Below are 97,590 nucleotides of genomic sequence, written 5' to 3'. Positions count from 1 at the left end.
TATGCCATTCGTTCCTTCACCCCGCTCACGCCGGAGGGCTGGGGACAGCCCTCCCTACCTGGCGCTGGACATGCGCAACCCCACCACAGGCAGGGCGGCTGTAGGTAGGGCGGCTTGTCCCCAAGCCGCCGGGTCTATTGTGCCGAAAACACCCACGGAGGCCACCAGCACAAACTCTCCGCTACCACCTCATGCCATTCGTTCCTTCACCCCGCTCACGCCGGAGGGCTGGGGACAGCCCTCCCTACCTGGCGCTGGACATGCGCAACCCCACCACAGGCAGGGCTGCTGCAGGTAGGGCGGCTTGTCCCCAAGCCGCCGGGTCTATTGTGCCGAAAACACCCACGGAGGACTCCGCCTTCATGTGCCCCCGCCGTTTCCACCTTCGTTTCCAGATTTGAGGGCAGCGAGGCGCTGTTCCCTGGGCAAATCGAGCCAGGGGCACGCTTCGTTTCTCGTTTCCACTCCTAAAGACTGAAAAATGGAAACGAAGGAACTGCCACACACCCACCACAGGTAGGGCGGCTTGTCCTCAAGCCGCCGGGTCTATCATGCCAAAAACACCCACGTAGGACACCCACCCCAACGCAAGCACAAGCCGACGGAGGGGGATCATCTTGATCCCCACACACGCAGCGTGTTTGCAGATGGATCGAGTACGCTTGTCATTGCGTGAGCGTGTGGGATCTCGGGACGATCCCACTCCGCCAGAGTGCTCGCACCCTCACTTGAACTCCATCGCGATGCGGAAGCCCACGCTGTGGTAGCCGCTTCCCGCCTTGCGCCCTTCCCCGGTGCAGAGGCTCTGGCCGCTGCGGCCGGTGGAGTACCAGCTGCCGCCGCGAACGTCGTTCACCTCCTGGCCGCGCTCGGCCCCGTTGGTGGCCACGATGATGCTGCTGGTCCATTCATAAGCATTTCCTGCCATGTCATGGCATCCGTAATGGCTCACGCCGGTGGGGTAGCTGCCCACGGGGGTGGTAAAGCCGCCCTTGTCCACCAGGTCCCGGTAGATCTGCGTGTTCACAAAGCCGGTGTTCGTGTTGTGGTCGATCCATGCATCCACACCGCCGTCGGCCGTCACGGCAAAGACCCTGCCATTGCCCGTGGTGATGTCCTCCACGTGCCCCTGCTTTCCTGCCTGCTGCGACTTCTCCACATACGTGGTTGTCGTCTTGCCCTCGTGCTCCAGCATCCACGCGGCGCACACGGCGTTGTAGTTGAAATGCGTCTTCAGCTTGCCGCCACGGTAGCTGCTGTCCTTGTCATTGCCCCAGGGGTACAGCGTGCCCTTCGGCCCGCGTGCGGCCTTCTCCCACTGCTCCGCGCTGGGCACCACGATCTTCCAGCCCGTCTTGCTGCTGACCCAGTCGCAGTAGGCCTGGCAGTCGTTCAGCGAGACAAAGAGCACAGGGTGGTTGGCCTTGCCCTCGGGATAGGTGCCGTTCTTCCAGTACCGTGGCACGCCACGGTACTGGGTGGCATCCGCAAAGGCCTTGAACTCTGCATTCGTCACTTCAAAGCGTGCGATCGCATACGCCGGCAGCTCACGTGTTTCACTCTCGCCAAACTTAAACTTCCCGGCGGGCACATACACCATGCCCGCAGGGATCTTCACCGTTTTGCCGCCATCACGCACCTCCGTCATCGTTTTGTCGATGGGAGACGGAATGGAGATGCCGTTGCCGGATTTGATGGGAAACTTCTCCTCCGCATGAAGCGTGAGGGACAGCAGGAGCAGGGTGGTCAGGCAGGTTGTTTTCATGGTGCGGGTGTGCCCCCACCGCTGCCAGCACCACATGAACGGAAGATGAATTTCCGCGAAAAAGAGCACCGATTTTTGAAATTCATTTTCCATTCATCTTGCGGCATCATGCTCGGCAGAAAGACATGCGCCTCCTCATCATCGAAGACGAGCCGGACCTCCTCTCCGGCCTCAGTCGCGCGCTACGGCGCACGGGCTACTCCGTGGACACGGCCGCCGATGGGGACGACGGGCTCTTCCGCGCGCTGGAGATCGACTACGACGCCATCGTCCTCGATGTCATGCTGCCACACCTCGACGGCTGGGCCGTGCTGGCCCGCCTGCGCGAAAAGAAAAGCACGCCTGTCATCATGCTGACCGCACGCGATGCCACACGCGACCGCGTGCGCGGCTTTGACACCGGGGCGGACGACTACCTGGTGAAACCCTTTGAGCTGGACGAGCTGCTGGCGCGGCTGCGCGCCCTCATCCGCCGCAGCGCCGGGCGCGCCACTCCCGCGCTGGAGATCGGCGCGCTGAAGATCGACACCGTAGCGCGTCGGGTGACCCTCGGCGGCAGCGAGGTGCCGCTCAAGGCGCGCGAATACGACGTGCTCGAGTACCTCGCCCTGCATCGCGGCCAGGTCATCACCCGCACCACGCTCTACGAGCACCTCTATGATGAAAGCGGGGACACGCTCTCCAATCTCATGGACGTGCTGATCTACAATCTGCGCAGCAAGCTCGGGCGCGATCTCATCACCACCCGGCGCGGCCACGGCTACTGCATCCCATGATTTTCACCCGCTCCATCCGCTGGCGCATCCAGGCCTGGCACGCCCTGCTGCTCACCATCGTCATCGCAGGCTTTGGCATCACCGCGCACCGGCTCGTCTCCATGCAAAAGCTGCGGGAGGTGGACCTGCAGCTCCAGGCGCAGGTGGCGCAGCTCGGCATCGCCTTTCCGCCGGTGCCTGCGCGGGACCACCACGCCAGGCCGCCCCCGCGCCCGGGCATCAGCGTCACCGACCAGATCACCGCCAGCGGCACCTACTACATTGTGTGGAATGCCGATGGCAGCGAGCAGGCGCGCTCGCCCAATGCCCCTGCGGCCCTCCGCCACCCCTCTGCCGATCAGGAAGGCGGCAGCACGGTGGGGGGAGATCGCCACGCCGTGCACTTCACCGGCGCCGGGCGCTGCTTTCTGGCGGGCAGGCGCATCACTGCCGAGCTGGACGCCCAGCGGCAGCTCGCCTGGTATTTGCTGGTAGCAGGCGGCGGCGTGCTGGCGCTCGGACTCGCCGGAGGCGGCTGGCTGGCCGCGCGTGCCATCCGGCCCATCCAGGTCATAAGCGAGACCGCTGAAAAAATCGCCACAGGCACGCTCTCCCAGCGCATCCCGCCCGTGTCTGATGATGAGCTGGGCAGGCTGGCCGCCGTGCTGAATGCCACCTTCTCCCGCCTGGAGGCCGCCTTCGCTCATCAGGCCCGCTTTACCGCCGATGCCGCGCACGAGCTGCGCACCCCTGTGGCCGCCGTGCTCATGCACGCAGAAAACGGCCTCGCGGCAGAGCCTCTCACCGAGGAGCAGCGCGAGGCCTTTGCAGCCTGCCGCCGCGCCTCGCAGCGCATGAAGCAGCTCATCGGAGCGCTACTCGAACTCTCCCGGCTGGACGCCGGACAGGAGCCCATGCGCCAGGAGCCTTGCGGCCTCGACCAGATCGCCCAGGACTGCCTGGACCTGGTGGAAACACTCGCGCAGGCGCGGCACATCACGCTGGCCCATGAGCTGAAGCCAGCGCCCTGCAGGGGCGATGCCGGGCGTCTGGGGCAGGTCGTCATCAATCTGCTGAGCAATGCCATCGCGCACGCCCGCAGCAGCATCCGCATCTGCACCCGGTGTGAAATGGGACGCGCCATTCTCTCCGTGCACGATGACGGCCCCGGAGTCGCCCAGGAGCATCTGGCGCATCTGTTTGACCGCTTTTACCGCGCCGACGCCTCACGCACCGATGCCGAGCACCACGGCCTCGGCCTGGCCATCAGCAAGGCCATCATCGATGCCCACGGCGGCGAGATCTCCGTGGCCAACAATGACGAAGGTCACGGAGCCATCTTCACCATCGCCCTGAGGGCGGCGGAGTGAGCACGGTCGCGCAGATGCACGGCGCAAGCCTGCCCGCTTCGTTTCCATTTTTTTGCCTCTAGGAGTGGAAACGAGAAACGAAGCGCCTCCCAAGCCCGGTTTCCCCAGGGAAGCCGCTCAAAACCGCCTCAAACATGGAAACGAACACGGAAATGAGCGCCGCTTGATCGGACACGAAACGAGCTCCCCTGCCCCAGCCTCACGCAAACAAATGCGTGAGCGGCTGGCCTTTGTCGGCCACGGTAAACGGGCGCTTGCTGGGCGAGTAGATCACCTGGTCCAGCGGCAGGCCGAGGGCGTAGCCGATGGTGGCATTGAGGTCGGGCGGGCCCACTTTGTCCGCAGCGATGCCGGAGCCGTCCGGCGTGGTGGCACCGTATTTGATGCCCCCCTTGATCCCGCCGCCGACGATGACGGAGGAGAAGATGGGGTAGTGATCGCGGCCCTGATTCTGATTGATCTTCGGCGTGCGGCCAAACTCGGACGAGACCACGATCATGGTGCTGTCCAGCATGCCACGGTGCTCCAGGTCGGAGATCAGCGCGGCCAGCGCGGTGTCCAGCGTGTTGCAGAGCTGCGGCGTGTTGATGAAATTGGCCACGTGGGTGTCCCAGCTGCCCAGGCTCACCTCGATGAAGCGCACTCCATGCTCCACCAGACGGCGTGCCAGCAGGCAGCCCTGGCCAAAGGTGTCCTTGCCATAGGCCTGGCGCACGGCGTCGGGTTCCTTGGTCAGATCAAAGGCCACGAGGTCCTCGCTCTTCATGAGGCGCACGGCATCGTCATACACATCGGCGTAGGCTTTGACACCACGGGTGTCCCATTTGCCCTGAAATTCCGCATCCAGCGAATGCGCCAGCTCGCGGCGCATGCCAAAGCGCTCGTCCGTCACGCCCTTCTGCGGCGTCACGTTCTGCAGACCTGCCTCGGGGTTGTTCACCATCAGCGGGCCGTGCTTCTTGGCAAAGAAGCCCGCGCCGGGATGGCGGCTGTCATTGCCCACATACACATACGGCGGCAGCGCCGGATTGCCGGGGCCCTGGAAGAAGCTCAGCCACGCGCCCATGCCGGGGTGCTTGATGGTGCTGCGCAGACCAAAGCTCGTGTGCATGAAGTAGTTGGCCTGCTCATGCGCGGCGGTGTTGGTGGCCATGGAGTTGATCACGCAGGCGTGATGCATCTGCTTGGCCATGCGCGGCAGGTACTCGCTGATCTGCACGCCATCGGCGCTGGTCTTGATGGCCTTCACCGGGCCCGCCACTTCCTTGTTGTCCGGCTTCGGATCCCAGGTGTCCAGATGGCTCTGGCCGCCGGTCATGTAGAGGAAGATGACATTGCGTGCAGTGGCCGCCTGCTTGGCGGTGGCGCTGCCTTCACCCACGGCGAAGGCCTTGCTGGAGAAGAGATGCTCCATGGAGGGCAGCAGCCCCACTCCGAGGCAGGACTGCGCCATGCGTGTCATCACTGTGCGGCGGGAGAGATCATTGCCAGGCGTTTTCATGGTCGTGTCAGTTTAAAGGTTCGGTTTGTTCGTTTTAAAAAATCAGGCGGCGGTTATTCCACAAAGATGAAGCGCTGCGTGCTCAGCGCGGCCACGGTGATGTCCTCCCACAGGGTCTTGGAGGTGGCGTAGCTTTCCACCGTCTGCAGCATGTGGGCCTTCTCCTTGGCGTTCGGCTTGCGGGAGTAGAGGCTGAGGAAGAGCGTGTCGATCTTCTCCTCATTCGTCTTCGCCTTGCGCAGATTGATGCTGAGTGTGGACCAGGCGCTGGTCAGCTGGCTGAGCAGCGATCCATTCATCATCGTCAGCGCCTGCGGCACGCTGGCTTCATCGTTGGCATTTTCGATGATCTCGCGGTCGCTCTGGCCAAACTCGCGCAGGAAGTGTCCGCGCGGTGCAGGAGAGGGCAGCTCGGCGGCGCGGCTCCAGGTCTGGTGCAGCGTGCGCTGGTAGTTTTCAAAGCTCTTGATGCTCTTCTCATCCTTCATGCCCAGCACGGTTTCGTCCGCCTTCACGGTGGCCAGGATCTGCGGGCTCAGCGGCGCGTCTTTCGGGTCCACGCGGCTGTCCTGCATGAGATTCATCATCGCCATTTCCATGGGACCGTCTCCGCTCACGGCGGCCAGCTCCTGCTGGATGGCCTGGTTGCCGGACTTCTTGGCGGCGGCGTAGAAGCACTTGCTCACCTGCTCGCGCAGGATGCGCTGGCTTTCGCCCAGGCGGCGCTGGATCTCGCGGGCCTTCACCTTGTCCTCCTTGGCGCGGGCTTCGTCCAGCTCCTTGCGCAGCTGGTCAAACTCCTTGTTCTGCTCGCGCATGGCGGCGGACACTTCCTTGGCGGCCTCATAGAGCAGCGCGGGCTCCGTCTTGTCCAGCAGGCGGGCCAGGCGCTGGCGGTTTTCCAGATCGCGGTGCTCGCGCTCACGCAGGCTCCAGTTGGACTGCTCGGGGTCCGGGCTCACGAGGGTCACCAGCGAGTCCCACACCTGCTCTGCACTCATGCGGTGGAAGACAGGGCCCTGGAAGTAGTAGGGCGTGCCGGGTGCCACTTCCTTCGTGCTGGCGCGGGCGAAGGCCTGCGTGTTCAGCAGCATGCGCAGGTAGGACTTCATGTCATACTTCATCTCCGCCATCTGCTTTTCCAGGAATCGCATCAGCTCGGGATTGGAGGCCACGCTGCTGTCCATCATCTCGTCCACCGGCTCATACAGGCCTGCGCCAAACACACGCTTCCACAGACGGTTCGCAATGATGGTGGTGAAGCGCGGATTTTCAGACGAGGTCAGCCAGCGGCCAAATTCATCGATCGGGTTGGACTCCTTCTTGAGCTCCACCGGCTTGCCAAACATCACAGCAGCGGGCACCACGTCCTTGGGCTTGGCGTCCTTGTACTTGTAGTCATGCGGCAGGCGCAGCTGGCCTTTGTTTTGCACCACCTGCGTGTCGCGCAGCGGGCGCACCGCCTCGGTGATGGCCTGGCGCATGAGATCGCGCGAATCATTGTCCAGCGACTTGTCCTGGCGGATCATCTTCTGCACCTCCTCCGCCGTCTGGGAGCGGTAGTTGGTGGAGCTCATGTTGTGCGTGAAGGCCGCCATCTCGTAAAACTGCTTCTGCGTCCACTTGTCAAAGGGGTGGTCGTGGCACTGGGCGCACTCCATGCGCGTGCCGAGAAAGATGCGCGTGGTGTTGGAGAGATTGTCCAGCGGCATGCCACGGTCGCGCATGTAGTAGCCGATGGCGCCAGTGTCAAAGCAGGTGCCCTCGCTGCTCACCAGCTCGCGGGCCATCTGGTCCCAGGGCTTGTTTTCACGCAGCGCGGTGCGGATGTAGTTCAGGTAGTTCTGCGAGGTGGTGCTGCCTGCCACACCCTGGCTCTGCGCGCGCAGCACATCGGCCCAGTAGTTGAAAAAATTCTGCACGTAGCCTTCGCTGGCCAGCAGCTTGTCCACCAGCTTGGCGCGCTTGTCCGGCATCTGGCAGGCATGGAAGGCGGTGGCCTCCTCCAGCGTGGGGATGCGGCCCACCACCGTCAGGTAGGCACGGCGCAGAAAGGTGGCATCATCCACCGGCGCATTCGGCTGGATCTTGTGCTTCTGCCATCCCTTGGCCAGCAGGGCATCGACCTGCTTGGAGGCGGCGGTGGTGTCCAGCGGAGCAGCCTGCACGGCGATGGTGGCAAGCAGCGTGGTGGCGAAGATTGAAAGGTGTTGGATGGCTTTCATGCCACAACCAACGCAGCCTCAAATGAGCAAGTGTCAGCATGGCCATAGGATGCCAAATCCTGCACACCGAATGGCAATCCACACGTGGCCCCACGCCGCCTCGGCGGTCGATTTACTTGGAAAAGAGATCGTTAAACAGCCCCTTGATCACATCGGCCGCCTCTCCCATTCCCTTGGAAAGCTCCGCCAGTCCCGGCCCCAGAATCCACGCGGTGTAGCTGAGCAGCATCCACCACAGGATGGCATTCAGGATGATCAGCACCGTGGCCAGCACCTCCACCCAGCGCCCCCAAACGATGAGGTAGCCGTTTTCATCCTTCTTCTGGCGGAAGATGTGGTCGGTGTAGAGCGCCACGGCCGCCATCCAGAGCATCGGCGGGAAAAAGAGAAAGCCCATGATCAGCCGGCGCAGCACGGTGCCTCCGCGCTGATTGTAGGGCACGCGATGATAGTCCCGGTAGCGCGCCACGCGGCGGCGCGTGGGCAGCACCGTCAGTCCGTCCGCCACCACCTGCCCCTCCAGCTGCAGCTCCATCAGACTGGAAACCGGCCGCCACTGCTCCTCATCCTCACGCTTCACCAGGTCGCTGTCACGAATGGAACCATACGCAAGGAAGTTGCGCAGATCGTCCTTGGAGCAGGGGCCGAGAGTTTTCTGGCCTTTGGCGATGTAGTAAGCAGCGTGCACGGTTCAGCGGGAGACTAAACTTCGTTTACTGGGGTCTGAAGATTCCGGAAATATGCAATAATCACACCAACCTGTAATGTAATTTTTTATCACCAAAATCACCGGGACGTCAGCGTAATTTTTTACATGCGCCTGTCCCTCCTGCTTGTCGGCCTTCTTCCCCTCTGCCTCCACGCCGCCCCGCCAGCGGCACCGCTCACCTCCTCCATCAGGGCCGGATTTGCCCAGCGGGACATCACTCCGGACATCGGCATGGAGCAGCCGGGCGGCTACGGCAAAAGCTACCACCGCACCTTTCACGACCCCTGCAAAGTGCGCGTGGCCCTCTTTGACGACGGCAAAAAAACGGCCGTGCTGATCGGACTCGACTCCCTCGTGGTGCCCCGCCAGGTGGTGCTGGACGCCCGCGCCCAGATCGAAAAAGCCACCGGCATCAAGGGCGATGCCGTGCTCATCTGCGCCTCCCACTCCCACAGCTCCGGACCCGTCGGCATGGTCATGCCCGGCGAGTACGACACCGCCTCCGACCTCGTGAAAAAGCTGGCGTATGAGGAGTCCTCCTGCGCCGATCCCGGCTACCTGCTGCGTCTCACGCACGAGATCGTGGCCGGTGTGGTGGCCGCCAACACAGCCAAGGTACCCGTGCAGCTCGGCTTTGGCTTTGGCCATGAGGACAAGGTGGCCTTCAACCGCCGCCTGCGCATGAAAAACGGCCAGAGCTGGAGCCACCCCCGCCCCGGCAATCCCGACATCCTCGAATACGCCGGCCCCATCGATCCGCAGGTCGGCGTCATCGGTGCCTGGGACCTGCAGGGCCAGCTCGTCGGCGTGGTGGTGAACTACGCCTGCCATGCCACCACCAATCCCGGCGGCATCTCCGCCAACTGGATCCAATACCTCGAAAAGACCATCCAGGGCGGGCTGGACACCCACGCCCCCGTCGTCTTCATGCAGGGAGCCTGCGGCGACATCACCCAGGTGGACAACCTCAGCACGGCGCAAACTCCGAAGCCCGAGGAATGGAGCCGCCTCGTGGGTGGCCGTGTCGGAGCTGAGGCCATTCGCGTGCTGCTCACCATGCCCAAGATCACCGCCGCACCCATCGACACCCGGCAGGAGGTGCTCAAGATCAAGCGCCGCCCGCCATCACCGCAGCGTGTGGAAAAAAGCCTCGCTATAGCCAGCCAGCCGCGCCCCGCAGGAGACACCACGGACTACCTCTTTGCCAAGGAGATCCTGCTGCTGGACCACCTGAACAAAACGCATCCGGTCGTGGACTGCGAGGTGCAGTGCATCAAGCTGGGCCCCGCCTGCTTTGTCTCCGATCCCGCCGAGTACTTCGTGCAGTACGGCCTCGACATCAAAAAAGGCAGCCACCACCTCTTCACCTTTCCGTGCGAGCTCTCGAATGGCATCGTCGGCTACGTGCCCACGGAGGAGGCCTTTGGCCCGCACGGCGGCGGCTACGAGACACGCCTCACCGCGTACTCCAATCTCGAAATCACCGCCGGTACGCAGATGGCGAAAAAGGGTGTCGAGCTCGCCAACCAGATGCCCGCCGAACCCAAGCCCGAGCCCCCCAAGGCCCCGCCCTTCAGCCAGCCCTGGACCTACGGCAACGTGCCGCCGGAGCTGGAGTGACGCAGCAGGCCATGGAGTGACGCAGCGCAAATATGGAGTGCGGTTGCGGAGTGAAGAATGAACGCAGCTACAGCTTTCGACGTGAAGGGCGACGCACGAAGTCCGCACAAAGCTCAAAAGCGGGACGCTGCTGGGCACGCGAAAGCCTGCCGTGCATTCGCAAACCACAAGCCGCTCGAAAGCGGCAGCTTCACTCGTGCCTCGCTGCGCAGCCGCACTCCAAATTTGCCCTCGTCTGTTCGCTGCCCCTCACCAACTTTCAGCTTTCATCCTGAAAGGGTCACTTCATACTCGCGCCCGATGACCACCGCCGAACTCCTCACCGCCCTGAACTGGCGCTACGCCACCAAAGTCTTCGACCCCACCAAGAAGATCCCCGCAGACACCTGGGCCGCGCTGGAGGAGTCTCTCATCCTTACGCCGTCCAGCTTCGGCCTGCAGCCGTGGAAATTCATCATCGTGCAGGATCAGGAGCTGCGGGAAAAGCTCGTGGCCCACACCTGGCGTCAGCGTCAGGTGGCGGACTGCTCCCACCTCGTGGTCATGGCCACCAAGCGCAGCATGGGCGAGCCCGAGATCGACGCCAACATCACCCGCATGATCGAGGTGCGCGGCGGCACGCCCGAGGCGCTCGCAGGCTTTCGCAAAATGCTCACCGGCACGCTGGCCTCAGGCTACATGACCCCGGAATGGGCCAAGATGCAGGCCTACATCGCCCTCGGTCAGTTCATGGCCGCTGCCGCGCTGCTGAATATCGACACCTGCCCCATGGAAGGCTTTGCCCCGGACAAGTACGACGAACTCCTCGGCCTCGAAGCCCAGGGCTTCACCACAGCTGTCCTCTGCCCCGCCGGCTACCGCCACCCCGACGACCGCTACGCCTCCCTGCCCAAGGTGCGCTTCAAGAACAGCGATGTGATCGAGTACCGCTGAGTGGCACGAAGGATAGAAGCGCCCATCTCACCTCACGGCTTCACCACCTCCACCTGTCGGGCTTTTTTAAACTCCGCCCTCGCAGGCCGTGGATCATGCCAGCGCTCGCGTGCAGGCGGGGCCTTGGCATCCAGCCACTGGCCCAGGCGCAGCCGCAGGCTTTGCAGCGCCGCGTGCGTCTGCTCGCCAAACTGGGATCTCCCCGCATCATCTTCTGATTTCTTCACCAGCGTGGCCGTCAGTCCCGGCAGCGCACGCACCGCCGCCATCACCTCGGCACGCGAGTGCCCGCACAGCGCGGTGTATTGCGTCAGGTACTCCACCAGTTGCTGACCCGCGCGGAAGGACAGCATGCGCACGCCCGGCAGCGGCCCCTGGTCGGTGGGATAAAGCAGCGAGGTCTCCGTCGGCTTCTGCCACGCGGCCTTGTCCCCGATCGTATTCCACGGCACCACGCCATCGGCGCCCAGGCCCCATGCCTCCACGCACCACGCCGCATTGGCCCAGCAGGGCGTGCCCGGCGCGCTGGCGCTGCCGTACATGTAGTACAGGTTTCCACACTGCTCCGCGCGGCGGCTCACACGCGGCCACCAGGTGCGCAGCGCCCCGCTCACCACCTCCACATTCACGCAGTGGTCCAGCAGATCCCGCTGCCACTGCGGGCGCGAGATGTCCGCCCGGTAGCACAGCCGCACCTTATGCCACGGCTCCACCGCCGCCCAGAACTCCAGCCCAAACCGCCGCAGCGCCCAGAAATCCTGCGTCTGCATCGGCTCATCAAACACCCACGCCGCCGTGCACTTCCGCCAGTCATCCTTTTTGAAGTACACCTTGTTGTTCAGGTAAAACTCCACCATCGGCTCCGTCCAGCCCTTCTCCTCAAAGTGCCGCGCCACCTCCGCCGCAGACTGCCGAAACTCCTGCCAGTAGCCCGTGTCATACGCGTCCTCGATCCAGTAGCCGCCGCGAAAGTGCGCGTCATGCTTCATCGGCCAGTTCTCGTTCAGCATCAGGTACCACGCGTCCACCGGCACGCCCGCACGCGGCAGTCCCTCAAACGCGCTGCCGTCCAGCAGCGGGCCAAAGGCCTCGTCATACGCCCGCCAGTCCCAGCGCCCGTCCGCACCGATCACCGGCTGCGGCTCATCCAGTTTCCCCGTCCAGCCATAGGGCAGCTGATTCAGCACCGTGCGGTGCTCGTGTGCCAGCCGGTAATACTCCCTCACATGTCCTGGCAGCCCGTACGCATTCATCTGCGCCAGAAAGGACAGCCTGTCCGGCAGCGTGAAATTCCACACCTGCAGCCGCAGTGGCGCGGTTCGCCCCGCCACGCTCACCGAGCCCGTGCACCCGCCTGCCGTGGCCGACTTCGGCACGCGCAGCTCCACATACGTGTCCGCCGCAGCCAGCGCCTGCGCATCCGCTCCCGTGCCGTCTGCCTTGCGCCCCGCAGGCACCAGCGGGTCCTGCACCCCACCCGCCAGCGGCAGCGCATGCAGCCGCACCTCCACACCTGGCAGCACCACCTGCACCTCCGCAGGCCGCGCACTCAGCATGAAGCCCACCGCCTCCCCCTTGGCCGCATGCAGCCGCAGTGCCTTCAGCGGCTCGCCATACTCGTCCCGGCACACTAGCGGCAGCGCCTCATCCACTCCTTCATCAGCCACCAGCGGCGGCAGCTCCACCGGCTGCACCGGCCCCGCTTTTGCAGGCGCATTCACCATCTTGGACCCGGAATAAGCGTCCTCCAGCCACAGCGTAAAAAACGGCCGGCTGTCCCGCCGGTCTTCACGGCTGCTCACGTAGCGGTTCAGCTGCGGCAGGTACTTAAACGAGTTCCCCTCGCGCTCATACTCGCTGCCCACATCGTCCATCACCGCAAAGCCGAACGACTTGCCGTCAATGCGTGCCTGCACCACCTCGGGCGCCACCGGGATCACCTGCCAGCCCTCGGCATCCGGCGCGCTCGCCTCCCCAAAGCCCCACAGCGAGCCGCCCTCGCCATTGATCACCGCCGTCATGTCCGGCGCGTCCTTGGCCCAGCGCGCCTCGCCGGTGCGCGCCCAGGCAAAGGAGCTGGCCCCCACCACTTTCTGGTAGCCTGTGCCATTACCCTCATGCCACTCCTCCGCCATGGTGGACACCGTCGTGCGCCCCAGCGGATGCTCCTTGCTCTGCAGCCGCACATGCAGCTGCGCTTTGCGCACCCTGCGGCCTTTCAGGGGCGCGGCATCGAGATCCACCAGAAAGAACTCCTGAATCCCCTTCAGCTTCAGCCGGGGCGAGCCCCCGTTGCTGCCCTCCACCTCCGTCGGGTAGGCCGACACCCACAGATCCCGCGTCACCTCCGCCCGCTGTCCGGCTACCGGCTCCTGTGCACGCAGCAGCACCGTCATCAGCATTACCGCTGCAAAACCACCTCGTCGCAGAAACACAGACATCTTCATGGCAGGAAAAAACAAAGTTGGAAACACACGCCGCAGCCCGGCAGACGCCCGCCGCAGGCAGCCCCAAACCAACGCCACGCCCCCTCGGCACATTTCACGCGCAGCACCGCATGTCACGGCCTCACCACCCCCTGCACCAGACAGGGCTGCGCCGCTGGGTCCAGCCAGGCCAGCACCTTGCTCAAATTGATTTCAGCCATGGCCGTGCACCCAGCCGTGCCCGTGTTTTTCCCCAGCCAGATATGCATAAAAATGCAGGAGCCCAGACCCGGTGTGTGGTGAGGATTATGCGCGATCTCCGCGCCCAGCCGGTAGCAGCCGCTGCTCGGCACCATCGTCTCCGGCCCGGTCCAGTCACACGCCACCACACGATCATCCACGATCTGGTTGTAGTGCCTGGAGTTCACATCATCGATGCCCCAGTGGTGCGCGCTGCATGGCAGATAAGGCAGCTTCATCCAGCCTGGCTTGGGTCCATCTCCAAACGCCTGCGTGATGCGAAACACACCCGCCGGTGCGCAGCCATCGCCTTCCTTTTTGATTCGCCAGCCCTCCGGTGCCTTGAGCCCGAATTCACCATGCCCCCAGGCCATGCCATTGCGGCCGATGCGTACTTTGATGCCCGCCCCCGCCGCATGCCATTCATCCCCCGCCACGCGTTCCAGCATCCTCAGCTCCGCCGCCGAGGTCTGCGGGTCTGCCGCAGCCACATGCAGCACCTGCCGGCATGCTTTCGGCAGCACGGCGGCAAACTCAGGCGGCAGCTTCACAGGGGCGCTCATGCGCGCACAGGAGGCCAGCATGAGCAGCATGACAAGGAGACGATGCATGCGGTGGTGGTGAAAACAAAACGCCGCAGAGCGGTGAAACTCTGCGGCGTTGGATTTGAGCAGTTCAGCCTGCGGGCCTGGGTTTACCAGCCGTGGGCGTCGCGCACCTTGATCATGGCGTCCAGGATCTTGTTCCAGGTGTCTGGCGTTTCCAGCACGGCGTTCGGGAACATGCAGCCATCCCAGCAGATGTGCTTGATGCCACGAGCGGCGGCGTCCTTGAGCCAGTAGCCGGAGGCCTTGGTGATGTCCAGCTTGCCGTTCGGATCGTCAGCGCGGCAGTGCTTGCCGGTCTTGTCGTGGGAGCCGGCGCCGTGCACGGTGCCGTCGTTCTGCGCCACGTGGAAGTCGATCGTCCAGGGGCGGAGCGCGTCGGTCATCTTCTCATAGGCGGCCCAGAATTCGGCGTCGCTGTAGCCTTCCTTGAGCAGGGCGTGCTCGGGGGCGTTGTAGCCCAGGGTGTAGAGGTAGGTGTGGGCCAGGTCGGCCTGGAAGCCCAGGGCGTTTGGCATGCCCACGCCTTCCAGCACGTCCAGCATGTCCTTCCAGGAGTGCATGCCAGCCCAGCAGATTTCGCCTTCGGCGGCCAGGCGCTCGCCATTGTCGGCGGCGATCTGGGCGGCCTTCTTGAAGGTGTCCACGATGCGGGCCGTGTTGGCCTTCGGATTTTCGCGCCACTTGCCCACGCCAAATTCAGCGGAGTCGATGCGGATCACGCCATACTTGCGCACGCCGTGGTTGTTGAAGATCTTGGCGATGCGGCAGGCCATCTTCACCGCGCTGAGGAATTTCTCCTGCTGGGCGTCGTCGCCCATGGCGGAATCACCCACGGTGCCCGGCCACACGGGGGCCACCAGGGAGCCCACGCTGAAGCCCTTGCCCGCAATCAGGTCGGCGATCTTCTTGATCTCGTCGTCGCTGGCCTCAGGATTGGTGTGCGGCAGGAAGAGGAAGTAGTCAATGCCCTCAAACTTCTGGCCGTTCACATTTGCGGCAGCCGTGAGGTCCAGCATCTTTTCCAGGCTGATCGGGGGTTCCTGGCCTTCGCCATCGCCTTTGCCGACGAGTCCGGGCCACATTGCATTGTGAAGTTTGGGTGAGGAGTAGCTCATGGTGAGTGCTTGTTTAGGGAAACGAGGCCGCGAGGTTAGCGGGTCGCTTTGGGAAAGCACGAAAAAAAGTATCGCGTTTTTTCAGCAATATTCCCGCCCGGGCTGCGGATCACACCAGTCCCAGGGACCGTCCGGCTTTGAAGCCTGGAAAAACTTTTCCCACGTCCGCCCCGCGCATGCGGGCCTGCAGCACCTCCCCGAGCACCTCGCGGTAGTCCGTGGTGATGGCCAGATCTGCATGCTCATCGAGCTGGCCGTTTGCCAGCCCGGGCCACGTGCCGTGGCAGCGCCCGCCTTTGATGCCGCTGCCCAGCACCCACATCAGATTGCCGTGGCCGTGATCCGTGCCGCCGCTCTCATTCGATTTCAGCCGGCGGCCAAACTCGCTCATGATCACGATGGTGGTGCGCTGACGCTGGGCGGAGATGTCGGCGTAGAAGGCGTGCAGCGGCCCGGCCAGATTGGCCACCAGATCATTCAGGCGGTAATCCTGCCCCGAGTGCGTGTCCCAGTCGCCATAGTTCAGCGCGGCCACCTGCAGGCCCATCTCCATTTTGGCCAGCTGCGCCACAGTCCTGAGGGCATTCGAAAACTCATTCTCGGGATAGGTCACCCCCTTGGCAGGCACGTAGCCGGCCACACTGCCGTCCGGTTTTTTGGGGAGCTTTTTCGTCACCTCCTGCAACAGGGTCAGCATGCGGTTTCCGCCCGCGCCCTTTTCACTGCTCTGCGCATGCATGAGGCGCAGCGCCCGCATCTGGCGGTCATCGCCGTAGTAGTTGAAGTCCTGCAGGTTGGTGATGGCCGCTGCATGCGTGCTGCCCAGCAGGGACACGGGCATGGCCCCGTCCGCGCTCAGCCCCGGCAGCATTCCGGTGCCGGGCAGTGTCTCCAGCAAGCGGGTAAGCCAGCCGGTGCCGAGCCCGAGGTGTTTCTGCTCGTTGATGCCGCGCTCCATCATGTCCTGAGCATCAAAGTGGCTGCGCGTGCCGTTCTTCAGACCGCAGGCGTGGATCAGAGCCAGATCTCCGTGCTCATACAGCTCCCGCAGCGGTGCAGCATCAGGGTGCAGCCGCCAGTCCTGGTCCGTGGGGCCGTTTTTGATGGCGAGCCCCGGGCGCTCCCCTTTCTCCACGATGCGCAGAGAGGCCAGCCGCGCCGCGCGGTAGTGCGCATCATCCACCGGGGCCAGCACGCCCAGCCCATCGCAGCCACCGCGTAGAAAGATCGTCACCAGCAGATCGCGCCCGGAGGCTGCGGAGCTGTCTTCGGCAAAGGCCAGCCGCTGGATGCCGCCACCCAGCGCGAGACACGAGGTGCCGAGCGCCCCGCGCAGCAGCGCACGGCGGGTGAGTGAATGTGCGTTCGTGTTCATAAAAAGATCTGCATGCGATTGAATCAACGATACTGAAACTCCGGCGATGCCGCGATCAGCGCCACGCATGAGCCGATGCGTGCGTCGCGGTCCTTGTCGTCTCCGCTGAATTCGCTGTCGTCTTTGGCGTCGTCATCATCCATCAGCACCTGCAGCAGCGCCGCACGGCTTTGGCCTTCGACTTTGCCGCCCAGCAGCCGCCCGCTCCAGTGGTCCAGCACCTGACCCGCCGTGGTGCAGTCCGCGGGTGTCAGCGTGAGAAAATGAAATGCGGCGATGCCCTTCCAGCTCTCATCCCGCAGCACCAGCGGCAGATTCCACCGCCGCAGCAGGAAGGTGCCGCTCTGCCAGTAGCCGCTGCTGTCCGGATGCCCCGTGGGCGTGGGCCAGCGGAAGAGGCGCTGCCCCATCTCATCCAGCTGGTAGACCACATCCATGCGCGGCGCGAAGTCAGCGCCCACGGCGCGCAGGTAACCCGCCAGAAACTCCAGCGGGCGTTTGAACTTCGTGGCCGGAGCACTGCGGTATTCCGGGCTCAGAAGGATCACCTTCATCACACGCGCGATCTGATCCGGCGCATCCAGCGCAGCCGTGAATTCCGCCGCCGCTTTTTTGACCAGCGTCTCCGGCGGCTCGTCGCTGACGAAGCGGCGGCAGAGCTTTTCAGAAATAAAGTGCGCTGTAGCCGGATGCCGCGCCACGAGGTCAATGACCCGCAGACCGTCCTCCAGCGCCGGACGCTGGGAGTCAAACTCCACGCCGAGCACGCGCTTCTGGTAGGGATCGTGCCAGGCCTCACGCACCATGAACCTGCCGGTGTTGGGCCGCTTGACGCCATCGTCATCCTCATTGCCATTTTCCACCGTCCACCCCGTGAAGGCGCGCGCGGCCTCGTACACGTCCTGGTCGATGTAGCCCGCCGGTTTGCCTTCCAGTGCGCCGGGCACCTCGCGCCACTTGGTGCACAGATGGTTGAGGTAGTTTCTAGCCCCAAAGGTGTGCAGCTCGAAGAGCTCGCGGGCAAAGTTCTCATTCGCCGGACTGGCCTTGCTCTCCACACCATCCAGATAGAAAAGCATGGCCGCGCTCTGTGCCACGCCCTGCAGCATGGCGCGGAAATTTCCCAGCGCCTGCGCCCGGATCACATCGCGGTCATAGGCGGGCATGGCCAGCAGCACGGACTCGTCCTTCTCCGCGTTCACGTTGAAGTGGTTGTGCCAGAACTCCACCAGCATCTCGCGCACCTGCCAGCGGCTGTGCACGGCACGCAGCAGCGCGGACATCATCACCTCCTCCATGGCGCGGCTCTTTTCCACGTAGTCCACCTCATTTACGCCATACATGGAAAAGGTCTTTTCCAGCGGCTGGTCCAGCAGCTTCAGCGGACGGTCCTCGTTCACCTTGACTGCGGCCTTCGCCGTCATCATGGGCTTGGTGCCCGCAGCAGCGGCGGTCGTCATGGGCTGCACGTCATATTCAATGTGCAGCCGGAGATTTTTCAGGCGCTTCAGGCAGTCTGAGTCAGCCTTGTCATTCGGAGCCAGCTGCGACTGAACCCAGCCTTCCCATCCGGCAGATGTCACCTCCTCCAGCAGCGCAGGCGAGACGCCAAACGTCGTGCGGTTCACCCAGCGGCGGAGATCAGAAGGCGCATCAGTGGCAGGCATAAGGCGAGTGAATCTTAGATTTCCCCCGACGGCAAGCCTAATACGAAGAACCCAGTTTGTCTTCAGGGTCTCTTTCTCTTTCGCCTTGAGCTGCACCATCGGGGTGGATTTCCATATCACCCCTTCCACCACTTTCTTTTGCGGGGCGCTGGCATGCTGCGTCCAGCGGCTCCATCCCCGTCTTCATCTTTCTCACAGTGTCCGGATTCTGCCCCAGCAAAGGGATGACCGTGTTGAAATATACACCCCACACACGCGTTTCCGCCTCTCTGCACCCACGCCAGCCATGGACACTCCCACGCGCCGCTCCTTCCTCGCCACCACCACCGCAGCGGCCATGTCTGCCGCCACGCATGCCTTTGCCTCCGGTGGCAGCAGCGACATCAAGATAGCCCTCATCGGCTGCGGCGGCCGCGGCACCGGTGCCTGCAATCAGGCGCTCTCCGCAGGCTCCACCATCAAGCTCGTGGCCGTGCTGGACCCGCTCGAAGGCAAGGCCCAGGCCGCGCTCGACATCCTCAAGCAGAAACACGAGGGCCAGGTGGACGTGCCGCCGGACCAGGTCTTCACGCAGTTTGAGGACTGGAGCAAGGTCATGCAGATCGCGGATGTGGTGCTCATCGGCACGCCGCCGGGGCCGAGGCCGTTTTTGTTTGAGCAGGCCGTGAAGGCGGGAAAGCATGTGTTCATGGAAAAGCCCGTGGCCGTGGATGCCGCAGGCGTGCGCCGTGTGCTGGCCGCTGCGGAAGAGGCCAAAAAGAAGAACCTCAATGTCTGCGTGGGCTTTCAGCGCCGCTACGATCCCGCCTACATCGACATGATGCAGCGCCTCCACGGCGGCGAGATCGGCGACCTGCTCTTTGGCCGCGTGTACTGGAACGGCACCTCCCGCCCCGGCTTTCCACGCCAGCCCGGAGAGAGCGAGATGCACTACCAGATCAGAAACTGGTATTTCTTCACCTGGATGAGCGGAGACCACATCCTGGAGCAGCACTGCCACAACCTCGACGTGGCCAACTGGGCGGTGCAGGGCCGGATGCCCCTGCGCGCCGTGGGCCAGGGCGGACGCTCTGTGCGCAACAAACGCGAAAACGGCACCATCTTTGACCACCACACCGTGGAGTTTGAATACGAAGGCGGCTACCGCCTGCTCAGCCAGTGCTGCCAGATCGGCGGCAAATGCGCGCGTAGTGTCAGCGAGCACTTCCACGGCACCAAGGGCGTGGCCGATCTCGGCGATGGCGGCCGCTTCCTCATCAATGGCCAGCCTCCGGGCGGCAAGCGCACGCGCATCAAAAACGACGCCTATCAGCTTGAGCACGACGCCTTCTTTGAAAACATCCGCACCGGCAAGGTGCGCATCGATGCCGAATACGCCGCCTACAGCTCCCTCATGGGAGTGATGGGCCGCATGGCCACCTACACCGGACAGGTCATCACCTGGGAGCAGGCGCTGAATTCCCAGGAAAAACTGGCCCCTGACAACATCACCTGGCAGACTGAGCCACCGGTCAAACCCGATGCCGACGGCTGGTATCCTGTGGCCATTCCTGGCACCACGCTGCCGGTGTGAAAGCACGAAAGCACGAGCCGACGGAGGGGGATCATCTTGATCCCCGCACATGCAGCCTGTTCGCGGATGGATCGAAAACGCTGGCCAATGCGGGAGCGTGTGGGATCGGGACGATCCCACTCCGCCAGAGCTTCGCCGCGTACATGGATTGGAGGAGAGGGATTGTCCCGATCCCTCAACGCACCGCCATTGCCCACCGCTCCGCAGTCATCAAAGCCCCCACCCTCCGAAGCACCCCAAGGCCTCGTCCCATCGGCAGTCATTGCGCAGAGCCGCCCCATCACGGCGCCCACTTTTCCATGGCCAGGCTCGCGGCACCGAGCGCGCCGGCATTGTCTCCCAGCTGCGAACGCAGCAGGCGGATGCGCTTGCCCCGCAGTGCCGGTGCCATGCGCGAGGCCGCCGCCACGATGTCTGCGCAAAACTCATCTCCCAGCGCCGTCAGCGGCCCGTGCAGGATCCACGTGTGACTGTCCAGCAGCAGATGCATGCTGGAGAGCACGCGTGCATAGTCCTTCACGATGGCGTCCCGCTCCTCGCCACGCTGTCCGGCCAGAGCCGCCAGCGCAGCATGCAGGTCCGGGGGCAGGCTGGCGCGTTTGCTTTTGCCTGTCAGCCGTCTCCACACCGCCGGAGAGGAGAGCACATCATGCACCTCCCCGCCTTCGCCCCAGGGCCAGCGCCCCACCTCGCCTGCTCCGTAGGAGGAGCCGGTGATCACCCGCCCGCCGATGACAATGGCGCAGCCAAACCCGCTGCGTGGCCCGAGAATGACGTAGTCTGCCAGCTCCGACGCGCCGCCAAACCAGCGCTCCGCCAGCGCGATGACGCGCAGGTTGTTGTCCATCGTGACGATGGCGCCCACTTTCTCCTGCAGCATCTGCACCAGCGGCACATCCTTCCAGCCTTCAATGAAGGCGTACTCGTGGGCCATGCCCGCGCCGGGATCAACAAGGCCCGGCACTCCGATGCCGATGCCCAGCAGCGGTCCTGTGGCATTTTGGGCCAGCTCACTGATCGTGCTCTTGATCTCGGAGACGACCCTGGCCGGTGTCACAGACTCCGGCAGGCTGACGATGCGCTTGGCGGTCTTGTGGCCGGAGAAATCCACGCTCACCGCCTGGATGCGCTCCGCATTGAACTCGATCCCCGCAAACCATCCCGCCTGCGCATTGGTGGTCAGCAGGCGTTTCGGGCGGCCCATCGGCGCTTTCTCCAGCCCGTTTTCATGCAGGTAGCCGGAGGCTATCAAATGGTCCACATACAGCCCGGCGGTCGTCGGCGAGAGGCGCAGGGCGTCCGCAAGCGCGCGGCGGGAGGTGGCGTGCTGGCTGCGCACCTGCAGCACGGTCTGGGCGATGAGATATCGTTGGTCCTCGGGATTGCGCATGAAATGATCAGATACAGACCTGACATGCCACCATGACCACCACACGTCTATATTTCCTTCTGCAGATCATGCATTTCATCACTGCAGACGCTTGGTAAGCGGTGAGCCTATGACACGCGCTGCTGAAAACGAATCCCATTCTCTCCTGCCAACGCTCTGGAGGAGTGGTCCCGATCCCACACGCTCACGCAAAGACCAAGGCTCTCGATCCCTCCGCAAACACACTGCATGTGCGGGGATCAAGATGATCCCCCTCCGTCGGCTTGTGCTTTCAAGCCGTGCAACGCCGACAAAGCACACCGCACGACTGTAAGCCCCATTCAATTCGCCGCTGCCTTGGCTTTACCTTTTCCCTTGCCCTTCCCTTTCGCAGCCGCAGCCGGTGTGGGCTTCCTCAGCACCACGGGCACCGCGTTCTGCTGCGGTGCTCCGGGCGTGCTGCGACCGTCACTCACGATCTTCTCCAGCGCCGCCGTCATCTTTCTTACCACCTCGGGTTCGCTGCTCTGCAGGTTGTCCTTCTCAGCGATGTCCGCCCTCAGATTGTAAAGCTGTGTGTCTGGCAGACCTTTCTCTCCGGGGCTGCCGGGGCGCGGATCGCTCCAGCCGCCTGACCCTGCGCAGAGCTCCAGCTTCCAGTCCCCTTCACGCAAAGCAAAGGAGCCATTGATCGAATGATGGATCACGCTCTGCCGCACCGGCTTGCCGGATTCTCCCAGCAGTGCCGGCAGGATGCTGAAGCTGTCTTCTGCCGCATTCTCCGGCAGCTTGGCTCCTGCCACTTCCGCAGCGGTGGCCATGAAATCCGTGAGGCACACGAGCTGCGACGAGGTCTGTCCCGCCTTCACCTTGGCAGGCCAGCGCACGATGAAGGGCACGCGGTGGCCACCGTCAAAGATGTCCGCCTTGTGTCCGCGCATGTTGTAGCTGGGGTTGTGCCCCGCCGCCAGCAGCTTGGGGTAGTCCGCGCTCGGAGAGCAGCCGTTGTCGCTGGTGATGATGATCAGCGTGTCCTTGGCGATGCCCGTCTCCTCCGTCACGCGCATGATCTGGCCCAGCGCATCGTCCGTCTCCATCACAAAGTCCGCATACAGGCTGATCCCGCTCTTCCCCTGCCACTTCTCGCTCGGCAGGATGGGCGTGTGCGGTGAATTGAGAGGAAGGTAGAGGAAGAAGGGGGCCTTCGCTTTCGCCTTGGCCTCGATGACTTTCTTCGCCTCGCGCGTGAAGGTGGGCAGCACATCCTCGCCACGGAAGCCCGGCGCCCCCGGCCCTTCGCGCGTGTAGCCCCCGGGGCCGCCCTTGTTCATCGCCAGCTTCATCATCTCCGTCGGGTTCACGGTCACGTGATCGTTTTCGATGAAGCAGTACGGCACCATGTCCAGCGAGGCGCTGATGCCAAAGTAGGTGTCAAAGCCCACGCTCGTCGGCCCGTTCGTGATCGGCTTGGTGTAGTCCACATTCTTCACGTGTTCCGCCTTCTCGATGCTCAGCTCCTCCACCTCTCCGGTGCGCACCCAGTCCATGCCCAGGTGCCACTTGCCCACGCAGTGCGTCGAGTAGCCCTGCTGCTTCAGCATCGCAGGTGTCGTCAGTCTTCCCTGCTCGATCAGGCGCGGGCTCAGGCCGCCCAGCACGCCGCTCTGCAGCTTGGAGCGCCAGGCGTAGCGCCCGGTCATCACGCCATAGCGCGTGGGCGTGCACACGCTGGAGCCGGAGTGCGCATCCGTGAAGATCATGCCCTCCTTGGCCAGCCGGTCAAAGTTCGGCGTGGCGATCTTGCCCTCGGGGTTCAGGCACTTCACATCTCCGTAGCCCAGATCATCGCACAGGATGAAGATGATGTTCGGCTTGTCAGCCGCAGCGGCCAGGGATGCCAGGGAGAGGCACAGCAGGGAGGTGAAAAGGCGTAGTCGGTTCATGATTGGCTGCCCGACTTGAACGCGCTCAAGCCTCCGAGCTATCCAGATATTCCAGCGCCTTCGAAAAACTCGCCTGCGTCAGGAAATGATTCAGCCGTGGCGGCAGTTGCGCCCGCAGCCGCTGGTGCTGGGCCATGATGCCCTCCGACACCTGCTTCAGCGCCTCAAGATGCGCCGCCGCATCGCGGTCACGAAACGCATGATCCGCAATGATCTCCAGCCTTTGGCGCAGCAGGCTGCGCAGTTCTTCATAGTCCGCCATGCGGCTACATGTTCTTGTTCCGGAAGTAGCTCACAACCAGTTTTTCTCCCGGCTCCACCTGAAACGAGTACTGCTTGATCAGGTCTGGCAGCGTCTCCAGCATCCAGGGGTAGGTGAAGGTGGCGCCGTTCTTGGTGTAGAAGATATCGTCGGCAATGTACACGGCGGAATGAACGATGGCCCCTGAGGGCTTGGTGAAGAGGGCGATGTCCCCGTAGCGCGGATCCCCCGCCGCCGGGATGTACTCTTCCTTCAGCTTCTGCATGTAGAAATCCTGATTTCCCAGCTCCGGCTCCGCCACGTCATTGAAGAAGTTAAATGAAGTCCAGTGGCAGTCGCGGATCGGTGCGGGGCCGTTCAGCGGATTGTCCGGCATGGGGTAGAGAAACATCTGCGAAGACGGCAGCGGCGGCAGCATGTTGATGACTCCCAGCATGCCCCCCGTGGGTGTGGCGGCGATCGATTCAAAGATCGTGCGCACATCCGTGCCCTTCATGCCCTTGCCCCAGTAGTTGGCCAGGTCTGAGGTGTCTTCCCCGGGTTTGATGTGCACCCTCAGCGTCAGCGTGCGCTGGCTGGTCAGCCCGCGCATGAAGTCACGCTTTTCCTCATAGGTGGGCAGCTGCTCCAGCACGGCCGACAGACCGCTGAAGACCAGGTAGTCCCCGTGCTCGCAGCACAGCTGCTTGAAAAGCATCAGCGTGTGCTCGCCGCCATGGGTGCGGCCAAAGCGGTCTCCCAGTGTGTCCTTGTGAATGAAAATAATCTGCCCGCGGTTCATGGGATGCTCCAGCACCGCCTGATAGAGCTTTTTGCGCGGCCCGGCAGGCAGCGCCATCAGCGTCTTGGCGGAGGGCTTCATCTCCATGCCTGAGGGGGTCTGCTCCAGCACGCCCGGCTCCGTCAGCTCAGCCACCAGGCTCCTGGGCAGGCCGGTGGCTTCCAGCAGCCGCTCCACCTCGCTGTAGTGCATATTGGGAAACAGCCACCGCGTGCCGCTTTCCTCCAGCTTGCGCAGAGGCAGCAGCTCCTCGGGCGCGGAGATGGAGAATGGCGTGGAATAAATCTCCCCCCAGGGGCCGGAGCGGTGCTGCTGTCCGTAAGCGGCCAGCACTTGGTGCTCCTCCGTATCGGCAGCATCATACCACCTCATCAGCCCCGCACCCAGCAGCAGGCCTGCGGTGAGGAAACCGATTCGGGAGAGGATTTTGCGATAGGGACGTGGGGTGAGGTTCGGATGGGCGTCCGTTGTCTGCATCAATGGTTTTTTTTTGGGGGAAAGGGGGATGGCCTTCTTGACACAAAACGTACGCGCTGCAATGCCGAATCCTCAGCTATTTTCACTTGTGGCTACAAATTGTCCCACCCACGGGACACCTGAGTCCACTGTGGAGGTTAGACTTACAAGCCAGCGGCGCATTTTAGCACAGTGCCTGCCCTGTTTTCAGCTACCAGCCATCCTAAGACAATCACGCCAAACCCTCTTTTAAAAGAATCTTTAGCCTCTCATCTGCCTGCCATAATCCCCTCCTGATCAGGCTCCCATCAGCAACGCCGCACTCAGACATAAAACCCCTCTGAGTTCTAGCTTGTTTCACGGTGGGCTTTGGGTAGCATGGCGGCGTTTGTTTCACCTTCTGCTTTCGTCCATTTGAAACCCGGTTTCGTTCTCGCACTCACACTTGCTGGCGCGGGGTTTGCCCTGTCAGCCCTGGCTGCGGAAAAGCGCACCGACGACCCCGGAGCCAGCTCCGAGATCGCTCTCATGCGACTGGGCTACGAGCGTGATCTCATCGAGGCCAGCCTCGCCCCTCTCAAAGCGCAGATCACCACCCTCGCCACCCTGGAAAAGCAGTTCGCCACAGAGCGTGACTACGATGCCGCTATCACCGCGCGCGATGAGCGCAAGCGCCTGCAGAATGAGCTCTCCCGCCTCGACAAGGAGCTCCTCCTCCTGCAGACCCGCGAGCAGGCGCTCAAGACCTCGCTGCTCCCAGACCGCATCAAGTTCCCCCTCGAAAACGCCACCCTCAGCGGCGTGAGGCTGGAGGGCGGCGCCATCACCGGCTGGTCCCAGGTCGGTGCCTCCGCCTCCTGGAAGCTTCCCTCCCTGCCCCCCGGCGGCTACGAGGTGCTGCTGCGCTACCGCTGCCGTGCGGCGGAAGGCGGCAGGCTCCTCATCAAGGAAGCCCGCTACACCCTCACCACCAGCATCGAAACCACCATCAAAGGCCCCGAGGAGCGCAGCGCCGGCACGCTCAAAGTCAGCGATGGTGCCAGCACTCTCACCCTCTCCGCTGACGCGCTCGTCTCGGACAATCTCATGCAGCTCCTTGCCGTGGAACTCGTGCCTGCCTCCCGATGATCCTCCGCCTCTCAGCCCTCCTCCTGCTGCTGCAGGCCGCCACGGCCCTGCGGGCGCAGGCTCCTGCGGCGGAGCCCCCGGCGCTCACCACCGCGCGCTCCACCTTCCTCCGCCAGATCATGGCGGACTCCCAGCTCCTCACCCAGCAGTATGAGCGCGCCCTCGCCAAGGCGGAAACCGAAGTCGCCACCGCAGGAGACTACGAGGAGGCACGCGCCATCCGCCAGCGCCGCGAGCAGCTCCAGGCCCTCTACTCCGGCACAGCCTCCAGCCTGGCCACCACCCTGCCGCTCACTCAGGCGCGCATGATGGGCTCCGCCCAGGCCTCCGGGGAAACCCTCAGTGGCTGGCGCTCCAATGGCAGCGGTGCTGAGTGGCAGAACTTCCGCCTCACGCCCGGCAGCTATCATCTCGAATTTGATGCCAACATGAGCGATGCCCCCGTGGCGGGCAGCATCTACGCCTCGCCCAAGTTTCAGCCTCAGCAGAGCGCCATGTTCGCCTTTGATGAGGTCACCCTGCTCGGCAACTCACAAGAAAACCACCGTGCCTTTGAGATCAAGCGCAGCACGGACGAGACCACCTTCTCCACCGTGCGCGTAGGCCCCATGAACTTCACGCGCAACCCCGTCACCCTCCGCTTCACCGCCACGGACGGCTACCCCGCCAACATCATCCGCATTCGCAATCTCCGCCTCGTCCCTGTCACCGACACCACCGCCGCTGCCGCCCCGGCCTCTGTCACCGAGACCACCACCTCCACCGCCGCCATGCAGCAGGCCACGGCCACCCTCAAGAGCGCCATCGAGACCGCCCGCAAGGCCGCCTCCTCCGGCTATCTCGATGCATTGCACGACCTCGCGGTCACACGCCCCGCGCTGAAAGACCAGATCGACGCCGAGATCCGCCGCATCCAGCGGCTGGACGACCCCAAAAAAGGCAAGTCCGGCATGCATGCCATCAGCAGCAATGGCGATGTCTTCAGCGGCTTTGAGGACATCAGCGACGCACGCCTGGCCGATGAGGAGCCCCTCTCCGGCGCACGCTTCAAGATCACCCACGAAGGCCGCACCCTCCTCGTGCGCCTGCTCTGGATCGACTGCCCCCCGGTGGAGGAAGACGACTCCGACGTGAAGCGCTTTGCCAAATACTTCAGCATTGAGGACGAGGACGTCGTGGCTGTGGGCCGCACCGCGCGCGACTTCACCGCCACCTATCTGCGGGACAAGCCTCTGCGCCTGCTCATTCGTCCGGACCGCGACAAGGACGGCACCCTCGCCGCACTGCTCTTCCTGCCAAATGTGGGGCTCTACCAGAATGTGCTGGTCAATCATGGCCTGGCCTCCGTGATGCCGCCTCCGCGTGAAAAGCAGCACAATGCCATGGAGCGCGCCTTTCTCTCCACCCTCGGCTCTCTGGAGGCTGCCGCCAAACACCGCAAGCCCGCCCCCGGTGCCTGGGCCCTCTCCGAAGAGGCCACAGAAAGGAGGCAGCCATGAGACGTCTTCCTTTCCTCTGCTCCCTCCTGCTGGCCACCGGTGCCTCAGCCCAGCAGCCTGCCCCCACGGCTCCGGCTGCGCCCCCGCCTCCCACGACAGCAGCCCCTCAGTCTGCCACCCGCCTCCAGCAGATGGAGAGCATCTACCAGAAGGAGCTGAGCACACGCCACATCCCGCTGCTGGGCAAATACCTCCTCGAGCTCCAGCGCCAGGCGGCCGTAGCCACGGACAAAAAAGCCTACACAGCGGAGATCGCCCGCGTGCAGCAGATCATCAATTCCGGCGGCGTGCTTGATCTCATCGCCACCCAGCAGGCCCAGGCGGGCACCATGCCCATGCCTGCCCCGATGCCCGCGCCGCCGCCTCCGGAGCAGAAGCAGGCGCTTATCACCCTCTCCCCGGCCCTGGCCCAGGAGGTGGTGCCAAAGCCGCCCGCAGACTCGCAGACCGCCACTGTCGGGGAGATCGCCTGGCGCATGGAGTTTATCGCCGCAGGCACCTACGACATCCTCCTCCACTACTCCTGCCCGGACCTCAAGGAGCCGCTCAAGCTCCGCATCGAGTGCAACGGCCAGGTCATCGAAAAAGACCTCGAAGTCGAGCGCGGCACCTCCAGCGCCCAGACCTTCCGCATCCTCCGCCTCGGCAGCCTTGCCTTGACCTCCGACCTCCGTGGCGAGACACTGCGCCTCACCGCCGGAGACAAAGCCAGCCCGCAACTCATCCTCAAGAGCCTGCTCGTCACCCGGCCGCGCCCGCCTGCCTCCACTCCCTGACGCCATGCGTTTTGCCTTTACGCTTCTCCTAGCCATCCTCGCCCTCGGCGCGCTGCCCTCCTGCAAGCGCATCGAGGCCAAGCTGCGCCGCCTCGCCGAGCAGAGTGGCGTCACCCCCAAGCCCCCGCCTCCACCGCCCAAGCCCGAGGAACCCGCCCTCACCCCCGAGGAGCAGGCCATCGAAAAGAAGCTGCAGGAAACCGCCATGCAGGACGCCGCCGCCCCACCTCCCGAGGCCCCGGCTGCACCGCCCTTTGAGCTCAACAAATCCTCCGTCGTCGCCGTCCTCGGCTACCACGACTTCCGCGACCGCGGCGGCAGCCCCATGCTCATCTCCGCGCCCAAGTTCCGCGATCAGATGCAGGCCATCAAAGACTCCAAGATCCCCGTCATCTCCTTCAGCGACATGATGGCCTGGAAGCGCGGGGAGAAAAACATCCCGGAAGAAGCCATCGTCATCACCATGGATGACGGCTGGGAGGGCGTTTACACCTACGCCTATCCCATCCTCAAGGAGTTCGGCTTCCCCTTCACCGTCTATCTCTACAAAAAATACGTCAACATCGGCGGCCGATCCATGAGCTGGGATCAGATCCGCGAGATGATGAAAAACGGCTGTGAAGTCGGCAGCCACAGCGTCTCTCACGAGAGCCTCAAAAAACGCCCCAAAGGTGGCAAGACCGAGGCCGACTACCAGCAGTGGCTCGTCAGCGAACTCAAGGACTCCCGCGAGTTCCTGGAAGAGAACCTCAAGATCAAATGCCCCTCCTTTGCCTATCCCTACGGCAACTTTGACGACTCCATCATGGAGACCGCCCTCCAGCTCGGCTACGAATCCCTCGTCACCGTCAACGGCCAGAAAGTCACCTGGGACACCCCCAATGGCAAACTGGGCCGCTACATCATCCACGGAGACAACGACATCAATTTCAAGCTGGCCACCAGCTTCCGCGGTCGGGGCGATGTCGGCTCCAACAAGTTCCTCGTGGCCGATGCCAAGAACGACAAGGGAGAGCAGCTCATCCAGCTCAAGCCCAAGCCCGACAGCGTCATCACCGAGCGCCGCCCGCTCGTCGAAGCCGACCTCAAAAAGCTCGGCACCATCGTCCCTGAAAGCATCAAGCTCCGCATCGCCGGACTCGGCACCGTGCCCGTGGAGTACGACCCCGCCGCCATGGTGGTGCGCTTCCAGTTCCCCTACAAGCTGCGCCGCGAGGACTGCGCGCTCAGCCTCAGCTTTCAGCGTGCCGCCACCCAGCCTGCCGAGGTGGTCAGCTGGCGCTTCAAGATCGACCTCGAAGCCGCCTACCAGCCCATCCAGTAGCCCCCTTCCCCGCCCGGCCTGACCAGCCCCGCCTTCGCAGTTGCCAGGCGTGCCCTGCTGCCGACTATCCCACGCCCCTTTTCTCTCCCTCCCGATGTTCTCCGCCCTCTCTGAAAAACTCGAAAGCGCCTTTAAAAAGCTGCGCGGCCAGGCCCGCATCAGCGAATCCAATGTCAGCGATGCCATGCAGGAAATCCGCCTGGCCCTGCTGGAGGCGGACGTGGACTTCAAGGTGACCAAGGACCTCGTGGAGGCGGTGACCAAGCAGTCCGTGGGCTCTGAGGTGCTGCTGAAAGTCTCCCCCGGCCAGCAGATCGTCAAAATCTTCCACGACGAGCTCGTCAAACTGCTCGGCAGCGAAGCCAGCGCGCTGAACGTGGACCCGCCGCAGCGCATCCTCATGACCGGCCTCAACGGTGCGGGCAAGACCACCACCTCCGCCAAGCTGGCCAGCTGGCTCAAGAAGCAGGGCCGCCGCCCGCTCCTCCTCGCGCTGGATCTCTACCGCCCCGCCGCTGTGAAGCAGCTCCAGGTGCTGGGCCAGCAGCTCAATGTGCCCGTCTTCGCCCCTGCCGAAGGCGAGAAAGATCCCGTCAAAGCCGCCAAGGCCGCCCTCGTCTGGCTCAAGGAGCAGGGCAACGGCATCGCCATCTTTGACACCGCCGGTCGTCAGGACCTCGATGAGGAACTGCTCGACGAACTCAAGCGCGTGCGCGCCGTGGTGGAGCCCAACGAAGTCCTCCTCGTGGCAGACGCCGCCACCGGCCAGCAGGCCGTCAGCGTGGCGCAGAAGTTCAATGCCGCCGTCGGCATCACCGGCCTCATCATGACCAAGCTGGACGGCGACGCCCGTGGCGGCGCGCTGCTCTCCATGCGCCAGGTCACCGGCTGCCCCGTCAAATTCCTCGGCGTCGGGGAAAAGGTGGACCAGCTCGAAATCTTCCACCCCGACCGCATGGCTCAGCGCATCCTCGGCATGGGAGACGTCGTGGGTCTCGTGGAAAAAGCCGCCGAAGAGATCGACGAAAAGGAGGCCATGAAACTGGCCGCCCGCATGCAGTCGAACAAATTCGACTTCAACGACATGCTGGCCCAGCTCCGCATGATGAAGAAGCTCGGGCCCATCGGCGGCATCCTCGGCATGCTCCCCGGCATGGGCAAGATGAAGGACATGATCGGCGAGGACGGCGACAAGCGCATGAAGCACGTCGAAGCGCTCATCCTTTCCATGACCCCCAAGGAGCGCCAGCGCCCCGAGATCATCAACGGCCAGCGCCGCAAGCGCATCTGCAACGGCGCCGGACGCCCCGTCATGGAGATGAACCAGCTCCTCAAGCAGTTTGAGATGATGAAAAAACTCATGAGCAACAAGGGCATGATGACCCAGCTCATGGGCAGCATGATGGGTGGCGGCGGCCCTGGCGGCCCCGGAGGAATGATGGGCGGTCTCGGTGGCCTCGGCGGCCTGTTCGGCGGCGGAGCCCCCGGCGGCAAAATGCCCAAGCTCCCCCCAGGCATGAAGTTCCCCGGCAAGTTTTGATTCGCAAGCCGACCGAATGCCATGAAAGCAATTCTTTTGATCTTCACCTGGCTTTCGTGTGCCATGCTCTTGCCTGGCGAAGATACTTTCTACTATCAAACCACCAGCTATCCGGTTTCAATTTTAAAACCTTGGACACCCGACAATCAGTGGGATTTGAACACCCGGTATGCCGGAGAATTTGGCGATGGCGGAGGCTATCTGCAACTCATCGGCTATCCTTCATCCAAAGACATCCCGGGACCGTTGCACTTTTCTGCAGTGTTGATCAACCATGCAGTCGCCACTAAACCCAAAATCCTGGTGCATGAAGATCTGGAAGTTTCAAACGGAGCAATGAAGGCGAAAGGATTGCTGATTCAGTTTTTCCAGTTCAATGCCCCTGAAACCAACACTGTCATTAAAGGCGCTTTGATTAACGGCCTGTTTTATGAAGCATCGCATGCTGCAAAATGAACCTTCACAGCTCTTCATGAAACCCAAGAACTCTGACATCCACGACGCGACTTCTTATCTTTTGAAAAGTCCTGCAAATGCCAGACACCTCGAAGAATCGTTGAGACAGTTGCGCGAAGGAAAAACGAAGGTGTTGGACTTCGCGAAACTTATGCGCCAATCAAAAGGCGGCACCAGGATCAACCATATCGATTCACTTTCATGAGCACCCCTTTCCGCATCGGAGTCGCCGGCGTCGGCGCCATTGGCAAAAACCACGCACGCATCATGGCGGAGATCGCCGCGAAGAGCGAAGGCGCTGTCGCCTTTACCGCCGTGTATGATGCCGATCCTGCACGCGCCGCCGAATTCGCCGCGCAGTATGGCACGCATGCCGCCAGCGACCTGTCCGACTTTGCCTCCCGTGTGGACGCCGCCACCGTGGCCGTTCCTACCATCTTCCACCGCAAAGTGGCAGAGCCCCTCATGCAGGCCGGCATTCACGTCATGGTGGAAAAGCCCATCAGCGAATCCTACGCCGAGGCCCAGGCCCTCATCGAGCTGGCCAAATCCAAGAGCGTCATTCTTCAGGTGGGACACATCGAGCGCTTCAATCCCGTGCTCCTCCAGCTGGAGCAGCGCATGGACAACCCCCGCTTCATCGAAGCCCACCGCCTCTCCCCCTTCCCCAATCGCAGCATCGACATCGGCGTCGTGCTCGACCTCATGATCCACGACATCGAAATCGTGCTCCATCTCGTGAAGTCCGAGCTCATCCAGGTGGACGCCGTGGGCATCCCCGTTCTCACCAAGCGCGAGGACATCGCCAACGCCCGTCTCAAGTTTGCCAACGGCTGCATCGCCAACATCACCGCCAGCCGCATCAGCCCCGAGAAGATGCGCAAGATCCGCGTCTTCCAGAGCTCCAGCTACCTCAGCCTCGACTACCAGGAGCAGAGCGGCTGGATCTACCGCAAAGACGGCATGCAAATCGTCCGCGAGGCCGTGGAGGTGGAGAAGGATGAGCCGCTCAAGCTCGAGATCGCCGCCTTCGTCGAATGCGCCCGCCATGGCCGCCGCCCCATCGTCACCGGCCAGGAAGGCGCCGAGGCTGTGCGCATCGCCCTGGAAATCACCGATCAAATCGAAAAGAACGCCAAGATGAGTGGTCATTAATACCACGAACCATTGAAAACGGGTCTATAGCTCAGGGGATAACAGCTTTGCGAAGCGATGCCACGATCATCGAGAACAGACCCGTTTTCGACGACCAGTGTATAAATCACTCCCCACCATTTAGCTTGCCGCGCAAAAGGGCGATTTCGGGTTCAAATGTCTCTTCCATCCTTTGCACGCGCTCGACAAGCCATTTGATCATGTCAGCCCAGTTGTCTTTGTTGTAACCATCGAAGAGTTTCCGAGCTAGGATGATGGAGGCTTTCTTTTCATCCAGACGCCGCCACTCAAGAGGTTCGCCAAAACGTTGCTCCAATGCGGCGCACCGTTGGTATAAAGTATCGAACAAAGTTTTATTTTGCTCCTTGGCGCTACGAGAAAGTACGAATTCCACTCTCACTTCGTCCTTGCTAAAAACCATCGTGTAATGGACCCCGCTAAGTCCAGACCCAGAGTTAAGCCAATGATCCTTGCCTGGACTTACGTTTGAATAGAGATCGATTCCAGCTTGTTCCAATGCCTCAAGCGCCCGGTGCCAAAACTCTGTTCGCAGTGGAAAGCGCTTAGCCTGCCCACGTTCAGCCTTATGTTCTTCTTTTTCTTTTTCTGAGATTCCGATCATGAGCTCCTCGGCCTCAGCCAAGGGAATAACCTGTTCCAACTGCAGAAATAGAAAGTTGCCTTGTTTGAAAGGAGTAGCCTTAAAACATTGAAGACGCACATCATGTTTTAGCAGCCATAAGACTGTAGATGTCACTTCCTTCCGGAACTGTGCAGCAACAAGAATCAGACGCTGGTCATTACCATGATTCAGCATGACTTCGGCGAAGTCTTCCTGGCCTAAAAATTCGCAAATCTTTTCCTCGGCTCTGGCATCTATCCCTGACTTGTCTAGGTATTGCTGAAAAATGTCAGCAATAGCTGTCTTCGACAAGGTCGAGCAATACGAGGCATATTTTAAGCTCTGCCAAACCACATCTCGGCCAGAGTCATCCAGTTTATTTTCAATGACAACAAGAGCGCCGTCTTTATCCAAGGCAAGAAGATCAAGCCTCTCCCTAGTATCTTCAAAGCCTGCAAACTCTTTTTGCACAATGAGCAATTCCTCACCGAGCGCATCAGGCTGATTAGCAAGCCACTCCTGCAAATGTCCACGCTCGGTGAACCCAAGATCTGCAAACTTCATCTGCGCAACTCTGTGAATGCGATTCGTGGCAGGATCAATTTGGTACATGCAGCAAAAATTTTAGGTTGAATGCAGAAACAAGCAAGAACTGCTCAGCATGCACTTGCTCTCATCCCATTCTCCTGCCGCTTCTTCCACATGTGGTTTGACCAGAACACCATCATTGCTAGTCTCGCGCAAATGACACCCCTTACGCCCTGCCCTGCAGCGAAAATCTTGCAGTAGTTGCATTGATATGAACCGCATCTTCATCATCGCAGGCGAGCTCAGCGGAGACACCCATGCCGCAGGGCTTCTGCGTGAGCTGAAGACACTGGAGCCGGACATGCAGGTCATCGGCCTCGGCGGCCCCAAGATGCGCGAGGTCGTTGGCGATGGCGTGGAAGACTGGGTGGAAACCGCTGGCGTCGTCGGACTCTGGGAGGTGCTGAAAATGTACCGCTACTTCAAGGAGAAGATGGACGCCGTGCTCGACTCCATCCTTGGCCAAAAGCCCGAGGCGGTCATCCTCGTGGACTATCCCGGCTTCAATCTCCGTCTGGCCAGCAGCCTGCGCACCGCCGGCTACAAGGGGCGCATCCTCTACTACATCAGCCCGCAGGTCTGGGCTTGGAAAAAAGGCCGTGTCAAAACCATGGCCAAGGTGCTCGATCTCATGATCTGCATCTTCCCGTTTGAGAAGGAGTTCTACGAGAAGAGCGGCCTGCGCACCGAGTTCAGCGGCCACCCCATGGTGGACCGCGTCGTCACCCTGAAGCGCGACTGGAAGCGCGAGCCCGGCCTCGTGGGCTGGTTTCCCGGCAGCCGCCTCAATGAGGTGCGCCGCCTCTTCCCCATCATGATGGACGCCGCCAAGGCCATCCGCCTGGCTGTGCCCACCGCACGCTTTGCTGTCTCCGCCGCCAACGAAACCCTGGCCAGCTACATGCGCCAGATGGCCGACGACCACGGCATGCCCGAGGCCAAGCGCTGGATCGAAACCGGCACCGTCTATGACCTCATGCAGCGCGCCGAAGCGGGAGCCGTGGCCTCCGGCACCGCCACGCTGGAAGCTGCCTGCTTTGGCCTGCCCTACACGCTGGTCTATAACGTCAGCTGGCCCACCTACATCATCGGCAAGCTCGTCGTCCGCATCAAGCACCTCGGCATCGTCAACATCCTGGCCAAACGCGAGGTCGTTCAAGAACTGGTCCAAGGCCAGCTCAACTCCGACACCCTCGCCCTAGCCACCACCACGCTGCTGACCGACTCCGCCAAACGCGAGCACCTCCAGCAGGATCTCGCCGATGTCGTCGCCACCCTCGGCTCCGGCGGTGCCTACACCCGCGCCGCCAAAGCCGTGCACGAGTTCCTGCCTGCGGCGTGACATCTTTCGGAGCGCGGGCCTCCGAGCCTGCAGCAGGTCGCAAACACGCCAGCAGGGGTGACCGTGCATGAAGTTCCACAGACACGCGAATCCCGGAACGCAAAAAGAGACGTCAGCCAAATGAAGAGTGGCAGATGCTGGCGGAGTGCTGCGGGCTCGTCGGCCCGCGCTCCCTGCGCCCTCACTCTGGCTTCGACTTCTGAAACCAGCCTTTCATTTTATTGAGAAGGCCCTTTTTCGCCTCAGGCTTGGGCTCCGGCTGGCCCGGTGGCGGCAGGATGTCATTGGGCTTGCCTTCATTCGCCGGGACTGCCTTGGGCACCGGCATCTCCGGCATGCTGCCAAAGCTGGCGGTCCGGTCGTAGTTCGCGCTGGCATCTCCCAGCCGCTCCTGCTCCAGCATCAGCGCCGCGTTGTCCGGCAGGATGCGTGGCTGCACAAAGATCATCATCTCGTTGCGCTGCTTGATCTTGTTCGTGCTGCCCACCAGATGCTTGATCAGCGGGATGCGCACCAGGAAGGGCAGGCCGCTCTTGTTGTCCGTGTCACGTTCGGTGATCAGCCCGCCCAGCATCGCCGTGGCCTGATCTGCCACGATGAGGTTGTTATTCAGCCCCTGCTCCGAGATGTTGGGCACCTGGTTGCCGCTGATCGTGGTGTAGCCGGAGATGTCATTGTTCTGCTGCTTGAATTCCAGCATCACCTCGTTGTCGTTGTAGATGTGCGGCGTGATGATGAGCTGCAGGCGCACCGGAATGTACTGCGTGGTGGAGGTGAAGCCCCCGCCCACCACACCGCTGGTGTAGCTCTGCCCTGCGATGGCCACCTGCTGGCCGATGTAGATCTGCGCAGGCTGGTGGTTCAGCGTTGTCAGCGTGGGCTTCTGCATCACCTGAAAGCGTTTCGTGCTCTCCAGCGTCTGCAGGAAGACATTGAGGTTCTTGTTGATCTGCCCGTAGGCCGTCAGCCCGCTCAGCGCCGCAGGGCCGCCCGTGGCCAGAAAGCCGGAGATGTCCTTCAGGTTGGCGGGATTGGCAAAAGCCGTGCCCTGCGTGTTCAGCACGCCGCCCACCAGCCCGTCATTGCCCACCTGTTTCAGCGTCTGAATCCAGTCGAGGCCAAAGTTGAAATTGTCCCCCAGCGTGAAGGTGCCGATGATGGTCGAGAGCAGGATCTGGCGCGGGCGCACATCCAGCTCCTCCGCCAGTTCCTCCAGCGCTTTCACCTGGTCCGGCGGGCCGCTGGCAAAGAACTTCGACGTGCCTGGATCGGCAATCACCAGCGTGTTTGCGATCAGGATGCTGATGGGCTTTTTGGTGATCGCCAGATCAGAGCTCACGCTGCTGGACCCCATGCCCATGCCGCCACCCAGTCCGCTGGATCCCAGACCACCCATGCCCGAGTTCAGACCGCCGATCCCCCCGGTGCCCAGCCCTGAGCCCATGGTGGACCCTGAACCAAATCCGGTGTTGTTGTTGGTGGACTGCGTGCTGTTCGGCTGGGACTTCTGCAAAGAATCGAGGCTGCTGCCCTGCGCCTTCGGATCATTCCGCATCAGCGCCTTCTCAGCGATGCTGAGGAAGGTCGTCAGATCCAGGTAGTTGAGCTTGCGCGAAAAGTAGCGGCTCGCGGTGGGCTCCGCATCCAGCTCCTTGATCAGCGCCTCGATCTTCTTCATGTCCAGCGGCCGTGCCACGACGATGATGCTGTTGGTGCGGCTCACGGCCTGCATGATCGGCTTGCCGCTGCCAGCAGCTCCGCTGATGGAGGCGGAGGAAGGCGCGGAGGCTGCCGCCCCAGGTGTTGCGCCGGGAGCACCTCCCGGAGCAGGTGCACGCGGAGCGCCACCACCGCCGCCGCCGGAACTGCCTTTGGCATCCAGCCCCATGAGCGTGCCCAGCTGCTCGATCACTTCATCCGCCTCGGCGCGCTCGATGCGGAAGGTCTTCTGCACCGTCTCCACCGGCGGCTGGTCCACCTGCTTGGCCAGCTCCACAAAGGCGCGGATCGTCTGCGAGGCCTCGGTGATCACCAGAGCTTGCGAATTCGGCACCGCCAGGATTTTGCCATAAGGGTGCAGCGGGATGATCGTCTGAAAGGCGCTGCTCGCATCCTCGGCGCTGATGAAGTTGAGCTGCAGCACATGCGTCACCACCTGGTCGGTGTCTGGCAGGTCCTCGCTGCGCATGATGATCGGCACATTCTGCGCGGAGGGCATGCTGCCCAGCTCCGCCGCCACCAGCTTGTAAAGATCCGGTCCGCTGGGCACCAGCACATACCCGTGCATCAGCAGCCCCTTCTCAATGATGGAGCGGTACTCGTCGTTGGTAAACTTGCCCGGCACCTCGATGGTCACCACCGCATTCTCCAGCCCGCGGTCGCGCAGCACCTTGCGGCCGGTCACGCGGAAGTACTCGGCCAGCACCTCAGCCACGGGAGTCGCTGTAAAGCTGATCACGTTGCCATCCCCGCCGTCATCAGCAGCAGCCGGTGCCGGAGCAGCGGGCGCACCTGGAACAGCAGCAGGATTCGCTGCTGGCGGCAGCACGGCAGGACCTCCGGCCGGAGGTCCCGGCGGGCGGCCCACTGGCGGTGAGATCGGACGTCCTGGCTGGGGCGGAATGCCTGGCAGACGTTCCGGCACCTGGGCGTAGGCGGCTGGCAGCGTCAGCAGCAGCATCAGAAGAACGGTCGGTGCGGGATGTTTCATGAACAAAAACGGCATGCGGATGATGAGTCTGAGTCGGAAAAAAAGAAGCTGGTTCATTTGGCTGGCGGCGGCGCTTCAGCCATCTCGGGCAGATACAGGCGGCTGAAACGCACCGTGGCGATCACATTGGAGGTGTCCTCATTGTCAGGCACCACCTTCAGACCCGTCACCGTGCAAAAAGATTCCGGAGACAGCTCCTGATGCATCCAGCGGAAGACGGAGGCAAGCGTGCCCTTGAGCGTGAGCGTGACGCCCACCTCGCGGTAGTACGGCTGGCTCGCAGGCTCATGCAGCTGCTTCTTCTGCACCGTCAGCCCCAGCGCGGAGGCGGAGGCCAGCAGGCCTTCCAGCAGCTCCTTGCTCGCTTCGTTTTCACTGGTCATCTGCGGCTGCGCACCCTCCAGCCAGCCGAGGCGTTGCTTCCACAGGTCAGCCTCTGCCAGGATGGCGGTGGACTCCATCTGCCGGAGTTCCAGCGCCTGCTCGCGCCGCTCGATGCCACGCTGCTTCTTCAGCAAACGCTGGGAGAGAATGGCCCCGCCGCAGATCACGGCCAGCACCAGCAGGAGAGAGATCAGACGTTTCTCACTGGACTTCATTCACATCTCCTCCAGAGCTGAGGGTTCCTTCGGCGCGGAAGTCTGCGCGGTTGTCTTCACGGATGGTCGGCACTGGCAGGTTCCAGGTATGATGCTGCAGCGCCGTGCTGGCCAGCAGCCTGTCCCTGAAGCCGAGCGCGTGGTTCACCGTCGCGGCCTCGCCGCTCACGATGATCCTGCCCTTGTCGATTTGAAATTCCTTCAGGCGGATGCCTTCGTCCGGCAGCAGCGAGACGATCTGGTGAAAGATCTCCATCGGATAGAGATCCGGATTGATCGCGCCCTCCATCGCCTCCCAGCGCGCCTGCGCCTGGCTCACCTGCTCCATCTCCGGCTGCAGTGTGGCCAGCTCCGCCTCGGCACGGCTCACGCGTGAGTCACGCCACTGCAGCCGCAGCCACCACGCCCCAAAGAAGCACACATACATCATCGCCCCCACGGCCAGCATCATCAGCTTCTGCTGCCGGGCCTGCCGCTGCTGGCGCTGCTGCGCCACATGGGCAGGCAGCAGCCTCCCCGGCTCCTGCGGCGGGCGCGGGTCCGGGCGCGGCTCCTTGATGATCCCGGCCTCCACAAACAGGCACGCCAGCTGCGGCACAAAGTCCGTCTCGCACGCTGTCCAGATGTGGATGCCCAAGGGCTCCTCCATGAAGTCATGCACCTGCAGTGCGGCGCACAGGTCATGCAGCTCATACGCTGCGTCCGCATCCAGCACGCGGGAGGCCAGCACCGCCGCATGCAGCAGGCTGCCATCCCGCGTAAAGGCGGCCACGCAGCGGCCCAGCTCGCGCCACACCGCCATGCCATTGGCAGGCAGCGGCAGCATGCGCACGCTCGGCTCAAAAGTCTCCGGCTTTTCAGGCCACCCCTCGGTGCTCAGCGCATCCTCGGCCAGCGCCAGGGTGCCTGCCAGCGCGCGGTTCTTCTGCCGCGTCACCGTCCAGTACACCCACTGCGGAGCCTCGCTCGTGCTGGAGATGCCCAGCGTCTCCCAGCGCAGCCCCACAGCGTCTTCAGACACAGTCTCCTCGCTCAGGCTCCAGAAGGGCGCGCTGTCAAAAGCCATCACCTCCACGCCAATGAGCCCGCCGGAGACGGGCGCAGAGCGCTTCCACACGCCCTCTTCACACACCCACGTCTCGCGGCCTTCCTCTCCAGGAAAGCACAGCGACTGCTTGGTCTGGCTGCCAAAGCTCATTCGTTTCATGGTTTCTCCGGTCCTTTCACAGGAAATTCACTCCATTCGGCGATGCGCGGCGCACCGCCGTTCATCGTCAGCACCACGCCGATGCCGCAGCGCACTTCGCCCGCCTGTCCGATGCTCTCGATGTGGCGCGTCGATCCCTGCAGCGTCAGCATCTGCAGCAGTCCGGGGTTTGCCGCCACTGCGGCGGCGATGCCCAGCATCGATGTTGCCGCCTCGATCGTTTGGTAGGGCATGTCATCCTGCGTCTGTGGCAGGCCGTCGAGACCATTGCGCGTGTTCACCATCATCGTGGCGTTTTCCAAGGAGGCACCCGTCACTGCGGCGATGATCTCCGCCGGTGCGGTGTTGATGTCCAGCTGGCCGCTGCCACGCAGCGTGAACCACGTGCGCCAGTCCGGCTTGGCCGCGCGCACTTCATCCATGCGTGCCACCAGCTCCACCTCATCCAGGCTGGTAAAGGGGCGGTTCAGCGGCAGCCCGCTGCGTCCAGCAAACTCATAGTCCAGTCTCTCCGCGCTGCCCGGCCGGCGCTTCAGATCATCCGGATCTTTCCAGTCCATCAAGGAGGCTGCAATGTCCTGCGCATCCGTGATGGGAAATCCCCATGACATCAGGATGCGCTCCAGGATCGGCAGCTTGTCATCCGTCAGCAGCGCGTTCAGGTTCAGCCGGCGCTCCTCCGTGGTCAGCTGTGCTTCAAAGGCCTCCACCTCGGAAACCTTTCTCCGCAGCAGCGGATCTCCCGCCTTGATCATCGGATGCACCGCCACGGCGATCCCCGCCTCCGCCAGCTGCCGCGCACGCACCACGCCCATGCGTGCCATCTGCATCTCCGCATGCTGCCGCGAGATTCCGGCGGTCATGATGATGAGAAATGAAAGCACCATCATCAGGCATAATACCGCCAGCAACACCGAGCCTGAAGCCGATGCCTGCCGCACAGTTGGTAGATCGCATTTCACCAGCATGCATGGTCCTTCATGGGCCGTGATCCTCAAGTCGAATCTTTACATTCAAAGCACTGCCTTCGCCTGATCTCCCCCGCCAGTTTTTCTCTACGCGCACTCGGTCATTCGCGACATTCTCGTCACTTAATCTCGCGCCTTCAGCACTCCCACCATGTCCAGCTGCCGCAGCATGCGCCCCACCACCAGGAAGGATGCACACGAGGCCGCCAGCACCACGATCACCGCCAGCGTGTATGTGTGCAGGCTGATCACCAGCGGCAGCCGCACCGTCTCCGTGCGTACTTTCTCAATGATCAGCGTGGCCAGCCCGCGCCCAAACAGCAGCCCCAGCGGCAGCGCGCTCGCGATCAGCAGCATCAGCTCCCCCAGCAGCACACCCGCCACCTCACGCTGCGTAAAGCCGATGACCCGCAGCGTGGCCAGATCCCGGCTGCGCTCAGAGAGCGCGATGCGTGCGCTGTTATACACCACCCCAAAAGCCACGATGATGGCCAGCACCAGATACAGCTTTCTCAGAATGCCGATGCTCTGCCCTGTCGTGCTGCGGAAAGACTCCAGCTGGTCCTGTTTCACCAGCGTGGTGGCCACACGCGGCGTGTCTTTCACCTCGCGCATAAACTCCTCCCACCGCGACTGGTCCACCGTCAGGTACGCACCGCTCACCGTCTCGCCCTCATGCATCAGGCGGTGCAGCGCCTCGATGTCCATGAAGGCGGACACTCCCGCAAAGTCCTCCAGAAATCCACGCACGGGCACCTGCATCGTGTCGCGCCTGCCTTCCAGCGCCTCCACCTGCACCACGTCTCCAATGTGCGCGCCAAGGCTGCGGCCCAGTTGTGCAGACATCACGATCCCCTCCTCCGGCAGCACGATGCGCCGCCGCTCAGCATCCATCAGCCGGTTGAGATCGGCGTTTCTCGGCAGCCCTGTCACCGCCAGCTTGCGGTAGTGGTGGCCAAAGCGGATGCGCGCCTGCACCGCGCGCACCGGCTCGGCACGCTGCACCCCGGGCAGCTGCTCCACATTATGCAGCGCATCTCCAGACCCCGGCTCGGCAAAAAACACCACCACATCCTGCCGCTGCACATCGTTCCATTGATACGTCAGCAGGTAGTCGATGCTGTCCGCCATCGATCCCGGCAGCACCATCAGCCCTGTGGCCAGCGACAGGCCAAACACCGTAAACAGCGCCTGCACCGGCCTGCGCTCGATGTTTCTCAGCGCCATGCGAAACGCCGGACCGCTGCCACGCGTGAGCCCGATGCGCTCCAGCATCGACGGCTTGAAATCCGCCGGCGGCTCAGGCCGCATCGCCTCCGCAGGCGGCAGCTTCACCGCCATCCACACCACGCTCACCACGCCGAGAAACGATGCCGCCGCGCTGATCACCAGCGCGATCCCCAGCGCCCCGTAGTCCATGCGGAAGTTCAGCGCCGGAAAGCGGAAAAACAGATCGTAGATGCGCACCAGCCCGCCCCCCGCCCAGCGGCCGATCAGGCCGCCCGCCAGCGTGCCCAGCACCACGATCACCAGCGCATAGTTCAGGTAATGCCAGCCCACCTGCCAGGAGGAATATCCCAGCGCCTTCAGCTGCGCGATCTGCTCCCGCTGCAGCCGCACCAGACGCGCCAGCACCGCATTCACCATGAAGGCCGCCACGCTCAGAAACACCACCGGATACGCCACCGACAGCGCACGCACCACGCTCAGCTCATCATCCAGCCGCTTGGCGCTGTTGTGGTCCTGCCGGGTGTAGGCGCCCTGCGCGCCATAGTCCTTCATCAGCCGGTCCATCTCCGCCAGAACGGGCCCCGGCTTCGCGCCTGGAGAAAGATCCACGCAGATGTCGTTGAAGGCGCCGTCAAGATTGTACGGCACGGCTATGGCCTGGTAGTTCATCCAAAACACGCCGTAGCGCTTGTTGTCCGGCAGCGTCTGCCCTGGCCGTGCCTCAAACACGAACTCCGGCGAAAGTCCGATGCCGCAGATGATGATCGCATCCCGGTGCCCGTTGATGATCGCCGCCAGGCTGTCTCCGATCTGCAGCTTGTTCGCCAGCGCAAACGACTCGCTCACCACTGCATGGCGGCGCTCGTCCGGCAGCGGCAGCCTTCCCTGGCGGATGAAAATCTTGTTCAGCGTCTGCGAGCGCCCCTCCGGCAGCGACACCAGATGCCCCGAGGCGGGCTCTGTCATGCCCACGATGTCCAGCGTGGCATCCACCACCACCCGCGCCTCCACCGCCGCCACACCCGGTATCTCCGCCACACGGTCTGCCAGCGAAAGCGGCGCGCGCTTCAGCGAGGCAAACACATCCGCCAGCCGGTAGCGCTGGTAGTACGCGTCCCGCGTGCTTTCCAGCGTCATCACAATGCTGCGCGTCATGATCATCATCGCCAGCCCGCACGCCATCACCAGGCTCACCGCCACGATCTGCCCCTTCATGCGCCCCAGGTCGCGGAAGAGTTTCAGGTCAAGCGGAGTCAGCATAAGCGTCTATGGATACGATCAGTCGCGCGCCTTCAGCACGCTCACCAGGTCCAGTTTGTTGAGCATGAAACCGACCATCGTGAACGAAGCACCCGCCGCCGCCAGGACCACCAGCGCGGATGTCGCATACGTGCTCGGGTGGATCAGGTTTGGCAGCCGCACGGTCTCATTGCTCACGGCGCCGATCACGTAAAACGCCAGCACGCTGCCAAACACCAGCCCCAGCGGCAGCGCCACCAGCACCAGCAGCGAGAGCTCCCCCAGCAGCACGCCTGCGATCTCACGCTTCGTCAGCCCCACCACCCGCAGCGTGGCCAGATCCCGCCCGCGTTCAGAGAGCGCGATTCTGGCGCTGTTGTACACCACGCCAAAGGCCACGATCACCGCCAGCCACAGAAAGACCTTTCTCAGCATGCCGATGCTCGCGCCCGTGGACGCACGGAAGGCCGCCAGCTGGTCGCTCTTCGCGCTGGCAAACTCCACCTTCGGCTGCTTTTTCACCTCGTTCATAAAGCTGTCCCACTGGTTCGGATCCACCCGCAGAAACGCGCTTGTCATCGTCTCCCCTTCCCGCAGGTGCAGCCTCGCGGCATTGATGTTCATGTAGGCTGCCATGCCGTAAAAGTCCGCCATAAATCCGCTCACCGTGATCTCCCGCGTCTCGCAGCGCCCCTCCATCGCCTGCACTTCCACCTGGTCGCCGATCTTCACCCCCAGCACCTCTCCCAGCTTCTGGGAAAGCACCACGCCCTCCGTCGGCAGCACGATGGGCCGTCCCTGCATGTCTCGCGGATAGATCAGCCGGCTGCCATGATCCAGCCCCAGGATGTAAAGCCGCCGCGAGTGGTGCCCATGGCTCATCCGTGCCAGAAAGCCGCGCACCGGCTCCGCCAGGGTCACCCCGGGCAGGTGCTCGATGTCATGCGTGGTGCTGCGGGAGGCAGGCTCCCGCATGTTGATCATCACATTCTGTCGAAAGTGGTCGTTCCACTGGTAGGTCAGCAGATGGTCCACGCTGTCTGCCAGCGCACCGGGCAGCACCAGCAGCCCCGTGGCCAGAGCCAGCCCGCAGACCGTAAAGCCCGCCTGCACCGGGCGGCGCTCGATGTTTCGCAGCGCCATGCGCATCACCAGCCCCATCCCCTTGGTGATGCCGAGACGCTCCAGCATCGAAGGCTTGAAATCCGTGGGCGGTTCCGGTCGCATGGCTTCCGCCGGGGAGAGCTTCACCGCCAGCCACACCGCCGCGGCCACTCCCAGCAGCGCGGCCGCCACGCTCACCACCAGCGCCATTACCATTGCACCGCGATCCATCTGAAAACGCAGCTCCGGAAAGTGAAACAGCAGCGTGTACACCCGCAGCAGCACATCCCCCAGCCGCCATCCCGCCACCACCCCCACCGCGCTGCCCACCACCACCACCACCAGCGCGTAGTTCACATAGTGCCGCCCCACCTGCCACGAGGTGTAGCCCAGCGCCTTCAGCTGCGCGATCTGCTCCCGCTGCAGCCTCACCAGACGCGAGGTCACGGAATTGACCATGAAGGCCGCCACGCCCAGAAACACGAGGGGGTAGGCCAGCGCCAGCGCACGCACGATGCGCAGCTCATCCTCCAGCCTCCTTGAGCTCGGGTGGTCCTTCCGGGCATACGCCCCCGGCGCGCCGTAGATCGACATCAGCCGGTCCACCTCCTCCACCACGCCTTGTGCATCCACGCCGGGCGCCAGGTCCAGGCACAGGTCATTGAAGGCGCCGTCCAGATCATACGCCACCGCCAGCGGCTCATAGCGCAGCCAGAAGACCCCGTAGTGCCGGTTGTCCGGCAGCGTCTGCCCGGGCGCTGCTTCAAACACAAACTCCGGCGAAAGCCCCACGCCGCAGATCTCCAGGTAGTCGCGGTGCCCTTTCATGATGGCGGTGATCCGGTCGCCGATCTGCAGACCATGCGCCGTGGCAAAGGCCTCGCTCACCACCGCCTCCCGCTGCGCCCCGGCCAGCGGCAGCCGGCCTCTTCGGAGAAAGATCTGGTTCAGGCTCTGATCCCCGCTCTGCGGCAGAGACACCAGCCGCGCCTTCACCGGCTCCTTCACGCTCTCCATGTCCAGCAGCGCCTCATCCGCCACGCGCAGCTCCACCGCCGCCACTCCCGGGATGCTGCCCAGCCGGTGCCTCAGGGAAAGCGGCGCGCTCTTTACCGTGCCAAACACATCCGGCATCCGGTAGCGGTGGTAGTACTCGTCCCGCGTGCTCTCCAGGCTCAGGATCGTGCTTTGAGTCACGGTCATCATCGCCACTCCACAGGCCATGACCAGGCTCACCATCAGGATCTGCCCCTTCATGCCGCCGATGTCGCGAAGCAGCTTGCGGTCGAGGGTGGCGATCATTGCAGGGTGGTTGGCGGCGGCACTGGCATGTCAGAAAAAAAAGCTCCTTTGCACGTGGGACCTGTCCACAAAAATGCAACACTTCTGCTGAAGCTATTTCCAACCCGCTTTCTTGACAAGCAGCACCGTACAAAGGTAAGCACCCCTTCTACCAACCATCCATGCCAGAGCCTACCGCCCTTGAACCCATCGCCATCACAGGAATCGGCTGCCGCCTCCCCGGAGGTGCCACCAATGCCGAATCCTTCTGGCAGATGCTTCTCGATGGCGTGGATGCCATCCGCGAGGTGCCTCAGGAGCGCTGGGATTCCCGCTACTTCTACGACCCCGAGCCCGGCAAGCCCGGCCGCACCTACTCCAAGTGGGCAGGACTGATCGACGAGGTGGACACTTTTGACCCCGGCTTCTTCGCCATCTCCCAGCGCGAGGCCCAGTACATCGACCCCCAGCAGCGCCTCCTCCTCCAGGTGGCCTGGGAGTCCCTCGTGGATGCCGGGCAGCAGGTGGACATCGTCAAAGGAGAGGACACCGGCGTCTTCGTCGGCATCTCCACCCACGACTACAACGACCTCCAGCACAACAACCTCGGCCGTGGCGGCGCCTCCGCCTACTCCGCCACCGGCAATGCCGCCAGCATCGCCGCCAACCGCATCTCCTACGCGCTGAACTTCCAGGGACCCAGCGTGGCCGTGGACACCGCCTGCTCCTCCTCCATGGTGGCCGTGCACATGGCCTGCCGCGCCATTTGGAACAAGGAGTGCCACAGTGCTGTCGCCGCAGGGGTTAACTGCATCCTGAATGCTTATCCATTCATCGCCTTCTCCAGCATGAACATGCTGTCTCCGGACGGCCGCTGCAAAGCCTTCGACGCCAGCGCCGACGGCTTCGTGCGTGGAGAGGGCGTGGGGGCCGTCTACCTCAAGCCGCTCTCCGCAGCACTCGCCAATGGAGACTCCATCTATGCGGTGATCCGCAGCACCGCCGTCAATCAGGACGGCCGCACCTCCGGCATGACCGTGCCCAGCCGTGGCTCCCAGCAGGCGCTGGTGGAAGAGGCCTGCCGCCTGGCCGGCATCTCCCCGCATCAGATCCAGTATGCTGAAGCACACGGCACCGGCACCGCCGTGGGGGACCTCATCGAAGGCAGCGCCCTCGGCACCATCCTCGGCGTGGGCCGCAAGGCTGGAGACGACTGTCTCGTCGGCTCCGTAAAGACCAACATCGGCCACCTCGAAGCCGGGTCCGGCATCGCGGGTCTCATCAAGGTGGCCCTCTGCCTCAAGCACGGCATCGTCCCGCCTAACCTCCATTTCAAAAATCCGAACCCCTCGCTCAATTTCGAGCGCCTGCGGATCAAGGTCCCCACCGAAATCACGCCTCTGAAAAGGGACGCGGATCACCGCCTGCTGGCCTGCATCAATTCCTTCGGCTTCGGCGGCACCAATGCCCATGCCGTGCTGGAGGCCGCACCGCAGGAGGCCAGCCTGCCCCCCGCCGCGGCAGTGCATGACGACTCCGACCAGCCCGAGCTCCTGCTGCCGCTCTCCGCGCGCGGCACCGAGACTGCGCTGCAGTCCGTGGTCATCGCCTTCCAGAATTACCTCTGCGTCGAAGACGATTCAGTCTCTCTCAAGGCCATCTGCGCCGCCGCTGCCCGCAGGCGCACGCACCATGAGTTCCGCCTCGCCGCCGTGGGCCGCACGCGCGATGAGATCTCCGCCGCCCTCACTTCCTATCTCGCGGGTGAAGCCGCCCCCGGACTCCACGTGGGCCAGCCAGTCAAAAACGCCCGCCTCGTCTTTGTCTTCAGCGGTCAGGGTCCCCAGTGGTGGGCCATGGGCCGTGAACTCATGGCTCAGGAGCCCGTCTTCCGCCAGACCATCCAGACCATCCACGATGAACTGCTCAGGCTCGGCGGCTGCTCGCTCATCGACGAGCTCAACCGCGATGAAAAAACAACTCGCCTGAACGAAACCCACATCGCGCAGACCGGCCTCTTTGCCCTGCAGGTGGGTCTCGCGGAGCTGTGGAAATCCTGGGGCGTGCATCCGCATGCCGTCGTGGGCCACAGCATGGGGGAAGTGGCCGCAGCTTATGCCTGCGGTGCCTTGGATCTGCTCGAAGCCGTGCGCGTCATCCACCATCGCGGACGCTGCATGGAGAAGACTCCCCTGCGTGGCAAGATGATCGCCGCCGCGCTCACTCAGGCGGAGGCCGAGGCCATGATCGCTCCCTACGGCGACCGCGCCGCTCTCGCCGCTGTCAACGGCCCCAGCATGGTCTCCATCTCCGGAGATGCCGATGCCGTGGATGAAATCTTCCGCGCGCTGGAGCAGCGTGCGCTCTTCGTGCGCTATGTGCCGGTGAACTACGCCTTCCACAGCGCTCACATGGAACCTGTGCGCGAGGAGCTGGCCGAGTCTCTCGCGGGCCTGAATCCCAAGGCAGGAAACATCCGCCTCTTTTCCACCGTCACCGGCCGTCAGGCCGAAGGCACCGACTACGATGCCGCCTACTGGTGGCGCAATGTGCGCCAGAGCGTGCTCTTCGCCCCGGCCATCGACTCCGCCATCGCCGCAGGTTACACCCACTTTCTGGAGATCAGCCCGCACCCGGTGCTCTCCAATTCCATGACGGAGTGCCTCACCGGCGCCGGTCTCAGCGGCATGGTGCTGCCATCCCTGCGTCGTCAAAAGCCCGAGCGCGCCACCATGCTGGGCACTCTGGCCGCTCTCCATGTCAATGGCCACGCCGTGGACTGGTCCGCCCTCTACCCGGATGGCAGATATCTCCTGCGCCTGCCGGAATATCCCTGGCAGAACGACCATTACTGGAACGAGCCCACCTACTCCAGAAAGCTGCGTGTCAATCCGCAGCTCAATCCGCTGCTTCAAATCGCTCTTCCCACCCTTCACCCCACCTGGGAAGTGGGGTTGAACAAAAGCCTGCTCACCTGGCTCAAAGACCACCGCGTGGGCCAGCACCTCATCTTTCCCGGGGCCGGTTATGTGGAGATGGCTTTGGCCGCAGGTCGCGAACTCCACCCCGAGCAGCCCGTGCTCATCGAGGAGCTGGAGATCCATCGCGGCTGCATTTTGCCGAATGGTGATGACCATCCCACGATGCAGATCGCCTGCATCCCTGCCGAAAACACCTTCGTCATCCAGAGCACCCCTGCCGAGAATCCGCTGAGCTGGACACAGCACGTCACCGGCCGCCTGCGTGCCGAGCCCGAGCGCCAGCGGCCAGCCCCCTTTGACTTGGAGGCCATCAGGCAGCGCTGCCTCAAGGAGTGGACAGGAGAAAAGCTCTATCATTCCGCTGCCAATGCGGATCTCCGCTACGGCCCGCAGTTCCAGGGGCTCACCCACGTCTGGGGCGGAGAGACAGAGGCTCTGGCACGCATTGAGATGCCCGCCGCCGTGGCCACCGCGCTGGACCGCTACGAGGTGCATCCCGCGCTGCTGGACGCCTGCATTCATCCCTCCATCGCCATTCCTGCGGATGATGACGGGCTCTACCTGCCCGCACGCATGGAGCGCATCCGCTGCTACGCCAAGCCCGGAGACAAGGTCTGGGCTTATGTGCGCAGGACGCAGATGATCGCGCGCAAGATCATCCTCATCGACGTCTTCATCCTCAATGACGCTGGCGAGGTGCTGCTGGAGATCACCGACTTCCTCTGCAAATACACGCCGCTCAGCAGCGCACCGGGCTCCGGCGCTCAGGCAGACTGGCTCTACCAGCCGGAGTGGCACCTGAAGCCCCTCGCGCTCTCCACCGCCCACAGCCCCGCAGACTACCTGCCGGACAATGCCGCGCTCGCTGCCGCACTGCGCCAGAGCATCGCCAGTCACAGCGCAGACCTGGGCATGAATGCACGCTATCAGGAATGGGAGCCGCGCTTTCTGCAGCTCTGCCGCAGCTCCATTCTCTCCGTGCTCAAGCATCTCGGCTTCCGCCCCAAGGTCGGCGAAGTCCTCACGCTCGATGCCCTCGTCAAGCGCCTCAAAGTACAGCCCGCTCATGAGAAGCGCCTGCACCGCCTGCTGACTTTGCTGGAGCCCGAAGGCTGGCTGCAGCCGGACACCGCCGCATCCGCCCCTGCATGGAAAGTCATGGCCAAACCTGCCACGGTGAACCCCACCAAGATCTGGCAGGAAATGGTATTCCACTTCCCGGGCTTCCACCCCGAGCTCATCCTGCTGGACCGCTGCACCTCCGGCCTGCCAGACCTGCTGCGTGGAAAGTGCGAGTCCGCCGCTCTCATCTCCGCCAACATGCTGGAGCACGCCCAGGCGGGCTCCGTGTTCACACGCGCCTACAACCACAGCATCGGAGAAGCCGTCTCCGCCGCACTGGCGCAGCTTCCGGAAGGAAGGCGCGTGCGCATTCTGGAAATCGGTGCAGCCACCGGCGGCGTGACCGCCAGCGTGCTGCCGCGCCTCCCGCATGCCGGTGTCGATTACTTCTACACCGATGTCTCCGACCGCAGCTTTGATCAGGCGGCCAAGAAGTTCAGCGACTATCCCGCCGTCCAGTACCGCGTGCTGGATCTCGACCTCCCGCCGGCAGACCAGGGCTTTGCCGACGAGCACTTTGATCTCGTCATCCTTTCCAACGCGCTCTCGCTCACTCAAAACGTGCAGACAGCGCTGCAGCATGCGCGCCAGCTTCTCGCCTCCAGCGGTCTGCTCATCGCGCTGGAAATCGACCGCCCCTCCCCCTGGCATGAGCTCGTGCTCGGCACGAATGAGCGCTGGTGGCAGTTTGCAGACAGCGCCCTGCGCAGCTCTCATCCGCTGCTCCCATCCGCCGCATGGCAGCAGCTTCTCTCCGCCGCCGGATTCACCGCCGTGGAGTCTGTGACAGATGCGGACAATCACAGTCAGACCAGTCAGGCCATCCTGCTGGCACGCGGTCCCGAGCTGCCGCAGCCTGCCGCCACCGCAGAAGCCGCCGCCGAGCCCGGCCACTGGCTGCTCTTTGCAGATGCGCAGGGCCTTGCCCAGTCTCTCGCCTCGGCACTTCGCGCACGCGGAGACACCTGCTGCATCGTCACGCCTGCCGGTGAATACAGCGCTCCCTCCGCAGACGTGGTGCAGCTCCGAGCCGCATCTCCGGAGGACTACACCCGGCTCATCTCCTCCGCCGGTTCTCTGCGCGGCATCGTCCATCTCTGGAGCCTCGATGCCCCGGCGGATGCCGAGCCTTCCACAGAGGCTCTCTCCTCCGCGCAGACGCTCGTCTGCCACAGCCCGCTCTACCTCGTTCAGGCGCTGAACACAGCAGGCATCACCTCGCTGCCCGGCCTCTGGTTCGTCACCCGTGGCGCCCAGCCTGCGGGGGAATCAGCCCGCACGCTCTCCCTCGTGCAGTCACCGCTGCATGGCATGGCCCGCGTCATCATGAGCGAGCACCCGGACCTGCACTGCCGCAGCATCGACCTCGATGCCGCCGCCTCGTCTCACGACACAGACATCCTGCTCAAAGAGCTGCTGCATGCCGATGACGAATCCGAGATCGCCTGGCGCGGCGAGGCCCGCTATGCCCAGCGTCTCGTCCACGGCTCACTCGACAAGCTGTTGCAGAGCCCGCTTTCCTCTCTCGCAGAAGATCAGGGCTTCCGTCTGGAATCCGCCAAGCCTGGCTCTCTCGACAAGCTCGTCTTCCGTGCCAAGCCGCGCCGTGCGCCCGGCCCCGGAGAGGTGGAGATCGAAATCTGCGCTGCCGCTCTCAATTTCCGCGACGTCATGAAGGCCCTCGGCATCTATCCCGCCGAGGCCGCCGATGCCATGCTGCTGGGAGATGAATGCGCAGGCCGCATCGTCCGCGTGGGCGCAGGGGTCACGCAGTTCAAGCTGGGAGATGAGGTCATGGCGCTCGCCGCCGGATGTTTCGGCAGCCACGTCACCACCGTGGAGCACGCCGTGCTCCTGAAGCCCGCCCACCTCACCATGGAGGAGGCCGCCACCATGATGGTCACCTACCTCACCGCCTCCTACGCGCTCTCCCATCAGGGCCGCATGAGCAAAGGCGAGCGCGTGCTCATCCACGCCGGTACCGGCGGTGTGGGCCAGGCTGCCGTCCGCATTTCCCAGGCCGTCGGCGCGGAGATTTTTGCCACCGCAGGCAGCGCGGAAAAGCGCGCCTTCCTGAAGAAGATCGGCGTGCATCACGTGCTCGACTCACGCACGCTCGCCTTCGCGGAAGACATCCGCCGCATCACGCAAAACGAGGGCATCGACCTCGTGCTCAATTCCCTTGCGGGCGAGGCCATTCATCAAAGCCTCTCTCTGCTGCGCCAGTACGGCCGCTTTCTCGAAATCGGCAAGCGGGACATCTACGGCAACACCAAGGTGGGCCTCTTCCCCTTCCGCAAAAACCTCTCCTACCACGCCATCGACCTCGGCCATGCGCTTGATCCGCGCAATGCCCGGCCGCTGATGAGCAGCCTCAAAAAGCTCTTCTCCTCCCGCAAGCTCCCAGCCCTGCCCTACCGCACCTTTGCCCTCGCAGATGCGGTCACCGCCTTCCGCTACATCACGCAGGCGCGCCAGATCGGCAAGGTGGTGCTCAATGTTCAGGGTGCCCGCGTGGCGCTCAGCTCAGACACGCCCGCCTCCGCACTGCAGCTCCAGCCGGACGCCACCTACCTCGTGGTCGGCGGCATGGGCGGCTTTGGCATGGCTATGTCCGAGTGGCTGGTCAAACAAGGCGCACGCCATCTCGTGCTCTCCAGCCGCAGTGGTGCCTCCACCGATGAGGCACGCGCTGGCATCGCCGCCATGCAGGCCGCGGGCGCAGAGGTCACCGTCATTCAGTCAGACGCCAGCGATTCCGCCAGCGTCACCGCTCTGCTCAACCAGATCGCCGCCTCCCATCCGCCGCTGCGTGGTGTCTTCCACGTGGCCATGGTGCTGGATGACGGCATGATCTCCCAGCTCAATGCCGAGCGCTTCCGCAAGGTCACCGCGCCCAAGATCAACGGCGCGTGGAATCTGCATGTGCAGACCAGACACCTAGCGCTGGATCACTTCGTCATGTTCTCCTCCGTGGCCTCCATCATCGGCAGCCCGGGGCAGGCGAACTACGCAGCTGCCAATGCCTTCCTGGATGCCCTGGCCTCTCACCGTCGCAGCCTGGGTCTTCCGGCTCTGACGATCAACTGGGGCGTCATGGCCGGAGTCGGCTACGTGGCACGTCACAAGAAGCTGGAGGAGCACTTTGCCCGCATCGGCTGGTCCGGCATCACGCCTGCCGAGAGCCTGCCGATCATGGGCCGCCTCATGCAGCAGCCCGCCATCAGCCAGATGATGGTCTCCCGTATTGACTGGGCCAAATGGGCTGCGCTCACTCCGTCCATCGCCACCACACCGCGCTACGCCCACCTGACCACAGAAGACGCGCTCAAGCAGCAGCAATCCGAGGACTCCAACTGGCTGCGCGATGCCGTGCTCAATGCCCAGCCTGCAGAGCAGATCACGCTGCTCGACACCTTCCTCCGCGAGCAGGTGGCCAAGATCCTCCGCACCTCCCCCGCCAAGATCGACTCCAAGCTGCCGCTCAATGAGATCGGCATCGACTCCCTCATGGCTGTGGAGCTCATCCACCAGATCGAGAGCCAGACGGGCATCGCCATTCCCACCGGCCAGCTCATGGGTGGTACGCCCACGGTGCAAAAGCTCACCGAGATCCTGCTCGGCCACCTCACGGGTGGCAAAGCCGCACCTGCCGCCGCCGCACCAGCGGCGGAGTCTGCACCCGCCACAGCAGGCGAAGACTTCTCTGCGGATGCCGACCTCTCCCGCTGGGACATCACCTTCGCCACAGACCGCGTGGATGCCTCCCGCATCCAGCAGCCGCGCAGCATCTTCCTCACCGGAGTGCAGGAGTTTATCGGAGCCTACCTGCTGCGCGATCTCCTGCAGCAGACGCAGGCCGAGGTTCACTGCCTCATCAGCGCAGCCGATGCCGCCGCAGCAATGCAGCAGATCGAGTCCCACCTGGCGCACTACCGCTGCTGGGATGACGCCTTCCGCACCCGCATCATCCCCGTGCTTGGAGACCTCTCCCAGCCGCTGCTCGGTCTGGAGCCCGCCGCCTTTGCGCAGCTCGCCTCCACCGTGGAGGTCATCTACCACGCTGCGGCTCACATCAATCACGTAGCTCCCTACTCCGTGCTTCGGCAGGTCAATGTGCAGGGCTCGGTGGAGGTCATCCGCCTCGCCACACAGAGCACGCTCAAGCCCGTGCACTGTCTTTCCAGTGCCAGCGCCCTGGCCGCCAGCAGCGCCCTGGACGACCGCCCGATCCATGAGGACGATCCACTCCCGGTGCATGCCAAGCTCAAGGTCGGCTACAGCCAGAGCCGCTGGGTCTCCGAGCAGCTCTTCCTTCAGGCCCGCGCTCGCGGCCTCCCAGTGAATGTTTACCGCCCCGGCCTGTTTGTAGGAGATGATCAGACCGGCATCTGCACCACAGACAACATCATCTGGCTCTTCATCAAGACCTGCATCGAGACCGGCACCGGCCCGGACTCGAGCTACAGCAGCCTCCTGACTCCGGTGGATTATGTCTCCTCCGCACTCATCAGCCTTTCAAAGAAGCTGACCGGCACAGGCCGCAACTACCACCTCATCAATCCCTCCGCCCCCAGCTTTGCCCGCTTGCTCGATCTCGCCAAAGCCGAAGGCTACCGCATCCATGTGCTGCCGGAGGAGGAGTGGGAAAACGCCATCTCCGGCGGCAAAGGCGGCATCCAGCCAAATCCCATCGCCGCCTACCAGCTCTTCATCCCGCGTCAGGTTCTCACCTTGCTGGTGCAGGAGCAGTCAGAGCAGTTCTGCCACAATACCCTCCAGGACCTGCAGGGCACCGGCATCACCTGCCCGCCCATCGACCAGCCGCGCATGCACCGCTATCTGCAGTACTTCGCCAGCACCGGCTTCCTGCCTCCCGCTGCCGACGCTGCCAAAAGCTGACCCTGCACGCTCAGCGCGCCAGCACATCCAAAACACTCTGCCTTCCTGCAGGCGCATGGATCACCCCATGCGTCTCCTGCACGGCGGCGGCATACTCGGCGGACTCACGCAGCAGCTCCCTATGCACCTCCTCCAGCCGGTCATGCGGGATGTTCGGGTAGAGATGATGGATCAGGTGAAAATCATTGCCATAGCCCATCAGCACCCAGCGCGTGACCGGCCCCACATGCATGATGCGTGTGTTGTCCAGCTCCCCTCTCCCGGCATTGGCATGCTGGTAGATCTCCCGCAGATGCATCAGGTACGGAAACACATAGATCAGCGGAAAGATCCACAGCACCACAAAGCCCGCCAGCACCTGGCCGCCAAAACGCTGGCTGAGCACCGTCAGCGTCAGCAGCAGCAGTGCATTAAACACGAGCCTTTGCAGCGCAGACAGCCTGGCATCTCCAGCCCGGCCTTGTTCCTCACCGCCAAACCACCGCGCAGGCGCGCAGGCACACACGACCAGTGCCAGCGCATTCATTGCGCCGATCACCGGCCAGCACCGCACTCCGGCCAGAGTGCTGCCCACGAGCACCAGCGAAGTCAGGATAAACCACCCCAGCCCGGCCAGCGCCATCTTCGGGCGGACGGGCGCGCCAGCCTGCTTCCCTTTGCGCGTTCCGGTCGTCAATGACAGGAACAAATCCTGCAGGATGCCCAGCACAAAAGGCGGCCAGAAAAACATGAAGTAGAAAAACCGCACAAAGCTTCCTTTCTCCATGGGAAACTTGGCATACACACGCTCCACCTTGTCGCCAAACAAGTTAGGGTCCTTTTCCGGGTCATTCGGGTGCAGGTGGTGCCCGGTGTGTTTTTTGCGGTAGAGCCCGATCTCGGAGAACAGCGGATGAAAAACCAGCAGGTTGGCCAGCCGGTCGTTCCACTTCCGGTCTGGCAACAGCAGATAGTGAGACGCCTCATGCCCCATCAGCCCGATGCGATGCTGCAGGATTCCCACGAGAAACACTGCCACCAGCACCACCGGAACCTCCCAGGCCCAGTTCATTCCTCTCTCCTGACACAGAAAATGAAACCCAATCGCACCACCCGCCACCAGCAGCACACAGGCGTAGTCCAGCGCGATCCAGCCAAGATTCCGCCATGGCCTCAGCTTCAAGCACTCGCGCAATCGTTGATGACTTAGCAGCTTCACCATTAATAGGGTTGATGAGAATTAGGCCCCCTCCTGTCGGAGATCAAGCGGCAAACCTGCGATCTCCTCAGTCGCCATCCCAGGCACTCAGGGCGCGCACCTTACCCGCTTGATACTTGGAACGCTAAGTGCGACACAACAGCGGCATGAGCAACGAGATCACCAAGCGCAAAAATTTCATCCCGGTCACTGAAGAGCTGATCAGCTATCTGGATCAGTTTGGCCGCTGCTACTCGCTGCCCGCCACCTACAATGATCTGCGCGCCTTTTCCGAAAGCTACCCGCTCTTCGACAAGGAGGGAAACGCCACCTACTGGAGCAGCGTGCTCTACCCGCGCGAGCTGCAGCAGGAGCTCTACCCAAAGCTCACCAGCATCTACTCCCTCCTGCGCACCGGCGACTTCCACGCCGTCCCCCACCTCTATGTGGAGCGCGTGGACTACTGCGAGTTTGGCAACTCCCGCCCCTTCCGCGTGCGCGTGGTGAACCAGTACAATGACAACTACGACCACTTCTACGTAAAGACGGCGGACGCCTCCCGTGTCTATGGCCTGGAGCTGGAGCACCTGCTCTCCCCCAACCGCATCAACTACCTCATGCACAGCAGCGGCACCCTCGTGGAGGAGCACATCGCCGGCGTGCCTGGAGACGCCTTCATCCGCGACTACCTCCGCCGCCCGGATTTCAACGGCGTGCGTCTGGCCAAGGAGTTTGTGAAGTTCAGCGAGCGCTGCTTCATCCGCCTCCTCGGGGACATGCGCAGCTACAACTACGTCATCGACATGACGCCCGACTTTGAGGAGGTGCAGTACCGCGTGCGCGCCATCGACTTCGACCAGCAGAGCTACGAAGGCCGCAAAAACCTCTACCTCCCCCAGTTCTTCAAGGAGAACAATCCCGTGGTGCAGCTCTGCTCTACCTGCCTCAACTTCCCCACCATGAAGCAGTACCAGGAGGAGGAGCGCAGCCTCATCTCCCGCCGCTACCTCTCCGAGCACCAGCGCATCACCGCGCTGCTCCACTGCATGAAAAACAACGCCGTGGAGCCCTTTGAAAAGGTCGTGCAGCTCCGCTCCGAACTCGGCCACTTCCACAACACCCACCGCTTTGATGCCTGCAAATCCATGGGGGAAATCGTCGAGCTCAACCTCGAAACCATGCTGGGCCGCCACCTCGAATAGTGCGAGATCGTGCTTGCCGGAGGCACTGTCCTGTTTTCTTCTGACCCCTCCCCATGCCTTTCAAAATTGTCATCATCACCGGCGCCCAGTTGGGTGTCGAACGCGCCACTCTCGACTGGTCGCTGAAGCACTCCTTTCCCCATGGCGGCTGGTGCCCCAAAGGCATCCTCGGCTCCTCCGAGCCGCTGGACGCCTGCTACAAGCTCAAGGAGTCTGAAACGGAAAACGTGATCGATGCCATCGGGTTCAATGTGCGCGATGCCGAGGCCACCCTCGTCTTCACCATCGCCGCCAAAGCCTCCGGCTTTGCCCAGAAGGCCGTGACTGCCGCCAAGAAGCAGAAGAAGCCCGTGCTGCATGTGCATCGTGGCATCCTCGGCGTCTCTGAAAAGATCGTCGCCTTCCTCGACAAGCATTACATCCGCCGCCTGCACATCACCGGCTCCCTGGATGCAGACGAGCCCGGCATCAGCGACTGGGCCACCGGCGAGCTGGAAAAGGCCAAGGTTATCATGGACCGCCGCCCTGAGTAGCTTCTACTGCCACAGACCGATTTCCGCCGATTCCAGCAGCGTTTGCTGAAACTCCGCCTAGCATGGGTGAATCATTTTCACCCCCATGCTTTTTCTCGCTAACGCCCCTGCTCATGCCGCGTTGCCCCCTCCGGGCATGCTCGCGCCATTTGTCATCCTGCTGCTCTGCATCGCGCTGATGCCCCTGTTTGCCGCGCATTTCTGGGAGCATCATTACCCCAAGGTGGCCGTGGCGCTGGGCGCCGTCACCGCCGCTTACTACGCCGGGGTGCAGCACGACTGGCACCCGCTCCACCACGCCGCGCAGGAATACGTCAGCTTCATGGCGCTGGTAGGCTCTCTCTTCGTCATCTCCGGTGGCATCAATATCCGCGTCAAAGGGGAGGCCACGCCTGCGATCAACACCCTCTTCCTCCTGATCGGTGCGGTGCTGGCCAATTTCATCGGCACCACCGGGGCCTCCATGCTCCTCATCCGTCCGTGGATCCAGATGAACAAGTTCCGCATCACCGATTTCCACATCGTCTTCTTCATCTTCATCGTCAGCAACGTCGGCGGCTGCCTCACCCCCATCGGCGATCCCCCGCTCTTCCTCGGCTTCCTGCGCGGCATCTCCTTCTTCTGGGTGCTGCAGCACTGCTGGCAGGCCTGGGCGCTTGCGGTGGCGCTCCTGCTGGTCGTCTTCTATCTCTTCGACTCACGCAATTTCGCCCGCATCCCCAAGGATGTCCGCGACATGGAAACCGCCCACGAGGACTGGTATTTCCGCGGGTTGCACAACCTCGTCTGGCTTGGCGTGGTGCTCGCCGCTGTCTTTCTACCCAAGAGCGTGCAGGAGACCACAATCCTCGGAGTCTTCTCCGTCCCCGCTCTGGTGATGTTTGCCGCCGCCGCCGCTTCGTATTTCATCACCGGCAAGGACGTGCATGAGGCCAATGACTTCAACTTCGGCCCGGTCAAGGAGGTGGGCTTTCTCTTCGTGGGCATCTTCCTCACCATGATCCCGGCGCTGCAGATCCTGCAAAGCGGCCAGGCGGTGCAGATCTCCTCGCCCATGCAGTATTACTTCTCCACGGGTGCCCTCTCCGCCTTCCTCGACAACGCCCCCACCTACCTCTCCTTCCTCGCCGCTGCCATGGGTCACGAGCACCTCTCGGTGGATTCGCACGCCGATGTGGTGAAGTTCGCCGCCGAGCACGCACCCCACCTCATTGCCATCTCTCTCGGCGCCGTGTTCTTCGGCGCAGGCAGCTACATCGGCAACGGCCCCAACTTCATGGTCAAGTCCATCGCCGACAAGGCCAAGGTCAACGCCCCCTCCTTCCTCGCCTACATGGCCCGCTTCTCCATTCCCGTCCTCCTGCCCATCCTCATCATCGTCGGCTGGGTGATGGTGAAATAGTCCGCACTTCCAACTGCCCCTACTCCGCCAGATACATCGTGGCCCCGCGCGGTGTGCGCTTGAACCAGGAGCCAAAGCCGGACGGCTTGGACACATCCACAATCGCACGCCGCACGGTCGTCTTCGGCTTCTGCGCGGTTTTCGTTTCAGCCGCCACCACCGCCTCTGCCTTTTTCTTGCTGGCTTTGGATTTGGGCTCCTCAGGCTGCGCATCCTCGATCTTGTCCACACCGATCGGGATCGCCTCCTCAGTCGCCGCCAGCGCGCTTTCTCCCACGATCTCCACTGGTGTCCCCACCGGCGTCTCTTTAAAGAAGATGGCGGCCATCTTGGTCGGCAGCCGGATGCACCCATGCGAGGCCGGATACCCCGGCAGATACCCCTCATGCATGCCGATCCCTCCTACGATGCGCATAAAGTAGCGCATGCTGGCGCCCATGTACTTGGCACCTGGAGGCGCGCGGTCCGTGCGCGTGTCCACATCCTCCTGCACCACATGGCCGTCTTTCTCATCCACATACGCGCCGAACAGCGAGGAGCGGTGGTCTTCGTCCTTGTCCAGAATGCGGAAGCTCCCGGTGACGGTGCCAAAGCTCTCGCGGCCGGATGAAATCGGCGACACCCCCACCAGCTCCTTGCCCTTGTAGTACTGCACCCGCTGCGTGCTCAGATTGATCACGATCCTGGGCTTGCCCGCCACGCCATCCCCCTTCCACCACGCACGGCTGCTCAGCGGATTGTACGGCTTTTCATTGTCCGAGTTGGAGCAGCCAATGCCGGCAATGGACCACGCCAGAACCAGCAGGCTTCTCCACAGGCAGATAAATGGACGCTTCGGGCTCATCATTGCCTGAAGTATTTGCGAATAGCGTGCCAGTTTCCAAGCGGAAACTGGCACATCAGATTCAATCCTTATTTATAGGTAACGGGCGTACCCGTGCTATTGGCCAGCACCTTGAAGCGCTTGGTCAGCTCCTGCGTCAGCTTGCCGGGCGTGCCGTCGCCAATCGGGCGGCGGTCATACTTCACAGCCGGGATCACCTCGGCGGCGGTTCCGGTCAGGAAGCACTCGTCGGCGGTGTAGATGTCAAAGCGGGTCATCACTGCTTCCGTGCATGGGCTGCCCATTTCGGCCAGCAGCTCCATCACCGCGCGGCGGGTGATCCCGTCCAGCGCACCAGAGGAAACCGGCGGCGTGAAGACCTTGCCGTTCTTCACGATGAAAACGTTGTCTCCTGTGCACTCGGACACGAAGCCCTGGTCGTTGAGCATAATGCCCTCGTCGCATCCGGCCTGCAGACACTCGATCTTGGCCATGATGTTGTTCAGATAGTTCAGGCTCTTGACCTGCGGGCTGAGGGCCGAGGAATTCGGACGGCGCGTGCCGCAGGTGATCAGCTCCAGCCCCTTCTCATAGCGCTCCGCCGGATACAGCGTGATGCTGCTGGCGATGATGAACACGCTGGCCTTCGGGCACTGATAAGGATTCAAACCGAGAGAGCCGACACCACGGGTGATCACCAGACGGATGTAGCCATCGCGCAGGTTGTTGGCAGCCACCGTATCCAGCGTGGCTTTTTCCATCTCTTCAAAGGAAAGCGGCACCGTCAGGCAGATGGCCTTGGCGCAGTCATACAGGCGGTGCAGATGCTCCGTCAGGCGAAACACACGTCCATTGTAAATGCGGATGCCTTCAAATACTCCATCACCGTACAGCAGGCCGTGGTCGAAGACAGAGATCTTCGCCTCGGATTCAGGAACAAGTTTGCCGTCAAGGTAGATAAGTAGATTTGCAGACATGGGGCCGGTAAGAACCACAGACTCAGGGGTTTTGCAAGCTCTGGCAATGTGCTTGCACAGGGGCGATTCACGCCCATCCTGCGCGCCCGTTTAACTCGCAACCCAGAAATACCATGGCCGACATCCAAACCAGCGCTGCTGACAAGAAGGAAAAGGAATTCTTCACCCACATCCCCCAGGAGGCCCCCGGCTTCTTCCTCAAGGGCTGCCACCAGTACGACTGGGGTCTCAAGAACCGCCTCTCCAAGGTCTTCAATCCCAAGGACGGCCGCACTGTGATGCTCGCCTTTGACCACGGTTACTTCCAGGGCCCCACCACCGGTCTGGAGCGCGTGGACCAGACCATTCTCCCCCTCGCCCCCTGGGCCGACTGCCTCATGCTCACCCGCGGCATCCAGCGCTCCGTCATCCCTGCCTCCACCACCAAGGCCATCGCCCTGCGTGCCTCCGGCGGCACCTCGATGATCAGCTCCATGGAAGAGTGGGAAGGCGAGCTCGACGGCAAGAAGATCAAGTTTGGCCGCCCCGGCTTTGAGCCCCTCTCCAATGAGAGCACCGCGCTCAACATCGAAGAAGCCATCCGCCTCAATGCCGCCGTGCTGGCCGTGCAGGTCTTCATCGGCAGCGCTTACGAGCGCCAGAGCCTCAAGAACCTCACCGACCTGGTGGACGCCGCCAGCCGCTATGGCATCGCCGTGATGGGTGTGACCGCCGTGGGTCGTGCGATGGCCCGCACGCCGCAGTATTTCCGACTGGCCACCCGTATCATGGCGGAGCTGGGAGCCAACATCGTGAAGTGCTACTACACCGAGAAGGAATTCGACACGGTGACGAGCTGCTGCCCGGTGCCGATCGTGATCGCCGGTGGCAAGAAGCTTCCAGAACTTGATGCCCTCAAGATGTGCGCCAACGCCATCAAGCAGGGCGCCAGCGGCGTGGACATGGGCCGCAACATCTTCCAGAGCGACGCCCCTGTTTCCATGATGCAGGCAGTGCACGGCGTGGTGCACGGCGGTCTGAACGCCAACAAGGCCTTCGAACTCTACAACGACCTCAAGAAAAAGGAGCTGCGCAAGAAGTAAGCGCCAGCAGTCCGAACACACTCACCGGAGGGGGATCAAAGATGATCCCCCTTCTTTTTTGCTTCGTCCGGAGATGGGCATCACTCCCATTTCAAATCCGTGCCCGCTGGCAGCAGCCGCACTACACGCGCAATGTCCCAGTTCGTCATGCGAAAACCGCCAATGCTTTCCTGCTTCGTCATCGCACCGGGAATGCTGGTGCCGTGCAGACCATAGGGCAGCACTTTGGGATCGCCGCCTTTCGCCAGATTGATCCACAGGATGCCCACAGGATTATTGGGCCCGGCATGCAGGCGGTAGGGCACCGTCATCGGTGCGGCGGGATCTCCTGTGCTGGCCATGGCCGGACGCGGGATGACATCCAGAATCTTCCACGTCTTGCGCCCGCGCAATCCCGGACGTGCGGCGGAGAGCGGCATGTTGGCCACGATCTTCTCCCCCTTGTGGATGATCAGGCGATTGAAACCCACTACGCTGGCGGAGACGGGCGCCGCAGGATCAGCCGCAGGCTGCAGCGGCTCCTCAAAAGCTTTCTCGATCTCAAAGGGCAGCACGTTCGGCACCAGAAAGATCGCCCCCGGCGTGTTCGGATTTTTCACCCCAGGATTGATGTGGCGCAGGAAGGACTCAGCCGCATGAAATTTCTCCGCCACAAACTCCCAGCCCGAGCGGTAGGCCATGAAGGGCTCCTTGGTCAGCTCCTCAAAGGTCGGCGGCGGCTCCACAGCTTTGGCACCTTTCGCTTTGCCACCGGCTGGCGCACTGTCGTGTGGTGAAATCCAGCGCATGTCCGCTGCGGTGAGCGTGTACTCCACATACGGCCCGCCGATGGAGCGCATCGCCGCCGAGGGCTGGCCCTCCGGAGTATGGAGCTGCCCCGGATAAGCTTTTTCAAAGGACTTGTAGGCCGCGTCATACATCGGCCCCGCCGTGCCGTCGATCGGCCCGATGGTGAAGCCCTGCCGGTCCAGATAAGCCTGGATAAGCACCAGCGATGAAGCCCCCCAGGCCGCAGGCGGCAGCGCCCGGTGTGGCTTGGTGGCGATCAGCACCGGCGGTGCCTCCTCCTTCACTGGCGTGGGCTTCTTCTTCGCCTCAGCCGCTTCCTTCCCCTTCGGCTTGTTCTTCGCCGCTTCTTTCTCAGCTTCAGCAGCCGCTGCGATCATCGCTGCGATGTCAGGCTCTCCCGGCACCTTCACGATCTGCCCGATCACGATGCGATCGTTCTTCATCTCATTAAAAATCCTGAGCTGATCGATCGTGACACCGTTCGCATGCGCAATCTTGGTGAGCGAGTCCCCCTTTGCCACCGTGTGCTCGATCATCTGCGGCGGCGGCCCCTTCGGTGCCACCTTGGCTGGCGCTTTCTTCGCATCTGCCTGCGGCACGGGGATGCCAGCCCTGATCGTGACCGGCTCTTCCGGCACGTCCACAGGAATGCCCCACGTCGCCGCATCAGACGCCTGCACCTGCCACGGCCATTTCACCGCCATCTCCAGCCCAGGCTCGATCGTTGGGATCGCCGGCTTCACCGTTTCCACCTGCGCCTCGCCCATACCCGGCAGCAAACCCGCCAGCAGTGGCAGAACACAAACCTTCCACGTGACCTTCCGGAGCGATCGATTCAGCGTCATACACGCCATTCAATCCGCATTTGCCGCCCGCACAAGTGCCGGTTGTGGACGCCCACTATGGCACTTTGAATCCAAGGCAACGGTATTCAGAGTTAATCCACCGCAATACGCGTAGGAAAATCGGGGCAGAAACGCGACTTGGCTGCTGGCTCAGCAACATCACGCAGATAAAACTCCATGCGCCCCTCCTCATCACACATCCAAACCTCCTCAGCCCCGCTGGCAAAGTAGAGTTGCACCTTGCCTGCCATCTCATAGCGATGATTTCCAGGTGAAACGACCTCCACGCAGATTTCAGGAGCGATGGGCAGATTGACTGAGCGGCGGTGCGGCTCAAATCGCTCACGGCTGATCCATGCCACATCTGCCACCTTCACGCCATCCGTTGTCTGGATGGCGGCCTCCGCCAGAATTCTTCCCTCCGGCATCAGTCGCTTCAAGGTAAAGCCGATCTCGCCTTGATAATCACTGTGCCAGACGGATGCAGGACTCATAATGATTTGATCAAAGCGATTGGTCTCAATTTTGTATGGCAAATCCTGCAAGGACTTGTCCGCGCAAATTTCAGCCCAGAAACTCATGCCTCATATTTACCGTCTTTGCAGACGGCTGACAAGCGGCTATTTCCCCAGCACCTGCTTCAGCACCTCGATGCAGCGCTCATTCTGCGGCATGGTGCCGATGCTGATGCGCACCCATTCCGGCAGCTTGTAGGCGGCCATGGCGCGCACGATCACGCCCTTGTCCATCATGCCTTTAAAGACGGCGTTGCCATCGCCCACCTTCACCAGCACAAAGTTGGCGTAGCTCGGGATGTACTCCAGCCCCATCTCGCCAAACTGCTTCTGCAGGTAGTTGCGGCCTTCGTCGGTGATGGCCTTGGTCTTGTTCTGGTGCTCTTCGTCCAGCAAGCCGGCCAGTGCACCGGCCTGCGCGATGGAGTTCAGATTGAAGGGCTGGCGTGTGCGCTGCAGCACGTCGATCAGCTCCTTGTTGGCGATGCCGTAACCCACGCGCGTGCCCGCGAGGCCCTGGATCTTGGAGAAGGTGCGCAGCACCACCACATTGCGTCCCTGACGCACGTATTTCAGCGTATCCGGCGGATTGTCGAGGAACTCATAATAGGCTTCGTCAAACACCACCACCACGTGATCCGGCACCTTGTCCATGAAGCGGTCAATCTGCTCCTGAGTCACCAGCGTGCCGGTGGGGTTGTTCGGATTGGCGATGAAGATCTCCTTCGTGTTTGGCGTGATGGCCGCAGCCATCGCGTCCAGGTCGTGCACATAGCCGGGGTCCGGCACCTCGATGGTGTCAGCGCCAAAGACCTTGGCCATCAGCTTGTACACCAGGAAGGCGTGCTCGGCGGTGATGATGTTGTCCCCGGGCTTGAGGAAGGCGTGGCCGATGAATTCGATCACCTCGTTGGAGCCGCAGCCCATGATGATATTGCCCATCTCCAGGCCAAACTTCTCCGCCAGCGCGTTGCGCAGCTTCCAGGACGCGCCGTCCGGATAGATGTGCACTTCTTTGACGGCCTCCTGCATGGCCACGATGGCTTTGGGCGAAGGGCCCAGCGGGTTCTCGTTGGAGGCCATTTTGATGATGTCCTCCGGCTTCAGTCCACGTTCACGGGCCACATCTTCGATGGGCTTTCCGGGTTCGTAGGCGACGAGATCTTTGAGCTGTGAGTTGGCGTAGTTCCAGATGGACATGGTTGGAGGCGTGGGAGCCCTTTTCTTGGACTGGGATGGCGTGGAAGGCAAGTCCGTGTAAAGTCTCCCGCAGACTTCGTTGTACAGCCATGCCAGCCACCCTGCCCGAAACTTCGGAACTCCTCCTGTCCCTCGGCACCGCCACCGGCCTGGGCCTGCTCGTGGGCCTGCAGCGGGAGTGGGTGCAGAACCGCGTGGCGGGCATCCGCACCTTTGCCCTGCTCACCCTCTTCGGCGCGCTCACCGGCCTGCTGGGAAATGTCTATGGCGGCTGGGTCATCGGCGCGGGCTTCATCGCCTTTGCCAGCCTCGTGGCCTTGAGCAAATGGCTCAGCCTCTCCGCCCGCGAGGAGCGCACCGGCCTCACCACGGAGATGGCCATGCTGGTCATGTTTGCCTCCGGCATGATCATCATGCTGGGAGAGCGGCTCGTCGCCATCATCATCGCCGGCAGCGTCATGGCTCTGCTGCAGAGTAAAAAAGCCCTCCATGCGACGGTGCGAAACTTTGGCGAAGATGATCTGCGGGCCATCGTGCATCTCGTCCTGGTGGCCTTGGTCATCCTGCCCGCGCTGCCCAACCGCGAAATGGGTTACCTCGGCGTGCTCAATCCCTTTGCCATCTGGCTCATCGTCGTGCTCATCGTGGGCATCAGCCTGGCCGCCTACATGGCGGAGAAATCTCTCGGCGGGACCAAGGGGGCTGTCGTCGCCGGCATCCTCGGCGGCCTCGTTTCCAGCACCGCCACCACGGCCAGCAGCGCCCGCCGCAGCCAGTCCGCCAGCACTGGCAGCCTCTCCCTTGCCTCCATGGCCCTCATCGCCTCCTCCGTGGCCTTCGTTCGCCTCATTGCCGAGGTGTCCATCGTGGCATCGGATCATCTGCGCCAGATGCTCCCTCCTCTCACTGCCATGATGGTGTGGGTCATCCTGATCGCCATCGTGGCGCACCACCGCGCCGAAAAGGCGGACGTCCAGCCCTCGGGCGAGCACCCGCCTTCAGAACTGAAACACGCCGTCATGCTCGGCCTGCTCTACGCCCTGGTGCTGGTCGTTGTGGCCTACACCCGCCAGCACAGCAGCTCCTCAGGCCTGTATTTCACCGCCTTCCTCTCCGGTCTGCCGGACATGTCAGCCATCACGCTCTCCACCTCCAAGCTCGTCTCCACGGGAAATCTGGAGACCTCCCTCGCCTGGCGCATGATCCTCACCGGCGGCATTGCCAATCTCTTCTTCAAAATGTTCTTCGTCATCACGCTTGGCGCACGCGCCTACGTGAAACCCGCCCTCCTCGGCCTCCTGCTCTCCGCCGCAGGCGGCGCTGCCATCATCCTCTTCTGGCCCTCCTGAGGCCGCGGCTCCTGCTCAAGGAATGCAGGATCATTCACAACGACAGTCCGCGCTGCAGCGTATTCATGTTTAACCATGCCTGCAGAATTCAAAGACTACTACGCCATCCTCGGCGTCCCGCGCGATGCGAGCGCGGACGACATCAAGAAGGCCTTCCGCAAACTGGCCCGCCAGTACCACCCCGACACCGCCAAGGACAAAAAGACCGCCGAAGCCAAGTTCAAGGAGATCAACGAGGCCAACGAAGTCCTCAGCGATCCGGAAAAACGCCGCAAGTACGACACCCTCGGCGCACGCTGGCAGGAGGAAGGCGACTTCCAGCCGCCTCCAGACACAGGCGGCGGCTACGAGCAGGAGTTCCACTTCGGCGGCACCGGCTTCAGCGACTTCTTCGAGCGCTACTTCAGCGGCGGCAGTCGCTACGGCTTCCCCCAGGGCTTTGAAGAGGAGATCCCCACCGGCAGCGCCAAAAAACGAAAAGGCCGCGCACGCCGTGGTCACGATATCGAGGGAGACATCCTCGTCACGCTGGAGGAGGCCATGCACGGCACCCAGCGGCCCATCTCTCTGCAGACGCTCAATCGCCAGACCGGCCAGACGCAGACGCACAGCTTTCAGGTGCGCATCCCGCCCGGTGCCACCGACGGCCGCCGCATCCGCGTGCCCGGCCAGGGAGAGCCCGGCCAGAATGGCGGCGAGGCCGGAGACCTCTACCTGCGCGTGCGCCATGCCTCGCATCCGGACTTCACCACGCAGGAGGCAGACGTGTATCACGAGCTCGACCTCGCCCCCTGGGAGGCCGTGCTGGGCGCCGAGATCGTGGTGCCCACGCTCGATGGTTCCATCAAGCTCCGCATCCCCGCAAACAGCGAAAACGGCCAGACCCTCCGCGTGCGCGGCCGCGGCCTGCCCAAAGGCGGCACCACCGAGCGGGGCGACTTCTTTGTGAAGCTCCAGGTCGTCCTGCCTCAAAAGTCCAGCGATGCCGAGCGCAGGCTCTGGGAGCAGCTGCGCAGCACCTCCACCTTCAACCCACGCGCCTGACACCATGAGCGGTACCACCACCCACACCTACACTCTGGAGCTGCTCTCCAGCAGCAGCGGCGTCTCCACCCAGACCATCGTGCAGTATCAGCAGCAGGGCATCCTGCCCACGCAGCTCGATGACGACACCCTCCGCGCCCTGCGCCGCCTCGAAGCACTGCGGGAAACCTGCGGGATGAACCTCTCCGGCCTCAAGCTCTTCTCACAGCTGCTCGATGAAGTGGAGCACCTCCGCCACGAGCTGCGTGCCAGACGCTGAAAGCAAATGAGCACGGCAGGCATCCCCACCGGGCTCATTCATCAAATTCCGCGAACGTTCGTTTACACAAACTTCGTCATGCCCGGCACCGGCTGCGTGCCCGGATCAAAGCTGTCGCCAAACTTCAGCGTGTCAGGCGCCAGATCCTGCTGAGAAGAAAGGATGGCCAGAGAGGAGTTCGTGCCCTTCTTCTCGCCACCACCGGCCGCTTCATCCTTCCAGAGAATCTTCTGCCCGGTGTAGGCCGCCTCACGGCCCATGATGGCAATGAGCGTGCTGCTCATCATGCGGTCGCCGTCATTGATCACCTCGCCTTTGCGGATCGCGTTGAAGAGCGCCTGATGCTCTAGGTCGTACATGTTCTTCTCTTCGCCGCGCCAGCGCCAGCGCTTCTCACCTTCGATGAAGGGAGCAGGCCCCTTGCCGATGACCATGCGGCCCTTGGTTCCCAAAATGTTGTCCACCACCTCGTTGTGGCAGCCGGTGATCTGGCGGTTCGTCAGATGGCAGATGATGCCGCCCTCCCACTCATACGCGCAGTGGAAATGGTCATAGATGTTGCCGCCTTCCGCCTTCTTCTGGCGGCCGCCCGTTGCGATGACGCTGATCGGCGGCGCGTCCTTCATGGCCCAGCAGATCTTGTCCAGGCTGTGCACCGCCTGCTCCACAATGCTGTCGCCGCTCAGCCAGGAGAAATTGTACCAGTTGCGCACCTGCCACTCCACATCCCCCATGCCAGCGGGGCGGCCTGCGGCGGGTGGCATGACCTTCACCGGGCCGGCGTAGTAGGTGGCCAGGATGCTGGTGATGTCTCCGATCTGTCCGTCATGCAGGCGCTTGTAGCACTCGATGCGGCTGGTGGAGTAGCGCCAGCAGAATCCGGCCACGAGATTGAGCTTCTTCTGCTTGGCCTTCTCCACCGCAGCCTGTGCCACGCGGTAGCCGGCGGCATCCACCGCCATCGGCTTCTCGCAGAAAATGTGCTTTCCTGCATCCACCGCTGCCGTCAGGTGCATGGGGCGGAATCCGGGAGGCGAGGCCAGCAGCACCACGTCCACGCCGCTGTTGATGAGCTTCTGGTAGGCGTCCAGGCCGGTGAATTTCATGTCCGGCTTCACATCCACTCGGTCAGGAAACTGCGTGGACAGGTTCTTGATGCTGTTCTCGATCTGCGTGTCAAACGCATCCGCCATGGCCACCAGCTTGGCGTTGTACTCAGCGCCCAGCGCCTGCGCCGCTGCACCGGTGCCGCGTCCACCGCACCCGATCAGGCCGATCTTCAGCGTCTCATTGGAGTCCGCCTTCTGCTGCGCCAGCAGGCTGCCTGCGGAGGTCAGCACGGCAGGAGCGATAATGGCTCCGCCACTGGCATTGAGAAAGCGACGGCGGGAAAAGGCGGAGGCGGCTTGATCAGACATGGATGCGGAGGGTGGTTGATGAAAACTCGACGCCGACACATTCGGCGCAGTATGGGCAAACCTTGCAGCGAAAAGTTAGATTGCACCAAACATGACAATTCAGCCGTTAGGCGGCAGCTAATAGAATGGCAATCGCCTGCATTGCCAGCTTACGCGTGGCGCGGGATCACCTTCGTCAGGCTGGAGATCGGCGTCATCAGCCCGTCTTCAAAGGCACCCAGCGGCTGCGTCTCGGTCCGGCTCACATCATCATCAGGAGACGGGTTCAGCAGCGCATCCACCAGCAGCTGCGTGTCATCCAGAAACGTCAGCCCGGCCCGGCGCATGAAGTCCACCTCGGAGGCATGCGTGTGCAGCATCACCAGCAGGCAGTCCCCTTCAAACAGGGCCAGCACAAACACCCCCTCATACCCAAACCAGAAGGTCTTCACCTCACGGTCGCCGCCGCTGCCAAAATGCGCACGCGCATCATGCAGCGTCTGCAGCAGCCGCTCGGCGCGGAATTCCTCAAACGGCAGAAGATTGATCAGGATCTGCCGGCGCCAGCACAGCAGCAGCCCGTTGACGGAGCCCGCGTGTTTCAGGCGCTCAAGTGCGGAGCGGAGAGAAGGGGTGATGGATGCGGCCATGGTCGTTGATGTTATGCCTCCATTTCGTTGACGCGTGTCAGCAGCTCAAACATCGGCATGCGTTCGCCGATGTGTGCGCCTGCTCCGGGATCCTTGGCCTCCGTGCCTGCGTCAAAGTAGGCAAAGTTCAGCGTGAAGTCATCCTCCTGCAGCGTGCCCATCCAGGGCGCTCCCAGCTCCAGGCACTCGCCCACTTTCAGGCCAAAATGGCGCAGCCCTTGGAAATCGGCGGCATAGTTGTTCACGGCATCCTGACCGCTGTCACTGGCCACCAGGCCATCTTTCAGGGTGAAGAGTTGCAGGGGGAGAGGGATCACCTCGGACTCGCTCATGGATGGATAATGGGGTTGTGTCTCTTTCGTCTCAAAAATCCGCCGATGAGGCAAGCATAATCCACGCACCACACGTAAATAAACCAGCCCATCCGCGTTTCCTCCGATGCTCGTGGCAATCCGATCGGCATCCCCTCTTCATCCCGCTTTCACCTGACCACAAAAAATGCCATGGATGAATGGCATCTTTTTTTGATGGTGAATCCGTTTCCACCTCATCGGGAGCCGCCAAATTGACAGCGATTCTTGCATGATGTATAAAACACATCATGACACGGACTCAGATTCAGTTCCCCGAGCCGCTTTATCAGCGGCTCAAAGAGATTGCCGAACGGCAGGACTGGTCGCTCTCGGAAGTCATGCGCAAGGCGGCGGAACACTTTGTCACCCGCTTTCCCGAGGAGCCAGCCCCCAAGAAGGTCTGGCGCTTTCCCACCCTCGACTGCGGGGGCGATTTCCTCACCGATCCCGCCAGCCTGCGCCCCGAAGTGGATGCCATTCTTGAGCGCAGCGCGTCATGATCCTCTCCGCCGACACCAACCTCTTCCTCTACGCGGCCAATCCTGATTCGCCTCACCACCAAGACGCGCGCCGCTTCTTTGAAGAGGAGATCGTCGGCGAGCGCTTCCTGCTGTGCGGCCTCGTGTTGGTGGAGCTTTACATGCAGCTCCGCAATCCCGCCGTCTTCAAGAAGCCCAAGACCGCCAAAGAGGCCACCGCCTTCTGCGACGCCCTCCGCACGAATCCCGTCTGGGAGTTCGGCGACTACGAGCCCGAGGTCGGCAGACCTCTCTGGAATTGGGCCGCCAAGGCCACTACCGGCTTCCGCCACATCATCGACGCCCGCCTCGCCTTCACCCTCCGCCACCACGGCGTCACCCACTTCGCCACCGCCAACGCCAAGCACTTCGGGGGCTTTGGGTTTGAGAGGGTGTGGAGTCCGCTTGGCTAAGATCCTCATCATCTACGCGATCAGACTTCCGCAGGGATCGCAGGGCCAGGAACCTCCATGCTCCGCGACGCTTTGCTTTCCTTCGTTCCATCCCTGCGCTATCTCTCTCCCCTCCCCCATGACCGCCGCCGCCCCCAGTTTCAAAATAGGCAACGAAAAACTCATCAAGGTGCTGCCCAACGCCGCCAACCGCCTCCTCGGCCTGCTCAAAAAGCAGGGCCGCGCTGAAAACGGCGCCCTCCGCGTGGCCGTCGTCGGTGGCGGCTGCTCCGGCCTGCAATACAAGATGGACCTCGTGGATGGTCCCGCCAACCGCGACATCATGGTCACCTCCAGCGAGGTGCGTGTGGTCATCGACCCCAAGAGCGCCCTCTTTGTCTCCGGCTCCGAGCTTGATTACAGCGACGACATCCAGAGCGGCGGCTTCAAGGTCAAGAACCCCAACGCTGTCGTCACCTGCTCCTGTGGCGAAAGCTTCTCCGCCTGAGTCCGCCCATGCCAAACGCCTTTGCCCTCCTAGGCCTGCCGCGCGCCGCCGCACTGGACGACGAAGCCCTCCAGCAGGCCTGGCTGGCGGCCAGCCGCAGCGCCCACCCCGACCAGCCCGGTGGCGATGCCGCCCGCGCTGCTGAAATCAATTCAGCCTACGAAACACTGCAGGCCCCCGAGAAACGCCTCAAGCACCTGCTGGAGCTCCACGAGGTGCCCTGGTGCACCGTGCCCATCGACGAGGGCATGATGTCCCTCTTCAGCCAGCTCGGACCCGCGCTGCAAAACGTAGCTTCCTTCCTCAAGCGCCGTCAGTCCGCCGCTTCCGCCCTGGCCAAAGCGCTCTTGGCTCCTCAGGAGATGCAGTTGCGCGATCAGCTCGAAGCCCTCGGCACCACCGTCGATGAGCAGCGCACCCAGCTCCTCACCACCCTGCCCGACCTCGACTCCCGCCTCAGCTCCGGAGACACCACGGCCCTGTCAGACCTCCAGATACTCCAGGCACGCCTCGCCTACTTCAGCAAATGGCAGGCCCAAGTCCGCGAGGCCTTCCTGAGCCTGATGTAGCTCAGCAAATCATCCGCACCTCCCTCTCAAAAAAAGTTCAGGGTCGCGATCCTCGGCAACGTCTCTTGCACTTGCACACACCAAACGACAGCCAAAGCTGAAAAAGTTGGGACATGCTCTGATGTCCCAGCTCAATAATGTTGACGCCATAGACTAACCTGCGCGGAGCAGCCTAACACCCCATGCTCACTGAGCCGACGCACGGGACTCAACGATTGCCACTGCGAAACTCCCGCCGGGTTAGCTGCAACACAAGGTTAGGCCACATGGTGCCCACTCAATCTCTCGGCCTCATTGAAAAATCTTTGTGCTGTATGCTCGTCGTCGAGCACGGCGCTATGAAAATGGCCCATCGACTCCCACGCCTCTACAAACTGTGGATCAATCTCAGTAGCACGCTGGTAGCATGCAAGCACATCATCGAGTGAGTGCGGACAAGACTCAGATGCGAGCTGAATGAGGTCGCCCCTCATACACCAGAGCTTCGGTGAGTCAGGAAATTCGCGAACAGCCTCGTCAGCAAGTGCGATTGTCTCTGGCGTCGCCTCGAAATTGGGTTGGTCGGAAGACCAACCACGAGGCCACCTCGCTCGCAGTTCTGAAATATATTCGTTCTCGCTCATAAGTCGCACGTAGTGTGGCCTAACTGAAAAAGCTTCGCCACCCGCCAACTCGCGACGTGAACCGCAACAATGAGAGTGAAAGCGCCAACGGTGGTTGGCTCTGGCGACTGGTTAGGCCACACAGATGTCTGGCCAATCTGGCTCATCGTCTCCCCCACAATTCTCACTAACCCGTCGCGACAGGCGGCTCAGGCCTCCGCATCCTCGATGCTCTCCCGCACGATCCGCAGGCACTCATCCGGGTCGGCATCCATCGGCAGCGTCACCGCCTTCTCCTGCACCCGCAGATGGCGCAGGCTCCCTTCACGCCTGACGTGGCTCACCTCGATGCCATGCATGGCAAAGAAGCGAACCACATCCTGATTGCTGGCATAGCGACTCATCTGACAAGATTAGAAATCTCCACCGCCGCCAAAGTCGCCTCCACCACCGAAGTCGCCACCGGAATCACCACCGCCAAAGCTGCTGCCGGAGTCGCCTCCGAAATCGCCGCCTGAGCTGGTGTAGTCCGTATCCGTGCCGGAGAAGCCTCCGTCCTGGAGCTGCGAATCATAGTTCTGCGGATTGTAGGTGGCCGCAGAGCTGTGGGAGCCAAAGAACTGGTCATACATCCACATGCCCGCCGCAGCGCCAAACATGCTGCCCAGCATGTTCTGGAAGAAGCCGCCGCCGCCACCACCGTAGCCATAGGGCTGGCCCATGCCGCCCACCGGAGCACCACCGCCGCCAGACAGCGCACGGAAAAGACCGCGCACAATGCTGAAGCCCACCCAGATCAGCAAAATGATGCCGATGGTGTGCAGCCAGGAGCTGCCGCCCTGCTGCGTCACATGGGAGCGGGAGCTAAAGGGCGCAGCGGCACCACTGCGGTGGGACTTCATCGTGGTGGCGATGAAGTTCACGCCGTCGATCAGCGCGTCGTCATTCTTCTTCTCACGCAGTTTCGCGATCATCGTCTGCACCAGCTTCTCGCGGTCCATCAGCGTAAAAGCCTGGCGCGCCGTATCGGTGCCCACCACCACCTGCAGGTGCGCAGGCTGCTTCACCAGCAGGATCAGCACGCCGTTCACCTTCTTTGTGCGGGCCATCTGCTCCGCCCATTCCGAGAATCCCCGGTTGGCGGCGGATTTGTTGGGCTGCAGCACCTTGGCCTTCACGTCCTCCGGCACCTCCGCATACGTCTGCACCAGGATGTCCTTGTGCAGGCGGCTGGAGACATCATTGATCGTACCGGTGGCGTTCACCTTGGCGAATTCGGAGAAAAAGGCTCCGTCATCCTGAATGCCGCTCGCGGCGGCACGGACACCGGCGGTGCCGAGCACCATCGTGGCGGCCAGCACAGGAAGGAAAAAGCGTCGAGTGAGTGTTTTCATGGAAGCGGGTTGGAAATGACGTGGATCAGATGCCTCATGAATACGCACCCCGCATCTACGAAACACGCACGTTTTTGTAGCCGCCCGGGCTCCTGTCCTGCCAGCCGCGCCACTGGCACACCTGCCCCTCGACTGCCAAACCTGCACAAAACGCGTCTTCTTTGCACGATTCGGGGACTGCATGGCAGGCCATGCTGGGCTGGGATTTGCTTAAAGGGCTGCTGCTTCTCAAAACTCTCACCCCCATCTCACGCACCATGCCCCGCCTCTCACGTTACTCCCCCGCAGAAAAGGCCGCCATCGTAGCCGCCGCCCGCTCCATGATCCGCAAAGGTGAAAGCTGCAAAAACATCGCCCTGCAGCTCGGCGTCAATCAGCCCTCCCTCCGCGGCTGGCTGCGCGAGGCCACCCTCAACATGCTCTACCCCCCGCTGCCGCCCTGCATGCCGCGCAACCGCTCGGCACAGTAAGGGCGGCACTCCCCCCGCCTCACTTCTTCTTCACCTGCCAGCGATCATCAAAGAAGTCCGCCGCCACCACCTTGCCCGCTGCTTCCGCGCTCGGCGGCTGGGTGATGTCCAGGATGGCCCAGTCGGGCAGCTTCGGGTTTTGCAGCGAGTTGGTCTTGTCGTGCGCCTCGCGGAAGGTCAGGCCCGAGTTGATCACCGCCTCAAAGCCCGGAGACTTCAGGCACGGATAAGTCATCAGCGGCACATGCGTCTTCGCATCGTACGACTGCCCCGCCATCGCCACCTTCTGCGCATCCCACTTCACCGGCAGATCACCCGCCAGCTTCTTGATGCATGAGTTGGACTCCGGCGTGCCCCACAGGATGAGGCTCTGCGTTTTCCCGGCTTCGTAGATGTCCGCGATCTCAGACGCCTTCACCACACGCGTGTCTCCGCGCATCAGGCTCTTCCAGCGCTGAATGAAATGCGCCGACTCCGCCTCCACCCAGGCGTCCACCGCAGCAGAGGAAGACTTGCCATCCGGCAGCACCACTAGGAAACGCTTCAGGAAGCTCGCATCCATCGGCCCCGGATGCGCGCCCGGCTTGCCACCAGCGGGGCTGTCGTGCTGAAACGGCTCCGCATTGCCAAAGTCACGCCACACGCCGTTCTCTTTGATCAGTCGGCAGAAAGCCCCCGCCACTTTCGGTCCGGGCGTCATGAAAGTCTCAAACTTCGGCGCCACCGGCCCCGCCTTGAGCTGCAGCGTCGTGCCATCAATGACCACCTTGATCTTGCCGCCGCCCTTGCGCACCTGCGGCGGCGGATAGAAAACAATGCGCGTCACATTCTGCGACTTCATCTCGATCGTCTGCCCGTCGACCACCTTCGCATCCAGCCGCGCCTCCTTCCAGCTCTCCTCCATGCCGTGCAGGTTCAGCCACTTCACACGGCCATAAAACGGCGTCTTGGTCTGGATGTGCACTTCATTCGGGAAGAGATCGCGCCCCTTCGCCACAGCCTTCTCGATCCACGCCTGCACTTCCTTGATCGTCTCGGGATGATACTTGTGCGGCATGCCCGGGCCGATGAGATGCGGCGGGTGGATGTCCTCCTTCGCCAGCACCTCCATCATGTACTCGGCGGAGTCACGCTGCGCATCCACCTCGCCGCTGTAGCTGATCAGCGGCACATTGAAAAAATTCCTCGCATAGTCAGGCACGTCATACACGCCCCACATCGCCTGCTCATACCACACAGGGTACTTCTCCGGTGTCAGCTTCTGGTAGCGCTTCACATCTGCAAAGCCCGCGCCGGTATGCACGCAGGCCCACTGGTCGGGATAATGCGCGCCCATGTGCCACGCCCCCGCGCCGCCCATGCTAAAGCCCGCCAGCGCCACGCGGTTTGTATCCACATTGAAGCGGGAGATCGCATCATCCCGGCACTCAAACACATCCGTCTCCCCCGCGCTCTTCCAGCCGTTGCAGTAGCGTCCGAAGGGATGAATCACGATCGTCCCCGCCGGCTGAAACTGCCCCGGCTTCTTCGCCATCAGCCTGGAATACACAAACGGCAGATCCGTGGCGGTGTCTCCACGGCCATGCAGCCAGATCCACATCGGCACCGGCTTTTTGCCCGCACCCAGCTCCAGCCCCTCAGGAATCTCCACGCCATACGGCTGCGGTGAGTCGTCGATCTTCGAGTAGTACCCCAGCACCTTCTGCCCGCTGCCCTTCATCCACGGCGTTTCATTTTTGCCAAGTGCTGCGATGCGCTTCTTCGCTTCTTCGAGCAAAGCGGTGGCCTTCTTCACCCCGTCCTCCGGCTTCTTGTCATACCACTCGTGAAACTCCAGCGCATAGCGCACCGCCTTCAGAAAGATGTCCGCATCCGCCGCACGGGGGTGATTCTTCACCGCCTCAAAAGCCTTAGTCACCTCCGCCAGCTCCTTGGCCAGGCCCGCCTCCTGCTCGGCGGAAAGCGCCGCCGTGGGCTTCGGCGGCAGGCTGCCTTTAAACGAGGCCGTGGCGCCATTCGGGCTGAGCTGCGCCTGCGCAGCCACCACCCACAGAGACAGGGAAAAAAAGACGGAGTATTTCATGAAGCAGCTACAAACGCCGCCACACGCAGCTTTTAACGCTGAGTTGAGCTTATCTCGTTCTGTCTTCTCAGTGCCCGCTCGTGCTCTGTCCGCCTGTCGAGTCAAAATACAGCTCCCCGGTGCTGCGCACTCCAATATATTGATACGTGGCCGCCACATCATCGACACCGACCGCCGACTGAAACGTCATGCGGGCCATCGGTCCCCCCGCTGGCTTCCGCCCCACAATCACGGCCGCCACCTGCGTGGCTACATCTCCTGCTGGCCAGCTCACTCCCGCCGCCACTCCGGTGCTGTAGGCCAGCATGATGTTCTGAGCGTTGCGTTTGTCTTTCACCTTGTCCGCTTCCACCGTCAGAAACCCCATGTTGGGCACCACGATCGTACCCAGAATCCCTAGAATCAGAATCACAACGAGCAGCTCAGCCAGGGTAACTCCTGAGTCTGAACGGACCTGTTGACTGATTTTCATGGGCTTGCGAAAAGAAACTGGTTGGCCGATCAACGCATCCCTGACGTTTCCAGCTTCAAAGGTTCTCCCACGCTCACAGCCCGCCACTGAAGGTATATTCAAATACCTTCAAGCCATCCCGACAATCTGGCTCTGCTTCACTTCGCCTCGGTCACGCCGTTTTGCGCCACGTGGCATACACGCCGCACGGCACTTCAGGCACGCCTTCCGCCCCTTTGAGCAGGATCTCTCCGCCGCCCACACTGCCGCCGAAAATGCTGAACTCCTGCCGCATCAGATGCTTCAGCGTGGTGGGAGACACCGCTCCCTGCCTGCAGCACAAAAGGACTCCCACCGGCTTGTCAGACAGCAGGCCGCTCACTGTCGCCAGCAGCGCGCCCAGATCCCGCTCCAGCTCAAAGCCGCGCTTGGCGTCCTTCGGTGTGTGCGGGTCCACGATGATCAAATCATAGCGCCCCGCCTGCGTGCGTTCGCGCTGCGCAAATTTCACCGGATCATCCACCACCCAGCGGATGTCACGATTCGCCAGCGTGTTGATGGCTGCATGCTCGCGCGCATGCTTGATGGCATCCGCAGAGGCCTCCACATGCGCCACCGCCGCACCCGCCTGTGCCGCAGCCAGCGTGAATCCGCCTGCACTGCCGCCAAAGAGGTTCAGCACACGCGCCGGTCGCCTCTGCTGCTCAGTAAAAGCCGCGCACATCTGCCCGGTCTGCGCCCACAGCTCCTGCAGCTCCGGTGCCAGCACACGCACGCCACCCTGCGCTGAGAGCAGAAAGCGTAGCGTGCCGATCCGCAGTTTCATCGGCTCCTTCAGCTCTTTCTTCAGCTCCACCGACTTGCGCCACTCCGCAGCGGGCAGCTTGCGCCGCCACCACGCCGCATGACAGCCGCGCGATGCCACCAGCGCGCCGAGCTTTTCCAGCACGCGTCCGCCGCCGCTGTCGAGCAGACCATATGTTTCCTGGTTCAGTGGGTCTTCCATCCAGAGGTGGGGCTAGGAAGCCAAAGGCTTGCGGGCAAGATACAGCGCACGCTTCATCCGCCGCTGCAAAGGCGGGCAGAGCTTGAGCGCCAGCTTTTCCAGCAATCTCGGCACACCGCCCCCAAAGTATAAATTCTCCGCGCCGGTAATCCGTTTCAACTCAAAGCCGGCCTGCTGAATGAATCCCGTGATTTCCGCCACACGGTACCACTGATCATCCACCGGCTGGTAACGGCGGCGGTTGTTCAGGTACCACTCATAGCGGAACCAGTCACGATTCGGCACGGTGATGAGCATCCAGCCGCCAGATTTCAGAACCTGACGGATCTGGCCCAGTGCCAGCACAGGGTCGGAAAGGTGCTCCAGCACCTCCGTCATGACGACGACGTCAAAGGAGTCCGCAGGATAGGACAGCTTGTCAGCGTCTCCAGTCTCCACCTGCGCTCCGGGGACGTGTTCGCGTGCCAGGCTTACCAGCTTGGGAGAGATGTCCATGCCGAAAAGACGGGCCTCAGGACGAAGCTTGCGAATTTCAGCCAGCTGCCAGCCTTGGCCGCAGCCGATGTCCAGCACGGCACCCTGTGCAGGCAGCAGCGGCGCTGCCAGACTCGCGCACAAACGGTAAAACTTGGGAGACATCGCGAGTTTTTCCGCGATCTCATCATAGCCCTCGGCGATTTCACTTTTGCTTAGCGGTGTTGACATGAGAAAAGAAAATAGGATCAGCCTTCGGAAACGGCTTTTTGATAGATGCAGTCAAGCTGGCGCAGGAAATCCACAAACGTAGGCTGGGCCGCCTGAATGCGCTGCTGGTGCTGCACCACAGACAGGCGGAACGAGGGGTCAGTCAAGATGGAATGTACACGGTCTGTGTAGCCGGCGTCATCGCCCAGATCAAACATCCCGGGATCATCCTCGCCGAGCACGGCTGTGTTTCCTTCGATGCGGCTGGAAACAATGGGAACACCACAGGCCAGCGCCTGCAGGATCACCAGCGGCTGGCCTTCCCACGTGGAGGGAAGCAGCATCACATCCAGCGCCTGCAGCCACGGTACGACCGGCCGCTTGTTGCCCGCCAGCGTCAGACGCCCGGCGATTCCGAGAGAGTCGATCTGCGCCTGCAGTTCACCGCGCAGCGGCCCTTCACCAAAGATCAGCCCCCGCGCCTCCGGCAGCCGCTGCAGCAAGCCATGCATCATGCGCACGGTGGCGGCGTGGTTCTTTTGCGAGTTCAGGGAGGCGATGCCGCCCACCAGCGGAGCATCCACGGGAAGCCCCAGGCTGGCACGCAGTGCGGCACGATCCTGCGGTGGTGTATAGACGCTGCCATCCACAAAGTTCGGCAGCACGGCGGTTTTGTCAGCGGAGACGCCGAGCGCCTGCATCACATCGCCGCGCGTCTGTTCGGACAGAGTCACCTGTCTGGCCGCCAGCCAGGAGAGCGCCCGCATCGTCCACCACCGGCGGCGGCGTTCACGGTTGAACGTCTTCTGATGGTGCATGATCGAGGGAATGCCCGCCAGCCAGGCTGCCAGCACGCCATAGACGTGGGCATTGTAAACCTGTGTGTGCACCATTTCAAAACGCTCCCGCTTGAGCCAGCGGGAAAGCTTCCACACGGCCGCCGGGCTGAAGCGCTTGCCCTTTCCTTTCAGCAGAGGCAGCAGCGTCACCGGCAGGCCGTCTTGCACGGCTGCCGCACCCGCCACTCCCAGGTCACGAATGCACACGGCCTCTGCCCGCCCTTCTGGCGTGGGATGCCTGATGATGGAAAGCACCAGATCCTCAGCACCGCCCACCGGCATGGTCACGAAAACGTGCGCCACCTTCATCGCCGACAGCCCTTTCCCGGCACCTGCGGCACAGCTCGCGCAGCAGGGCTGGCGTCAGCCTTGTTGAGATTGTGCAAAATGATCATGAGATGACCCAAACACTAGGAGTCATTCGTCTTCAACCAAAAAGCCAGTCCACGCCGCCCCGCCCGCATTCTCACATCCTCGTTCAAACTCCTCCGCACACACGCTTACAGCCTACCACACACCTTGCCCGCTGCCCAGGGCATTTGATTTGCACACCCCCATCACTCACGTTAGAGATGGCCCGCATTCATGAAATCCGTCTCCCGCAGCATCCTTGATGCATACAATCTGGCCCTTAGACTGGCAGGAGGCAGGTTGAAGACGGCGGAGGGAGAGACGGCGGCCGGACTGCAGGAGCACCGCGTCATGATCCCGGCTGGCAGTCGCAGTGATACCAACCCCCTGGAAATCCGCGTCAACGGACCTGAAAACGCCACGTTTGATTTTGACTGGCCCGCCGCCGAACTATACCGGCTGCGTGATGTCTGGCTCACCGGAGACCAGGGGCAGGTCTTCCTCAAGGATGGCAGCCTCTTCACCCCTTGGGTGCAGCCCTACGACCTGCAGAAGCTGAAGATTTCACGCCCTTTGAAACTCGGAGCCACCCGGATCAAAGGCCCCGTCTTTCACCTGACAGGCCGCAATCACGACAACCGCGGCCACTTCATGCTTCAGCATCTGCCACGTCTCATGGCGGCACGGGATTACCTGCGCTCCCTGCCGGACTACCGCCTGCTCGTGGCTCCCGGCCATTCGCGCTGGCAGGCACGCTACATCACCTGGGCCGGGCTGGATCCATCCAAAATCATCGAAGGCACCCGCGGCACCATGCAGGTGGATGACCTCATCTTTGTGCCCAATCTGTATGGAAAGCCGGGTCTCTGCCCGCCTCAGTTCTACGCCGAGCTTTCAGACTGCGCCGCCAGCTACCCGGTCAAAGACGGCCCCGGCCGCCCGCTCTTCGTCACCCGGCGTGATGCACCTGACAAACAACTGCTCAATGAAGAGCGCATCGTGGAAATCCTTCGCAGCAAAATTGGCCCCGTCGATGTGATACGCCTGGGCGAACATTCGCTGCCCGACCAGATCGGCATGTTCCGCGCTGCACCTCTCGTCATGGGGCCGATCGGCCAGGGCCTCTGCAATGTGCTCTTCTGCCAGAACACCTTGCTGGCCATGCTCGTCCCGGGCACCACCACCCAGCAGGTTTACTCCTCGGCTCATGGCACCCAGCTGGCACGCATGTGCGGCAATCAGGCCATCTCCTTTATTTCGGGCGAAAACGTCGCCTCACGCGGCAACTGGCATTTCCCGGAAGAACGCTTCATCACACTGCTGGACCGCCTTCTGGAACAACCCGAGGCGGCAAGGCTCAAACGCGACACACCGTGAGCAGTTCCTGGCAGCCCCAACGCATACTCGCGATCAAGAACAAGCATCTGGGCGATGTCATCTGTGGCGTGCCCGCCTTCCGCGCCCTGCACCAGGCCTTTCCCACCGCAGAGCTGGACGTCATCGTCTCCCCCGGCAGCCGCGACCTCATCGCTGGTTTTGACTGGATTCATTCAGTCATCGAATCCCCCCGCAAACTGAAGGGCCTGGCCCGTGTGCGCGATGAGCTTCGCGTCGCCCGCGCCGTGGCCTCCGGCGGCTACGACCTCGTGGTGGACTTTACTTGGAGCGACCGCGCCATGTGGTACGCCGCCCTCAGCCGCGCCAGCCGCCGCTGGGCCATCCAGGTCACCGCAGGCTCCAAGCTCAAGCCCCATATCTTCACCGACTACGGCGGCAAGCCCGACCGCAACCACCACGTGATGGAGCACGAGCGCGAGTTCCTCACACGCATGGGCATCCCGCATTACGAGATCCATCCCGACTTCCCGCCCACGCCAGCTGAAGATCAAGAAGCACGCGACTGGCTGGCGGCAAACCAGGTTTCACTGGAAAAACTCGTCGTCGTCCATCCCACCTCGCGCTGGCTTTTCAAATGCTGGCACGACGAGCGCGTGGCCGAGGTCATCGACTGGCTCACCACCCAGGGCTGGCAGCCCGTGGTCACCTGCGGCCCTTCCAACGACGAACTTAAACGCGCGCGCAATATCGTCAGCCTCGTGCGCCAGCCCTGCCTCTCCCGCCTCGGAGACATGCGCCTGCGCCACCTCGCCGCTTTCATGCGTCAGGCCCGCTTCTTCTTTGGCATGGACTCCGCCCCCTCCCACATGGCCTCCGCCGTGGGCGTGCCCGCCTTCATCCTCTTCGGCCCCTCCCAGGTCAGGCGCTGGCGGCCCTTTGGCGACCAGCACACCGTCCTCCACCGCGACTGCGCCTGCATCGCCGTGCGTGGTGCCGAGCTCGCCTGCGACAAGACCCAGATCGTCAAATGCATGAGCGCCATCTCCGTGGCCGAGGTCACCTCAGCCATTCAGTCGCGATTTCGTCTTGCCGCATGAAAGACGCTGGCTTTGTATCCGCCACAGTGAATCAACCTGGTATAGAAGCCCAAATTCGAGGCATTCGTGAAAACATCATCCGCGCGGCCAGCACCGCCGGGGAGGGGCATATCGCGAGCGCTTTTTCCATTCTCGACATCCTTTATGTGCTTTATCACGGCATCCTCCGCCACGACCCGGCCCGGCCGCAGGACCCGCAGCGCGACCGCTTTGTGCTGAGCAAAGGACACGCCTCCCTCGGCATCTACGGCATCCTGGCAGAGCGCGGATTCTTCCCCAAAGAGGAGCTGAACACCTTCGCCTCCTCCAGCGGCAGACTCGGCGGCCACCCCGACTCACGTAAAGTCCCCGGCGTGGAGGCCTCCACCGGCTCCCTCGGCCACGGCATGCCGATGGCCGCAGGCATGGCCCTCGGTTTGAAAATCCGCGCCTCCGATTCTCGCGTCGTTTGCATCGTGGGCGATGGCGAATGCAATGAAGGGGCCGTCTGGGAGGCCGCCCTCCTTGCAGCTCACCACCAGCTCGGCAATTTCACCTGCATCGTGGATTACAACCACTCTGGCGACCGCGCACTCATGCTTGGCGACCTGAGCGCCAAGTTCCGCTCCTTTGGCTGGGAAACCACCGAGATCGACGGCCATGACCATGAGCAGATCCGCGCCGCTCTCGAACCTCGTGGCGGCAGCGTGCCGCGCGCCATCATCGCCAACACCATCAAAGGACATGGCTGCAAAGAAATGGAAAACAATCCAGCCTGGCATCACAAGGCCCCCAAGGCGGAAGAACTGGAGGCATTGCTGGCCCAACTGACATGAGAAAGCAGTTTGTCACCACCACGGAACGTCTCCTGGACGAAGACGAGCGCGTCGTCGTCCTCCTCGGAGACATCGGCGTCTTCGCCTTCCGCAACGCATTCAAAAAACACCCGCAGCGGGTCCTCAACATCGGCATTCTCGAGCAGGCCACCGTCAGCGTCGCCGCGGGTCTCGCCAAAGAAGGCTTCATCCCGCTCTTTCACAGCATCGCGCCTTTCGTCGTCGAACGCGCCTTCGAGCAGATCAAGGTGGACTTTGGCTACCAGCAGCTCGGCGGCAATTTCGTCTCCGTCGGCGGTTCCTACGACTATGCGGCCCTCGGCTGCTCGCACCACTGCCCCGGGGATGTGTCCCTCATGCAAGCCGTGCCCGGTGTGGAGATCATCGTGCCGGGACATCCGTCCGAGCTGGACGCCCTCATGTCCCAGACCTACGCCAGCGGTCACCCCACCTATTACCGCCTCTCCGAGCGCTCCAATCGCAGCGCTCTTCCTGTGACCTTTGGCAAAGCCGAAGTCATTCGCAGCGGCAAAGGCCCCACAGTCGTCACGGTCGGCCCCTTCCTCGATCGTGTGCTCGAAGCCCTCGACGGCACCGACGCCACCATCCTCTACTACACCACAGTGACCCCGTTCGATGCCTCCACCCTCCAGCAGCACGCCGGAGATGGACGCATCCTTTGCGTGGAGCCGTTTTACGAAGGCACTTTGACCGCCAGCATCACACAGGCCCTGCGTGGCAAACGCATCGCACTCAGCAGCATGGGCGTGCCTCGCCAGTTCCTCACCTCCTACGGCCACGCCGATTACCACGACCGCGCCTGCGGCCTGCTTCCCGCGGACATCCGCGCCCGCTACGACGAGCTCCTCCATGTCTAGTTCCTATTTCCACGAAGATGCCGGCATCGCCCTTGAGGGCGTCCCCCGCGAACCCCTGCAGGACTGCCGCGTGCTCCTCACCGGTGCCTCGGGCGTCGTGGGCATTCACATGGCCGCCGCTTTTCGCCGCCTCATCGACGAAGGCTCCAAACTGCGCCTTCAGGTGACCTTTCAAAGCCCGGTGACCGGTGTGATCGCCGAGATGCTCGATCATCCGCAGATCTCGATCCGCCGCGGAGACCTCACCGACCCCACGTTTCGCCGCAGCCTGGACGAGGCGGAGGTCATCCTGCATGCCGCCGGCTACGGCCAGCCAGGGCGCTTCTTGGAAAACCCCGGCAAAACCATCCGCCTCAACACCGAAGCCACGCTCGATCTGCTGGACAAGGTCCCTTCCGGCGGGCGTTTCTTGTTCGTCAGCACGAGCGAGCTCTACGTCGGCCTCCCCGCTGGCGAGCCCAATAGCGAAGACCGCATCGGCACCACCAACACCACCCATCCCCGCGCCTGCTATATCGAGGGCAAGCGCTGCGGAGAGGCCGCCTGCAATGCAGCGCGCGCCAGCGGCATTCATGCCGTTTCCGGACGCCTCGCCCTTGCCTATGGCCCCGGCGCTCATTCCCATGACCGCCGCGTGCTTTACACCTTCATCGAAAAAGCCCTCCGGCAGGGACAGATCACCATGATGGATCATGGCGATGCCCGCCGCATCTACTGCTACGCGCCAGATGCCGTGCGCATCATGCTGCGCGCCGTGCTGGAAGGCAGGGAGCCCATCTACAACGTGGGCGGCAGGGGCGTGCTGCTCATCCGCGAAGTGGCGGAAAAAATCGGTGCCCAGCTCGGTGTCCCGGTCCGCCTGCCGGAAACAGCCCGGCCGCTCGAAGGAGCACCTGCTGAAGTAGGCTTGGATATGGGCCTGTACGAGCGGGAGTTCGGCCCCCTTAAATACGTTGACTTTGACGAGGGACTTCGTAGAACCATCGCATGGCACCGCCGGGAACAACCAGCGGCTGCGTGATTGATCTATGGCTCGTTATCTCGTCACCGGCAGCGCCGGCATGTTGGGCTCCTCGCTTCGCCGTCTCCTGGGCGAGGAAGGTGCGGTGTATCTGACTCGTGAAGATGCTGATTTGACCAACTTTGAGGCCACCGCCGCCCTCTTCCGCACCCACAAGCCCGAGTACGTCATCCACTGCGCGGCCGTGGTGGGCGGCATCGGCAGCAACAGCGTGCACTCCGGCGAATACTTCCGGCACAACATCCTGATCAACCTCAACGTCCTGGAAGCCGCCCGTAAAACCGGCGTGAAGCGCCTCATTTCTTTCATGTCCACCTGCGTGTTTCCAGACAAGACGGAATACCCGCTCAAGGAGACAAACCTTCACAACGGCGCACCTCATCCCTCCAACTTTGGCTACGCCTATGCCAAGCGCATGCTCGAGGTTCAGAGCTCCGCCTACCGCAAGGAATGGAACTGCGACTTCATCGTCGCCATCCCCACCAACATGTACGGCCCCTGCGACGACTTCGCGCTGGAAGGCGGCCACGTCATCCCCTCCCTCATTCACCGCTGCTTCCTGCGCCAGCAGGAAGGCGCTGACCTCCCGGCCTGGGGCAGCGGCGCCCCCCTCCGTGAGTTCGTTTATGTCGACGACATCGCCCGGCTCGCCCTCTGGGCGCTGGAGCACTACCGCGAAGAAGATCCCATCATCTTCTCCTCCGGCATCGAGCGCAGCATCAAGGAGCTCGTCGAAATCGTCGCGGATAAGATGAAGTTCACCGGCAAGATCATCTGGGACCCCACCAAGCCCGATGGCCAGTTCCGCAAGCCCTCCGACACCACCAAGCTCCGCCGCTACCTCCCCGACTTCCAGTTCACCCCCCTCGACGAAGGCATCGAAAAAAGCGTCGAGTGGTTCAAGGCCAACTATCCCAACATCCGCCAATGACCGTCCAAACCATCCAGCCCGCCGACCTCGAAGCCATCCTGGGCGAGCCGGTCAGCGAGCGCCTCAAACAGCGCCTCGCCGAATTCGATCTGCGCTTCACCGAAATCACCCCCCAGGAACGCGACCAATACATTCTCGAAGCCGTCCGCGCGCTGGTGAATCCCGAAATCAAAGTCGCTGGCGAGCACCGCATCGGCGACTGGGAGCGCGGCTGGGGCGAAAACTTCGACATCTTCTGCAAAACCGGCAATCCTGATGCCGCTGTGCCTCTCTACTTTGGCAAGCACCCCATCGTACGCTGGCGTCGCCGCTGGGTGCGTCCAGTCTCCGAATCCTTCGACTACCGCATCATCTGCCTCCTCGTCGAGTACGCCATGGAGCGCTACATGAAGGACGCCGCCGGCATCTATGAATTCGGCTGCGGCCCTGGCTACCACCTGCTGCGCGCCCGCAAGATCAATCCCACCGCCCGTCTCGTCGGCCTCGACTGGACCACCGCCTCGCAGAAAATCCTCAATGGCATGGCCGCCAGCGGCATCGACCCAAACCTCGAAGGCCGCAACTTCGACTTCTACCACCCCGACGAAACGCTGGAGTTCCTGCCAAACAGCGTCGCCTACAGCGTCGCCGCCCTGGAGCAGGTCGGCCCCCGCCATGAGGAGTTCATCCAGTTCATGCTGCGCAAAAAGCCGGAGCTCGTCGTCCACTTTGAGCCCATCGACGAAGTCCTCGAAAAAGACGACCTCCACGACCAGCTCTCCGTCTTGTACTCCAACAAGCGCAACTACCTCCGCGGTTACCTGCCGCGCCTCGAAGAACTCGAACGCGAAGGCAGGCTCACCATCCACCGCAAGCAGCGCGTCCACAGCGGCAGCTTCTTCATCGAAGGCCACTCGCTCATCGTCTGGTCCCCCAACCGCTGAGAAAGCGCTGAACAAAACTCACTGCACAGAATTGCACGTCACAAAACTCAGACTCTGAATGTATTCTCTGCGGTCTTCCAATCTCTCGCGGTGTTAAATCAGTGTTTCCCTAAAGCCATTCCATGAGCGATTCATTCAACGTCGTCAATTTCGCCTCCGCCGATGAGCGTGAACGCCGCAAGGCGATGACCAGCCTCATCGAAAACTGCCCCATCCCGCCGGAGGAGCGCATGGACAACATGGGCCTCTTCCTCAGCTCCAAGACCTGGGCGCGCCTGAAGTTCATGGACTTCATCTACCAGAAGATCGTCGAGCTCCCAGGCGTCGTGATGGAGTTCGGCACCCGCTGGGGTCAGAACGTCGCCACCTTTGCCGCCCTGCGCGGCATCTACGAGCCCTTCCATCGTCATCGCAAAATCATCGCCTTCGACACCTTCGCCGGTTTCCCCCACACCGCAAACCAGGACGGCGACGGCGGCATCATGCGCCAAGGCGGCTACTCCGTCACCGACGGCTACAAGGAATACCTCACCAAGATCCTGGAATTCCATGAGGCGGAAAATCCCCTCAGCCACATCCGCAAATTCGAACTCGTTCAGGGAGACGTCTGCGAAACCCTCCCCGTTTATCTCGAGCAGCATCAGGAGACCATCGTCGCGCTGGCCTACTTCGATCTCGATCTCTACGCCCCCACCAAAAAGTGCCTCGAACTGCTCAAGCCCCGCCTCACCAAAGGCAGCGTGCTCGGCTTCGACGAACTCAACGAGCACGCCACCCCCGGCGAGACACTCGCCGTCATGGAAGCTCTCGGCCTCGGAAACATCTCCCTGCGCCGCCTGCCCTACACCTCGCGCACCTGCTACTGCGTCATTGAGTAACCCTTCCGCGCCACCATGACAGATACTCCGCAGGACAGCGCCTTCACGCTCGTCGTGCCCTCGTGCGATTTCTACTCTGACACCTGGCCCTACTTCTTCCACTTCCTCTTCAAGTACTGGCCCGACATTCCCGCGCCGATCTACCTGCTGTCCAATCACCTCAGCTACGACGATCCACGCGTCCACACCATCAAGGTGGGAGACGATCATCAGTGGGGGGACAACCTCCGCGCCGCCCTGCCGCAGGTCCCGGGAGATGTGCTCTTGATGCTGCTGGACGACTTCTTCCTCAACCAGCCCGTCATCACCCGAGACGTGCTGGAAGCCGTGCAGCGCTTCCGCCAGCTCGGCGCCCGCTACCTCGGCCTTGATCAGTTTAGAAAGCACGGCACCCCCGTCCCCGGCACCACCTGGCACGCCATCCTGCCAGACCCGCCCTGCGTCGGCCTCAACGCCACCATGTGGAGCGCCTCTCAGTTGCAGGCCGTCGCCAATGCCCCCGGCATGAACATCTGGCAGGCGGAAAGCAGGGCCAAGCAGCTCGCCCGCGAAGACCACAGCGGTCACTATTACATCGGCCCGCAAGGCACGCCGCTCTTGACCTACCAGGAGTCCATCAAGGGCCTTTTCTGGAAACCCTCCACCCTGGACTTCTTCAAGCGTGAAAACGTGCCGCTGAGCGCCTCGCCACGCCCCTGCCCTCCGCAGGGTCAGGACTTTGTCTCCAAATTCATCCGCAGCTGGAAAAAGCGCAGCTTCAGAAACTGGCTCAAGAAGCGCTCGGAAAAAATGACCCGCGACGGCATCACCGTGGTAAAACCATTGGATTAATCCATGTCCACCGTCCTCTCCGCCCTCTATCTCGGTCCCGCCTCTGGCACCGCCGCCGTCACCACCACCCTCGGCGCAGGCTGGCAGGTCCTCGCCCCGGAGACCACCCCCGCCGCCGTGCTGCCCCTGCTCCCTCAGGTGCACGCCATTCTCGATGCCTCCATGAAGGTGCCCCTGCGTCAGGCAGAGCTGGACACCGCCGTGCATCTGAAGCTCATCGCCACCGCCACCACCGGCGCCGATCACATCGACTCCAAGGCCCTCGCCGCACGCAGCATCCCCCTGCTCACCCTCAAAGGCCAGAAGCAGGTGCTCAATGAACTCACTCCCGCAGCCGAGCTGAGCTGGATGCTCCTCATGGCCTGCGCCCGCCACCTCCGTGCCGCCAATCGCCATGTCGAGGCCGGCCTCTGGGACCGTGAAAAATTCCCCGGCATGCTGCTCAAGGGCCGCATCCTCGGCCTCATCGGCTGCGGCCGCATCGGCCAGTGGATGTCCCGCTACGCCACCGCCTTCGGCATGCGCGTCATCGGCTACGATCCCTACCTCCCCGAGACCGAATGGCCCGCCACCATCGAGCGCACCGACCTCGATACCCTCCTGCAAAACGCCCACGCTGTCTCCATCCACGTGCACCTCAGCGATGAAACCCGCGGCCTCGTCGGCCCACGCGAGTTCACCCTCATCCGCCCCGGCACCATCCTCATCAACACCTCCCGCGGTGCCATCTGCGATGAAGACGCCCTCCTCCAGGCCCTCGAAAGCGGCCACCTCGGCGGCTACGGCACCGACGTCCTTGAGGGCGAGCCCGCCATCCAGACCAGCCGCATCTGGCAGTACGCCCAAAAGCACGACAACTGCCTCATCACCCCCCACATCGGCGGCTTCAGCCCCGACGCCGTCGACATCGTCCTCAAATTCGCCGCCACCCGCATCCGCGACTTCTTCGCCACGCAGGGCTGAGCCCCAGGTGTCATTAGCCAAGCCTTCTCAAGGCCCCCTCTGAATTCCGGATTCCAAAAAATTCGCGGCTATTCGCGCCCATTCGCGTTGTAAAACCTGCATTGGACAATGCCTCCAACGCAAAGCTCAACAACAGCGAGCCCGTGCTAGGTAAATTATGCCCACCAGCATGAATGGCCCTTTGGCTTTTTCTTTGGCATAGCGAGCGACTTTTTTCTTGGCGATGCGAGCCCTTGGTTATGGAGCAGAATGCCGCAATGATGGACTGAGCGGAAGCCTGGCGAGCAATTCATAACATCAAATCATGATTTGATAATATATTTATATTAGGCAATTTAGCGTTTACATATTAAATACCTTTGTTACACGTCCAGTCTATGCCAGAAGAACCAACTATCCTTTGGACCGGCGAATCGGGCGCCAAATTCAAATATTGGATCCATCCAATAGAAACAAACTTTACCAAATCTGCTGGAAACTACATTTTTGCCAAGGAATCTTCCCCAGGCAAATGGAGACCGATATATATCGGACAAACAAATGATCTGAGCCGTCGCTTGGGAGAACATGCAAATGACAACACTTGCATTGATCGGAATGGGGCCACTCATATACACGCTCACACCCAAGCGGATGAGGAAGCTAGGCTCGCAGAGGAGAAGGATTTGATTCGCAAGTGGAATCCGCCCTGCAACACACAGCATGCAGATTAGTCATAGAAGCGACACAATCATCAGCCGCTTGTAACAACAATCACGTGTATATATAGATTAGTATCCACGCTTATTTCCGACCACTAATATATTTATCCAGCTCTTCAGCAATAGTTAAACCTTTCATTTCTCAGCCTTGATGAACTCATTACTCGCACAATCCCTCGCTCAGTCTGGCGCAAATCTCTCTCTACCAGCCTCTACAAACAGTGTTCTTTTGCAATCAGTAGCTCAGAGCATTAAAATTTCGGGGGCACATCTGACCATCACCTCAGCTCAGAATGTAAACTCTGCCACTGCACAATCTATCGCTCTGTTGCTTGGCAAGCAGGTCACATTTGTCAGTGAATTATAAATTTTCTGATCTGCCGAGGCCCACCTTTACCTCCTAGACGAAGAGCTGGCCGACCTCCGCCTTGACCGAGCAGAAAATCGAGAAAAAATGCCAAGTATGAATGGCACTCGGTTAAGGACATGGATAGTGAGTTTATATGCGCTATGACATATAGTCTGTAGCGAGGCGGCGGCAAGCAGCTGCTGGAGAGCACCGAGTATAAAGTGCGCTGGGCTTGCTGTCCGGCTGCTGGCACAGATACCCAGGCCAGCCTTGCTGAAGCTTCCTCCTTTTATCTACGAGCTACGGAGGACAACCTTGCTCGCACTTGGGCTTCGATAGGCCACACTTTGGTGCAGCTAAAAAGGCGGCTGCCATGCGGTCAAAAGCCGCTTTAATCGAGTGCCATTCATGCGAAGCGTTAAGTTGATTGACTCCGAACTCAACTCTAAGACACCAAATGCATCTCTGCTGAAGCCAAATCTCCCGTCCAATCGAAGCGAAACTCTTTCGTTATGGTGGCCGTTTTTGAAGCGGTGAATGAAATGGTGAAAGCATAATTTCCAACACCGTCTTGAAAGAGATCATCAAAATGAGGATTTGTGGGCCAATGGTGTTCTTTGGTGCCAGGCCTAAAACGCCATGCACGGTTACTTCCAACCTCGACCCCGACGACATCGAGATAGTACGGCACATCGTGCGAGATTTTTTTGCATTGGGAGTCCGGCAACTCTGATGGTTGAAACGCGAGCGTAATGTGATCTCCAGACCACAACTTTACTCCATTTTTTTCTATCTTCAGGAGAACTGCCCGACATTCGTTTATTTCGAAAATCCCGCTATTTCTCACCTCAACTCGAAAGATTCGTCCGTTCCCCGCATGACCAAAGCCGGCTTTGCAGCCATCGATTGAGGGTGAACAAGAAATATACAGGTGTGGCTCGAGCGCCGAATTCAAACTGATATTTTGAGCTTCCAATTCGTCGATGCGCTTTAGGCAGGACAGGAATACCTGATAGGGCGATGAAACTGCACGATAAATAACTTCCGCTGTAGTGAAGAATACATACGGCAGCCAGCTGTCCGTGCCCTGAAAAAATGAGATCATCCCAGCTGGAAGCCAGCTAGGCTTAAAATACCCCAAAGTGCCGAGCACTGCACTGAAGAATGCTATGAAGCCATCCGCTTTTGAAAACCTTAAGGTCTTGATACAAGTAACTAAAAATCTACCGAGGCCCGCTACTTGAGCTGATTTGGGGAGGGGTTCCGTAGAGTTCACTTTCATGCCAAGGTGGTAACCTGTTTAAAAGCGAGGAAAACGGAAATTTTGCGTTTTTGCAGCGCCTCTCGGTTCGGCACCAAGATGAACCTCACACAGCAGCATCTCCTGCCTAACGCAACAAGTCCATCACACGCCCCCACGAGCCCCTTTACAGCCCTCCCGCCCCCCATTAAGAATCGTCTTCCCCAACCTCCTCACCCTCAGCCGACTCCGACACCCGCCCCCGCATGGCCTATGAATCCTTTGCTCAGCAGTTCGCCGCGCTTGGCGGTCGTCGTGTCTTTGGCGTGCCCGGTGGCGGTCCCAGTCTGGAGCTGATCACCCAGATCGAAAACGCTGGCGGTTCCTTCATCGCCACAGGCCACGAGGCCGTGGCCGCCCTGATGGCCGGAGCCTACGCCCGCCAGAGCGGCACACCCGCCGCCTGTGTCACCATCAAAGGCCCGGGCTTCATGAACCTCGCCCCCGGCCTGCTCTGCAACAGCTACGAGGGCTACCCCTGCCTCTCCATTTCCGAAGCCTACCCGCCCAATGAATCCAGCGGTCGCAGGCACAAATGGCTCGCCCATCCCGACGTCGCCGCCTCCTTCCTGCGCAGCATGAATGGCTTCAGCGAGGCCGAGGGCTCGGTGCAGTCCCTCTGGGCCGAGGCCACCCAGGAATGCCCCGGCCCCGTGCATACCGATCTCGTCCCGCGCTCCGAGATCGTGCAGGAAATGCCGCAGTGCATGACCGCCACCCAGCCCGACTGGCGCTGGCAGCTCGTCTCCGCCTCCCGCCCTGCCCTGCTCGTCGGCACCTGGGCCACCCGCAGCGCCTGGCGTACACGCCTCGCCGCGCTGAATATCCCCGTCTTCACCACCGCTGCCGCCAAGGGCGCGCTCTCCGAGCACCTGCCGCACAGCGCCGGCATCTGCACCGGCGATGGCAAACCCAGCACCCCGGAAAAAACCGTCCTGCCCAAGGCCGACCTGCTCATCTGCCTCGGCGTGCGCAGCGGCGAGATGCTCTCTCCCGCACCGCCTCACGGCAGCACCCTGTGGTTCGACGCCCCAGGCATGCATGAGGGCCGCGTCTTCCCGGACAACGTCTTCGGCACCCGCGCCGCCCGGCTGAGCGACACCGATGCCGCCGAACTCTTCGACGTGCTCCAGTCCAAAAGCTGGGGCCAGGAGGAAGTCGCCGCCGCCCATGCCCAGCTCGCACAGTCCATGGACTCTTGGGCGGACTCCCCGCGCACCGCCATGCGTGTCGTCTCCGACCGCCTGCCCGATGCCGCCCACATTGTCGATACCGGCAACTTCACCGTCTGGGCCGAGCACTTCCTCCGCGTCAAAAACCACCTCGACCTCACCGGCACCCCCAATGGCCGCTACCTCGGCGCAGGCCTCGGCTACGCGCTCGGCACCGCGCTCGCCCGCGCCCCCGGCCCCTCCGTGCTGTGGATCGGCGATGGAGGCATCCGCGCCAACCTCGCCGAGCTCTCCCTCGCCGTCGATTTGAAGCTTCCCCTCCTCGTCCTCGTCATGCGGGACGGCTACTTCGGCAGCATCCGTGGCCGTGCGCGCAAGCTCGGCTGGTCCCAGCAGCCCCTCACCCTTCCAGACCACCGCCTCCTGCGAGTCGCTGAGGCCATGGGCCTGGCCACTTGGGATGCCCCGGATGCAGCGGGGCTTGACGCAGCCCTCAAGCAGTGGCAGCACGCTGGCAGCCCACCCGCCCTGATCGAGTATCACCTCGCGCCGGACGTGTATGTGGATATGACTGAACAGCTTCGATGAGCGCCCCCACCCTTCACCTTCTCGTCATTGGTCTCGGCTCCGCCGGGAAACGCCATGCCCGCAATCTGCGCGCCCTCGGCTGCACCGTCAGCGGCTTTGACCCCCGCGCCGACCGCCAGCAGGAGGCCGCCGCAGAGGGCCCCCTCGCCGCCACCTACGGCAATCTGGACGAGGCTCTCAAGACCACCGCCTTCGATGGCTTCGTCATCGCCTCACCACCCTCCTTTCACGTCGATCAAATCATCGCCGCAGGCGCAGGCGGCCGCTGGATTCTCTGCGAAAAGCCGCTCAGCATCGATGCCGCAAGCTGCCGCAAACTGGAGGCCAGCGGTGCCAAAGTGCTCCTCGGCTACACCTACCGCTGGTGGCCCCCGGTGGCGGAGTTCCGCCGCAGACTGCAGAGCGGCGAGATCGGCGCGGTGCGCCACATCCGCTTTGTCATGAGCGCCCACCTCGCCGACTGGCACCCCTGGGAGCGCTATCAGGACTTCTTCATGGCCAGCAAGGAGCAGGGCGGCGGCGCTCTGCTGGACGAAAGCCACTTCCTCGACCTCCTGCTCTGGTTCGCCGGCAAGCCGCAGTCCGTCATGGCCTCCGTCGATAAAATCTCCGACCTCGACATCAGTGCCGACGACAATGTGGACGTCATCGCCTCCTTCGGCGGCGGCCTGAAGGCCAATCTCCACCTCGACCTCATCGGCCGCCCCCATCAGCGCCACATCATCGCCGTGGGCGAGACCGGCACCCTCATGTGGTCCTACGAGGAGAATGCCGTGAAGCTCTCCCGCACCGGTGAGCTCAAATGGGAAGACCAGACCTTCACCTGCGAGCGCAATGAGATGTTCATGGGCGCGGCGCAGGAGCTGCTGGAGCTCATCCGCGGCACCCGCACCGCCCCCTCCTGCTCTCTCGCAGACGGCATCGCCGCGCTGGAGGTGGTTGACGCCTGCCGTCAGAGCGCCGCTCAGGGCCAGTCCATCCGCATCCCCTCATGAAACACGGCCGCCGCATCCTCGCCGTGGTGCCCGCCCGCTCTGGCAGCAAAGGCATCCCGGACAAAAACATGCAGCAGATTGCCGGCAGGTCGCTCATCGCCCTCGTCGGCGAGGTGCTGAATTCGCCCGCCTGCGACTGGATCGACCGCCGCATCATTTCCACCGACTCCGAACGCTACGCCGAGGAGGGCAAGAAGCACGGCCTCGATGCCCCCTTCCTTCGCCCGCCAGAGCTCAGCTCCGACACCGCCGGTGCCGTGGAGACACTCCAGCATGCCGTCACCGAAATGGAGCGCATCGATGGCGTCACCTACGACGTCATCCTCATCGTCGAGCCCACCTGCCCCTTCCGTCAGCCGGAGGATGTGAATGGCGTCATGGATCTCCTCGCCGCCACCAACGCCGGCTCTGCCGTCACCGTCAGCCGCGTGGACACCAAGTTCCATCCGCACAAGGTCCTGCGCGTCAGCAGCGACGACGTCATCAGCTTCTACGCCGAAGCCGGTGCCGGTGTGAAACAGCGCCAGTCCCTGGAGCCGCTCTTCTACCGCAATGGCGCCTGCTACGCCCTCACCCGCGCCTGCCTCATGGATGAGCAGCGCATCTTCACCACCACCACCCGCGCCCACCTCGTGGAGCGCCTGCTCCTGAATATCGACGAGCCGGAGGAGATCGTTCTGGCCCGTTATTATGCCGAGACACGCCACCTGCCCGTCGGCTATAAGAAACCATCTGCATGAAAAAGAAAATCGCCGTCGTCCTGGTCAACCGCGCAAACTACGCGCGCATGAAGCCCGTCATGCACGCGCTCCAGCAGGAGCCTGATGTGGACATGCAGACCATCTGCGCCGGATCCATGCTGCTGGACCGCTACGGCTGCGCCCGCAATGTCGTGGAGGCAGACGGCTTCCCCGTGGAGAGTGAAGTCTATCTCCAGCTCGAAGGCTCCGTGCCCATCACGATGGTGAAGTCCATCGGCCTCGCCGTCATCGAGTTCGCCTCCGAGTTCAGCCGCATGAAGCCCGACTTCGTGCTCATGATCGGCGACCGCTACGAGGCCATGGCTGCAGCCATCGCCGCTGCGTATCAAAACATCTGCCTCATCCACCTCCAGGGCGGCGAAATCTCCGGCTCCATCGACGAGTCCACCCGCCACGCCATCACCAAACTGGCGCACTACCACTTCCCCGCCACCAAGCGCGCGGCGGAGTACATCGTCGCCATGGGCGAAGACCCCGCCACCGTCTTCCCCCTCGGCTGCCCCACCAGCGATGTCGTCCTCGCCGCCTCCAATGACCTGCCGCAGGACGTCCTCGGCCGCCTCGGCGTCGGCACCTCCATTGATTTCTCCAAGCCCTACCTCCTCGTCCTCTTCCATCCCGTGACCACCGACATCGGTCATCAGGAGGAGCAGATGGAGGCCGTGCTGGAAACCGTGCGCCGCCTCAATCTCCAGACCGTGCTCCTCTGGCCCAACATCGACGCCGGCTCCGACCTCGTCTCCCAGGCCATCCGCCGCTTCCGCGAGAACCACCACGAGTTCCCCCTGCACGCCTACAAGAACCTGCCGCCGGACATCTACATCCCGCTGCTCAATCACGCTGCCTGCTGCATCGGCAACTCCTCCTCCTTCGTCCGCGAGACCTCCTTCCTAGGCACGCCCGTCGTCCTCGTCGGCTCCCGCCAGGATGGCCGCGAGTGGTCCCAGTCCGTCATCCGTGTGGAACCCCTGCAGCCCGAGATCGAGTCCGCCACCCGCAGCCAGCTTGCCCACGGCCGCTACCCCACCTCCCATCTCTATGGAGAGCCCGGCGTGGCCGCACGCATCGCCGAGCAGGTCTCCAAGCTCACGCCCTACGCCCAGAAACAGCTCCACTACGTCAAACGCCCGTCCGCATGAGCCTCACCACCCCCTGCCCCATCTGTAGCGCCACGGAATGGCGCAGCTGCTACCACGGTTCCATCCGCATGGGTTCCTTCGGCAAAAAATCCCCCGACGATCTCGACGTCTGGGAGTGCGGCGGCTGCGGCGCACGCCACCTCCCGCCCGTCATGGCCGACATCGAGGCCTACTACAAGTCCGGCGAATACCGCGACGACCTCAGCCAGGGCAATGCCGTGGACGCCTACTTCAAGGTCAACGACAACGACCAGCCCCACCGCCTCGACCTCATCGGCATGCACACCCTGCGTGGCAAAACCGTGGCCGACATCGGCTGCGGCGCCGGCCCCTTCCTCGATCTGGTGAAAGGCTTCGCCTCCAAGACCATCGCCGTCGAGCCCAACCAGTGCTACCACGACTCCCTCCGCCAGCGCGGCCACGAAGTCTATACCTGGGCCCAGGACGTCCCCACCGCCGGCACCATCGACGCCGCCGTCAGCTATAGCGTCCTCGAGCACGTCGAAGACCCGATCAAGTTCCTCCAGGACATCCACCGCCTCCTCAAGCCCGGCGGCATCCTGGCCCTCAGCACCCCCAACGCCGACGACTGGATGGTGGCCAACAGCCCCGACTACGCCGCCTTCTTCTACCGCAAAGTCCACCTCTGGTACTTCACCGCCACCGCCCTCAAAAAACTGGCCTCCATTGCCGGATTCGACACAGAAAACCTGACTTTTGACCACCGTTTTGACCTCTCAAACGCCATGGTCTGGATGCGCGACAAACGCCCCACCGGCAACGGCAAAATCCCCTTCGACCCCGCCCTCAACGCCGTCTGGCGCGAAACCCTCATCCGCCAGGGCGCCAGCGACTACCTCTACGTCATCCTCAAGAAGCCGGAATAGTACGATGGGCACTCCTGCCAGTAGTGTTCGGCACTGGGAGTGCTTTCGAGCGGGAAGCAAAGAACCATGGCGCGGCATTTTGGCGACGCAGAG

80 protein-coding genes are annotated in these 97,590 nt (G+C 62.4%); 42 read left to right on the top strand and 38 right to left on the bottom strand.

What is annotated here, in order from left to right:
- Positions 1–724: 724 nt before the first annotated feature.
- Positions 725–1,765, bottom strand: a complete 1,041-nt coding sequence (locus tag HNQ65_RS23840) for a formylglycine-generating enzyme family protein (protein ID WP_184343821.1) — start codon at positions 1,763–1,765, stop codon at positions 725–727.
- A gap of 125 nt (positions 1,766–1,890) precedes the next feature.
- Between HNQ65_RS23840 and HNQ65_RS23835 the strand changes: the two genes are divergently transcribed.
- Positions 1,891–2,541, top strand: coding sequence for a response regulator transcription factor (locus tag HNQ65_RS23835; RefSeq protein ID WP_184343818.1), 651 nt, complete (start codon positions 1,891–1,893; stop codon positions 2,539–2,541).
- Positions 2,538–3,890 (top strand): sensor histidine kinase, encoded by a 1,353-nt coding sequence (locus tag HNQ65_RS23830; protein ID WP_184343816.1) that lies wholly within the window; start codon positions 2,538–2,540, stop codon positions 3,888–3,890. Before HNQ65_RS23835 ends, HNQ65_RS23830 begins: the two co-directional genes overlap by 4 nt.
- A gap of 199 nt (positions 3,891–4,089) precedes the next feature.
- Here HNQ65_RS23830 and HNQ65_RS23825 read toward each other — a convergent pair whose 3' ends face one another.
- From HNQ65_RS23825 to HNQ65_RS23815, 3 genes are all read right to left on the bottom strand, one after another.
- Positions 4,090–5,391 (bottom strand): DUF1501 domain-containing protein, encoded by a 1,302-nt coding sequence (locus HNQ65_RS23825; protein ID WP_184343814.1) that lies wholly within the window; start codon positions 5,389–5,391, stop codon positions 4,090–4,092.
- 53 nt (positions 5,392–5,444) lie between these two features.
- The gene (locus HNQ65_RS23820) at positions 5,445–7,616 is read right to left on the bottom strand and encodes a DUF1549 domain-containing protein (RefSeq protein ID WP_184343812.1); all 2,172 of its coding nucleotides are present in this window, start codon (positions 7,614–7,616) and stop codon (positions 5,445–5,447) included.
- Between the two features lie 112 nt (positions 7,617–7,728).
- Positions 7,729–8,304, bottom strand: coding sequence for a GYF domain-containing protein (locus HNQ65_RS23815; RefSeq protein WP_184343810.1), 576 nt, complete (start codon positions 8,302–8,304; stop codon positions 7,729–7,731).
- Positions 8,305–8,430: 126 nt separating this feature from the next.
- Between HNQ65_RS23815 and HNQ65_RS23810 the strand changes: the two genes are divergently transcribed.
- Together HNQ65_RS23810 and HNQ65_RS23805 are read left to right on the top strand one after the other, a co-directional pair.
- On the top strand, positions 8,431–9,945 hold the full coding sequence (locus HNQ65_RS23810) for a hypothetical protein (RefSeq protein ID WP_221306270.1): 1,515 nt from the start codon (positions 8,431–8,433) through the stop codon (positions 9,943–9,945).
- 300 nt (positions 9,946–10,245) lie between these two features.
- Positions 10,246–10,878: an NAD(P)H-dependent oxidoreductase gene (locus tag HNQ65_RS23805; protein WP_184343808.1), complete on the top strand. Its 633-nt coding sequence runs from the start codon at positions 10,246–10,248 to the stop codon at positions 10,876–10,878.
- 32 nt (positions 10,879–10,910) lie between these two features.
- On the opposite strand, the gene HNQ65_RS23800 is transcribed toward HNQ65_RS23805, so the two are convergent.
- The 5 genes from HNQ65_RS23800 to HNQ65_RS23780 all read right to left on the bottom strand — a co-directional run bounded on the left by HNQ65_RS23800 (position 10,911) and on the right by HNQ65_RS23780 (position 18,309).
- Positions 10,911–13,325: a hypothetical protein gene (locus tag HNQ65_RS23800; RefSeq protein WP_184343806.1), complete on the bottom strand. Its 2,415-nt coding sequence runs from the start codon at positions 13,323–13,325 to the stop codon at positions 10,911–10,913.
- A 113-nt stretch (positions 13,326–13,438) separates the two neighbouring features.
- Positions 13,439–14,155, bottom strand: coding sequence for a L,D-transpeptidase family protein (locus HNQ65_RS23795; protein WP_184343804.1), 717 nt, complete (start codon positions 14,153–14,155; stop codon positions 13,439–13,441).
- Between the two features lie 83 nt (positions 14,156–14,238).
- A complete protein-coding gene (locus HNQ65_RS23790; protein WP_184343802.1) occupies positions 14,239–15,267 on the bottom strand; it encodes a sugar phosphate isomerase/epimerase family protein in 1,029 nt (342 codons plus the stop codon).
- A gap of 109 nt (positions 15,268–15,376) precedes the next feature.
- On the bottom strand, positions 15,377–16,642 hold the full coding sequence (locus HNQ65_RS23785) for a DUF1501 domain-containing protein (protein WP_184343800.1): 1,266 nt from the start codon (positions 16,640–16,642) through the stop codon (positions 15,377–15,379).
- A 23-nt stretch (positions 16,643–16,665) separates the two neighbouring features.
- Entirely contained in the window at positions 16,666–18,309 is a 1,644-nt protein-coding gene (locus tag HNQ65_RS23780) for a DUF1800 domain-containing protein (RefSeq protein ID WP_184343798.1), read from the bottom strand.
- A 286-nt stretch (positions 18,310–18,595) separates the two neighbouring features.
- Between HNQ65_RS23780 and HNQ65_RS23775 the strand changes: the two genes are divergently transcribed.
- Complete coding sequence (locus HNQ65_RS23775) at positions 18,596–19,882, top strand: Gfo/Idh/MocA family protein (protein WP_184343796.1); 1,287 nt, start codon at positions 18,596–18,598, stop codon at positions 19,880–19,882.
- Positions 19,883–20,162: 280 nt separating this feature from the next.
- On the opposite strand, the gene HNQ65_RS23770 is transcribed toward HNQ65_RS23775, so the two are convergent.
- From HNQ65_RS23770 to HNQ65_RS23755, 4 genes are all read right to left on the bottom strand, one after another.
- Positions 20,163–21,272, bottom strand: coding sequence for an ROK family transcriptional regulator (locus HNQ65_RS23770; RefSeq protein WP_184343794.1), 1,110 nt, complete (start codon positions 21,270–21,272; stop codon positions 20,163–20,165).
- A gap of 320 nt (positions 21,273–21,592) precedes the next feature.
- Positions 21,593–23,194, bottom strand: a complete 1,602-nt coding sequence (locus tag HNQ65_RS23765; protein ID WP_184343792.1) for a sulfatase family protein — start codon at positions 23,192–23,194, stop codon at positions 21,593–21,595.
- Between the two features lie 25 nt (positions 23,195–23,219).
- Positions 23,220–23,456 carry a hypothetical protein gene (locus tag HNQ65_RS23760; protein WP_184343790.1) on the bottom strand — a complete coding sequence of 79 codons (237 nt, stop codon included), beginning with the start codon at positions 23,454–23,456 and terminating at the stop codon, positions 23,220–23,222.
- A 4-nt stretch (positions 23,457–23,460) separates the two neighbouring features.
- Positions 23,461–24,714, bottom strand: coding sequence for a hypothetical protein (locus HNQ65_RS23755; protein ID WP_184343788.1), 1,254 nt, complete (start codon positions 24,712–24,714; stop codon positions 23,461–23,463).
- Positions 24,715–25,107: 393 nt separating this feature from the next.
- On the opposite strand from HNQ65_RS23755, the gene HNQ65_RS23750 reads away from it, so the two are divergent.
- The 8 genes from HNQ65_RS23750 (at position 25,108) to HNQ65_RS23715 (ending at position 32,571) form a co-directional block, all read left to right on the top strand.
- Positions 25,108–25,821 (top strand): hypothetical protein, encoded by a 714-nt coding sequence (locus HNQ65_RS23750; protein ID WP_184343786.1) that lies wholly within the window; start codon positions 25,108–25,110, stop codon positions 25,819–25,821.
- Positions 25,818–27,320 carry a thermonuclease family protein gene (locus tag HNQ65_RS23745; RefSeq protein ID WP_184343784.1) on the top strand — a complete coding sequence of 501 codons (1,503 nt, stop codon included), beginning with the start codon at positions 25,818–25,820 and terminating at the stop codon, positions 27,318–27,320. The genes HNQ65_RS23750 and HNQ65_RS23745 overlap by 4 nt, the downstream gene beginning before the upstream one ends.
- Positions 27,317–28,096: a hypothetical protein gene (locus HNQ65_RS23740; RefSeq protein WP_184343781.1), complete on the top strand. Its 780-nt coding sequence runs from the start codon at positions 27,317–27,319 to the stop codon at positions 28,094–28,096. Before HNQ65_RS23745 ends, HNQ65_RS23740 begins: the two co-directional genes overlap by 4 nt.
- Before the next feature lie 4 nt (positions 28,097–28,100).
- Positions 28,101–29,420, top strand: coding sequence for a polysaccharide deacetylase family protein (locus tag HNQ65_RS23735; protein ID WP_184343779.1), 1,320 nt, complete (start codon positions 28,101–28,103; stop codon positions 29,418–29,420).
- Positions 29,421–29,514: 94 nt separating this feature from the next.
- The gene (gene ffh / locus HNQ65_RS23730) at positions 29,515–30,960 is read left to right on the top strand and encodes a signal recognition particle protein (protein WP_184343777.1); all 1,446 of its coding nucleotides are present in this window, start codon (positions 29,515–29,517) and stop codon (positions 30,958–30,960) included.
- Between the two features lie 21 nt (positions 30,961–30,981).
- Entirely contained in the window at positions 30,982–31,416 is a 435-nt protein-coding gene (locus tag HNQ65_RS23725; protein WP_184343775.1) for a hypothetical protein, read from the top strand.
- 16 nt (positions 31,417–31,432) lie between these two features.
- Positions 31,433–31,621 carry a type II toxin-antitoxin system Phd/YefM family antitoxin gene (locus HNQ65_RS23720; RefSeq protein ID WP_184343773.1) on the top strand — a complete coding sequence of 63 codons (189 nt, stop codon included), beginning with the start codon at positions 31,433–31,435 and terminating at the stop codon, positions 31,619–31,621.
- On the top strand, positions 31,618–32,571 hold the full coding sequence (locus tag HNQ65_RS23715; RefSeq protein ID WP_184343771.1) for a Gfo/Idh/MocA family protein: 954 nt from the start codon (positions 31,618–31,620) through the stop codon (positions 32,569–32,571). Before HNQ65_RS23720 ends, HNQ65_RS23715 begins: the two co-directional genes overlap by 4 nt.
- Before the next feature lie 106 nt (positions 32,572–32,677).
- Here the strand turns inward: HNQ65_RS23715 and HNQ65_RS23710 are convergent, their stop codons facing one another.
- A complete protein-coding gene (locus HNQ65_RS23710) occupies positions 32,678–33,805 on the bottom strand; it encodes a DUF4268 domain-containing protein (RefSeq protein ID WP_184343769.1) in 1,128 nt (375 codons plus the stop codon).
- Positions 33,806–33,992: 187 nt separating this feature from the next.
- Between HNQ65_RS23710 and lpxB the strand changes: the two genes are divergently transcribed.
- Complete coding sequence (gene lpxB / locus HNQ65_RS23705; RefSeq protein WP_184343767.1) at positions 33,993–35,123, top strand: lipid-A-disaccharide synthase; 1,131 nt, start codon at positions 33,993–33,995, stop codon at positions 35,121–35,123.
- A gap of 181 nt (positions 35,124–35,304) precedes the next feature.
- Here the strand turns inward: lpxB and HNQ65_RS23700 are convergent, their stop codons facing one another.
- The 6 genes from HNQ65_RS23700 to HNQ65_RS26885 form a co-directional block, all read right to left on the bottom strand.
- Positions 35,305–37,833 (bottom strand): secretin N-terminal domain-containing protein, encoded by a 2,529-nt coding sequence (locus tag HNQ65_RS23700; protein WP_184343765.1) that lies wholly within the window; start codon positions 37,831–37,833, stop codon positions 35,305–35,307.
- A 53-nt stretch (positions 37,834–37,886) separates the two neighbouring features.
- Positions 37,887–38,432: a hypothetical protein gene (locus HNQ65_RS23695; protein ID WP_184343763.1), complete on the bottom strand. Its 546-nt coding sequence runs from the start codon at positions 38,430–38,432 to the stop codon at positions 37,887–37,889.
- Positions 38,419–39,639 (bottom strand): hypothetical protein, encoded by a 1,221-nt coding sequence (locus HNQ65_RS23690; protein WP_184343761.1) that lies wholly within the window; start codon positions 39,637–39,639, stop codon positions 38,419–38,421. Before HNQ65_RS23690 ends, HNQ65_RS23695 begins: the two co-directional genes overlap by 14 nt.
- Positions 39,636–40,502 (bottom strand): type II secretion system minor pseudopilin, encoded by an 867-nt coding sequence (locus tag HNQ65_RS23685; protein WP_184343759.1) that lies wholly within the window; start codon positions 40,500–40,502, stop codon positions 39,636–39,638. The genes HNQ65_RS23690 and HNQ65_RS23685 overlap by 4 nt, the downstream gene beginning before the upstream one ends.
- Before the next feature lie 228 nt (positions 40,503–40,730).
- Positions 40,731–43,097, bottom strand: a complete 2,367-nt coding sequence (locus HNQ65_RS23680; RefSeq protein WP_184343757.1) for an ABC transporter permease — start codon at positions 43,095–43,097, stop codon at positions 40,731–40,733.
- 18 nt (positions 43,098–43,115) lie between these two features.
- Entirely contained in the window at positions 43,116–45,482 is a 2,367-nt protein-coding gene (locus HNQ65_RS26885; RefSeq protein WP_184343755.1) for an ABC transporter permease, read from the bottom strand.
- Positions 45,483–45,643: 161 nt separating this feature from the next.
- Here HNQ65_RS26885 and HNQ65_RS23670 point away from each other — a divergent pair, with 161 nt between their 5' ends.
- On the top strand, positions 45,644–54,466 hold the full coding sequence (locus HNQ65_RS23670) for a type I polyketide synthase (protein ID WP_184343753.1): 8,823 nt from the start codon (positions 45,644–45,646) through the stop codon (positions 54,464–54,466).
- Positions 54,467–54,476: 10 nt separating this feature from the next.
- Here the strand turns inward: HNQ65_RS23670 and HNQ65_RS23665 are convergent, their stop codons facing one another.
- Entirely contained in the window at positions 54,477–55,628 is a 1,152-nt protein-coding gene (locus HNQ65_RS23665) for a fatty acid desaturase family protein (RefSeq protein ID WP_184343751.1), read from the bottom strand.
- 182 nt (positions 55,629–55,810) lie between these two features.
- Here HNQ65_RS23665 and HNQ65_RS23660 point away from each other — a divergent pair, with 182 nt between their 5' ends.
- From HNQ65_RS23660 to HNQ65_RS23650, 3 genes are all read left to right on the top strand, one after another.
- Entirely contained in the window at positions 55,811–56,845 is a 1,035-nt protein-coding gene (locus HNQ65_RS23660) for a hypothetical protein (protein ID WP_184343749.1), read from the top strand.
- Positions 56,846–56,898: 53 nt separating this feature from the next.
- Positions 56,899–57,378 carry a YpsA SLOG family protein gene (locus HNQ65_RS23655; protein ID WP_184343747.1) on the top strand — a complete coding sequence of 160 codons (480 nt, stop codon included), beginning with the start codon at positions 56,899–56,901 and terminating at the stop codon, positions 57,376–57,378.
- Positions 57,379–57,514: 136 nt separating this feature from the next.
- Positions 57,515–58,780 carry a sodium:proton antiporter gene (locus tag HNQ65_RS23650; RefSeq protein ID WP_246438670.1) on the top strand — a complete coding sequence of 422 codons (1,266 nt, stop codon included), beginning with the start codon at positions 57,515–57,517 and terminating at the stop codon, positions 58,778–58,780.
- A gap of 19 nt (positions 58,781–58,799) precedes the next feature.
- Here the strand turns inward: HNQ65_RS23650 and HNQ65_RS23645 are convergent, their stop codons facing one another.
- Positions 58,800–59,627, bottom strand: coding sequence for a L,D-transpeptidase family protein (locus HNQ65_RS23645; protein ID WP_221306269.1), 828 nt, complete (start codon positions 59,625–59,627; stop codon positions 58,800–58,802).
- 65 nt (positions 59,628–59,692) lie between these two features.
- Positions 59,693–60,580: a branched-chain-amino-acid transaminase gene (gene ilvE / locus HNQ65_RS23640; RefSeq protein ID WP_184343744.1), complete on the bottom strand. Its 888-nt coding sequence runs from the start codon at positions 60,578–60,580 to the stop codon at positions 59,693–59,695.
- A gap of 113 nt (positions 60,581–60,693) precedes the next feature.
- Between ilvE and HNQ65_RS23635 the strand changes: the two genes are divergently transcribed.
- Positions 60,694–61,662: a 3-hydroxy-5-phosphonooxypentane-2,4-dione thiolase gene (locus HNQ65_RS23635; protein WP_184343742.1), complete on the top strand. Its 969-nt coding sequence runs from the start codon at positions 60,694–60,696 to the stop codon at positions 61,660–61,662.
- An 80-nt stretch (positions 61,663–61,742) separates the two neighbouring features.
- On the opposite strand, the gene HNQ65_RS23630 is transcribed toward HNQ65_RS23635, so the two are convergent.
- The 3 genes from HNQ65_RS23630 to hisC all read right to left on the bottom strand — a co-directional run bounded on the left by HNQ65_RS23630 (position 61,743) and on the right by hisC (position 65,011).
- Positions 61,743–63,296, bottom strand: coding sequence for a L,D-transpeptidase family protein (locus HNQ65_RS23630; RefSeq protein ID WP_184343740.1), 1,554 nt, complete (start codon positions 63,294–63,296; stop codon positions 61,743–61,745).
- 92 nt (positions 63,297–63,388) lie between these two features.
- Entirely contained in the window at positions 63,389–63,877 is a 489-nt protein-coding gene (locus HNQ65_RS23625; RefSeq protein ID WP_184343738.1) for a Uma2 family endonuclease, read from the bottom strand.
- Between the two features lie 39 nt (positions 63,878–63,916).
- Positions 63,917–65,011, bottom strand: a complete 1,095-nt coding sequence (gene hisC / locus HNQ65_RS23620) for a histidinol-phosphate transaminase (RefSeq protein ID WP_184343736.1) — start codon at positions 65,009–65,011, stop codon at positions 63,917–63,919.
- Positions 65,012–65,100: 89 nt separating this feature from the next.
- Between hisC and HNQ65_RS23615 the strand changes: the two genes are divergently transcribed.
- The 3 genes from HNQ65_RS23615 (at position 65,101) to HNQ65_RS23605 (ending at position 67,663) form a co-directional block, all read left to right on the top strand.
- Positions 65,101–66,360 carry an MgtC/SapB family protein gene (locus HNQ65_RS23615; protein ID WP_184343734.1) on the top strand — a complete coding sequence of 420 codons (1,260 nt, stop codon included), beginning with the start codon at positions 65,101–65,103 and terminating at the stop codon, positions 66,358–66,360.
- Between the two features lie 75 nt (positions 66,361–66,435).
- Entirely contained in the window at positions 66,436–67,404 is a 969-nt protein-coding gene (locus HNQ65_RS23610; RefSeq protein ID WP_184343732.1) for a DnaJ C-terminal domain-containing protein, read from the top strand.
- Positions 67,405–67,408: 4 nt separating this feature from the next.
- On the top strand, positions 67,409–67,663 hold the full coding sequence (locus tag HNQ65_RS23605) for a hypothetical protein (RefSeq protein ID WP_184343730.1): 255 nt from the start codon (positions 67,409–67,411) through the stop codon (positions 67,661–67,663).
- A 62-nt stretch (positions 67,664–67,725) separates the two neighbouring features.
- Here HNQ65_RS23605 and HNQ65_RS23600 read toward each other — a convergent pair whose 3' ends face one another.
- From HNQ65_RS23600 to HNQ65_RS23590, 3 genes are all read right to left on the bottom strand, one after another.
- Positions 67,726–69,081 (bottom strand): Gfo/Idh/MocA family protein, encoded by a 1,356-nt coding sequence (locus HNQ65_RS23600; protein ID WP_184343728.1) that lies wholly within the window; start codon positions 69,079–69,081, stop codon positions 67,726–67,728.
- A gap of 149 nt (positions 69,082–69,230) precedes the next feature.
- Positions 69,231–69,710 carry a hypothetical protein gene (locus tag HNQ65_RS23595; RefSeq protein WP_184343726.1) on the bottom strand — a complete coding sequence of 160 codons (480 nt, stop codon included), beginning with the start codon at positions 69,708–69,710 and terminating at the stop codon, positions 69,231–69,233.
- 11 nt (positions 69,711–69,721) lie between these two features.
- The gene (locus HNQ65_RS23590) at positions 69,722–70,042 is read right to left on the bottom strand and encodes a hypothetical protein (RefSeq protein WP_184343724.1); all 321 of its coding nucleotides are present in this window, start codon (positions 70,040–70,042) and stop codon (positions 69,722–69,724) included.
- Positions 70,043–70,311: 269 nt separating this feature from the next.
- On the opposite strand from HNQ65_RS23590, the gene HNQ65_RS23585 reads away from it, so the two are divergent.
- The 4 genes from HNQ65_RS23585 (at position 70,312) to HNQ65_RS23570 (ending at position 72,050) form a co-directional block, all read left to right on the top strand.
- Positions 70,312–70,563, top strand: coding sequence for a ribbon-helix-helix protein, CopG family (locus HNQ65_RS23585; protein WP_184343721.1), 252 nt, complete (start codon positions 70,312–70,314; stop codon positions 70,561–70,563).
- On the top strand, positions 70,560–70,994 hold the full coding sequence (locus tag HNQ65_RS23580; RefSeq protein WP_184343719.1) for a TA system VapC family ribonuclease toxin: 435 nt from the start codon (positions 70,560–70,562) through the stop codon (positions 70,992–70,994). The genes HNQ65_RS23585 and HNQ65_RS23580 overlap by 4 nt, the downstream gene beginning before the upstream one ends.
- Before the next feature lie 118 nt (positions 70,995–71,112).
- Positions 71,113–71,481 (top strand): HesB/IscA family protein, encoded by a 369-nt coding sequence (locus tag HNQ65_RS23575; protein WP_184343718.1) that lies wholly within the window; start codon positions 71,113–71,115, stop codon positions 71,479–71,481.
- Positions 71,482–71,489: 8 nt separating this feature from the next.
- Positions 71,490–72,050 carry a DnaJ domain-containing protein gene (locus HNQ65_RS23570; protein ID WP_184343716.1) on the top strand — a complete coding sequence of 187 codons (561 nt, stop codon included), beginning with the start codon at positions 71,490–71,492 and terminating at the stop codon, positions 72,048–72,050.
- Between the two features lie 257 nt (positions 72,051–72,307).
- Here HNQ65_RS23570 and HNQ65_RS23565 read toward each other — a convergent pair whose 3' ends face one another.
- The 3 genes from HNQ65_RS23565 to HNQ65_RS23555 form a co-directional block, all read right to left on the bottom strand.
- Entirely contained in the window at positions 72,308–72,673 is a 366-nt protein-coding gene (locus HNQ65_RS23565) for a tetratricopeptide repeat protein (RefSeq protein WP_184343714.1), read from the bottom strand.
- A gap of 188 nt (positions 72,674–72,861) precedes the next feature.
- Entirely contained in the window at positions 72,862–73,056 is a 195-nt protein-coding gene (locus tag HNQ65_RS23560) for a hypothetical protein (RefSeq protein ID WP_184343712.1), read from the bottom strand.
- 9 nt (positions 73,057–73,065) lie between these two features.
- A complete protein-coding gene (locus tag HNQ65_RS23555) occupies positions 73,066–74,046 on the bottom strand; it encodes a TPM domain-containing protein (protein ID WP_184343709.1) in 981 nt (326 codons plus the stop codon).
- A gap of 257 nt (positions 74,047–74,303) precedes the next feature.
- Here HNQ65_RS23555 and HNQ65_RS23550 point away from each other — a divergent pair, with 257 nt between their 5' ends.
- Positions 74,304–74,516, top strand: a complete 213-nt coding sequence (locus tag HNQ65_RS23550; RefSeq protein ID WP_184343707.1) for a transposase — start codon at positions 74,304–74,306, stop codon at positions 74,514–74,516.
- Between the two features lie 19 nt (positions 74,517–74,535).
- Here the strand turns inward: HNQ65_RS23550 and HNQ65_RS23545 are convergent, their stop codons facing one another.
- From HNQ65_RS23545 to HNQ65_RS23525, 5 genes are all read right to left on the bottom strand, one after another.
- A complete protein-coding gene (locus HNQ65_RS23545) occupies positions 74,536–76,599 on the bottom strand; it encodes a prolyl oligopeptidase family serine peptidase (RefSeq protein WP_184343705.1) in 2,064 nt (687 codons plus the stop codon).
- A 67-nt stretch (positions 76,600–76,666) separates the two neighbouring features.
- Positions 76,667–77,071, bottom strand: coding sequence for a type II secretion system protein (locus HNQ65_RS23540; RefSeq protein ID WP_184343703.1), 405 nt, complete (start codon positions 77,069–77,071; stop codon positions 76,667–76,669).
- Positions 77,072–77,222: 151 nt separating this feature from the next.
- Complete coding sequence (locus HNQ65_RS23535) at positions 77,223–78,056, bottom strand: class I SAM-dependent methyltransferase (RefSeq protein ID WP_184343701.1); 834 nt, start codon at positions 78,054–78,056, stop codon at positions 77,223–77,225.
- A 12-nt stretch (positions 78,057–78,068) separates the two neighbouring features.
- Complete coding sequence (locus HNQ65_RS23530) at positions 78,069–78,761, bottom strand: class I SAM-dependent methyltransferase (protein WP_184343699.1); 693 nt, start codon at positions 78,759–78,761, stop codon at positions 78,069–78,071.
- A 17-nt stretch (positions 78,762–78,778) separates the two neighbouring features.
- Complete coding sequence (locus tag HNQ65_RS23525) at positions 78,779–79,882, bottom strand: glycosyltransferase (RefSeq protein WP_184343697.1); 1,104 nt, start codon at positions 79,880–79,882, stop codon at positions 78,779–78,781.
- 282 nt (positions 79,883–80,164) lie between these two features.
- Between HNQ65_RS23525 and HNQ65_RS23520 the strand changes: the two genes are divergently transcribed.
- The 10 genes from HNQ65_RS23520 (at position 80,165) to HNQ65_RS23475 (ending at position 89,605) form a co-directional block, all read left to right on the top strand.
- On the top strand, positions 80,165–81,307 hold the full coding sequence (locus tag HNQ65_RS23520; RefSeq protein ID WP_184343695.1) for a glycosyltransferase family 61 protein: 1,143 nt from the start codon (positions 80,165–80,167) through the stop codon (positions 81,305–81,307).
- On the top strand, positions 81,304–82,365 hold the full coding sequence (gene rfaQ, locus HNQ65_RS23515) for a putative lipopolysaccharide heptosyltransferase III (RefSeq protein WP_184343693.1): 1,062 nt from the start codon (positions 81,304–81,306) through the stop codon (positions 82,363–82,365). Before HNQ65_RS23520 ends, rfaQ begins: the two co-directional genes overlap by 4 nt.
- A complete protein-coding gene (locus tag HNQ65_RS23510; RefSeq protein ID WP_184343691.1) occupies positions 82,362–83,180 on the top strand; it encodes a transketolase in 819 nt (272 codons plus the stop codon). Before rfaQ ends, HNQ65_RS23510 begins: the two co-directional genes overlap by 4 nt.
- Positions 83,177–84,058, top strand: a complete 882-nt coding sequence (locus tag HNQ65_RS23505) for a transketolase family protein (RefSeq protein ID WP_184343689.1) — start codon at positions 83,177–83,179, stop codon at positions 84,056–84,058. Before HNQ65_RS23510 ends, HNQ65_RS23505 begins: the two co-directional genes overlap by 4 nt.
- A complete protein-coding gene (locus HNQ65_RS23500; RefSeq protein WP_184343687.1) occupies positions 84,051–85,079 on the top strand; it encodes an NAD-dependent epimerase/dehydratase family protein in 1,029 nt (342 codons plus the stop codon). Before HNQ65_RS23505 ends, HNQ65_RS23500 begins: the two co-directional genes overlap by 8 nt.
- A 7-nt stretch (positions 85,080–85,086) precedes the next feature.
- Complete coding sequence (locus tag HNQ65_RS23495; protein ID WP_184343685.1) at positions 85,087–86,010, top strand: GDP-L-fucose synthase family protein; 924 nt, start codon at positions 85,087–85,089, stop codon at positions 86,008–86,010.
- The gene (locus HNQ65_RS23490) at positions 86,007–86,933 is read left to right on the top strand and encodes a class I SAM-dependent methyltransferase (RefSeq protein ID WP_184343683.1); all 927 of its coding nucleotides are present in this window, start codon (positions 86,007–86,009) and stop codon (positions 86,931–86,933) included. The genes HNQ65_RS23495 and HNQ65_RS23490 overlap by 4 nt, the downstream gene beginning before the upstream one ends.
- A gap of 122 nt (positions 86,934–87,055) precedes the next feature.
- Positions 87,056–87,811: a class I SAM-dependent methyltransferase gene (locus HNQ65_RS23485; protein WP_184343681.1), complete on the top strand. Its 756-nt coding sequence runs from the start codon at positions 87,056–87,058 to the stop codon at positions 87,809–87,811.
- 15 nt (positions 87,812–87,826) lie between these two features.
- Complete coding sequence (locus tag HNQ65_RS23480; RefSeq protein WP_184343679.1) at positions 87,827–88,642, top strand: hypothetical protein; 816 nt, start codon at positions 87,827–87,829, stop codon at positions 88,640–88,642.
- A gap of 3 nt (positions 88,643–88,645) precedes the next feature.
- Complete coding sequence (locus HNQ65_RS23475; RefSeq protein ID WP_184343677.1) at positions 88,646–89,605, top strand: NAD(P)-dependent oxidoreductase; 960 nt, start codon at positions 88,646–88,648, stop codon at positions 89,603–89,605.
- Positions 89,606–91,100: 1,495 nt separating this feature from the next.
- Here the strand turns inward: HNQ65_RS23475 and HNQ65_RS23465 are convergent.
- Complete coding sequence (locus HNQ65_RS23465) at positions 91,101–91,937, bottom strand: hypothetical protein (protein ID WP_184343673.1); 837 nt, start codon at positions 91,935–91,937, stop codon at positions 91,101–91,103.
- Positions 91,938–92,161: 224 nt separating this feature from the next.
- Here HNQ65_RS23465 and HNQ65_RS23460 point away from each other — a divergent pair, with 224 nt between their 5' ends.
- The 5 genes from HNQ65_RS23460 to HNQ65_RS23440 are packed head-to-tail and all read left to right on the top strand — an operon-like array spanning position 92,162 to position 97,497.
- Positions 92,162–93,715, top strand: a complete 1,554-nt coding sequence (locus HNQ65_RS23460) for a thiamine pyrophosphate-binding protein (protein WP_184343671.1) — start codon at positions 92,162–92,164, stop codon at positions 93,713–93,715.
- A complete protein-coding gene (locus HNQ65_RS23455) occupies positions 93,712–94,710 on the top strand; it encodes a Gfo/Idh/MocA family protein (RefSeq protein ID WP_184343669.1) in 999 nt (332 codons plus the stop codon). The genes HNQ65_RS23460 and HNQ65_RS23455 overlap by 4 nt, the downstream gene beginning before the upstream one ends.
- Positions 94,707–95,450: an acylneuraminate cytidylyltransferase family protein gene (locus HNQ65_RS23450; RefSeq protein WP_184343667.1), complete on the top strand. Its 744-nt coding sequence runs from the start codon at positions 94,707–94,709 to the stop codon at positions 95,448–95,450. Before HNQ65_RS23455 ends, HNQ65_RS23450 begins: the two co-directional genes overlap by 4 nt.
- Positions 95,447–96,610, top strand: coding sequence for a UDP-N-acetylglucosamine 2-epimerase (gene neuC, locus HNQ65_RS23445; protein WP_184343665.1), 1,164 nt, complete (start codon positions 95,447–95,449; stop codon positions 96,608–96,610). Before HNQ65_RS23450 ends, neuC begins: the two co-directional genes overlap by 4 nt.
- On the top strand, positions 96,607–97,497 hold the full coding sequence (locus HNQ65_RS23440) for a class I SAM-dependent methyltransferase (protein WP_184343664.1): 891 nt from the start codon (positions 96,607–96,609) through the stop codon (positions 97,495–97,497). The genes neuC and HNQ65_RS23440 overlap by 4 nt, the downstream gene beginning before the upstream one ends.
- Positions 97,498–97,590: the final 93 nt, after the last annotated feature.

Source organism: Prosthecobacter vanneervenii (assembly GCF_014203095.1).
Lineage (GTDB): Bacteria > Verrucomicrobiota > Verrucomicrobiia > Verrucomicrobiales > Verrucomicrobiaceae > Prosthecobacter > Prosthecobacter vanneervenii.
The sequence above is the reverse complement of the archived record's forward strand: the minus strand, read 5'-3'. Positions and strand labels throughout refer to the sequence as shown.

Excerpts from the sequence above, each read along its gene's own strand:
- HNQ65_RS23645 (WP_221306269.1), bottom strand. The coding sequence starts at position 59,627 with ATGATGAGCCCGAAGCGTCCATTTATCTGCCTGTGGAGAAGCCTGCTG.
- HNQ65_RS23755 (WP_184343788.1), bottom strand. The coding sequence starts at position 24,714 with ATGCAGACAACGGACGCCCATCCGAACCTCACCCCACGTCCCTATCGC.
- ilvE (WP_184343744.1), bottom strand. The coding sequence starts at position 60,580 with ATGTCTGCAAATCTACTTATCTACCTTGACGGCAAACTTGTTCCTGAA.
- HNQ65_RS23605 (WP_184343730.1), top strand. The coding sequence starts at position 67,409 with ATGAGCGGTACCACCACCCACACCTACACTCTGGAGCTGCTCTCCAGC.
- HNQ65_RS23480 (WP_184343679.1), top strand. The coding sequence starts at position 87,827 with ATGACAGATACTCCGCAGGACAGCGCCTTCACGCTCGTCGTGCCCTCG.
- HNQ65_RS23735 (WP_184343779.1), top strand. The coding sequence starts at position 28,101 with ATGCGTTTTGCCTTTACGCTTCTCCTAGCCATCCTCGCCCTCGGCGCG.
- HNQ65_RS23490 (WP_184343683.1), top strand. The coding sequence starts at position 86,007 with ATGACCGTCCAAACCATCCAGCCCGCCGACCTCGAAGCCATCCTGGGC.
- HNQ65_RS23625 (WP_184343738.1), bottom strand. The coding sequence starts at position 63,877 with ATGAGTTTCTGGGCTGAAATTTGCGCGGACAAGTCCTTGCAGGATTTG.
- HNQ65_RS23635 (WP_184343742.1), top strand. The coding sequence starts at position 60,694 with ATGGCCGACATCCAAACCAGCGCTGCTGACAAGAAGGAAAAGGAATTC.
- HNQ65_RS23810 (WP_221306270.1), top strand. The coding sequence starts at position 8,431 with ATGCGCCTGTCCCTCCTGCTTGTCGGCCTTCTTCCCCTCTGCCTCCAC.
- HNQ65_RS23550 (WP_184343707.1), top strand. The coding sequence starts at position 74,304 with ATGCCCCGCCTCTCACGTTACTCCCCCGCAGAAAAGGCCGCCATCGTA.
- hisC (WP_184343736.1), bottom strand. The coding sequence starts at position 65,011 with ATGTCCATCTGGAACTACGCCAACTCACAGCTCAAAGATCTCGTCGCC.
- HNQ65_RS23740 (WP_184343781.1), top strand. The coding sequence starts at position 27,317 with ATGAGACGTCTTCCTTTCCTCTGCTCCCTCCTGCTGGCCACCGGTGCC.
- HNQ65_RS23685 (WP_184343759.1), bottom strand. The coding sequence starts at position 40,502 with ATGACCGCCGGAATCTCGCGGCAGCATGCGGAGATGCAGATGGCACGC.
- HNQ65_RS23695 (WP_184343763.1), bottom strand. The coding sequence starts at position 38,432 with ATGAAGTCCAGTGAGAAACGTCTGATCTCTCTCCTGCTGGTGCTGGCC.
- HNQ65_RS23555 (WP_184343709.1), bottom strand. The coding sequence starts at position 74,046 with ATGAAAACACTCACTCGACGCTTTTTCCTTCCTGTGCTGGCCGCCACG.
- HNQ65_RS23485 (WP_184343681.1), top strand. The coding sequence starts at position 87,056 with ATGAGCGATTCATTCAACGTCGTCAATTTCGCCTCCGCCGATGAGCGT.
- HNQ65_RS23595 (WP_184343726.1), bottom strand. The coding sequence starts at position 69,710 with ATGGCCGCATCCATCACCCCTTCTCTCCGCTCCGCACTTGAGCGCCTG.
- HNQ65_RS23660 (WP_184343749.1), top strand. The coding sequence starts at position 55,811 with ATGAGCAACGAGATCACCAAGCGCAAAAATTTCATCCCGGTCACTGAA.
- HNQ65_RS23465 (WP_184343673.1), bottom strand. The coding sequence starts at position 91,937 with ATGAAAGTGAACTCTACGGAACCCCTCCCCAAATCAGCTCAAGTAGCG.
- neuC (WP_184343665.1), top strand. The coding sequence starts at position 95,447 with ATGAAAAAGAAAATCGCCGTCGTCCTGGTCAACCGCGCAAACTACGCG.
- HNQ65_RS23560 (WP_184343712.1), bottom strand. The coding sequence starts at position 73,056 with ATGAGTCGCTATGCCAGCAATCAGGATGTGGTTCGCTTCTTTGCCATG.
- HNQ65_RS23545 (WP_184343705.1), bottom strand. The coding sequence starts at position 76,599 with ATGAAATACTCCGTCTTTTTTTCCCTGTCTCTGTGGGTGGTGGCTGCG.
- HNQ65_RS23615 (WP_184343734.1), top strand. The coding sequence starts at position 65,101 with ATGCCAGCCACCCTGCCCGAAACTTCGGAACTCCTCCTGTCCCTCGGC.
- HNQ65_RS23765 (WP_184343792.1), bottom strand. The coding sequence starts at position 23,194 with ATGAACCGACTACGCCTTTTCACCTCCCTGCTGTGCCTCTCCCTGGCA.
- HNQ65_RS23840 (WP_184343821.1), bottom strand. The coding sequence starts at position 1,765 with ATGAAAACAACCTGCCTGACCACCCTGCTCCTGCTGTCCCTCACGCTT.
- HNQ65_RS23540 (WP_184343703.1), bottom strand. The coding sequence starts at position 77,071 with ATGAAAATCAGTCAACAGGTCCGTTCAGACTCAGGAGTTACCCTGGCT.
- HNQ65_RS23745 (WP_184343784.1), top strand. The coding sequence starts at position 25,818 with ATGATCCTCCGCCTCTCAGCCCTCCTCCTGCTGCTGCAGGCCGCCACG.
- HNQ65_RS23825 (WP_184343814.1), bottom strand. The coding sequence starts at position 5,391 with ATGAAAACGCCTGGCAATGATCTCTCCCGCCGCACAGTGATGACACGC.
- HNQ65_RS23805 (WP_184343808.1), top strand. The coding sequence starts at position 10,246 with ATGACCACCGCCGAACTCCTCACCGCCCTGAACTGGCGCTACGCCACC.
- HNQ65_RS23785 (WP_184343800.1), bottom strand. The coding sequence starts at position 16,642 with ATGAACACGAACGCACATTCACTCACCCGCCGTGCGCTGCTGCGCGGG.
- HNQ65_RS23800 (WP_184343806.1), bottom strand. The coding sequence starts at position 13,325 with ATGAAGATGTCTGTGTTTCTGCGACGAGGTGGTTTTGCAGCGGTAATG.
- HNQ65_RS23510 (WP_184343691.1), top strand. The coding sequence starts at position 82,362 with ATGAAAGACGCTGGCTTTGTATCCGCCACAGTGAATCAACCTGGTATA.
- HNQ65_RS23715 (WP_184343771.1), top strand. The coding sequence starts at position 31,618 with ATGAGCACCCCTTTCCGCATCGGAGTCGCCGGCGTCGGCGCCATTGGC.
- HNQ65_RS23585 (WP_184343721.1), top strand. The coding sequence starts at position 70,312 with ATGACACGGACTCAGATTCAGTTCCCCGAGCCGCTTTATCAGCGGCTC.
- HNQ65_RS23690 (WP_184343761.1), bottom strand. The coding sequence starts at position 39,639 with ATGAAACGAATGAGCTTTGGCAGCCAGACCAAGCAGTCGCTGTGCTTT.
- HNQ65_RS23790 (WP_184343802.1), bottom strand. The coding sequence starts at position 15,267 with ATGAGCTACTCCTCACCCAAACTTCACAATGCAATGTGGCCCGGACTC.
- HNQ65_RS23440 (WP_184343664.1), top strand. The coding sequence starts at position 96,607 with ATGAGCCTCACCACCCCCTGCCCCATCTGTAGCGCCACGGAATGGCGC.
- HNQ65_RS23700 (WP_184343765.1), bottom strand. The coding sequence starts at position 37,833 with ATGAAACATCCCGCACCGACCGTTCTTCTGATGCTGCTGCTGACGCTG.
- HNQ65_RS23520 (WP_184343695.1), top strand. The coding sequence starts at position 80,165 with ATGAAATCCGTCTCCCGCAGCATCCTTGATGCATACAATCTGGCCCTT.
- HNQ65_RS23720 (WP_184343773.1), top strand. The coding sequence starts at position 31,433 with ATGAAACCCAAGAACTCTGACATCCACGACGCGACTTCTTATCTTTTG.
- HNQ65_RS23475 (WP_184343677.1), top strand. The coding sequence starts at position 88,646 with ATGTCCACCGTCCTCTCCGCCCTCTATCTCGGTCCCGCCTCTGGCACC.
- HNQ65_RS23650 (WP_246438670.1), top strand. The coding sequence starts at position 57,515 with ATGCTCGCGCCATTTGTCATCCTGCTGCTCTGCATCGCGCTGATGCCC.
- HNQ65_RS23460 (WP_184343671.1), top strand. The coding sequence starts at position 92,162 with ATGGCCTATGAATCCTTTGCTCAGCAGTTCGCCGCGCTTGGCGGTCGT.
- HNQ65_RS23535 (WP_184343701.1), bottom strand. The coding sequence starts at position 78,056 with ATGGAAGACCCACTGAACCAGGAAACATATGGTCTGCTCGACAGCGGC.
- HNQ65_RS23710 (WP_184343769.1), bottom strand. The coding sequence starts at position 33,805 with ATGTACCAAATTGATCCTGCCACGAATCGCATTCACAGAGTTGCGCAG.
- HNQ65_RS23580 (WP_184343719.1), top strand. The coding sequence starts at position 70,560 with ATGATCCTCTCCGCCGACACCAACCTCTTCCTCTACGCGGCCAATCCT.
- HNQ65_RS23500 (WP_184343687.1), top strand. The coding sequence starts at position 84,051 with ATGTCTAGTTCCTATTTCCACGAAGATGCCGGCATCGCCCTTGAGGGC.
- HNQ65_RS23565 (WP_184343714.1), bottom strand. The coding sequence starts at position 72,673 with ATGAGCGAGAACGAATATATTTCAGAACTGCGAGCGAGGTGGCCTCGT.
- HNQ65_RS23530 (WP_184343699.1), bottom strand. The coding sequence starts at position 78,761 with ATGTCAACACCGCTAAGCAAAAGTGAAATCGCCGAGGGCTATGATGAG.
- lpxB (WP_184343767.1), top strand. The coding sequence starts at position 33,993 with ATGAACCGCATCTTCATCATCGCAGGCGAGCTCAGCGGAGACACCCAT.
- ffh (WP_184343777.1), top strand. The coding sequence starts at position 29,515 with ATGTTCTCCGCCCTCTCTGAAAAACTCGAAAGCGCCTTTAAAAAGCTG.
- HNQ65_RS23575 (WP_184343718.1), top strand. The coding sequence starts at position 71,113 with ATGACCGCCGCCGCCCCCAGTTTCAAAATAGGCAACGAAAAACTCATC.
- HNQ65_RS23495 (WP_184343685.1), top strand. The coding sequence starts at position 85,087 with ATGGCTCGTTATCTCGTCACCGGCAGCGCCGGCATGTTGGGCTCCTCG.
- HNQ65_RS23455 (WP_184343669.1), top strand. The coding sequence starts at position 93,712 with ATGAGCGCCCCCACCCTTCACCTTCTCGTCATTGGTCTCGGCTCCGCC.
- HNQ65_RS23725 (WP_184343775.1), top strand. The coding sequence starts at position 30,982 with ATGAAAGCAATTCTTTTGATCTTCACCTGGCTTTCGTGTGCCATGCTC.
- HNQ65_RS23830 (WP_184343816.1), top strand. The coding sequence starts at position 2,538 with ATGATTTTCACCCGCTCCATCCGCTGGCGCATCCAGGCCTGGCACGCC.
- HNQ65_RS23630 (WP_184343740.1), bottom strand. The coding sequence starts at position 63,296 with ATGACGCTGAATCGATCGCTCCGGAAGGTCACGTGGAAGGTTTGTGTT.
- HNQ65_RS23600 (WP_184343728.1), bottom strand. The coding sequence starts at position 69,081 with ATGTCTGATCAAGCCGCCTCCGCCTTTTCCCGCCGTCGCTTTCTCAAT.
- HNQ65_RS23770 (WP_184343794.1), bottom strand. The coding sequence starts at position 21,272 with ATGCGCAATCCCGAGGACCAACGATATCTCATCGCCCAGACCGTGCTG.
- HNQ65_RS23505 (WP_184343689.1), top strand. The coding sequence starts at position 83,177 with ATGAGAAAGCAGTTTGTCACCACCACGGAACGTCTCCTGGACGAAGAC.
- HNQ65_RS23795 (WP_184343804.1), bottom strand. The coding sequence starts at position 14,155 with ATGCATCGTCTCCTTGTCATGCTGCTCATGCTGGCCTCCTGTGCGCGC.
- HNQ65_RS23775 (WP_184343796.1), top strand. The coding sequence starts at position 18,596 with ATGGACACTCCCACGCGCCGCTCCTTCCTCGCCACCACCACCGCAGCG.
- HNQ65_RS23760 (WP_184343790.1), bottom strand. The coding sequence starts at position 23,456 with ATGGCGGACTATGAAGAACTGCGCAGCCTGCTGCGCCAAAGGCTGGAG.
- HNQ65_RS23610 (WP_184343732.1), top strand. The coding sequence starts at position 66,436 with ATGCCTGCAGAATTCAAAGACTACTACGCCATCCTCGGCGTCCCGCGC.
- HNQ65_RS23570 (WP_184343716.1), top strand. The coding sequence starts at position 71,490 with ATGCCAAACGCCTTTGCCCTCCTAGGCCTGCCGCGCGCCGCCGCACTG.
- HNQ65_RS26885 (WP_184343755.1), bottom strand. The coding sequence starts at position 45,482 with ATGATCGCCACCCTCGACCGCAAGCTGCTTCGCGACATCGGCGGCATG.
- HNQ65_RS23680 (WP_184343757.1), bottom strand. The coding sequence starts at position 43,097 with ATGCTGACTCCGCTTGACCTGAAACTCTTCCGCGACCTGGGGCGCATG.
- HNQ65_RS23670 (WP_184343753.1), top strand. The coding sequence starts at position 45,644 with ATGCCAGAGCCTACCGCCCTTGAACCCATCGCCATCACAGGAATCGGC.
- HNQ65_RS23450 (WP_184343667.1), top strand. The coding sequence starts at position 94,707 with ATGAAACACGGCCGCCGCATCCTCGCCGTGGTGCCCGCCCGCTCTGGC.
- HNQ65_RS23655 (WP_184343747.1), top strand. The coding sequence starts at position 56,899 with ATGCCTTTCAAAATTGTCATCATCACCGGCGCCCAGTTGGGTGTCGAA.
- HNQ65_RS23780 (WP_184343798.1), bottom strand. The coding sequence starts at position 18,309 with ATGCCTGCCACTGATGCGCCTTCTGATCTCCGCCGCTGGGTGAACCGC.
- HNQ65_RS23590 (WP_184343724.1), bottom strand. The coding sequence starts at position 70,042 with ATGAGCGAGTCCGAGGTGATCCCTCTCCCCCTGCAACTCTTCACCCTG.
- HNQ65_RS23835 (WP_184343818.1), top strand. The coding sequence starts at position 1,891 with ATGCGCCTCCTCATCATCGAAGACGAGCCGGACCTCCTCTCCGGCCTC.
- HNQ65_RS23820 (WP_184343812.1), bottom strand. The coding sequence starts at position 7,616 with ATGAAAGCCATCCAACACCTTTCAATCTTCGCCACCACGCTGCTTGCC.